Source organism: Alkalibacillus haloalkaliphilus (assembly GCF_007991275.1).
Taxonomy (GTDB): domain Bacteria; phylum Bacillota; class Bacilli; order Bacillales; family Alkalibacillaceae; genus Alkalibacillus; species Alkalibacillus haloalkaliphilus.
In genome coordinates this window covers 173,015-286,019 of sequence record NZ_BJYA01000001.1, presented here as the reverse complement: position 1 = coordinate 286,019, position 113,005 = coordinate 173,015, and the positions used below count along the sequence as shown (strand labels likewise).

Here is a 113,005-nt window from a genome sequence, read left to right as displayed (position 1 = left end):
GTTCAGAATGGCTCGGCTTAGCACCGCATATAGAAGAAGACGTAGCTTTTTCTTCAATTACACAAAATACGATGGGTCACGCGTTAATGTATTACCGACTGCTTGAAGACTTAAGTGAAGGTGAAGCGGACGCTCTTGCGCACGAACGTGACCCTAGTAGTAGGCGAAACGCCGTTTATTTTGAGAAGAAAAACGGTGAAGGTGAATACTTAACAGAGCCGTACTACGACTGGGCGTTGGCTGTTGTTCGTAATTTTCTCTATGAATCTTTCAAAAAAGTAAAACTAGAAGCGTTAACAAAGAGTTCCTATACACCGTTAGCCAACATTGCTGGAAAAGTGTTAATGGAACAGCCTTATCATTTATCGCATTGGAAAATATGGTTTAAGCAACTTAACAACTCTACTGATGAGGCGAAGACGAAGTTGCAATCGCGACTGGAAGAAGCGTGGCAACAATTCGGTGATGTATTAGAGCTTGGGGAGTATGCTACTGAACTTGAGCATTTTGACATTATAAGTGGTGAGGACGACTTAAAAGAACGGTTCATTCAAGAAGTAGAATCGACTGTTAAAGATATTCGAGACATTTCGTTCGGTAAAGCATTTGGAAGTGGTAGAGAAGGTGACCATACACCGGATTTAGACCAAGCGTTAAATACGCTTGCTGAAGTATACCGCAGTGATGAGAAAGCCGTTTGGTAAGTAAAGGAGGTGTCGTTCAATGACGCGCCAGGCGAAAGAAGAAGAGGTTCGAGAGGTCTTAAAGTCAGTTGATGACCCTGAATTACCTTCTGTTAGTGTTTCAGATTTAGGGATGGTTCACACGGTGATCGTTGATGGAAGTAGCGTCTCAATTGTAATGGTTCCAACTTTTGCAGGATGTCCTGCTTTAGATTTCATTAAAGCAGATGTTCATCAAGCGGTACTTGAACTTGACTGGGTATCTGAATGTGAAGTTGAGTTCTCCTTTGAACTGAAATGGTCGACAGATGCGATTACAGATGAAGGGAAAAAGCAGCTGAAAAAGCATGGCATTGCACCTCCACCAGAGAATTACGAGCCAGGCCAGGAGTGGACGGTTAACTGTCCATATTGTGATTCTGACTATACGTCAATGGATAATGTGTTTGGACCTACGGCTTGTCGCAGCATTTTATATTGCAGCTCGTGTAAAAACCCATTTGAAGCGATGAAGCCAGTAGTGGAATATGCAATCAAATAAATTTTGAGAGGGGATTTTAAGATGGTTAAATTAGTTGCGATTTACAAGAAACCGGAAGATCAGGAGAAGTTTGATGAGCACTACTACAATGTGCACACACCACTGACGCAGAAGATTCCAGGGTTAAAAGACATGAAAGTAACTAAAATTGTAGGCTCGCCAATGGGTGAGACAGATTATTACTTACTATGTGAAATGTACTATGAGAGCCATGAAGCATTACAAGAAGCGATGAAAACAGATGAAGGAAAAGCATCTGGAAAAGACGTTATGAAGTTTGCCGGGGATATTGTCACGTTAGTCATTGGCGAGGAAGTTGCCGTTAATGTCTAATCGGTACATTGAAGCGTTTGTTGAAGACAAAATCGGGGTGATTCAATTGAATCGCCCTGAAGTGCTTAATGCATTAAACCGGCAAATGGTAGATGAAATCGTTGAGAAACTCGAGCAATATGATGAAAGCGAAGACGTTCGTGTCATCATGATCAAAGGAAGTGACAGAGCATTTGCAGCTGGTGCGGATATTGAAGAAATGATGAATGAGACGCCACTTACGATGGAGCTAGCAGATCCGTTTGCGGTGTGGGATCGGATAACACTTATTAACAAGCCGATTATTGCATCAGTTAATGGTGTTGCTTTAGGTGGAGGTTTTGAACTAGCCCTCCATTGTGACTTAATCGTTGCAGGTGAATCGTCTAAGTTTGGATTTCCTGAAGTACAGCTTGGTGTTATGCCAGGAGCAGGTGGTACTCAGTTGTTAACTAAAGCAATCGGTGAACGTAAAGCATTAGAGTGGATATGGTTAGGTGAACAAATGGAGGCTCATGAGGCGTTAAAACTTGGTGCTATTAACCGAGTGATAGCTGATGAACTCGTTTTTGAAGAGTCATTCCGTTTGGCTAAACAGTTAGCGAACCAAGCACCTATTTCATTACGGTTAATTAAAGAATCGGTTAAAGCAGCTAAAGATATGACGTTAACTGACGGCATGAAGTTAGAGCGGAAGAATTTTTACTTAACGTTTGCCTCAGAGGACCAAAAGGAAGGGATGAAAGCTTTTACTGAAAAGCGATCACCTTCTTTTAAAGGAGTGTAAGTCATGGGGATGGATTTTCAAACGATTAAATATGAAGAGTACTCAGGTGTTGCAACGATTACGCTAAATCGGCCATCAGCGTATAACGCATTTACTGAAGGAATGAATTACGAAGTCACACGGGCGTTAAAACAAGCGACGAAAAACGATGACGTCCGTTGCATCGTCTTTACAGGCGAAGGAAAAGCCTTTTGTGCTGGGCAAGACCTACAAGGTGTTGATGAAAACACGAATCATGCCACTTTTTTAAGAAAAAGGTATCACCCAATGTTAAAAGCAATTAAAGAAACTCCAAAGCCTGTAGTTGCAGCAGTTAATGGTACAGCAGCAGGTGCTGGAATGAGTTTAGCGTTGGCGTGTGATTTTAGGCTCGTACAACCGCAAGCTAAGTTCGTCAGTGCTTTTATAAACATTGGCTTAATTCCTGATTCAGGGTTTATTTACAACCTACCACGGATTGTTGGGTATGCGAAGGCGATGGAAATCTCCGTACTTGGAAAACCGATTACGGGTGAAGAAGCCTATGAATTAGGGTTAGCAACTGAAGTGATTCCGCAAGACGAGTGGGATAAGCAAGTCGAAGCATTTACGCAAAAATTAGCAAGTATGCCTACAAAAGCGATAGCGTTAGTTAAGCGTTATATGATGGATGGCATGCATTCAGATTATCAAGATGTACTAGAAAGTGAAGCACAAGCCCAGCGAATTGCTGGTTTATCTAACGACCATCAAGAAGGTGTTCAAGCATTTAAAGAAAAACGCGAACCAAATTTCATCGGAAAATAATCGAGAGGAGTGGATTTTTAATGGAATTAACGAAAGAAGCAATTGAACAAGTAGGGGAAATGAAGCGAGATCATTATGGGATGATCATTAATGGTGAAAGGGTAGATAGTAGTTCAAAAGAAACGTTCGAAACGTATAACCCAGCAACAGGAGAAGTAATTGCAACAGTAGCAAAAGCGAGTGAGGAAGATGCAGAAAAGGCTGTTCAAGCAGCGCGAGAAGCTTTTGATAACGGGAAATGGCGTAAGTATCCAGTTGGAAAACGTTCTCGTGTATTAAACAATATCGCATCGATTATGCGTTCACGTTTTAAAGAGCTAGTTGAAATGGAAGTACTAAACAGCGGTAAATCCGTTGGTGCGGCACAAGTTCAAATTAACCAGTCGATTGAGGATTTTGAATTTTACGCAGGTGCTATTGTCGGTCACCGCGGTGAAGTTAACAATATGCCATACGGATTCTTTAACTATACGCATAAAGAACCTGTTGGTGTTTGTGCTCAAATCATTCCGTGGAACTACCCAATGATGATGGCGGCGTGGAAGATTGCTCCTGCTATTGCAACTGGTTGCTCAGTCGTCATTAAGCCAGCTAGTTTAACTCCAATTACGGCTCTATTATTGAATGAAATTTGCCATGAAGCGGGCGTTCCAGAAGGTGTCGTCAATACGGTACCTGGTTCAGGAAGTGTTGTTGGTGATTACTTAGTGCAACATGAAGACGTTAATAAAGTCGCATTCACTGGTTCGACGCCAACTGGTAAAGACATTATGGAAAAAGCGTCTCAAACACTTAAGCGTGTCACTCTTGAGCTAGGTGGTAAGTCACCTAATATTGTGTTTGAAGATGCTGATCTAGAAGCGGCAGTTGCTGGCTCATTATTCGGAATCTTCTTCAACACAGGTCAATCGTGTGAAGCGCGTTCGCGTATGTTCGTGCATGAATCGATTTATGATGAGTTTATGGAGCAGTTTATTGAGAAAACGGAAAAGCTTCAATCAGGTGATCCGTTTAATAAAGGGACACACCTTGGCTCAATTATTAACCAAGAGCAATTAGATGTAATTGATGGTTACGTTCAGTCGGCTGTTAAAGATGGTGCGACGATTGCAACAGGTGGTAAACAAATTTACCCTGAAGGATTTGAAAAAGGCTATTGGTATGCACCAACTGTTATTACGGACGTGACACCTGATATGGAAGCTGTACAAGAAGAAATTTTCGGACCAGTTGTTGTTGTTGAGAAATTTACAGACGAAAAAGATGTCATTAAGCGTGCTAACGATACGAAATACGGATTAGGATCAGCGATTTGGACGACGAACCAAGGCCGTGCTACACGTGTTGCACACCAAATCCAAGCAGGAATCGTCATGGTTAATAGTCCATTCTCAGCGTTCCCTGGTACGCCATTCGGTGGTTATAAGCAGTCAGGGTTCGGCCGTGAACTAACAGTTGAAACGCTAGATTTATATATGGAAGATAAGAGTGTCCTTTCATACTATGGCTCAAAACCTCTTAATCCATTCAACGTATAAATAATAGAATGATAGAAAGGTAGAGTGTCCATGACTATTAACCGTATTACTGTCGTGGGTGCTGGTGTCATGGGGCGAGGCATAGCATATGTCTCGGCCCTTTCAGGTTATCAAACTGAGCTCGTCGACGTATCAGAAGAGCAGTTACAAGATGCCTATGAACACACTAAGCAAACCGCGGCAAAAGGGATCAAACGTGGCAAAATAACAGAATCAGAAGCTGACCAACTGATAGAGCGCCTTCATACTTCACTAGATTTAGCGAGTTCTGCTGCAAGTGCAGACTTAGTTATTGAAGCGGTACCAGAAAAGTCTGACTTAAAACAAAAAGTACTTGAAACAGCTGATCAACATGCGCCAGCACACACGATTTTAGCTTCAAACACGTCAACGATTAGCCCAACAGAACTAGGCTCTTATACGAAACGCCCTGAGAAAGTCGTGGCAATGCACTTTTTTAACCCTGTGCATGTCATGAAATTAGTTGAGATTATTAAAGGTTTAGAAACGAGTGACGGGACGGTTGAAGTCGTTCGTCAAACGGCAGAACAAATGGGGAAAGAAACCGTTGAAGTCAATGAATTCCCAGGTTTTGTGACGAGTCGAATTAGTGCCTTAGTCGGTAATGAAGCATTTCATATGTTGCAAGAAGGAGTTGCTTCAGCTGAAGATATCGACAAAGCGATTAAATTAGGGTTGAACTATCCGATGGGGCCTTTAGAGTTAGGTGACTTAGTCGGATTAGATGCGAGGCTGAACAACTTAAATTACTTATATGAGACATTAGGTGAAAAATACCGCCCTGCTCCATTACTAGAAAAGTATGTGAAAGCTGGTCGTTTAGGAAGAAAAACAGGCCGTGGTGTGTATGATTATACTAATGAAAACGAGTTGATCAAAAAATGAATGAAGTAGTCATTGTTGATGCGGTAAGGACGCCGATTGGAAGGTATAACGGTGCACTTAAAACAATTCGCCCAGATGATTTAGGGGCAGTGGTCATTGAAGCGTTATTAGAGCGCAATCCGAACTTGCCTCCAAGTGAGATTGAAGAAGTCATTTTTGGAAATGCCAATCAAGCAGGCGAAGATAATCGTAACGTGGCGCGCATGTCAACATTACTAGCTGGTTTGCCAGTTGATGTTAGTGCAACGACTGTCAATCGCCTTTGTGGCTCGGGAATGGATGCTGTGATCCAAGCAGCACGTGCGATTGCAGTTGGTGATGGCGACGTTTATATTGCTGGCGGGACAGAAAGTATGACGCGTGCACCGTTTGTCATGGCAAAACCGGAAAAAGAGTTCCCAAGAGGTAACATGGAAATGTATGACACGACAATTGGTTGGCGTTTTACAAACAAGAGATTAGAAGAGATGTACGGTGCTGACACGATGCCTCAAACAGCAGAAAATGTTGCAAAGCGCTATGAAATTACGAGAGAAGAGCAAGATGAGTTTGCCTACGCTAGTCAAATGAAAGCGAAAAAAGCGTTTGAAACTGGACGGTTCGAAGACGAAATTGTTCCTGTTAAGTACGTTGATCGTAAAGGAAATGAGTTCATCATCAATCAAGATGAACATCCACGTCCAAATACAACGAAAGAAAAGCTAGGGAAACTAAGACCAATCTTCAAAGAAGGTACAGTCACTGCTGGTAATGCATCAGGTGTTAACGACGGTGCTTCTGCATTACTTTTAATGAGCGCTGAAAAAGCAAGGCAATTAGGGTTAAAACCATTAGTTAAATACGTTGGTGGAGCAGCTGCAGGGTTAGAGCCGGCTGTTATGGGGTTAGGACCCATTTACTCAACTCAAAAACTATTAAAGCGAACAAACTATTCAATTGATGAGATCGGTTTAGTCGAATTAAACGAAGCATTTGCTTCGCAGTCTATTGAGTGTATGAAACAGCTGAACCTTGGTGAAGAAAAAGTTAACGTAAATGGTGGAGCCATTGCTTTTGGTCACCCATTAGGTGCAAGTGGGGCTAGAATATTAACGACTTTAATCCATGAAATGAAAAAACAAGACACAAATCTCGGCGTTGCAACAATGTGTGTAGGTGTCGGGCAGGGAATTTCGACTTTAGTTGAGAATATATAAGTAACAGGAAACTTTCAGGTATTAGAGGAGGAAAGCTATGAATCCAGTATGTCATCTATTAAACATTCAATACCCAATCGTTTTAGGGGGAATGGGTAATATAAGTAGCCCAGAGCTAACAGCGGCAGTCTCAGAGGCGGGAGGACTTGGTACGATCGGTTGTGGCACGATGTCACCAGAAGAGGTCGAAATGAAAATCAACCAAACAAAAGAATTAACGAAAAAGCCGTTTGCAGTCAACATTGCGATGGCTGTTGCACCAAATGTTGAGCGTCTAATTGACCTTGTGATCGATTTACAAGTGCCTGTCGTATCACTGTCTGCTGGTAATCCAGCACCTTACATTCCAAAGCTTCACGAACAAGGGATTAAAGTGATGACTTTAGTTGCTTCGGTGAAACATGCGAAGAAAGCAGAAGAAGCGGGTGCGGATCTGTTAGTTGCTGAAGGCTATGAGGCAGCAGGGATCAATTCTAATTTAGAGCTAACGACTTTTACTCTAATACCGCAAATTGTACGACACGTTAATGTACCCGTTTTGGCAGCTGGTGGCGTCGGTGATGGAAAAGGTTTAGCTGCAACGCTTATGCTTGGAGCAAGTGGCGTACAAATGGGAACGCGCTTTATTGCAACTCAAGAAGCCCCTTTCCACACACATTACAAAGAGAAGATCTTAGAAGCTAACGGTACAGGGACGACTATTGTAGGACGAACAGTCGGGCAAGTGAGGCGTATTTTAAACACGCAATACGCTAAGAAATTGACTGACCTTGAAAAGTCCGGGTTAACTGTAGAAGAATATCGCCAATTAACGTCTGAAGAGCTACATTGCAAAGGTGCATTAGAAGGCGACTTAGAAAATGGATTTTTAAATAGTGGTCAAATTACAGGTTTAATAGAAGATATTCCAACTGTTCAGGAGTTAGTTGAGGGTATGATGCAAGAGGCGTCTAATCAAGTTGAACAATCGAAGCAACAGCTTCCGTTTGTAAATGATCAATATAATTATTAGAAAATAAACACTTTTCAAATAAATTATTGTTTTATACATTACAAAATGATAAAATATCGTTATACAAACGTCATGCAATTTAAAATTGAGGAAGTCTCTAGGAGTTTATAATGGATTGCGACAAAATTTGTATAGCAATCCACACTTTTTATCGAAAAATGTAAGCGCTTTTATATAATTGTATATAATTGTATACAAGCTTGAATTCAAGGCTTACTTCTAATTATAGAATGGAAGTGATGAATGGTATGAAGCCTGGCATGGAAGTCGGTAGACAAGAGACAATTGACGTAAAAGTTACAAAGGATATGTTTGCGAGTTTTGAAGGGAATGTCGTACACCCCGTGTATTCCACCGTTTCAATGGTATATCACATGGAGTGGGTTTCGCGCAAAATTATACTACCATTTTTAGAAGAACATGAAGAAGGTATGGGAGCATCAGTTAGTGTTAAACACCTTGACGCTGCCCCGTTAAATACAAATGTCAGACTAACAGCAACTTTAACAGAATATAAGGATCATCAAGTCATTACAGAAGTAGAGGCTTACCGTGAAGAAGGTCAATTAATTGGAAAAGGGACAGTTAAACAAGTCATCCTACCTAAGGAGGTAATCGAAAAGCGTACAGGACAGTTACATGGTTAATTTGGTTGTTAATAGAATAGGAGGTTAACTATGAGTTATATTATGGCATCATCTAAAAATGATGAGATTGAAAACTTATCACTCCTTGAGAAAATGTCAGAACATGAGCAAGTCGTTTTTTGCAATGATCCATCGACTAATTTACAGGCTATTATCGCCATACATAGTACGAAATTAGGTCCAGCAATCGGTGGATGTCGCATGCAGCCATATGAATCTTTCGATGAAGCATTAGAAGACGTATTAAGATTATCAAAAGGTATGAGCTACAAATGTGCAGCAGCTGACTTAGACTTCGGTGGAGGCAAAGCTGTCATTATAGGAGATCCCCTCACAGATAAATCACCAGAATTATTCCGCGCATTCGGCCAATTTGTAGAATCCTTAAACGGCCGCTTTTACACAGGTACAGACATGGGAACAACATTAGCTGATTTCGTCCATGCAATGAAAGAAACAAACTGCATTGCAGGAATCCCAGAAGAATACGGTGGAGGTGGCGATTCATCAATACCTACTACTGAGAGTGTTATATATGGACTTAAAGCGACGAACAAAATGCTATTTGGCCATGAAAGTTTACAACCGGTTACTTACGCGATCCAAGGCTTAGGTAAAGTTGGCTTTAAAATTGCAGAGCGGTTGCTTCAAGAAGGTGCTTCGATTTACGTGACAGATATAAATAAAGACTCGATTGAAGCGATTCAAGCTAAAGCTGCCCAAACATCAGAAGGTACAGTGACGGTTGTTGAAACAAATGAGATTTACACAGTACCAGCTGACATATTTGTGCCGTGCGCTATGGGTGGCGTAATCAATGACACGACAATTGAGCAATTTCAATTTAAAGCAGTCGTTGGAGCCGCTAATAATCAATTGTTAGAAGAAAGACATGGTATTGAATTAACGAAAAGAGGCATTCTTTATGCACCTGATTACATTGTTAATGCAGGGGGTCTTATCCAAGTTGCAGATGAACTGTATGGGCCAAGTAAAGAACGAGTCTTATTAAAAACGAAAGAAATATATAATACGATTTTAGAAGTTTATAAGCAGTCTGAACTTAACGAGATATCCACTGTTGAAGCGGCTGACCAGCTTTGTGAAAAAGTAATGTCAAACCGTGAGAAGCGTAATAGTTTCTTTAACCGCACTGTTAGCCCTAAGTGGAAAATCCGTCATTAATATAAAATTGGGGGTCTTACTATGGAAGAACAATTCCCAATCAAGAAAGTAATGGATGATCAAGGGAATTTAATTGATTCATCATATGAGGAAAAGATCGATGAAGAGTTAGTTCGCACGATGTATTACAACATGCTTAGAATTCGTACGTTTGACCGTAAAGCAATCAATTTGCAAAGGCAAGGACGAATCGGTACTTACCCACCGTTTGAAGGTCAAGAAGCATCACAAGTTGGGAGTGCTTTAGCGCTTAAAGATGGCGACTGGATGTTTCCAACATACCGCGATCACGGTGCAACGTTAACGTTTGGTGCTGATATGGTTCGTACGTTTTTATACTGGAATGGTAGACATGAAGGTGTTGTGCCACCTAAAGGTAAAAATATCTTCCCAGCAGCTGTACCAATTGCAACGCAAATTCCACATGCTACAGGAACAGCGTGGGCTGAAAAACGAAAAGGAACAACGAATATCGCACTAGCCTATTTCGGTGATGGGGCAACATCAGAAGGTGACTTTCATGAAGGTTTAAACTTTGCCTCTGTTTTTCAAACGCCAACGGTTTTCTTTAATCAGAACAACGGTTACGCGATCTCAGTTCCAATTGAAAAGCAGATGAATTCAAAGACAATCGCCCAAAAAGCACTCGCTTATGATATGCCAAGTGTCAGAATCGATGGCAATGACTGTTTTAGCGTCTATTTTGAAATGGAAAAAGCAGTTAACCGAGCGCGAGAAGGTAGCGGACCAACATTAATCGAGGCAGTTACGTGGCGTACAGGTGCCCACACGACTGCAGATGACCCGACGAAGTATCGTCCAGATGGCCAAGGTGAAGAAATTGTTCACCCATTAGATCGTTTAGAGATGTTTATGAAAAACTACGGTCACTGGAATGAAGAGTGGATTAGTGAAACGAAAGAGAAAATAGAGAATGAAGTGGAAGCGGCTGTAGAAGCAATGGAAAATAGCCCGAAAGCTAACCCTGCAGATCTTTTTGATTATGTCTTTGAACAAAATCCAGAGCATCTCGAAGAACAAAAAGATCAATACTTAGCACAGCTAAAGGGGGATTAACGTGGATTTAAAGGTTGAACAGAAGCCTGAAGTAAATAGTAAAACGAAACAAATGACGATGATTCAAGCGATTAATGATGGCTTGAAGACGATGCTAGAGTTAGATGAAAAGACGATATTACTCGGAGAAGATATCGGGAAAAACGGCGGTGTATTTAGAGCAACAGAAGGGTTACAAGAAGTTTTTGGCGAGGACCGAGTTGTCGACACACCGTTATCAGAGTCTGGGATCGTTGGTACATCAGTTGGTTTGGCGGTTAACGGGTTTAAGCCAGTTGCTGAAATGCAATTTATGGGCTTTATTTACCCGGCATATGATCAAATTATGACACATGTATCACGTTTGAGAATGAAAACGTTAGGTCATTATTCTGCACCAATGGTCATTCGTGCGCCATATGGAGCTGGAATTCGTGCACCAGAAATTCATTCTGATAGTGCTGAAGCATTGTTTACCCACATGCCAGGCGTTAAAGTAGTCTGTCCTGCAACGCCTTACGATGCGAAAGGTTTATTAATTGAATCAATTGAAGACCCGGATCCTGTTATTTTCATGGAGCCAATGCGTAGTTACCGTGCAAAACGCGAAGACGTTCCTGAAGGGAAATACAATGTTGAAATTGGTAAAGGGAACAAAGTTCAAGAAGGTACAGATATTACATTAATTGCATGGGGAGCAATGGTCCCAGTAGCAGAACAAGCAGCAAAGCAGGCGGAAGAACAAGGTGTTAGTTGTGAAGTAATCGACTTAAGAACACTTTACCCACTTGATCGTGAATTAATTGCTGAATCTGTTCAAAAAACAGGGCGCGCGGTTATCGTGCATGAAGCACACGGAACTGGTGGACTTGGTAATGACATTTTATCTGTCATAAATGATACATCATTCTTATATTTAAGGTCACCAATTGAACGCGTGACAGGGTTTGATGTGCCAGTACCATTCTTTTCATTAGAAGACCACTATTTACCGACGGCCAAACGCGTTTTAGAAAGCATTTATAAATCGGTCAACTTTTAAGTAAGGGGTGAGCACATTGTTAGAAGTAAAATTACACGATATAGGAGAAGGGATGACAGAAGGGGAAATCGTCAATTACTTCGTTAAAGAAGGTGATTCGGTTTCAACTGACCAACCACTCGTTGAAGTTCAAACAGACAAAATGGTTGCTGAACTCCCTTCACCAGGAAAAGGTACTGTTAAAGAAATTGTCGTACCTGTTGGAGAAACCGTCCAAGTTGGTACAACATTACTTTATATAGAAGGGGTCGGTGCGAAACAACCTGAACAACAGTCAGATCCTGAGCCAGCAAAAGCGACGAATGAAACAAAAGGGTTGCAAAATAGGCGAATTCAAACGAAAGTAAACCGCGTATTAGCAACACCATATACGAGAAAAATTGCAAGAGACAATCAAATTGATATAGAACAAGTGACAGCTTCTGATCCATCTGGACGAGTGACAGAAGAAGATGTGTATCAATTTATAAACGGAACGAAATCAGAACCTCAAGTGCAACAAAAAGAACGATCTGAACCGGTAACATTGGAACTAGATTCAGCAAGCAAGCCAGAGCAAGAAACGATTCCATTTAGAGGGATTCGAAAAACAATTGCGAACAAAATGACTCAATCAATTTATACTATTCCTCACGTGACACACTTTGATGAAATCAATATGACAAGACTATTCCAGCTTCGTGAAGAGTTAAAAGAAACTGGAGACAAAATATCCATCCCGGCTTTCCTACTAAAAGCGCTTGTCATTACATTAAAGGACTTCCCAGTTTTTAACGCACAATTAGACGAAGAAAATGAACAAATTAATTTAAAGAAGCAATACCATATCGGTCTCGCATCAGATACAAAAGACGGTTTAATCGTCCCGGTTTTACATGACGTTGACCGTAAGTCATTGCGACAAATTCATAGTGATATGAAAGCTATAACTGAAAAGGCACAAAACGGCAATCTAGAACCTCAGTTACTAAAAGGTAGTACGTTTACGATGAGTAATGTCGGCCCATTAGGTAGTACTGGAGCAACGCCGATTATCAACTATCCAGAAACGGCGCTTATTGCCTTTCATAAAACTCGTAAACTGCCAATCTATAATGAACAAGACGAAATTGTGCCAGGTTACATGATGAACGTGTCAATGTCATTTGACCACCGCGTAGCAGATGGTGCAACGGCTGTGGCGTTTACGAACCGATTAAACGAGTTAATAGAAAATCCGAACAAACTAATGCTGGAGTTGGTATAAATGGTTGTTGGCGAAATTACAGAAGAGCGCGACTTAGTCGTCATTGGCGGCGGACCAGGTGGATATACAGCCGCCATACGCGCTGCACAACTCGGTTTAAACGTATCTTTAGTAGAACAAGCCGATCTAGGCGGCATTTGCCTAAACGAAGGGTGTATTCCTTCGAAAGTGTGGACTTACGCTAGTAAAAAGGTCAATGAAATCTCTCACATGCAAAACTTAGGAGTTGGAGTAGACTCATCTAGTACAGTGGATTTAAATCAATTGCAACAATATAAATCACAAGTGACGACACAATTAAGAAAAGGTGTTGAATCTTTACTGAAAACGAACGAAATCGAGGTCATACAAGGAACTGCAACGTTTACAGGTGATCAGCGAATTGGCGTTGAAAACGGTCATCAATTTGATCACTACATATATAAAAACGCCATCATTGCTACAGGTAGCCAAGCTATAAAACCTAATTATTTCCCAATCAATAGTGAAAAAGCTTTTCTAGCAGAAGAAGTATTTCAAATTGAAGAAATACCTGAACACCTTATTGTGGACGGCTTTGACTACTTAGCCTTAGAAGTAGCTTCTGTGTTTCATAGTTTTGGAACTAAAGTAACGTTAATAACTAAAGATGACCAGTCATCTTTAGATTCTGATTTAATAAAGGAATTAAAGCGACTATTTAAGAAGAGAAAGATTAATATTGTCAATCAAGCGACTATAAAATTAGTAGAAGAAGCTGAACAAGGACTAACAGTAACTGTTAATAAAAGTGGAGAAGAACAACAGATAGAAGCAACACACATCTATAGTAGCGGTGAGAGAAAACCAAACATAGACTCACTAGGTTTGAACCGCTTAGGTGTTAACTTAACTGATTCAGGCCATGTTGCTGTCGACCATCAAATGAAAACTTCCACACCGAACATATTCGCGATTGGTGACTTAACAGAAGGTGACCCGTTAGCTGTAAAAGCGATCAAGCAAGGGAAGGTAGCAGCCGAGGCCGTCGCAGGTGAGAATCCTGAAGCTGACTTAACGTTTTTACCTTTTATAGCTCATACGAATCCACCGATTGCGTCAGTCGGGTTAACTGAACAAGAAACACAAACCAATGAAATTAATTATAAAGTAGGTCAGTTTAACTTAGGAGCTAACGGATTTACATCAATTATCGGTATGCGTGATGGCTTTGTAAAAGTCATTAGTGATGCTGATACTGACATCATTTTAGGCGTTCATATGATTGGTGAAGGCGCAGTGGAGATGTCGAGTCACTTTGTGCAGTTGCTTGAAATGGCTGCCAAAACAGAAGACTTAACGTTCCCACATTATGCTCACCCTAGCATGAACGAAGGATTGATTGAAGCGGTTGAAGCGCTTGTTGGCCAATCGATTCATACACCACCGAAAAAACAAAAGCAATCCAAAGTATTTGAAAATAGTGTTTAAAGCTTGGCGCTTTAAAAGCCAATTATTAATTATAAGAGGGGGATACATTGGATGAAAAAGGTTTTTCAATTGTTGTTTGTCGCGTTAGTAGGGGTGTTGTTGTTAGTAGCATGTGGTGATGGTGAAGATAATGGAGGCGGAGATGAAGGGGGTGCAGAAGGTGAAACGTTCAACATTGGTGCAACACAAATTGTTCAGCACCCATCATTAGACAGAGCTTATGAAGGGTTCCAAGATGCTTTAGAGGATGCAGGGTTAAATGTTGAGTATGACTTCCAAGATGCACAAAATGACCCAAACAATGTTAAGCCGATCTCAGATGCTTTTGTAGCTGATGGCGTTGATTTAATTTTTACTAACTCAACACCAAGTACACAAGGTGCCTATGAAGCAACGAAAGACATTCCAATTGTGTTTACATCAGTAACAGATGCCGTAGGTGCAGGTGTTATTGAGTCATTGGAAGACCCAGGTACGAATGTAACAGGAGTGCAAGATCTACACCCAGGTGCAATTGAAGCTACAGTTGAATTTATCGATCAGTATTTTGAAGGTGCGGGAGTTGGTTTAATCTATAACGCTGGTGAGCCGAACTCTGTTGCACAAATTGAAGCTGTAGAAGAAGCTGCTGAAGGAACGAGTTTATCACTACACGACCGTACAGTAGCTAACGCATCAGAAGTACAACAAGCAGCAACGACGTTAGTAAGTGATATTGACGTATTCTTTATCGTGACAGATAACACTGTAGTAGAAGCACTTGATAGCGTTATTGGGGTAGCGAACAACAATGAAATTCCTTTAATAACTGGTGAGCCAGATTCAGTCGCAAAAGGTGGTTTTGCAACATTCGGTATTGATTATTACACGATTGGTTACCGCTCAGGTGAAATGGCAGCTGATATTTTAACAGGTGAGCAGGAAATTGGAGATATTCCTGCAGAGCATCCACCTGAGATCCAACTATTCATTAACGAAGAAGCAGCCGAATTACAAGGTGTAGAATGGCACGATGATTGGGATGATGAAGCACAATTTATCGAACCAGAAGAAGAGGAATAAAACTATTTAATAGACTAAGTTCGATTTTATAAAGTAACGAATGGGCGCTTGGCTTTGCATTTAAATTGCCAAGCGCTTTCATTCAAATAATAGAAAGAGCTCTACTTGAGATCGAAGGAGGACGTCATGCTAATATCGTTATTTGGTGCATTTGAATCAGGTGCAATTTACGCGTTAATGGCTTTAGGCGTATATTTGTCGTTTCGTATATTACACTTTCCTGATTTAACAGTAGACGGTAGTTTTGTAACTGGAGCTGGTGTTGCTGGTGTCGCAATCGTCGGAGGGATGTCACCTATATTAGCTACATTGTTAGGTGCATTTGCAGGTTTTATCGCAGGTTGTATTACCGGTGTCTTGCATACAAAAGGTAAAATTAATGCCTTGCTAGCCGGTATTTTAATGATGATTGCGCTTTATTCAATCAATTTACGGCTGATGGGACAGCCAACCGTCTCGATGCTTAATGAGTCGACCTTGTTTACACAGATTCAATCGTGGTGGGTTGCTTCAGGATTCGATGCTTTTTTCAATAATATCGTTTTATCCTTAGGGGCTGAACGATTTTCAGGAACTTGGCTCGTTTTCTCAGTCATGATCATTTTAACATTAATGGTTAAAGTGTTTTTAGATTACTTCTTAAAGACGGAAGTAGGACTAGCATTAAGAGCAACGGGTGATAACCAGAAGATGATCCGCAGCTTATCAGCTAATACAGATGGGCTAATTATTATTGGTATTGGGATTTCTAACGGTTTAGTTGCTTTATCAGGAGCACTGATTGGCCAATACGGTGGTTTTGCGAACGTTAACATGGGGATCGGTATGATTGTCATCGGTCTTGCATCCGTAATTATTGGTGAGGCGTTATTTGGAAAGCGTACAATTATTATTGCGACTTTAGCTGTCATTGGTGGTGCGATTGTTTACCGAATAGTAGTAACGATGGCGCTTCGTGTGGACTTTTTAGACTCGGGTGACATGAAGTTAATTACTGCTGTATTAGTCATTGCTGCATTAGTCGCACCAAGAATGATCCAAGCACGGAAAGAGAAGAAACGAAGGCTTCAGAAAAAGGCTGAACTACTCCAACGCAAGGAAGGAGAGGTCCACAGTGCTTAACTTAAAGGACGTGTCGATTACATTCAATGAAGAGACACCTGATGAAAAGAGGGCTTTACAATCCGTTGACTTGGAACTGAAAAAAGGTGAATTTGTCACGGTCATTGGTAGTAACGGTGCGGGTAAATCGACGTTAATGAACGTCGTTTCAGGAAGTTTAATTCCGGACGTAGGAGAAGTCATGATCGATGACAAACACGTTGTTCATTTACCTGAATATAAACGAGCTAGTTTTATCGGGCGAGTGTTCCAAGACCCAATGGCAGGTACAGCACCTTCAATGACAATTGAAGAAAACTTAGCTATGGCCTATTCACGTGACAAAAAGCGTAAGCTTATTCCAGGCGTCACAAAAAAACGTCGTGAAATGTACCGTGAATATTTAGAGTCATTGAACTTAGGCTTAGAAGACCGATTGAACGCGAGAGTCGGTTTACTATCAGGTGGTGAGCGCCAAGCGTTATCGTTATTAATGGCGACATTCACTGAGCCACATATTTTAATGCTTGATGAACATACAGCAGCATTAGACCCATCAAGAGCAGAGCTCATTACTGAAATTACGGCTGATGTCGTAAAGAAATTTGAGCTAACAACTTTAATGGTTACACATAATATGCAACAAGCGTTAGATTTAGGTGACCGTTTAATAATGATGGACAAAGGGCAAATTATTTTCGATGTGTCAGGAGAGGAAAAACAAGAGCTCACAATTAAAAATTTATTAGATGAATTCCACCGCATACGAGGTAAGCAAATTGAAAGTGACCGAGCGGTGTTAGGGTAACGACTAACTAGGGTGTGATCGTCGCATCCTAGTTTTTTTATGTAAAATATATGTTCAGTATTGTTGTCGATTAAGAGTTTAGCCGATAAACTGTAACTAAAGCTATGACGAGACGTAAGGAAGGTGCCCCTAATTATGTTAAATAGAGTTTCATTACGAACGAAGATCTTAACATCGATTATTTCACTCTTAATCATTGTAACGTTGTTAATTACTGCAATTTATTCTTATATAGAGTGGACGCAAACAAAAGATCAAATGGGGCAAAGAGCGTTAGATGTAGCCACTTCAATTTCATTAACGCCAGAGGTAATAGAAGCTTACGAGCTAGACAACCCATCAGAAGTTATTCAACCGATTGCAGAAGATATTCGTCAGACGGTTGGGGCTGAATTTGTTGTCGTAGGAAATGAGAATAGCATTCGTTACTCTCACCCGAATGAAGACCGAATAGGACAAGAAATGGTCGGTGGCGATAATGATCCTGCTTTAGTTCATGGGGAATACTACAAGTCTGAAGCGGTTGGTTCTCTTGGTCCTTCTTTGCGTGGGAAAGCGCCAGTGTTTAACGACAACGATGAAATAATTGGAGTCGTGTCAGTTGGTTTTTTAATTGAAGATATTCGTGGCATTATTTTTGAACGACTGCAAGTGTTGTTTATTAACTCATCAATCATATTAGCTCTCGGTGTTATTGGTAGTATATTTTTAACAAGAAGTATTCGAAGAGACATCCTTGGCCTAGAGCCACATGAAATCGTTACTTTATACCGTGAAAGAAAAGCTGTATTACGTTCTGTTAAAGAAGGAATTATTGCTATTGACCATACAGGTAAAATTTCAATCATGAACCATTCAGCTCGCAAAATGTTAGGTCTAAGTGAAGATGTAAAAAATGAGCATATTAATGATATATTACCGAGTACACGTATGATTGAAGTATTAAGCAATGGTGAACCTGAGTATGATGATGAAATGGTGTTAAAAGATCGAGTTTATATTGTAAACCGTACGCCGATTATGGAAGAAAATGACGTTGTAGGCGTTGTAGCAAGTTTCCGTGACAAGACTGAACTTCAAGATATGATTAATACGCTATCAGAAGTGAAAAGTTATTCAGAAGACTTGCGTGCTCAAACACATGAGTATACAAATAAATTGTATGTGATTTCGGGGCTGTTGCAGTTAGGTAATTATGATGAAGCAATTAATATGATTCAAGAGGAGTCGAAGCAACACCACCAACAGACGAAGACGTTGTTTTCAAATATAGAAGACCAGTCTGTTCAAGCGATTTTGCTCGGTAAGCTCGGTAAAGCTTCAGAGAAGAAAGTAGACTTAGTAATCGACCCTGATAGTATGCTATCACCATTGCCTGAGCATATAAGCACGTCGAAACTCGTTACGATTTTAGGGAACTTGTTAGACAATGCTTTTGAAGCAGTGAAAGATCATAACTATTCACAAGTGACGTTTTCAGTGACGGATTATGGACACGATGTCATTTTTGAAGTAAGTGATGAAGGGAATGGGATCCCAGAAGATGTGCAGCAGAAAATCTTTCAAAAAGGTTATTCGACTAAAGGAGAAGACGACCGAGGTTACGGCTTATCGATTGTAGCAGAAGTCGTTAAAGAGTTAGATGGAACAATAGAGTTATCAAGTGAACAAGGTAAAGGGACTATATTTACAGTTTATTTACCTAAAGAAAGAAGGTGAACTACATGACATTGAAAGTAGCCATTACAGAAGATGACTACCGTGTTGCTTCTATTCATGAAGGTTTTTTAAATAAAGTTGACGATTGTGAAGTTGTCTTTAAGTCGCTAACGGCTGAAGACACATTAAATCAGTTAAATCAACATGAAGTAGACTTAATATTATTAGATATATATATGCCGGATCGGTTAGGGATTGATTTAATTGAAGATATAAAAGCCATCCAGCCTCACATAGGCATTATTATGATTAGTGCTGGAACTGAACGAGAAATCGTCGAACAAGCACTGCATAAAGGGGTATTCGACTATATTATTAAACCCGTTACGCTTGACCGTTTCACAGAAGCTGTTGAGAAGTTTAGGCAGTTCCGAGAAGAGTTAACGAACCGCGATGAAGTTGATCAGCAGTTTCTAGATGCTTATTTCGGCCGTGACTCGAAAACAAAGGATGAACCTTTGCCACAAGATACACCAAAAGGAATCGATCCGTTAACGTTGAAAAAGGTAAAAGAAATATTGCAAAAAGAAGTTGGTGTAACCGCTGAGGAAATGGGTGTCCAAATGGGAGCATCGCGTACGACAGCGCGCCGTTATTTAGAGTACCTCATTTCAGAAGGCGAATGCCAAGCAGAATTAGAATACGGAATCGTCGGTAGACCAGAACGACGATACTATCAAAGCTAAGGTGAACTTAAAGCCTTAGCTTTTTTATTTGCTTAACCTCCTGTGAACAAAATGAACAAAAAGTTAAAAATGTAACTAATGTTGCTTATTTTGAAAACGGTTACATTTTAGAAAGTTCGGATTATCATAGGAATTACTTAAAAAGTTGTGACATTTTTATTAATAAATTTTGAACAGGGGGAAACAAAATGAAAAAACTATTAGCAGGTTCAATCTTTGCTTTTATGTTATTAGTATTAGCTGCATGTGGTGGCGACGACCAAGCAGCGGACGAAGGAGACAACGGTGAACCACAAGACTGGGAGCCGGAAGAGTCAATTGAATTAGTAGCGCCAGCGGGTGCTGGTGGTGGCTGGGATACGACAGCTCGTATGACAGCTCAAACATTAACTGAAGAAGGAATCATTGACCAAGACATTGGAGTTGTAAACCAACCAGGAGCTGGTGGTGCAGTAGGTTGGGCACACATTGCCAATCAAGGTGACAGCCCATACGACTTGTTCGTATCATCTTCACCATTATTATTAGTACCTTTAAATGGTCAATCAGATTATAACTATGAAGACTTCACACCAATTGCAAATGTCATTGCAGACTATGCATCTTTCGCAGTACGTGACGATGCTGAGTGGGACGATTTAAATGAATTATTTGAAGATATGAAAGAAGATCCATCAGAGATTACGGTAGTAGGTACTTCAGCTCCAGGAAGCATGGACCACATTCAGTTCATCCGCTTTGCACGTGAAGCTGGTGTAGACATTTCTCAAATTAGCTACGTGTCTGACCCAGATGCAGGTGGCGTTACTCAATTACTAAACGGTAGTGCAGACGTATTCTCAACAGGTGTAGGTCAAATCGTTGAACAGATCCGTTCTGAAGACATTCGTGCTTTAGCGGTTACTTCTGAAGAGCGCTTAGAAGGCGAGATCTTATCAGAAATTCCAACTGCAAAAGAACAAGGCATTGATGAAACATTCGTTAACTGGAGAGGGTTCTTCGGTCCTGGAGACATGGACGAAGCTGCAGTTGAGTATTACGAAGAAAAGTTAAAAGAAATGAGCGAGACTGAAGCATTCGCAGAAGTACGTGACAACTACGGTTGGGACGAAATGTTCATGGGTAGCGAAGAGTACCAAGAGTTCCTTGAACAAGAAAATGAAGTATTTGAAGAAATTCTAGACGAACTAGAATTATCAGCTGAATAAAATTAATGCGGAAGTCAACGGATGTTCCCGTTGGCTTCCCGTTATTTCATAGAAAGGTAGGTGCCTGACAGTGTTAAACAATGTTAATCGTAAAATCGGTTTAGTGTTATTTCTAATATCAGCTGGATACTTGTTTATGAGTTACCAATTGCCGACTTACCCTTATATCCCTGTAGACGCTGATGCGATCCCGAAAACGCTAGGTTGGATTTTACTCGTCTTATCTATTGCATTATTTTTCAGCGAAGACAAAGACTCAGAAGAACAAAAAGCGAAACGTCACATTCCGAAAAAAGATGTGAAAGCTATATCAGGCGTATTCGTCTTGGCACTAATTTTCATTACATTACTTGAGATTGTTGGCTTTCTCATTATGACGGCACTTTTCATTTTTAGTTCTTCGAAGTTTTTAGGTTACGAAAATAATTTAGTCAATGCGATTGTGTCAGTTTGTTTCCCACTATTTTTATATAGTATTTTCGTTTTCTTATTAAATATAAATCTACCACAAGGTGTAATGCCATTTTAAAGGAGGGAGATCATGGGAGCGATTGAAGGAATTTTAACAGGTTTTGAAGTTGCCTTAAGTCTTGAAGGTATTTTATTCGTACTACTTGGTGTATTTGTCGGTACTTTTATCGGTATGTTACCAGGGTTAGGGCCAATTAGTGCGATTGCCATTATGATCCCCATCACTTATGGCATGAACCCGACACTTGCACTTGTTATGATGGCCGGTGTTTATTACGGTGCTGTGTTCGGTGGTTCAACGTCATCTATTTTATTAAATGCCCCTGGTATCTCCGGAACAGTGGCATCGTCATTTGATGGGTATCCAATGGCACAGAACGGTCAAGCTGGTAAAGCGCTAGCGATTGCCGCAATATCATCATTTATCGGCGGTACGATTAGTGTTATTTTACTAATGGCTTTTGCACCGATGTTATCAAGTGTTGCCATTTCATTCGGGCCACCAGCCTATTTTGCTTTAATGTTATTAGGTCTTACCGCGATTGCGAGTCTTTCAGAGGGCTCGACAGTTAAAGCATTAATATCCGCTGTCATTGGCTTTATGGTCGCCACAATCGGGATTGACCCACAAACAGGGACAGCTCGTTACACATTCGGAAGCACTAATCTATTAGACGGAATTGATTTCTTAATTATCGCATTAGGTTTATTTGCGATTGCTGAAGTAGGTTATTTAATTATTAACCGTCATAAGAAATCAATTACAGACGCTAAGCAGTTAGGTAGCTTAAAACTATCGAAGCAAGATATGAAAGAAATCGCTGGCCCATCAGGTCGCCAGTCGATCTTAGGTTTCGTACTCGGTATTTTACCTGGTGCTGGTGCAACGATTGCATCTTTTATTAGCTATATTTCAGAAAAAAGATTGTCTAAAAACCCTGAGAAATTCGGTAAAGGTGCAGTAAAAGGACTAGCAGCACCAGAAGCGTCGAACAACGCAGCAACTAGTGGTTCATTCGTGCCGTTATTAAGTTTAGGTATTCCAGGCTCTGGTACGACAGCTGTCATGTTAGGTGCTTTCTTAGTACTAGGCGTTCAACCAGGTCCTATGTTAATGGGCGACAACCCAGAAATTTTCTGGGGGATTATTGCTAGTATGTATATCGGTAATGTCTTTCTATTAATTTTAAACTTACCGTTAATCCCTTACATTGCTAGAGTATTAACAGTACCTAGACCATTATTAATTTCTCTAGTAATCGTGTTCAGCTTAATTGGTGTTTATGCGATTAGCTTCAGTACGTTTGATTTATATCTACTACTAGCATTTGGTGTGATCGGTTTCTTAATGAGAATGTTTGCTTTCCCAGCACCGCCGTTTATTTTAGCGTTTATTTTAGGCGGTATGATGGAGCAATCATTTAGACAGGCAATGACGAGTTCAAATGGCGATATTTCAATCTTCTTTACGAACAATATTTCATTAGTGTTGATCATTTTATCTGTCTTATCATTTGCATTCCCGATCATTAAATCAATGCGTCAAAAGAAACAAGAAGCATAGAAGGTTGTTAAAATGCTACAAATATTAAAATCTAGTCGTGCTGTATTGCTTGTTTGGGGCGTGATTTTAGGGACATTTTTTGTAGGTAAAGCTACGTTTCTAACACCTTTCTCGCCTGAACAGCAATACACATTGCTAGTTCTTGTCATCGCCATTTATTTATGGACATTATCGACGATGCCACAAGGCGCTTCAAGCATTTTAGTGTTGGCACTATTAATTGGGCTTGGTGTCGTTGATGAACCAGATCAAGCCTTTCAAGGGTTTTTAACGACTGGTTTATACTTTATTGTTCTTTTATCTTTAATTAGCCAAGTCCTTGTTATTGTTGGTTTTGACCAAGTTATAGCGCGTGTGTTTCAAAAGTTTAGTGACGGCCGTGTGAGCCGGTTGGTCGTCAGTTTACCAATTATGATGGTTTTACTTCCAATCATCCTACCGTCAGCTGTTGCGCGCTATAAAATATTAGAACCTTTAATTAAACGGATGAACGATTTGAACGGCTTTTCAAACGAAAGTGTCTTTAATAAGTTCGGCTTATTTGTTATTAGTTTCTTGAATCAGAAAGGGACGTTCATCGTTTTTACCGGTGGTGGCTTTGCTGTTATCGCTTATCAGTTAATGGTAGAGTATAACGTTGCGCAAATTCAGTGGTTAGAATGGATGGGGTTAATGGCTCCACCGCTTTTTGTCATTACACTATTTTCATCAGTTTTCGTCTGGCTTTATTTTAAATGGAAAACTGGTGAGGAGAGTAATGTTCAAATAGAAGCGCCAAAACATCATTTGGAGGCAAAGCAAGTTGAGCATCCGAAGTTTTGGTATGTTGTTTTTGCCTTCCTAGCGATGGTTGTTGCCTGGATTGCAACTGATCCAACAGTTGTTCCAATTATTTTACCGCCAATGTTGATGGTTGCCTTTTTAGCGATTCCAGCAATCGGTTTGGTAAACAACCAACTCATTAGAAACTTTGATTGGGAGACGTTCTTACTATTAGGAACCTCGTTCTCATTAGGGTTTATTATGGCTGAGAATGGGACGGCTGAAATGATTGCAACAGCTCTAATTCAACTAGTGCCAGATGGAGCAAGCACTTGGATGAAAGTGATTTTTATTATTTTATTTATTGGAATCATGCGCTGGATGTTCACGAACTCAACATCAGCGATCGTCGTGATTTTTCCAATTATGATGTCGTATGCAAGCCTAATTGACCTCTCCCCTGTAGCATTAGCATTGTTAATTATGACGGTAATTGGAGGGACGATCTTAATTCCAATTCACGCTCCGACGACTTATTATGCTAGCTTAGCAGGTGTTTATACGAAAGGTGAACAGTTTGTCGTTGGGATTATTTCAAGTTCAGTAGCAACAGTAGTCGCTTTGTTGGCGGTGTTTTTATACTGGTAGTGGTATGTGAAGTTCTAAAGTTAATAAGTTAAATTTAAGGGTATAACATTTTGTGTTATACCCTCTCTTTTTTATTTTATCTGATTCGAACTTTAACTTTCCTCTCTTGAGTGTCTTTCTTTGGCTTTGGTTTTTCTTTTGCTTTTAAAAGGTCTCTAATCTCAGTTAAAACTTCTTGGTTAGGGTGGGGTGGTTCTTTTAATGAGACACTCTCATCACCTCTTATGTAGTTAAACAGTTTAATGAAGAGGTAAATAGAGAATGAGATAACTAAGAAATCAACCATCGTTTGGAAAAATGAGCCGTACCTTATGATCACGCCATTTATATTTAACGCAAGAAATTTAAAGCTCGTCCCGCCAGCTAACACCCCAAGAACAGGCATGAGAATATCGTTGACGAGTGAATCGACAATTTTGCTGAAAGCTGTTCCGATCACAACCGCAATGGCTAATTCAAAAACATTGCCTCGCAACGCAAACTGTTTAAACTCTTTCCACATACAATCCATCCTTGTTAATTGCTTTTACTCAATCTTATTCAAAGGAGGAGCTAACATATTCAAGATTCACCTAATTTTAAACTAGTAACGGCATACACCTTCTAATACAGGCATATTTATGTATTGGGGGGTCTATATGAATAAATTGATAGCTGGTTCTATAATTATTGCGGTAGTAATTTGTATAGTGACGATCTTCGTGAGTATGTCACAGTATGGGTGGTAGCTTAGGTAGCACCTCTCGTTAAGAGGCTCATAGAACGGTCCGAGAGGCTCATAGAATGGCCCGAGAAGCTCAAAGAACGGTCCGAGAGGCTCATAGAATAGCCCAAGAAGCTCATAGGCGACTTTTTTCGACAACTACAAATAAAAATAACGACTAAACATCACAATTTTATTTGTGGTGTTTTATTTTTTGTTATGATTTAGTAAAAGGCTAACAATAAAGTGTGAGAAGTTTTCCTAAGCAGTTTAATCTGAACTTATTCAGGGGGGGGAACAGATGTTTATTATTAATGAAATTGTGATTATTGTCGTTTTACTTGGTTTTGCAGTTTTGGTTGCTTATGTGCTAAAAGATGTCATCAAAAGTGAGAAAAAAGGTTATTCCTATTTTCTAATCGTCCTTGTTATTTTAATATTTGTTATGATTGGCGTCGTGTTGATGGAATTAGTGTGAAAAAGAATTAGTTTGCTCTAGAGTGGGGGAGTATCGTGAAAGGCTTTTGGTATTGGATCGTTTTACATTTACTGATTTGGAGTGGATTAGTTTATCCACTGTTTATGGATTTGAATGATCATGTATGGCGGTTGCTTGGTGTAGCCGTGTACTTTGCTTTATTTTTTGTCATACCACTATTTTATAAAAGGCCAGTTTATTTAAGTGTAATCTTTTGTTTGAAAATAGTTACGTTAACTTTGACTTTTTTTCCGATTGGATCGATAGACTATCACCTGTTAGTTTGGCTTGCTCTTACGTTATTACTAGCTGAAGCATCTGAAAAGTTATCGGTCATCCCACTTACTGTTGTCATGTCGTTTAGTTTATTGCCAGTCAGTACATTCATCTTATTTGGTGGTGCATCCTCACCCATAATCCTGTTTGTTGTATTGTATATGGTCGTTATGATATCTGGAATCATTTATTATAATATTAGACATCATCAGTATGAGGATCTGTCGGCTCAATATGAGGAGTTGTATGGCGAGTATCGCAGTCTAAGAAGGCGAATTACTGATCATGAAGAGACAGTACGTCAAGAAGAAAGACATATGATTGGTCAAGAGATTCATGATTCTGTTGGGCATAAGCTTACGTCTATCATTATGCAAACTGAAGCGCTTCGCTTAACTTCTGGAACTGAAGAAATACAACAGATTGAGCAGCTTAAGACACTAGCAAATGAAAGTTTGGACGAAACACGAAAAGCTGTGAAAACTTTTAAACAAAAGGAAATCGGTGGGCTGCAAGGTGTCATGCGATTAATTCGAAAGCTTGAGATGGAAAGTTTTCTTCAAATACATTTTTCCGTAAAACATGGGGCGTTTGCTGCTCCTTTAACTGGTGAGCAATCGTTTGTCATTTATCGATGTGTACAAGAAGGACTAACTAATATTATGAAACATAGTCAGGCAAGAGAAGCTCAAATTACGTTCGATTCACCAGGTGGAAGTATTTTTCGCTTTGAAATAGTTAATCCGATTCACTCTAACCAACCTTTTAAAAAGGGTTATGGCCTAACATCAATGCAGGAGCGGTTAGAAAAAGTAGGTGGTGGCGTCGAAGCTCAAAAAGGCGACCAACAATTTGTTTTACGAGCTTGGATCAGACTGAATGAACAGGGGGGAACTGAATGATCAACATCCTGTTGGCTGAAGATCAAACGATGGTTCGACAAGGTTTAAAAGTAATGGTTGAATCTGACCCTGAGATCCGTGTAACGGGTGAGGCTAACCATGGTAAAGAGGCGATTGAACTGTGCGAGAAGCAACTGTTTGATATTGCCGTTTTAGATATACGTATGCCTGAAATGGATGGTATTGACACAGCTAGGGTAATTCGCTCGAGATGGCCTATGATGAAAATTCTCATGCTAACGACGTTTGATGATGACCATTATGTCATGGAATCGTTAAAGCTTGGGGTGAATGGCTATATGCTAAAAAATGGTGATACAGATTCTTTGATTCGCTCGATTAAAAGTGCCTTATCAGGTGGCTTAACAATCGAGGATCAAGTCGCAGCGAAAGTTGTCCCGACTCTTGTTAACGACCAATCTAAGCTTGAAAAAGTTGATGAACAGATAACCCCTCGTGAACGTGCTATTTTGAAATGTATTGGTGAAGGGCTAAGCAATCGGGAAATAGCTGATCAATTAGGGTTATCAGTCGGGACGGTGAAAAACAACACGAGCACCATTTTAGACAAACTCGATTTACGAGACCGAACCCAACTTGCCATTTATGCAATTAGACATAATCTTGTTTAAAATAAAAATGACTGAAGTCACGGTTTAATGTCATTTAATGACTAGAGTCAGTATTGGCTCTAGTTTTTTTTCGTTTAAGATAAAACTAAGAATTAATGAAAGACGTGAAGAAAGGGGTAATTCCATGTTAGAAACTGTTCAGTTAACGAAGGCATTCAAAGGGAAAACCGTCGTTGACGAAGTTGAATTATATTTAGATCAAGGGGAATCAGTCGGTTTACTTGGCCCAAATGGAGCAGGTAAGTCTACAACAATTTCGATGATTTCATCATTGTTAAAACCTACATCTGGGGATGTGAAATTAAACCAAAAGAGTACGATTAAAAATCCAGTCGATTTACGAAAAGTCCTTGGCGTTGTTCCACAAGAAATTGCATTATATGAAGAGCTGTCCGCTTATGAAAACTTAAAGTTTTTTGGCCGCATATATCGTGTGCCTAAAAGTGAACTGGAATCACGAATACAGGATACGCTTGAAATCGTTGGCCTTAAAGAAAGGCAAAAAGATCTAATCAAAACATTCTCAGGCGGAATGAAGAGGCGTGTTAATATTGCAACGGCTTTATTGCATAACCCAAAAATCCTCATTTTAGATGAGCCGACTGTCGGGATCGACCCACAATCGAGAAATTACATTTTAGAAATGGTTCGTCAGCTAAATGAACAAAAAGGTACAACAGTTCTTTACACGAGTCACTATATGGAAGAAGTAGAGCAGTTATGTAATCGTGTCTACATTATGGACCATGGTAAAGTCATTGCCAAAGGTACAAAATCAGAACTGTTAAGCATTCTTTCTAATGAAGATACAATTAGTGTTCAGCCCAATAGAATAGATGAAGAATTTCTTGCAGCTGTTAAAGAAATTGAAGGTGTAAGAAAAGTTGAAGTATCTGGTGAAGAAATTAACATTATAGCGAAAAAGGCAAGTAACATTGTGAGTGAACTAGTGAATGTTGGTGAACGTCACCAAGTTCAAATCTTGAATTTTCAAATGGAAAACCCTAGTTTAGAAAATGTATTCCTTCATCTAACTGGCAGAACTTTGAGGGACTAGGAGGTGGTATGAATGTGGACGTTTCTTATAAAAGATTTACTGTTGTTTTGGCGTGATCGAAAAGAAGTTGCAATCATTATCTTATTACCACTTGCTTTAGTTGTTATATTAAGCCTCGTGATGCCAGGGATGTTTGGCGAGGAAAATGATGAAGAATACGATTTGAATCTAGGACTTGTTATAGAAGATGAGCAAGAACAAGGTTTAGAGCGCTTTGAAGAACAATCGAGGCAAACTTCTGATTTCTCAAGTAATGAATTAGAAGAGTTGCTAATAGGTGTTCATGCTCTTCCACCTGTCGAAGGTTTAATTGAATATTTGAATAGTCCAGAATTAGCAGAATGGGTGTCAGTAGAAACAATGGTGAAAGAAGAAGCACAGGAGGAAGTCGAGCAAGGTAATCTTGACGCAAGTTTAATTATACCTGAAGACTACACCTTTCATTTATTAGCTGACATGTATTTAAATGAACCGGCTGAACAATCATTAATCTTTCAAGCTGATGATCAGACGATGGAAGTTGAAATATTATCAAATGTCATTCAAAGTTATTTAGATCATATGAATTTGCACCACGCTATTTCTAGCGCTGGTGGCGATGTTGAAGTTCCTAGCGATGCATTACCTCAAGGGGAAGTTGAAAATGTAGAAGGCCAACAACCTTTTAGTATGGATCAATACTTTACGATATCTATGGGGGCATTGTTCGTCTTATTTTTAGCTGCCACAGTTGCTACTCGAACGGGTATAGAGAAGCGGGAGAATACGTTTAAACGTATTGTTTTAACCAATTCGCCACCACTATATTACTTGTTCGGTAAAACGATGGGGACATTTATTTTAGCATGGTGCCAAATGATGCTCATTTTCATAGGTTCGCATTTCATTTTAGGTGTTTTTTCTGACCATGGTGCCGCAGTTTGGGTTGGGCTTATTTTAATGGTTACGATTTACACATTAGCTATTGCTGCGATTTCTGCTGTTATGACCTCGGTTATGCTTCGATTGAAAAAGCCGGAAACAGGAGATGGAATCTTTATGTTAGTCATCATGGTCTTTGGTGTTATTGGTGGTAATTTTGTACCGATTTACTTACTACCAAATTGGCTTCAACAAATTGGAGAAATGACACCGAATGGATTGGTATTAGCAACGTTAATTGAGTGGATTCAGTATGAAGACTTTTCAATTTTAGTTATGCCAAGTATTATATTATCGATTATTGTGATCGTTTCGTTATTTATAGGAATAAAGTTGTATCCGAAAAGAGGTGATGTCTCATGATGCCTGTCTTTTTAGCACAATTGGCAAAGGATCGACGAAGCCCTGCTTTAATCATTTTATTTATCGTAGGAAGTGTCTTGGCAACAGTTTTATTTACAGGAGGGACACAAGCTCCGGTTACCGTTCAAATCTTTAGTGAAGAAGAACAAACTGAAGAAATAGAAGCAAAATGGGAACAGTTATTGAATCAAGAAGGTAACATGGAATTTGTTGTGACAGAAGAAGAAGAAGCTAGAGACAATGTTCGTCAAGGGCGTTCGGATTTAGCGATTAAGTTGTTTGAAGACGATTATGAAATTGTCACTTCCTCCAACCTTCCGACGGTCCAATATGTTGATCAACATGTGAGGACAGTTTTTGAAAGGGAAGCGCGAATTCAAGTAGCTACTGAAGAAGCAAGTAATCCAGAGGAGTTGCGTCAAGAAATTAAATCGCAATTGGAAGACCCATTATTCGCTATGGAAGTAGAGTCTACGACAGGTGAAGAATTATCAGCCCATGACATGGGGATTCAATTAATGTATGCATTTACGTTACTTGTTGCCATGTTTATTATCGGTTTTCGGGTAAATAATGTATCAAAGGATAAAGTTGACTGTATTTGGGACAGAGTCATTCTTTCACCAGTAGGAAAAACGAGTATGTATACTGGGTATATTGCTTACGCATTTTTTATAGGGTTTGTTCAGACTGTCATTGTCTTAATGGTTTTCAACTATGTTTTGCAATATGATCTTGGTGAACGGTTTGATTTGTTAGTAGTGGTTGTTGCGGTATTTACGTTTAGTATGGTAAGTATTGCGATGTTGTTTACAGGAATCGTGAAAGGGCCTGAGCAGTTTTATGCTCTTTACCCGTCGGTCATACCACTTATTCCGTTAATTAGTGGAGCCTATATGATGCCAGGAACGATTACTCATCCTGTTATGACCTTTATTGGCGACCTGTTTCCTGTGTCTCACGCAATAGAAGCCATGATTGGTGTCACGCTGTATGATGCTACGTGGCAAGACATCACCCAGCCGATTATTATCATGATCTTAATTGGTGTCGTCTCCATGGGAATTGGCATTAACTTAGTTGAACGTCGAAGAGGGTGAGTGTTTCAAGTGCATGAGTAATTTATTAGTATACCTAAATTTAGTAGGTATAAGGTCTGCTATTTGGGTATACTTTTGCTTTTTAAAGAGTCTAAATGTTAACTTATAGAATATAATATAATATAATAAAAGTTTTCAATTTTTCTTAATTTTGAGTAAAATGATAGTGTACTAATCAAAAAAGGGGAGATTTGATGGAGGAGTATAGTATTACGCTTGGTACATATTTTTGGTTGTTTGTGCCAATGTCATTAGTCGTCATTCTATCATTTGTTTCATGGGTAAAGGAGCGTGATCAATAATGGATACAGCGACTCTAGTTACCTTTTTTATCTACATTTTGGGGATGCTTGTTTTAGGTATTATTGGTTATCGTTTAACGAACAACCTATCAGACTACTTTTTAGGTGGTCGTAAGTTAGGGCCAGGAGTAGCAGCATTAAGTGCAGGCGCTTCTGACATGAGTAGTTGGTTAATTCTCGGTTTGCCTGGTGCTATTTATTTAGCAGGGTTTGGCGAAGCTTGGATTGCTGTCGGTTTAACGATTGGTGCTTATTTAAACTGGCAATTCGTTGCAAGAAGATTACGTGTTTATACGGAAGTTTCGAACAATGCGATCACGTTACCGGACTTTTTAGAAAACCGATTCCGTGATAACTCTCGTTTACTACGAAGTGCATCGGCTGTTGTTATTTTGGTTTTCTTCACAGTCTATGTGGCATCAGGTTTAGTTGGTGGTGCTGTATTATTCAGTAGTACGTTTGGTTATGATTACATGGTTGCTTTATTAATTGGTGGAGCAGTCATTATTATTTACACATTTTTAGGTGGATTTATTGCGGTTAGTTGGACTGACTTTATTCAAGGTTCATTAATGTTTCTTGCTTTAATTGTATTACCAATCATTACAATTACTGAGCTGGGTGGTTGGAATGAGACAGTTAACATTATCGGCGATTTAGCTGGTGGCGACCACCTTCACATGGTGCAAGGTGTAGGAATGCTAGCGATTATTTCTTCACTGGCTTGGGGGTTAGGTTACTTCGGCCAGCCACATATTTTAGCTCGTTTCATGGCGATTCGTTCGCATAAAGATGTACCAACTGCTCGTTTTATCGGTATGACTTGGATGGTGTTATCACTATTCGGTGCGATCTTCGTCGGTATTGCAGGTCTTGCGTATATCGCAACAGAGTCTGTCCAATCAGAGTTAGCTGAACGCGGAATTGAAACAGTGCAGGAAAATGGCCTGCTGATGCTAGCGAATGAAGAAGCTATTTTCATTGCGATGACACAACTGTTAACACATCCAATAGTAGCCGGTATTTTACTAGCTGCCATTCTAGCTGCGATTATGAGTACAGTTGACTCTCAGCTACTTGTATCGTCTTCAGCTGTAGCAGAAGACTTCTACAAAGGTTTCTTTAGAAAGAACGCTTCAAACCAAGAGCTTGTATGGGTAGCACGTATTTCCGTTATCGTCATTGCATTAATTGCACTAGTGATAGCAAGCGATGATACGAGTCGAGTGCTCGATCTCGTCGCCTATGCGTGGGCCGGATTCGGTGCCTCATTTGGACCAATCATTTTACTATCACTATTCTGGAAGCGCCTAACTAGAAATGGTGCATTAGTCGGTATTCTGCTTGGTGCAATCACTGTAATCACTTGGGAGTACATTGACCCATTCGGTGGATTATACGAAATGGTTCCAGGCTTCTTACTCGCGACAGTTGGTGCTGTAGTTGTAAGTTTAATCGGCTCTGGACCTAAGCGAGAAGTTCAAGAAGAGTTTGATAAAGCGCGTGACATCGCGAATTCATAATTGTATAAGCGAAAATCCTTCCTGCCTATCATAGCGGGGAGGATTTTTTTACGTTCAATAAAATTAATTCGGCGATTTTTATGATATTCCGGCGAAATTTTCAATAATCCGGCGAAATCCTCATTTTTCCGGCGAAACAACCGATTAATTCGGCGAACGCCGGATTCTGAAACTTCTTAAGAACAAAGACCGATGTGAACAGTGCTAATTAATGGTAATATAAAAATCTATTAAAACAACATGAGAAAGGAAATCAACATCATGATGGCAAGTGGACATCAAGCTATGGGATTAACTTGGGGAGTGGCAGCGATTACTTTTTCGCACCTTCTTCCAATTGAAATAATCGGCATCAATGAAACGATTCTTTTTATCATCATCGTCATGATCGGCGCACTGCTTCCTGATATGGACTCGAAATCGTCAAAACTCGGTCGTTATGCATACCCAATCGCTATCAGTGTCACGGCATTAGCAGGAGCGCTCTACATATGGCAACCAGAACAATTTTGGACATTCATTGATGAAGAGATGACATTCGTATTAGCAACGATCGTACTCGTCTTTTTCATATTGAGTAGCCACCGCACGTGGACACATTCATTACTGTTTATAGCTCTCATGACAGTTTACCTATCATTGGTGAGCACGTGGTTCGTCATCCCAGACTATTTACAATACGGCTTAGTACTCGGTGTAGCATCCCACATTTTTGGTGACTTTTTAACGAAGCGAGGCGTACCGTTACTACACCCAATCACGAAGCGCAATTTCCGGTTCCCCCTTTCATTTAGGACAGGCTCATCAGCAGAAAGAATCGTTGTAGTAGCGCTGATCGTTATAAATGTTTGGTTGATTAGTAGTAGGAATGGATGGATTTAAAGAAGGATAAGACAAAAAGTAAAGAGAATATAAAGGTAATAGACTTTATGAAGGAGCTGCCATTTTGAGTATGGATTATTTAAAACATAAAGACAGAGACTTAGAGCTACCAGCCTATCAAAAAATATTAAAAGACTCGATCGAGCAAGATTTACTGAAAGATGATCGTGTACTTGGTCTGTTTTATGGTGGTTCGATTGGGAGTGAAAGTACGGATTTATACTCTGATATAGACCTACGAGTAGTAGTATCACCTGAATACTTTGAGGAGTGTATATCCAATAAAAAGGTTCGTCCTCAAAACTGGGGCCATGTCTTGTTTTATGAGGATCCAGGCCCAAGTGTGCCATACACAATCGCTCACTTTGATTGCTTCGTGAAAGTCGATGTCTTCTATTTTACACCTGAACAAATTAAACCATCTATTTGGTTAAAAGATATTCACATTGTAAAAGATCTAAAAGGAGATCTTACAGAGGTATTGAATGAATCTATCAATCTCGTTTATAAACCAACGAAAGAAGATGTGGAAAGTTGGCGCAATAAGTTTTTAGCTCACTTTCACGAGTCATATCGCCGAGTAATGAGGGGTGAGTACTATTACGCTTTGAACTGTGTTGATTCAATGCGTCATATGATTGTTTCTGGATGGTATATGAAACAAGGCGTGCAACCCAATACGTTAGGTGATTGGGCGAAATACGAAGGCGAAAGAAGTGAACTAGATAGCTGGCAACAATCGTTATTGGAAGGTTGGGAATGTGGCCGTAGTAAAAAAGAAATTATGACAGTAAGAAGAAGTTTGGCTGAAGAGTTTAAAGTAGTTCATAGAGCTCTTTTTGATCAAGTAGGGGTTATAGAGGAATCTGAGTTAATAGATCAAGCGATTAATATAGCAATTTAGCTAGCACACCATCAACTTCTTCCCGGCTTTTAAAACTTATAAGATTAAGAAGGTCTATGGCGACGGTGGCCGTTTACACGTGTTCCATCTGACCGTCTGTATGTTTTGACATGAACAGTCATTGGGCCACGACGACGAGGGGTACAAGAACAATTACCGCGACGTTTTGCCATATTGACCACCTCCAAACTCATTAAGATTAGAAGTGAGCGGTTGATGGGTGCTTTAATTTAATAGATTCTATATATTTATGTTTTTTCCTTTATAATTGCACTAGCAATTAATGTATAACAGTCTTAAAGATAAGCTTCAAATTCATTTTATAAGAGAAAAAGCCCTCCTAGAGGACTTTCTATTTAAATAGGTCTTTTATGTCATTAATACTTACTGTAGGCATAATATTAACTCCATCAGAGTCAATTGCTGCTAGCATAGTCTCCTCTTTTTCTGCTAATCTTTGATAAATTTTATCATCGATTGTTGACCTATTACCTTGTTCACTTTCTAAGAAATAAAAATAATAATTCGTCTCCTGATCTTTACTTAGTCCGAGCCTGTGGATTCGATCTCTTGATTGTAATAGGTGAGTTAAATTAAATGAACACTCCAAATAAATAGCATTGTGGCAGTGTTTGTGTAATGAAACTGATTCTCCTAATGTGTGTGGGTTAGTAATTAGAACATCAATCTCACCTGACTTAAATCGATTAATAATAACTTGCCTATCGGCATGAACAGTTGACCCAAAAATCTTTTCTGCATTAATACCTGCACTTATCAAATCGTCTTGCACCATATTAATGGTATCTACAAATATACACCACACAATGACTCTTTTGCCTGAACTAGCCAAACTCAATAAATCTTCAAGCATTAACTTATACTTAGAAGAAACCCCTATGTTATTAATTAATTCATTTTCTTTTTCAGTCCATGAATAGTCATGAAAATCTTCGTAAGATAATATGTGATTGAAATTAATATTGGATTCTTCCTCTGTTTCTATCAATTCTGAAAAATTGCCTTTCAATAATAGTTTAGGGTTGCTAGATAGTTGAATTAGGCGTATATACAAACTGAAAGGAGAGTGTCCAAATTTTTCATAAAGCAAATCAATCAATGTTTGTTCTTCTTCAGTAGGCTGTATACTTTTAATAATGTCCGGATTAGCATCAGGTACACCTAACTCTTTTTTATTAGTTCTCCAATAAAATGGGTACAATTTGTTGTTTATCTCTTCAATTCGAGTCTGATTCGGTTTTTTTAGATCATGTACATCATAGTTAAAAAAGTAATCATAATCCTCACCGAATAAAATATTTAAGAAATTATAAACATCAGTGTATGAATTAGGAATTGGAGTTCCAGTTAGGACAAACCTAAAATTAGTCTTTAATGAAATCTTCTTAGCCGCGTATGCTCTTTCGCTCTCATAGTTTTTAATTCTGTGCACTTCATCAAAAACAAGCATCGTACTTGAATCAAGCTTGTCCAGCAATATATGATAATACTTTAATAGTGACTCATAATTAATTAATATTAGGTTTTTCTTGTCCCACTTACTGTATAGTTCCAAATCCGCGTTCTCTACTTCATGAATATCTAAATAATCTAACTGTCTTTTGTGTCCAAAATTCTCTTTGAATTCTATTTTCCATGAATCAAATGAGTTTTTGGGACCAATCATTAAAATCCTCTTTATAGGGTTTCTTACTTCCGTCGATGATAAATAGGCAAAAGCACCATAAACCATACTAGTTTTACCCGAACCGGGAACTGAGAAGTTTGCAACACGTTTCATCTCAGTCATGTAAAAGGCACTGTGCATTTGTTGTGTCCTTAACTCCCTCACCAATTCCGAGTTCACAATCTCCTTAAAATTTCCAAATTCACTTTTTAGATAACTCATTTCTTTTTTTAAATAGATACCGTAATCGCTTCTCTCATTAATCATCAAATTCTGTTTCTCAATAAAACTCTCCAATTCTTTTGAAACGACAAGATTGTAATTGAATTTCTTAGAGTGTTTTTTGAATTCCTCTATAATACTAATTAATTGTCTATAGTCTAAGTTATTTTTAAATTCAGGGAATGGCCCTGATAAATATTTATCGATTTTTCTTTTAATGAACCGTTTATTAGGATCAAACATAGACCGGTCCTTTAGATGATTAATAAGGTGTAACTGTGAGTTATCTAAGGTTAAAATTACAGTATTTTCGGGTGTTTTAGTCAAATAATATATCCCTCCGTTAAATTCCAACAACCGTTCTTTAATTACTTCATCGATTTCTTTTACATGAATATAAGACTCTTTCTTTTTATCATTCCATAGTAAATCAAATTCTCTTTGAGCCCTGGGAATTTTTTCTCTATAGAAATCATTCTCAATCCAAGAAAGTGTTACATCGAAAGCTTCATAATTATTTTCGTAACCCGCTATTGTTTCATTGTTGGACCCTTTTGTGTGGATAATATTTTCTGCCTCGTCGTAGAACAAACTAAACTTAGAGTGAAACTTGCCTTGCTCCTTAAATCCAAACTTTATATCCAAATTACCATTTGCGATTAGATAAGCAATATTATTTAGAGTAACTTCATCATTTTTGGAAATCATTTCTATTTCTTTACTAAGATTATCTATTAACTCTTGCCTTTTCTGATAGCCTAGTTTTATTGCCTCATAATCTGAGGGGGAAATTTCCTCAGATATTATCAACCTTATCTTTATTGAACTTAAAACCTCTTCACTAAGACTTTTAGTAATATTTCTAAAAAGTTTGCCGCTAAAATATCCGCTAACTCTATCATATCTAACAGTTCTGGTTAATACGGGTTCATAAAAGTCATAAAGAAGGTTTTCCTCACTTGAATAATAATCGGCTTTCAGATTCAATGATTTAAACATTTTAATACTCCAATAAATGATTCATTCTGTCTATTGTTTTAGAAAGTTGGTTTTCAAATTTTTCTTTGTTTTCATCATCCATATACTTAATCTGGTTCACATCTAGACTATCTAACTCTCGATTTATCTTATTCAAGTAGTTCAAAGGCGCTGACTTTTCATCTTCAATACCCTTATTTCTTAAAAGGTTTTCAATATTTTCACTCATACCCATGTGGTCAACACTTGTCTTATTATTAATAGTTGTTACAATTGATTCTATACCAGTCTGGCTTTCCTCATTTAAAGAGTCGTGTATTTCATCGGTGTAATCTTCGACTTTTTCTAAAAAATCTTCTCTATACTCAGTTTTTATCAGTTTATTTCCTATTTCTCTTATTTTTCTCGTTTTATCATCAAGCTCGTCATTAAGGAGTAATGCAAATAGAGATTCCTTAACAGTTTGCTCTTCACCCTCTTTTTTTACTTTCTTTAAAATACTATTAATTTCTTCTAAAGGTCCATCAATCTTTAAGTTTTTTGCTATATGAAACTTTTCATTTGCATTTATAAACTCTAAGAACTCAATCATCAACTGGGCTTTATCTCTTACTTTGGTAACTTCTCTTTTAGTTTTTCCAGTTGAATTCGAGTACTCTTCAATTGTGAAATGTTTACTTTTGATTATGTCTCTATAGACATCTACTAAGTAATCAATTGGGTTATAATCTTCCGGGCGTTCCTTCGCATGTTGTAACTGTAGTTCTAACTTTTTAATGTCCTTATCTGTGATACCTTCTGTCGCATCCAATATTACTGCTTCTAGGTAACTAGTAATACCCTCTTTATTTAACTCTCTTAAGCAAGTAAATCTTCTGTTCCCATCTACCACTCTACCGTCTTGTAATACAACTGCTGGTTCTTCTTGACCAAATGTTTTGATGTTCGATTTTGTTCTTTTAAAGGCTTTCTCATCTGATTTTACTATAAACTCATGAAAAATTTCGTTGTATTTTTCTAAATCATCTTGGTAATTTAACTCTGGTTTATTTTCTAAATACTGACTGTATGCAGTAGCAATTCGACCATTTTGGTTATTATAAAATAGTAATTCAAGAGGTATTTTATAAACAGTATAATTATCTGTATGACCACGAACCGTTAGCTTTTTTGTGACACCAGTTTCTGTGATTCCGTAACTCGATCGATTTTTTAACAAATTTTTTGTTTGATCCATAAATTAACCTCCATATATTGTTTTATAGAATTGATTTTTCGACTTAAATACAGCATTAATATGTGAAGAGTAGTAGTAACTTGATCTTCTAACTATTTCTAATACGTCTTCTCTATAAAATATATTTGATATATTTGAGTTTACTAATGCTACAAGTCTATCTAAATTCAATTCAAACTCACTATTTGTTACTATATCAAGGAAATCATCATATGTACTATCAAAGTTTGAAAATATGAATTTGTTATTAACCTTTAAGTAATGAAATAAATGAGAGTCTAGTAATACATCTTCTATGAATTCATCGCTCATCCCTGCTTCAATAACGATATTACCATCAAGCAGATCTCTTACTTTATTAATTGTAAAGAATGACTTACTGTTAAAATCTTTTAGCTTATAATCAAGTTCTAATGAAAGCCGTTCCATTTCTGAAGAATTAATTCCTTTTTCAGCTAAATACTCGCTTGTAATGAATTTTTCACTATTAAATCTATAAAGAATTCGATTTTTGTGCAAATCATTTATAATGCTCTTATACTCAGGTTTTAAATAAACTACTGAATTTTTATTTATTATTTTATTCTTATTTATATAATCTATAATCAATTCCCTTGTTGGAATTCCATTTCCATTATATACAATAACTTCTTCATTCAGTTGATATAAGGAATCATGATTAGAATAGCGACTACTGGCCAACAATTTAAATTCATTTGAATTTGTATCATAAATTCCGTCTTTAACATTAATCTTATTTGAACCATTATTTAATATCTGGCGATTGTTTTCTTTTTGAAAGTTAATTTCAGCAGCAAATTCTCTTCCAATTTTTGAAATATAGGAATTATTAATCCAGAACCCTTGTTTTGTAATATACTTGCCATCAGGTAACTGGTACTTGTCTTGTGAGTCTTTAGCTTTAGGCCTAACATGTAAAATTCTATGTTCGTTTGATTTTGGTAAATTATTTTTTATTTTATTGTTTTCTTGTTTAAGCTCTACTCCATTTTCTACTATTTTTATTGTTCGCTCCCAAAACTTTTTAATTTCTAATTCCACAAGAGCCGGGTTCATTTTCCACAATTTACAACCAACAAAGTGTAGACCATTACTTTTCATAAAGACCAAGAAAACAAAAATGGTATTCTTGAACTTTTTATTTAAATAGCTTGAACTCCATGGTTTTTCAATCAAATCATTAAAATCTACTTGCTCTAGAACCATGTTCTCTTTTTGTTTATAATTTTTATTTAATTGAATGGTCCTAATCTGGAGCTTAACTACATTTTTTTTATTATTTTCATTTATTAATTCTATTAACTTTTTAGATAATACTTTATTCTTTATGACTTGTATATTAGGGTTGTCAGTCTTTACACCGGTAAGAGTATCCACATCATATCCTGAGTAAAAATTCAGTTTCTCAACTTCATATGCTATTTGTTGGTGGTTTTTCAGATTATAATTAAGTAATTCTCTTTGTTTGTTATTTAATGCTTGTAAATCTTTATTGTATTTTTCCTCTGGTTTCAATCTTACACCTCCTATATCCCTTGGACTTTATCTAAACACCCTTGTGCATTGTGGAAGAATAATAAAATTTTGTTATTCACACAAAAGTCCACAGTTTTCAAAAAATGTATTTGTATCTACTTATTATCATTTTAAACATTTTATTCAGTAAGTTAAAGAAAAAACAAAATTTGTCAACGTGTCAGCCGGTTTGTTAGAGCAAATGTCAAGCCGGAGTAGTATTTAAAATATCTAAATTTTTTTGGGGAGCTAGAGTAATAGATATATATCCAAAGATGAAGTGGAAGAAATGGTATACAATCACATAGTAAAGGTGTTTGCATTAAAAGGAGAACCAATAAAATGAAAAAAGTAGCCGGCTACAATCGGCTACTTTTTCTACAGAATCGACATCTGTTGTACTTCGTTATTCTTTTCTTGGTAGATTGTTGTTTCTTTTGTATATAGGTCAACAATCTGATTACCCATCTTTTCTATTAAATCAACAACTAATGCATTACCCATACAGAAATATCTCGTTCTTTCAGGCATCCCAGAATTAGTCCAGTCTGGATCAAATCCATTTAGAAGTTCACATTCTATTGGAGTTAGAAATCTTAGCCTACTAGTGTCTAAATCCTTAACAACATGTGAGCTTCTATTTTTGGTACCTTCACTAGTTAGCATTGTTCTACTTGGCATATCTAATCTTTCAGGGAAAGCCATTGATCCCTCAGTGTAGTAATACTCATGCCCAGTTTTAGAAACTCTCTTTTCTTTTTTGGCACCTTTTTGATATTCCATTTCTTCATACTCGGTTCTACCTTTTTTGTTTTTCTTATCATTTTTCAGGTAGTATTTCTCATCAACTTGTCCCTGGAACTCTCTGGCTTGTTCTAAAATTTCGCCTAAGGTAGTTGGAGTAGTTTCAACAGGGAGAGTTTCAGCAGTATATACAACTCCATTAACAATTACACCACTGTTATTATACTTTGCGCTAAAGTTGTCAGACACATCCAGTAGATTACTAGGTAATTCAAACTCCTTGTCTGGGTGCTTCTCATTGTGCTCATCTTTAACAGGGAACTCTTTAGCAAAGAATCCTTTTTGGTGAATAATGTCTTGGAAGTTATGCTTCTGTTGCTCTTTATAAAAGTTAGTATCTTCACGATATGCGAATATGAACACTCTTCTTCTTCGCTGGGCAAATCCATACTCTGCTGCATTAATTACACGCCACTCTATTCCATAACCTTGTTTCTGAAGACTAGCTAACATAACAGAGAAGTCTCTACCTCGTTGTGTTGAGGGTGATTTTAATAGACGATCAACATTTTCTAGTAGAATAAATTTTGGTTTTGTTCTATTTATAACTTTCATGATTTCGAAAAATAGTACACCTTTATGCCCTTCAATCCCCATCTCACCAGCTAGTGTTCTAGCGACTGAATAGTCTTGGCAAGGGAACCCACCAACTAACAGGTCATGTTCCGGTATTAATCCAATAATATCTGCAATATCTTCATTTATTGCTTCATCATCAGTTGAATTAAAATTCTTTTTATAACAATCAAAAGCAGGTTGAGACTTTGTAGATGGTTCCCACTGATTAGCTAAAGTAATATTATACTTTTTACTAGATTTTTCTAAACCTAGGCGAAAGCCGCCAACTCCTGCAAATAGTTCAACAACATTTATCATCACCGAACATCCTTTCGGTTTTAATTCTACTCCTATTATAGTAAATTTTTATATAAAGATCAACTGTTATGACCAAATTTATTTTAAGGTGTGATTTTATGTATAAAGGTTACGATATATATAGCCCAAAATCAATTGAAATGTATGGAAAAGAGCTAGAGAGTAAAACATTCAGAGACATTCTAAAAACAAGTGATATGGTAGTTAAAGAGGAAGACTATGAGTACTTAACATCAACTTTTTCAAAAGGTAGTTTGGGCCAGTTGGTAGAAAAGTATCACTTTAAATATGAACCTAATAGTGATAGAAACCCTGATTTTGAAGAAGCGGGAGTAGAGTTAAAAGTAACACCACATAAACATTTGAAAAGTGGAAAGTTATCTGCAAAAGAAAGATTAGTACTAAATATTATTAACTATGAGAAGATAGTTGAAGAAGACTTTGAAACAAGTTCATTTTGGTTAAAAAATCAACTAGTACTCTTAATTCATTATTTATATGAGAATGACAAAGATAAACTAGATTACCTCATCCAGAAAGTCCACTTATATGAATTCCCAGAAAAAGATTTAAAAGTTATAAAAAAAGACTGGAACACTATCAAAAAGAAGGTCCTTGAAGGAAAGGCTCATGAACTATCTGAGGGTGATACTAACTACTTAGGTGCCTGTACAAAGGGTGCATCAAAGAGTTCTTTAAGAACCCAGCCATTTTCTGAACAAATGGCAATGCAAAGAGCTTTTTCATTAAAGTCATCTTATATGACAACTTTACTACGTAAAATTATCAATGAAGACGATATGGTCTCCTTTTCTAACCGGGAGGAGTTAGAAACTCAGTCATTAGAAGAGTTACTAATGGAAAAGTTTAAACCTTATATAGGTTTAACCCCTAAAGAAATAGCAAAACAAGTGAATATAAAATATAGCAAGAATTCAAAACACATGATCCCTCAGCTAATAAGTGCAACGTTAGGGATTAGCGGAACACGTTTAAATCAAATAGATGAATTTGCAAAAGCAAACATTGAGTATAAGACAGTACGGTTAGAGCCAAACGGTACACCTAAGGAGCATATGTCTTTTGAACAAATTAGGTTTGATGAGGTCTATCATGAGACTTGGGAAGATAGTCACTTAAGAAATAGGTTTATAGATACGAAATTCTTATTTGTAGTTTTCCAGTACAATGAGACTAAGTCTGAAAATGAAAATAGAGAACCATATTTTAGAGGGATTAAGTTATGGAATATGCCTGAGGTAGTTCTAGATACAAAAATTAAAGAAGTGTGGGAAGAGATCCACAGATTAGTTCGAGATGGTGTCACCATTGAGTATAAAGTGCGTGGTAAGAACAGAGTTGAAGCGAATAACTTCCCAGGAAAAGACTTTAATGGAGTTTCTCATGTAAGGCCAAAGGCAAGGGATGGGAAAGATAAGGTTAAGCTACCTGATGGCCAGATGGTTACGAAACAGTGTTATTGGTTAGATAAAGATTTTATAGGTAAGGTGTTAAAAGGGAAATAATTATTGAATTATTTTTTACCAATCATTAACAAATATCTTTTTTGTCCGAAATTATACTTAAGAGGAGACTTTCTACTCGACCAAAGGCTATTCACCTTTGGTATTCTAATTACTTGAAAAAATATGATTCCGTAACGGAATATAAACTATTCAAACTCCTGGAGTCTCCTCTTACTCTTTATCTAAGGTAGGGTGAAAAGATGGATAACTATAAAAAAATAGAAGGTTTTATTGATAAAAATATATGGGTTACTAGGAAAAGTAGAATAGAGGCTGAAGCCAGAATGATTAGAAATCATAACTTTCTACAATTCACCCTAGTTTATTACACGTTTTTCATCTTGGCTTTTTCAATATGGTTACTTGTCACAGAAAACTATAACATTAGCATATTTACAGTAATCCTTTCTGTTGGATTATTTGGCTTTAACATTTATTTTAACTCAATAGGCTTTAATGAAAAAGCTCTAAAGTATAAAGAATCCTATTTAGAATTAACACAATTACAATATAAAATGGAGCAACTTTTAGATGAAGAAGAAGGGATAAAAACAGAGGAATTTCACGATTTAAAGTCTGATTATCAACAAATTCTATCCAAGACAGATAACCACTCAGAGCTGGATTACTTGAAAGTTTTAATAAAGCATAATAATTTAACTTCAATAAGGTCGCTTCTCTATTTTTATACATTTAACTTTATAAAATACGCTGTTTTTACTTGTATACTTGTCTTACCGCTTATATTAATAATTTTTGTGATTTAGGTGATTACATGTCTGCATCAAATTTATTCAGAAAATATTTCTCGATAAAACATCTAGAAATCACACTTGATAAATACTTTGATTTTACAAGCGCTACGGGTATAGATCAAATGAATTTCGATAGGTTTTATCACCATAGAGTAGAAAATATATGTAAAATAAAAGAAAAAGTGAAAAATAACACTTATCAATTTACCCCTTATAAGGAAAAGTTAATTGTTAAAGATAGATATTCTCCTCCACGTCTAATTTCAATACCGACTTTAAGGGATAAATTAGTGTTAAAATCATTAAGTCTAATTTTATCTGAAACATATCACCATTTAACCCAGCCTTTACCACAATTGTGTATTAGTCAAATAAAAGAATCTGTGTACCAATATGACTCATTTATAAAGTTGGATGTTTCCGATTTTTACGGAACTATTAAGCATGGTATACTTTTTAATTTGCTGGAAAAGAGAATTAAAAAGGAAGAAATATTAACCCTAATTAAGAAGTCAATAACAACTCCTACTGTTAAGTCTGGTGAAAAGTCATCGGAGTTAATAACCGAAGGGATACCACAAGGTTTACCTATTTCAAATATACTATCCCATATTTACTTAGAAGACTTTGACAATAAATTTGAGAATCAACAAGACTATCAATTTATTAGGTATGTTGATGATGTTCTTGTGCTATGTAACTCAAAAGATTTGCCGAGGATTTATTCCAAAATTAAGTATGAACTAGAAGGTTTATATAGTCTGAGATTAAACGATAGCAAAACAGAATTAGGAAAAGTAAATGAAGGGTTTAGCTTTTTAGGGTATCAGGTGATGTCTAATCACCATGGCGAACTTAAACTCACAATCAAAAAGGCAAATCAGGCTAAGTTTGAAAACTCACTTGTTGATATTTTTACAAGTTATAAATATAACTCTGATAATATTAACCCTAAACAATTTGTTTTCAGGCTCAATAATAAGATTACTGGTTCTATAAGTAAAAAAGTAGACGGCGATAAAGGTAGAGAGTTTAATTATGGTTGGCTATTTTATTTTTCTCAAATGAATGATACAAGTGTTCTCTATCATTTAGATTGGTTAATACAGAAGCTACTAGTTAAATTTGAATTTGATCATATAAACAAGGATGAAATCAAAAGTTTTGTTAAGGCATTTTATGAAGTCAGGTATAATTATGAAAACAGTACTTATATACATAGGCCTGATGAATTAAATGAACAACAAAAAAAGGAACTCCTCATAGATGTATTTAATGTTAACGTTAAGAATTTAAAGAGTAAAGAAGGTATTAATTATTGGTATCAAAAGTATGTATATCGACCAATAAAAATGGATGAAAAAGATATCAAAAGTAAAATTTCTTGAGTAAAGATACGGTTATACTATTGGTTAGTTTATATTTTGTGAACCAATCGATTTCGTGTGGCAACTACGTGAAGAAATGCCAGCTTACTTAGTACCCAAGGCGAATAAAAATATATTGTAATGACTTAATCGTAGATGATCTCCACCTTATCAACACCACCAGGAATATACAATGTCATAGAAAACAAGATTAACAAAGAAACGCCAATGAAAGTAGTCGATAGGAAATAGGCAAAGGACTTTTTCGCTTTGTCTTGCAGTTTTCTACCTTCAACAAAAGCTGTATAGGCCATGTATACATTGATTATGATAATGGCTAAAAACAACATAAAAGCTCACCCCTATCAGTGTTTATATAACTCTATGTTAACTGGTGGAGCAATAGAATAGGAGAATAACATGAACTCAAAACACATCATTTTCGACATGGACGGAACTTTATTTCAAACAGACAAAATATTAGAGCTCGCACTTGATAATACTTTTGATGAATTGCGCTTGCGGGGATTATGGGCAGGGGATACGCCAATAGAACAATATCGTTCGATTATGGGTGTGCCTCTACCTAAAGTGTGGGAGGCGTTGCTTCCGAACCAACCAGAGAGCATAAGGCACGAAGTTGATCAAATGTTTCTTGAGAAGCTTTTGGTCAATATTAGAGCTGGCAATGGTGCATTATATCCTAATGTAATCGAGACGTTGAGTTGTTTAAAAGAACAGGGGTATTCTATCTTCATCGCAAGTAATGGATTAGTAGATTACTTGAATACAATTGTGGACTTTTATGAGCTTGGTCGATTTTTTACTGAAGTTTTCAGCATTGAACAGATCAATTCTCTAGACAAGGTAGATTTGGTACAGGAAATAGTATCGAAGTATAACATTCAAAGTGGTGTATTCGTTGGTGATCGCTTATCAGATTTTAAGGCTGCCAAAGCTAATGGGTTATATTCTGTAGGCTGTCGGTTTGACTTTGCTCAAGAGGAAGAATTAGATCAGGCAGATGTTGTGATAGAAGACATGAAGGATGTATTAAAAAATCTCCCTGCAGACTATTAGACAAAAAGTGCCAACCAGGTATTTTTATGGTAAAATAATAATAGACAGATAGTTGCAGAGGGAGTGGTTCATGTGAAGTTTTTGAAAAACATCGACTCTAATGATATTTTGCCTTACATTAGCACAACTGGTCTTATTTTAATTATTTGTTCTGTGATTCTTCCTGTTCCAGTCATTATGATGGTTCAAGATTTATTGTTTTTCTCTTATAACCAAACGTCTTTCATTCGTCCACAAGAGGCTTATTTAGGTTTTGGGGGCGCGATGCTTTTAATTGCTCTTATTCTTTTCTCGTTTTTATTTACGAAAATGTATTATGACAAAAAAGATAAAGAGTACAATTTGACGGCTGTGCATTTAGTTTTGTTTGTGTTCAGTCTCGTTCTTTTAATTCTACCAATCTATCATTATCACTATTTCGACGACCAAGGTGTTCATAGTAATACGTATTGGACGTTTTCTGAAGAAAGTATTGCTTGGGATGACATAACGGAAGTTTCTCGTGAAGTTAGAGAAGAAGATTACGCTGTGTTGTCTTATACGTTTTCAAGCGATGAACAATCTATAACGATTCCTTTTGATTACTCAGACAGCGATACGAACCGGACGATTAATTATGCTGTTGAAGCTTTGAATTGGGACGTTGAAGATGAATTTGTAGAAGGTTAATCGGTATTTTAGAAAGCTCTAAACTGTGTAATCATGTTTAGGGCTTTTTCTGTATAAAGGAAGGTTCTTCTAAATTTGATAACGAATACTATTTACCATGGGGGTGTAACGACAATGTTAAAGTTGTTACTTGTGACGGTGTTTTTGCTGCTGACTGCTTGTGGAGTTGGGACGACAGGTGCTCACCCGTATGCTGGAGAATTAGAGAAAGCTGAAGGGTACGATGAAGAGGTTCCGTTTGATTTTAAACTGCCAACGTCACTTCCATTCGAGTTAGATGACGTCTTTATTATGGAAATGGGTGAGGATGAGATCGAAATCGTGTCATCTGATCGGTACATGTTTGAAGTCCTTCTACGTGGGGAGGATCCTGAAGAAGAGCATATAACCGTGATGATTCATAACCATGGAAGTGTTGAAAATACACAAGGTCAAAATGAGGAGCGTTTTACATTAAGTGATGGAGAGGACGCAAAGTATTTCTATAATGGAGCGTCACAAATATTAGTTTGGGACGATGACGATTTAAAGTATGAAATAGCTATTTACGTAGATGGTGAAGAAAGGTATTCGGTGGAAGAGTTAGTTGAAATTGCGGATTCGTTTGAGGCATATTAAATAAATTTTTAACTGTTTTGCGGAGGTATTACTATCAAATTAAAGCTGTTGTTATTCGTGATGTTATTGTTAATAATGAGCGCTTGTGTCGGTGGGACAACAAACTCTCATCCGTACGCAGGAGAATTAGAGAAAGCTGAAGGGTACGATGAAGAGGCACCGTTTGATTTCAAACTGCCAACGTCACTACCATTTGAGGTGGATGAAACGTATATTAGAAAAATGGGAGAAGATGAAAGTGCAGGTGCTTCAACCGATCGTTATGTCTTAATAGCCGGCTTTCAAGGCAATGATTCTGAAGCAGAGCACGTCATGGTCGGTGTTCAAAATGAGGGAGAGGTAGAAGATACACAAGGTTTAACGGAAGAGCAGGTCACGTTAAGTGATGGAAAAGAAGCGCAGTATTTCTATGATGAGTCGTCACAAGTTTTACTGTGGGATGAAGATGACTTAACGTATCAAGTTTCGGTTTCGACGGGTGATGAGTATTCGGTGGAAGAATTAATAGACGTAGCGGATTCGTTTGAGACTTATTAAGTAGAAAGAGGTGCGGTGATGCACCTCTTTTGTAGTCTGTAAACCTTTAGCTTTGTTCAACTTCAGGTTGTTGGCTAATGTTCTCTTTCTCATTTAACGAAACTTTTAACTCCAACGCGCCAACTTTCGGGGAAAATTTATTGTACACCAAGGCGAACAGTACAGCTAGAAGTCCGTGAATTACAGCATAAACAACTAACATGATTATCGCAGGAATAAAAATGAAGATTTCACCGATACTTCCTTGAACGACTCCTGTAAGCGATATAAAGAAGATGATTACGCCCATTAATAATGCCGGAATACTAAATAAAATGAGTACAAACTTAAAAACACTCATAAGTCCAAATTCTTTGATCTCTACCTTTTGCATAGTATCACTCCTTTCTGATGGATTGATTCTATTCTTTTATCGACTTAAAAATTATAAATTTTAACACAAATTTTCTTTTTAAGTTAGAGGACTTAATTGATGTAGCTGGGTCGTTTGAGAAGTATTAATTAAAAAAAGAGATGCAGATTTGCACCTCTTTAGTTATGCTAGTCGATTTTATTTCCGTTTCGATCCAGAATGTGGACCTCTTTTGAGAAATTTAATTCTTCAAGGATATCTTCATGATCTTTAAAAATGTCGGTAACCATTTCGTTAATTGTGTAGGCTAACATAACATCCTTGTGTTCAGATGTGTTGATCGTAGTCGGTATTGTCATGCCCTCTGAAGAATCATACACAATATCTTCACCAGCTTCTGCAAAAACCTTAAAGTTCTGCAGTTGTTTACCTATATCGATCATCATTTGGTTAACTTGCTGATAAGCTTCATCCTGGCTAATACTTGTTGTGGCGGTCTCTTCAGCTTCTTGAGAGTTGAGTGTGATTGATAGTGTAATTACAAGAAAAGCTATAATAGTTAAGCCTGTAATTCCTTTTTTCATGCTGTATCCCCCCTTATTAAGAACAGTATGTCCATTTAAAAGTTTTATGAACATTAAACTAAGTGCTATAGTTTTGATTGAATTCTTATAGTGATAAAATAATATATACGCATTAACAGAATGAGGGATTCGATGAAACAAACGGGTTTAGTTTTAGAAGGTGGCGGCAGTCGTGGGACGTATACGGCTGGGGTGCTGCGTTATATGATGGAACATGATTTATATATTCCTTATACGATTGGGGTTTCCGCTGGGGCGTGTAATGGCTCTTCGTATATTGCGCGTCAAATGGATCGTAATCGTCAAGTGAACATCGATTTTGTTGACCATCCAGACTATTTGTCACTTCGCAATTATATTAAGAAGCGCCAGTTGTTTGGGATGGATTTTCTCTTTGATACGCTTCCGAATCAGCTTGCTCCGTTTGATTATGGGACGTTTAATACGGCTGAAGAGGATTTCGTTGCTGGTGTGACAGATTGTATGACAGGTGAAGCGCTGTACTATAACAAATCAGATTATGCTGATGACATGGTGACATTGCTTCGAGCATCAAGCTCACTCCCGTTAGTGGCGCCTGTTGTCGAGTATGAAGGTCGACCACTTATGGATGGTGGAATTGCTGATCCAATTCCGGTGCGCCAGTCAGAGCGTGACGGCAATACGAAGAATGTTGTTGTTCTAACAAAAGCTCGTGGTTATTATAAGAAGCCGCAATCATTTAGTTGGTATATACGTCGAAAGTATCGGGATTATCCTGGATTGCTCAAGGCATTAGATAGGCGTCATGAAGTGTACAATGACACGTTGCAATACATTTTTGATGAAGAAAAAAAAGGAAATGTATTGGTAATCAGTCCTTCTGAAGAGATGAAAGTTGGGCGTGTGGAACGTAATAAAGATAAATTAACAGCCTTATATAACTTAGGTTATGAAGATGCGAAAAGCGTCATCAGCCCGTTGAAAGAGTTTGTAGCTACGCCTTAACTGGTGTAGCTTTTTATTTTCTCCCAAAAAATTCTGAAAAAAGTGTTGCAATTTTTAAAATAATCACATAAACTGTTTTATAACAGAACAACAAAACACAAAACTGTTATATATAAGGAGGGTGAAACATGAACAGACCTTATTGCCCGGAGTGTGGAAAGCAAGTGGATGAAAGAAGTTATTCGTTAGAGTGTGCTTACTGCTTATCTAAAAAAGATGAGTAATTTTTTTGGAGTTACTGTTATATAACAAGAGATAATTTTATGAATTGTATTAATACAGGAGAAAGGGAGGCTTCTCAATTTGGTTACAAAAGTCGATGGTTTTGATGTAAGGGGCGATCGTGTTGATCGGATCGAAGAAATTTTAACAGATGAAGCGGTTGAATTTCTAGTGAAGTTGCATCGCCATTTTGATGAGCGAAGGCAGAACTTATTGAACTTAAGGAAAGAAAGGCAAAAACAGCTAAACGAAGGGCAGTCGCTGAACTTTTTGTGTGATACAGATGAAATTCGCCAAGGCGACTGGACGGTCAATCCGATTCCTGAAGACTTACAAGACCGACGCGTAGAAATTACAGGTCCGGTTGATCGAAAAATGGTTATAAACGCCTTGAATTCAGGGGCAAAGACGTTTATGGCTGACTTTGAAGATGCAACTGCACCAACGTGGGAGAACGTCGTAAACGGTCAAGTTAACTTGAAAGATGCGATTCGTCGTGAGATTGATTTTACAGGAGATAATGGCAAGCAGTATCAATTAGCTGACGACCCAGCTGTTTTAATTGTAAGGCCGCGTGGTTGGCATTTAAATGAAGCGCATGTCGAAGTGGAAGGAAAGCCAATGTCAGGTAGTTTATTCGATTTTGGACTATATTTATTCCACAACGCTAGTGAGTTGATAAGTCGTGGCTCTGGCCCATACTTTTATTTACCGAAGTTAGAAAATCATCTTGAGGCGAAGCTTTGGAACGATGTGTTTGTTTTCGCTCAAGGGTACCTTGGAATTCCTAAGGGGACGGTAAAGGCGACGGTCTTAATCGAGACGCTTACAGCTGCTTTTGAAATGGATGAAATTTTATATGAGTTGCGTGAGCATTCAGCAGGGTTAAACTGCGGGCGTTGGGATTACATTTTTAGTGCGATTAAAAATTTCCAAAATCATGAAAGCGTTCTTTTACCAGATCGAGTAGATGTCACGATGGAAGTACCGTTTATGCGCGCTTATTCTTTACTAACGATTCAAACGTGTCATAAGCGCAATGCACCTGCGATTGGTGGTATGGCGGCACAAATTCCAGTTAAAGGTGACGATGCGAAAAATGAAGCGGCTTTTAACAAAGTGCAAGCTGATAAATTGCGTGAAGTAAAAGATGGTCATGACGGTACGTGGGTGGCGCATCCAGCGATGGTGCCACTGGCGAAAGAAGTTTTCGATAAGCATATGAAAACGCCGAATCAGATTCATGTGAAACGTGAAGATGTCAATGTATCGCGTGATGATCTGCTTGAGTTTCCAGAAGGCGACATTACGTTAGATGGCTTAATGACGAACATTACAGTTGGCATTCAGTATATCGCTGCTTGGTTGAATGGTCGTGGAGCTGCACCGTTAAATCATTTAATGGAAGATGCGGCAACAGCAGAGATTTCACGAGCGCAAGTGTGGCAGTGGATTAATCACCCTGAAGGAAAGCTTCGAGACGGCGAGAACATTACAGCTCAGTTTGTTGAAAGTTTAGTTCCTGAACAGTTACGAAATGAAGAGCCAGAAGCGACAGACATTTTCTTAAGTTTAATTAAAGATGAACGTTTTGTTGAGTTTTTAACTATTCCAGCTTATGAGTATATTTTAAAAGGAGGCGTCAAACATGACGGATAATCGAGTAGATCAAATTAAGAAGGATTGGGAAGAGAATTTAAGGTGGGTAGGTGTTGAACGTCCATACTCAGCAGAAGAAGTCGTGAAGCTAAAAGGGAGCCTTGATATTGAACATACTTTAGCAAAACGTGGTTCAGAGAAGTTGTGGAAGCTCATCAATGAAGAAGATTACATTAATGCTTTAGGCGCGCTTACAGGTAATCAGGCCGTGCAACAAGTAAAAGCAGGACTTAAAGCAATCTACTTAAGTGGTTGGCAAGTCGCAGCTGATGCGAACTTATCGGGGCAAATGTATCCTGACCAAAGCTTGTATCCTGCGAATAGTGTGCCGAATGTTGTAAAGCGTATTAATCAAGCGCTTCAGCGTGCCGATCAAATTCACCATGCAGAAGGTGATGATTCAATCGATTGGTTTGCGCCAATTGTAGCGGATGCAGAAGCTGGTTTTGGTGGTCAACTGAATGTATTCGAGCTCATGAAAGGTATGATTGAATCAGGTGCTTCCGCTGTACACTTTGAAGATCAGCTTTCTTCAGAAAAGAAATGCGGTCACTTAGGCGGTAAAGTGTTGTTGCCGACACAAAATGCCGTTCGTAACTTAGTCTCAGCACGTCTAGCAGCAGATGTGATGGGCACACCAACAGTCATTATCGCACGTACGGATGCGAATGCGGCAGACTTAATTACGAGTGATGTTGACCCTTACGATGAGCCGTTCTTAACGGGTGAGAGAACAGTGGAAGGTTTCTATCGTACAAAGCCAGGCATTGATCAAGCGATTTCTAGAGGTTTAGCTTACGCGCCATATGCAGACTTATTATGGTGTGAGACTGCCGAGCCTGATTTAGAAGAGGCGAAGCGCTTTGCAGATGCGATTCATGAGAAATATCCGAATAAACTACTCGCTTACAATTGCTCACCGTCATTTAACTGGAAGAAAAAACTGAATGACGAAAAGATCGCCAACTTCCAAAAAGAGCTCGGAAAAATGGGCTACAAGTTCCAGTTCGTCACATTAGCTGGCTTCCACGCGCTAAACAACAGCATGTTCGACCTAGCGCGTAAGTATAAAGATGAAGGTATGAAAGCTTACTCAGAGCTACAACAAGAAGAGTTCGCTGCAGAACAATACGGCTACACAGCAACTCGTCACCAACGCGAAGTCGGTACAGGTTACTTTGACGAAGTCGCACAAGTCATCTCAGGCGGAACTTCGTCTACAACAGCACTGAGTGGATCGACAGAAGAGGAGCAGTTTACGAGTTAAGGGTGCGCTGGGTGTTGCAGTAGGGCGATTTTTGTCGAATTTTGGAGTTCGCCGGAAAATCAATGTACTTCGCCGGAATATAGAAATTTTCGCCGGATTATAATTTTTTTCGCCGGAATATCGACCCATTTCGCCGGAAAAATGAAAAAATCGCCGGAAAATCAACCGAAGAAGTTGAAAAAATCCAGCCATCACAGCTGGATTTTTCCTTTTGACTATTCAATCTCAATAACAATTTTCCCTTTAGCATGGTGCGTTTCGCTTAGTTCGTGTGCTTCTTTTAGCCCTTGCTCTGAAAAAGGGAACGTATGACCAACTATTGGCTTAAGCTTCCCTTTTTCCATCAATTGAGCGAGGCTACGCATTTGGTTACCATCTGGCTCGATAAAGACGAAGCCCACTTTAACGTTATGCTCATGACCTTTTTCCTCACTAGGTGGTTGAGCGATCGATACTAACGTGCCACCATCTTTTAACACGTCGAAGCTTCTCTCTTGAATGTCGCCACCTAATGCATCAAGCACGACATCATAATCTTCTAACACGTCATAAAAGTTTTCCTTCTTATAATCAATGACTTGATCAGCACCTAGTGACTGTAAAAATTCCACGTTCTTCGTGCTTGCTGTCGTTGCAACGTAAGCACCAGCATTTTTTGCAATTTGAATCGCCATCACGCCAACACCACCAGCGCCAGCGTGAATTAACACTTTCTGCCCTTCTTGAAGATCAGCAAAATCAAACAGACATTGCCAAGCTGTTAATGCCGTTAGCGGTACTGAAGCGGCTTCGTTAAAACTAATATTTTCAGGAATATGCGCTAGAATGTCAGCCTCCGTTACAATGTATTCAGCGTATGTGCCGCGATTTGTAAGTTGCGGTCGAGTAAATACACGATCGCCTACTTTAAAGTCTGTTACACCTTCACCGACTTCTTCAACAACACCCGCTGAATCCCAACCTAAAATAAGCGGGAATTCCATAGGTACCATCTCTTTTAAATACCCTTCACGCAGCTTCCAATCGATTGGGTTGATTGACGTAGCATGCTGCTTAACCAATACTTGGCCAGCACCTGGAGTAGGCTTCGTGACCTCTTGTTCTTGTAATTGTTCTTTTCCACCATATTCATTAATGACGATTGCTTTCATCATAATCACCTCTTTTAAAAGTTGGTACATACTTATTGTAAGGTCGATTTATTATGTTAAACAAATAATATGATTGAGTAGATTCGGTGCGAGCGCTGATAAAATTGATCGAACGCTGATAAAAGTTGTGCGAGCGCTGATAAAATCTCGTGAACGCTGATAAAAATTATGCGAACGCTGATAAATTTACGTGAGCGAACGCCAAAAAAATCTCGTGAACGCCAGAATCGCATGCCCGAGCGCCAAAAAAATTGAGCGAGCGCCAGAATCGCATGCCCGAGCGCCAGAAAAAATCCGTGAACGCCAAAAACCCCTACCCGAACGCCAAATCCTCAACCAAACTTAATAGAATTCCAAATTCCTATTTACTAAAAATTCAAATTACTTTATGATATTATTTTAATAAAGGAGTGATTCGATGAAGCATGGAAACCATACCATTCATAAGCATTGCCACCATACAGTGTGGGACAACAGCTTAGAGCCGGTCATGTCGGTCAAGCCGGGTGTGAGTGTGAATTTCGAGGTGCATGATGCATCAGGTGGGCAGCTGTCTCCGAAGTCCACTTCACAAGATGTACCAAACTTAGATTTTAGTAAAGTAAATCCTGTGACGGGTCCTGTTTACGTTGAAGGGGCTGAGCCTGGCGATACATTAGAAGTGGAGATCGAGCACTTTGGCACGTTGAGCTGGGGCTGGACCGCAATTATCCCGGGTTTCGGCTTGCTCAATGAACAATTTGAAGATCCTTACTTAAAAGTGTGGGATTTAAATAACCAGAACATCGCGCAGTTTGCAGATGGCATTGAGATTCCGACGAAGCCATTCCCGGGAACGATTGGCGTTGCCCTACCTGAAGCGGGTGAGCATAGCGTCGTACCTCCACGAAAAAACGGCGGTAACATGGATATTCGCCATTTAACAAAAGGGACGCGTCTACTCTTACCAGTTTGGGTAGAAGGTGCGCTGTTTTCAGTCGGTGATACACACGCTGCACAAGGTGATGGGGAAGTGTGCGGTACAGCAATCGAAGCACCAATGGAAATCCAGTTAAAATTTAAACTACACAAAGGAAAAACGATTCAAGAGCCACGCTTCATTACACCAGGTCCACTGACAACTGGGCTAGATGAACAAGGATATTACGTAACAACAGGTCATAGTGACGATCTCATGGTCGCGTCAAAAAAAGCGGTTGAATACATGATCGAACATTTAAGTGAAACGTATGGGCTGAGTGACCAAGAAGCCTACGCCTTATCAAGTGTTGCGGTCGATTTGAAGATTAGCGAGATCGTCGACGTACCGAACTATTTAGTGTCAGCTTACTTGCCGCAAAAGATATTTAAGTAACTTTAGAGGGTGAAAAAATGAGCGTTCTGTTTCGAGTGGAGTTGTATGCAAAAGATATTAAGAAGTCACTAACATTTTATCAAGACATTGTCGGTTTAGAACTTTTTGGTAGGAACGAGCAATGTCTCAGGTTCAATTACGACTGCTTCTCACTATTAGTTACATCTGAAGCTGTCTTGGATGACGACCATTATTTTAACAGTCGAGCCAAAAGTGACGTTAAAGGGAATGGCTTTGAGTTAATAGTCGTTGTTGACCGATTGGAAGAAGTCTATCAGCGCTGTTTGGATCATGACCTTTTGATTGAGGAAGAGGTTGAAACTTATCCGTGGGGGATGAGAGGGTTTAAAGTAGCAGACCCTGATGGTTATTTTATTCGAATAACATCTGAATAATCAAAACGCCTCGATTATAATTTCGAGGCGTTTTTACAAAAGCTTAGACATATAATATTCATCCACATATGCTCCATCAATAAACAACGAATCTCTCTTCGTCCCTTCGATTTCAAAACCCATCTTCTTATACAAGGATACGCCTGCTTCATTATTAATGACTGTGGTTAACTCTAATCGATGGATCTCGCTCTTAGTAGCCCAACGTTCTAATTCACTTAAGAGACCTGTACCAATCCCATGCCCTCTATAACCTTGCAGCACGCCTAGAACGATGTATGCAGAGTGTTTATTCCTTCTCGCATTTCCACCCATAGCAAGTAGGTAACCAACGAGTTCATCGTCAACTTCCGCAACAAGAATCGTAGAGTTGGCCTTTTCTAGGAAACTTTCAATCATCTTTTCTTGATGGTCTTGGCTAATTTTTCGCTCACCAGGCTCCCACAACATATACTCGGAAGATTCGTCGACAAGTTGTATGAGTGTGGATAAGTCTTTTGCGTCACTTAAATGCACTTCCCGAATGTTCATGCCACTACACCTCACTATAACTCAAACTGTTCTTTCACACGCTTAGCCACGTCCTCAGCGCTCAAATGTGTGTTATTAATGCGTATATAGTTAGGGCGCGTAATTTCGCCTTCATCAGTATTTAACCTTATTGACTCAGCAGTTGATAGTAAATCTTGCTCAGATTGTTCGATATTTCTTTTCGTCGGCTTTTGTTCTAAACGATGAGAAGAACTATTACGTTGCAATCTTTCTTCTGTATCAGCCTCTAATTCGACGATGCAAACGTCACAACCTTTTGACTCAAACCTTTGAAAAAGTCGCTCGATGCCCTCACATTCCTTTTCAGAACTTAAATTCCATACTTTCGTGAAAATTAACCCGTAAGCATCACTATTAGCGAATGAATCGAAAATCTCGTTACGTATTAATGAAGTAAGTCGCCACATTTCAGGTGTGAACCCATATAACGGCTCAAGCATTTCAATAGCCATATGGTTGTGGAAAAGTTTAAGTTCAGTTATTTTAGCTAGTTCTTCTCCAACAGTCATTTTCCCAACTGCTTGTGGTCCGAAGATGAAGACGAATTTGTTCATAACTCCCCTCCTATGTCATTTTGATTTTACCTCAATAAGCTCAAAGCCTAGTAACTAGTGTATGTAGCCTTTCTAATAGTGAAAGGTATGAGGATGTAAGTTGTGAGATGTGGTGCTCGATTTCTGACCTATTCATATTCGGGTTGTTCGTGACTTCAATCAGTTGTTTTTCGGTTAATCGAATGGAGTCGATTAATACGTGAAGTTCAGTTTTGTCATCCTCACTTAGTCCGTAGTGACGATCAATAGTCATAAGGTGATCAAACTCTTCTTGTAGTTGGGTTTGCATATGTATAATTGAGTTCATTTGAACACTGTTATTTAGTGTGTCCCAACCTTCTTCTAATGTTTCAAGTGTGTACAGAAAGTTCGTGTACGGACTATCATCTTGGTTTTGGTCAATTACATCTTTGATTTCACCTTTAGTCTGTTCAAACTCTGCATTCATATGGTTTGTTGCTTCGTCTTTGGCTGAGTTGAAAATGGTAAGTGAATGATAAGGGAAAAACCAACTCACTAATAAATAAATCAAGAGGGATGATACAACAGTAATGAGTACTCTTTTTTTCATCTACAGTCACTCCTTTTTGAAACCCCTTAACTCACCGTCTCTAAAAACCTTTCAAGCTGGTTCAATAGATTAAAGTAAGTGTTTGTCATGTCAAGTATTTGGCTATCAATAGAACCTTTTGTTGAAAACATTGTTGCGTTGTAGAGTGGTTCTTGGAGTTTTGTTTCAGCTATTCTAAAATAATCTTTTAAGTTGTTAAACTCAGTTTCTTGCTCTTCTGTAAGTTCAATCTCAAAGTCACGTTCAATATTAATGAGTGCATCATAGCCCCGACTTATTCGGTCATGCAGTTCTGCAAAATCAGTTCGGGTAATCTTATCATCTGTTATAATCGTCCAGCCTCGTTCGATTGTGTATAAAGGTGTGTAAAAACTAGTAATGTAGTTGTCGTCGTTGTTAGCTTCTAAAATGTCATTTATGTTTGCGTGCTTTTCTTCATATTGATCATCCAAATAATCTGCAATGCCTAAAGCTCCTGAGGGATGGTGAATCGTCACAGGTGCAAAGGGGAAAAACGCGCTATAAGTAAAGTAAACGAAAAAAGCTACTAAACTATATAAAATTGGCTTCTTTTTAACTTCCATTAACTCCCCATTCCTTTCAATGAACTTAATTCTATCATAACTTTTTTACTAATAATTTACAAAAACAGTTTTATTAACAACTTGGTCAGTCCCCAATTCGCTGTTATTACTTGCTAGATTGTAATTGTTTTGTGAATAAGTCTACTTTATCAACACAAATCTGTGCATAACTTTACTAAAATGTGGATGAAATGAAGTGAATGCGGGCGTTATCCACAAATGGGAGGGCTTCCATAATAATTTTCCACACCATTTGTTCACTTTTCCCAAAGTTACTCACAGGAAATATGGAATTATCCACTAAATTGTTAAGAGCATGTTGAGAGATATTCGGGTGAACGTCGAATTAACTGTTGACTTTCACGTAACGTGAGAGCTTATAGTTTATGTGTGGGGAGGTTGGTCATATGAAAGTAAATGAAGTTGCAAAGCTCGTAGGAATTAGTGTGCGCACACTGCATCATTATGATGAAATAGGCCTTTTAAGACCAAGTAAAAATCCATATACAGGTTATAGAACATATTCAGACTCAGACCTAACCATGCTGCAGCAAATTTTATTTTTCAAAGAGTTAGGTTTTTCACTTAAGAAAATTAAAGAAATAATCAACAGTCCAGAGTATGACCAACTTGAAGCACTTAAGATGCATCGAAAAATGCTTGTTGATAAGCGTGAAAAATTCGATTTAATGCTACAGACAGTTGATCAAACAATTGAAGCGAAGGAAGGAGGGTTTGAAATGTCCAACCAAGATAAGTTTAAAGGCTTTGACTTTAGCGAAAATCCTTACGAAGATGAAGCTCGGGAGCGTTGGGGTGATGCTAAAGTAGATGAGGCGAAGGAAAATGCGATGGGAATTAATGACGCAGAACAAAAACGCATGAATGACATTTATCGTAAGCTTGCAGAACTTCGTCAAGGCGACCCGAAGTCTGACGAAGCACAAACAGCGATTAAAGAATGGTACGACTTTTTAAATAAAAATTTCACGACTTACACACCAGAAATGTTCCAAGGGCTTGGAATGATGTATGTTCAAGACGAGCGATTTCAGAAAAACATCGATCAATTTGGAGAAGGTCTAGCTCAGTTTATGAGTGAGGCAATGGTTGAGTTTGGCGAACGGAATAAATAAAGGATGGAGCACCGAAAATAGCATTTTGGTGCTCATTTAAATTCTAATATATATAGATTGCCATAAGACCAAGCATAACTAGTAAACTTATTCTAAGAATCGCCTTATTGATTTTCGTAGCACCTATTTTTGTATCAGCGAATAGAAAGTATTGAGCAAGAAGTAAGTAGCCCAACATGGTTAAGGCGTATCCTACTGTGTCTTGGGTAACGGACAAGCTTCTTAATACGGCCAAACCGATCAAAAGAAGACCGCTATAACCTATAATTAAGTGGATATATTTTTTGGAGTTTTCGCTGCTCATGTTTCATCCTCCTCAGAGTTAAAGAAGATCGTCCTCAATTCTTTTGCTGCATCTTCATTTAATGTCCCATAACCTTCTTTTTCATTATTGCTAATAATGGTTGCGCCTCCTGAATCTTCAAACCAAAAACGATATTCGTAAAGTCGCTCAGGTTCACCATGATTTAATTGATAGAAAAATGTAGCGAAAACATCTTCTCCTCTTTCCATTTCAACTTGTACGTTTGGAGTCCATTCAATCTGTTTGAAAATATTCTTAATTTCATCAATCGTTTGGTCGTCAGTAATCATGTTCGTTTCTTCATAATCTTTGCCTGAATCCACCTTCTGAACATCAACTCTTGTTAATTGTTCATAATTACTAGAACAAGCTGTGACCAATATTAAAATGAAAAGCACCAAGTAGTGTTTCTTCCACGTTTGAACTTTAATAATACCCCTCCTGTAATCTCACCTCTACAAATTAGACGAAAACGAATGAATTGTGTTTCAACCTTTTAATCTCACGCTACAGCAATAATCCACATTAATTAAGTAAATGAAAAAATGATCCAAAACGTATTTTCAGTTGTCTTTTCGTTATTGTGAGTTTTTTTAATGACGGCAACTAAGTTGAAACTAAACAGAACGGCTAGAATTGGTGTGAGGAATAGGGCTGCTAAAATGGCTACAGCTTCTATGTACATCATGCTCCTCCTGATAATCAGTCTTTGTAAAAAAGTACCATCAAAGAATTGTTATGACAAGACAATTTTCCACAATCTCTCTCAAAACCTCCTATAGTAGGCGACAAGGGTTTTACATACGATAGTTAGAAATTAATTGTAATGATGATAGGTGAGGAGGATGACTGTGGAAAAATGCCGCTTTTGTCTTACGAAGGCTGTGAGTAAGTGTCGTTCATGTTACAAACCACTCTGTTCGAAATGCAAAATCTCTCAAGATGGGATGGCTTACTGTAATACAGAGTGTAAAAATCTAGATTAATAGGTTTATTTAATCCACAGATTAGATCTGTGGTTTTATTTTTGTGTTGGGGGAGGGAGTTTTGAAGTGATTATTTGGCGTTCGCGCATAGTATTCTGGCGTTCGTGACTAGTAATCTGGCGTTCACAGAAATATTTTGGCGCTCACAAGATCAATCGCACTCGAAAATTTGTCAGTGTTTAGCCAATTTTATCAGCGCTCGCTCCATGTTTATCAGCGTTCACGGAAATTTATCAGCGCTCGCTCCATGTTTATCAGCGTTCACAGAAATTTATCAGCGCTCACCTCGGTTTTATCAGCGCTCAGAAAAATTCAGACTTCACACAATTTTTGTTCAAAAACTATCGAATAACTTTACTAAATGTGGTAGGATTATTAAAAATGTTTAATTAATGTTAGCGGTAGGAAGGGAGAAGGGGACAATATGGTAAGTTATGATGCTTTAAATTATCCTTATGCTTCGCGTCGAAATGTTGTATACGGTAAAAAAGGAATGGTGGCAACGTCTCAGCCACTAGCGGCGCAGGCTGGTTTAGATATTATGAAACAAGGTGGTAATGCGATTGATGCAGCGATCGCGACGGCTGCTGCTTTAACGGTGTTAGAGCCGACTTCAAATGGGATTGGTTCTGATGCGTTTGCGCTTGTGTGGGTCGATGGAAAGATTCACGGGCTAAACGGAAGTGGCTATGCACCTCAAAACATTTCTGTGGAAAAGCTAAAAGAAGCAGGTTATGAGGAGATGCCGACGTTCGGTAAGGTGCCTGTGACAGTACCAGGTACACCAGCTGCTTGGGTGGAGTTATCCGAGCGTTTTGGAAAACTTCCACTAACAGATGTATTAGCGCCTGCCATTGAGTATGCTGAGGAAGGTTATCCGCTATCGCCAACGTTAGCATTCCATTGGAAATCGGCATACAACAAGTTTAAAGAAACGTTTAAAGATGACATTTTCCAAAATTGGTTTAACACCTTTGCACCTGATGGTCGTTCGCCTGAAGTCGGTGAAATGTGGAAATCGCCAGATCATGCGCGTACACTACGTGAAATTGCCGAGACGAAAGCGGAGTCATTTTATCGCGGTCAATTAGCTGATGAAATTGACGCCTTTTTCAAAGAGCATGACGGCTACTTAACGAAAGAGGACTTAGCGGCGTATAAGCCAGAGTGGGTCGATCCGATTAAAGTGAACTATCGTGGTTATGACGTGTGGGAGATTCCGCCGAATGGACAAGGGTTAATCGCACTTATGGCGTTAAACATGTTAGAAGGTTATGAGTTTACTGATCGTGAAAATGTCGATAGTTATCATAAGCAAATTGAAGCGATGAAGCTTGCGTTTACAGATGGTTTAGAGTACATCACGCAAGAAGACCATATGAATGTTTCGGTTGAAGATTTATTATCAGATGAATATGCTGAACAACGCCGTACGTTAATTAGTGATGAAGCATTACAACCAGAACCAGGTGAGCCGCCACGTGGTGGTACGGTTTATTTATCAACAGCTGATGGTGAAGGTAACATGGTCTCGTTCATTCAAAGTAACTACATGGGCTTTGGTTCAGGTGTTGTCGTACCTGGGACAGGCATTGCGATGCAAAACCGTGGTCATACGTTCTCGTTCGATGAAAACCATGCGAATGTGTTGAAACCTGGTAAGCAGACGTTCCATACGATTATTCCTGGATTTTTATCAAAAGGTGATCAGCCGGTTGGGCCATTTGGTGTCATGGGCGGATTTATGCAGCCACAAGGCCATGCGCAAGTCGTCATGAATACAGTCGACTTTCATTTAAATCCACAAGCAGCACTTGATGCACCAAGGTGGCAATGGGTTCAAGATAAAGTCGTAAAAGTTGAACCAACATTCCCTGATCATATCGCTCAAGCGTTACAGCGAAAAGGTCATCACATTCAGCGCACCCTTTATCCGAATGAATTCGGTCGTGGACAAATTATTTGGCGCGATCCTGAAACAGGCGTACTTTGCGGAGGTACGGAACCGCGAACTGACGGTGAAGTCGCAGCTTGGTAATGAATTTAAAAAATCAGGCTGATCTCTCAGCCTGATTTTTACAGTTTAAGTCCGGTTCTGCTTTTGAAGCGGCGTAGTAAAATGTGGCTTTCCACACGCGTAATGCCGTCTAAAGCATACAGTTCTTCGTTAATAAATTTTTCTAATGCATGGAAGTCTTCTACTAATACGTGTGTATGTAGAGTGCTTGGGCCTGTCATTTGGTAACAGCTTGCTACGCTAGGATGCTCGGCCAATTTTTCGGCAACGTGAATAAGTGTGTTCGGCTCACAATCAACGTTGAAAAATGCTGAGACTCCTTTACCGACTTGTTCTGAGTTAATGACGACACTGAACTTCTCAATGACACCAGCTTCTTGCATTTGATTAATGCGATCGCGAACAGCTACACGGGATAGACCAAGCTCTTTAGCTAAGTCAACGTAAGACATACGTCCTTGTTCGCTTAAAATATTTAAAATCTTAAAATCCGTATCCGTTAATTTCATCAAGACACCACGCTTATGAGATTTGATTTCTAGTTTCATTATAAAAGAAAGTAGTCAAAATGTCATATTAACTGTCGAAAATTTAGTGAATTTGAAGTGACACTTAAGCGTGGAAGGACAGAAAGGGTGACAACATTGGATCTTGCTTTACAGAAAGATATATTTATAAGCTTCTTCCGTGCCGGTATGCTAGGTTATGGTGGTGGACCAGCGACGATTCCTTTAGTGCATAAAGAAGTCGTCGAAACTTACGGCTGGATGGATGATGAAGAGTTCTCTGATATATTAGCTATTGGCAATACACTCCCGGGGCCGATTATGACGAAAATGGCCGGCTATATCGGCTATCGTGTCGGAGGTAAAACAGGCCTTCTTACCGCATTAGCGGCCACTATTTTACCGACTGTTATTATTATGATCGCCCTTATTAGCGTGTTAATTAATTACCGTGAACATGCAGTAGTACAAGGGATGACGAGTGCGATTGCGCCAGTTGTAGGTGTTATGTTGTTTATGTTAGCTTTTAATTTTTTACGCCATTCTAAACGCGATCTCGGTTGGCCAGTGGCAATTGCGCTAGGTGTTATCAGCTTAATTACATTTGAATTATTTAATTTACACCCAGCAATTTTAATTGGTGCACTGATCCTATATGCCTTATTGAAGAAATCACCTTCAAAAAAGGAAGGTGAAGCAGCATGATTGAGTATTGGCATTTATTTATCGCATTTTTAATTCCAGGCATTGTCGGCTATGGTGGTGGACCTGCGTCTATTCCACTAATTGAATATGAAGTCGTTCAACGTTTTGAATGGATGACGACTCAAGAATTTGGTGAAGTGCTCGCCTTAGGTAACGCACTGCCAGGCCCCATTGCGACGAAAATGGCTGGTTATATTGGTTATGAAGTCGGTGGCGTAATTGGTGCCACTGTTGCAATCTCAGCAACAGTCATTCCATCTTTAATAGCGATGATTGTCTTGTTGAAGCTATTATTGAAGTTTAAAAACTCACCGAAAGTAAAACGTATGACAGCTCTTATTCGTCCGGCGATAGCGATTTTACTAGCTGTTTTAGCTTACCAATTTTTCGCTACATCATATGAAGGAGCAGGGTTAGTTCAAACCATGATCTTAGTTACGTTAAGCTTCTTAGCACTAGAGAAGTGGAATATCCACCCGGCTTACGTGATTATTGGCGCTCTTACTTATGGAGCGGTAATCTTATCATAAAATAACCCCACCTATTTATGACTTTTGCATAAATAGGTGGGGTTTTCCTTATTAAAGGATGTTTAGTCGTGCAACAATTGCAAGTAATACTTGTAATAAGATTTGTGCGTTAACTGCGATATCTGTATCCGTTGTTGTCACTTGTACGCCACGAGAGTTTTCAATATAAGTCTGCTGGTGGTTAACTTGCGTTGTTTTAATCTTCTCATATAAGTCTTGTGTGATCTCTTCAGCACGGTCACTATCAGCTACTGAAATACTAATGATCAGCGCAATCGCTGCTTGTAGTCCGATTTGAACGTTAACAGCAGCTTGTGTGTTAGTTGTTGTTACTTCAACGTCACATGAATCTTTGACGACGATTGATTCAAAAGATTGCTGAGTTGTTTTAATAGACTGATTAGCTTGTTGAGTGTCTTCATCAAATGAGTGACAAGATTTAGGGTCTAATGCATTAAACCTTTTTGGGGCACGCGCACGTTGGTTTGTATGAGCATTGTTGTATGCACCAGGAGCTGATGCAAAGTATTGCTTCTTTGCCATTCTATTTCCCTCCTCTATTATTTCGTACACTACTTACATATGAAAATAGTTTACTACTAGGAAAGGCCAATCCATTATTTTACTAACATATAGGCTTAGTAGAATTCATTAATTATCACCGTTATTGTGCTCTTGAAGCGATTTAACCGACTTTTGTAGGTCTTCTACTAACTCTCTCAATTGACTTCTAGTTTCTTCGTCTACTTGTGTTTCTTGTGGGTTCACGCCGTGTTTTTTAAATGTTGTATCTACTAGTAGATCAATTACCTTATCTGATACCACTTGTAAGTCTTCTGGCATTCTATTGTTTTGATCACTCATACCTGTCACCTCCGTTATGAAATTAATATATTTCTGGTAGGGTAACTGGTTTATTTAAATCTATAATCCTACCTTCTCACATTTACATTATGAGTTTTGAAAGAGAAACGGAGGGGCTCCAATCTTATGGAAGCAAAACTAACTGATTTTAAGTCGCCCTTTTTTGGAGCTTGTACAAAATTTAGAGGCGGAAATAATGGTAAAAAAGCGAATTCTGCCTAGAAATAAAGAGGTTAACGCATTTAGGAAGCGCTTACAATGCCGTTAAGAGCGCATTCTTGACACTCGATACAAATTCCGAGCATTTGATAGCATTTATAAGGATTTAAAAGTTTTTAAAAGAATGATACTTATAACTTGAAATTAGAATAAAATGTGGTACTATATAGTAGGAAATACTGTTAAACAGTAAAATTTGCTGGAAAGGGGTAGATGGTTATGACAACATCTTTAATTCTTGTTTCAACGATCGTGTTTTTCTTTTTAGCGACAGTTTATTTTGTCGACAGCATTGTGACGCGCATCAAGAAGAAGAAATCAGATCTACGCCTAGAACCAGTTCAAGCTGAAGCTGAAATGGATCTAGCACACCGCTAAATTAGTTAGATAGATAATCAGTTCATACTATATAAATAGATGAAACGCCTAAGCCGGTTAGTATTCGCACTGACCGGCATATTTTTTATTTCAAACGAAGGTCATAAAGGTCACTTCTTATATCGTTATAAACAGGCACTAAACTGCGCGCTTTAGCAACTTGGTCCAGATCTAACATTGCTGTTAAAATACCTTCTTCATCACCGCCCTCAACAATCAATTCACCCATTGGACCGACAACCATTGAATGACCACCAAATGAAAAATTCGGATCATCCCCTACACGATTACACGCCACAACGAAACACTGGTTTTCTATCGCACGAGCTTGAATTAGCGTACGCCAATGGTTGATTCGCTCTTTAGGCCATTGAGCGACAATATAAATGACTTTTGCTCCTTGAACCGCATGCCAGCGCACCCATTCAGGAAATCTTAAATCATAACAAATGAGTCCAGCACTTGGAATGCCGCCTACTTCAAATAAACCATCACGATCACCAGCTTTAAAATATTTTTGTTCATGCATTAGTGGAATAAGGTGAGCCTTACTGTATTCTTTAATGAAATGACCTTTTTTATTGTAAATGTACATCGTATTCGTAAACCCTTGCTCGCCAACTTTTGCGACAGAACCACCAACTATAGCCGCCTCGTGTCGGTAGGCTAAATGACTTAAGAAAGCACGAGAGTCCCAACCATCATAATCCGCTAGCTGATCGAGCCGTTTCAAGTCATAACAAGTATTCCAAAGCTCAGGCAAAACAATGACATCAGTTTCATCTGGAATTTTATGAATCATATGATTAATTTTCTCCTTATTCACTTCAACATCACCAAAAGCTAAATCAAGCTGTAATAAAGCAACTTGCATGAAAGCACCTCCAATCAATATATAAGAATTTTCTGTCTTTACAAAAGGTGAAAAAGCATATAACCTTCAAAGTAATGAGTGAATTCGGTAAGGAGGACGAAAGATGCGATTTGAACAGTCAGAAGCGTTGAAGCGCCTGCCTGAGCAGTTTTTTGCTAGTTTAGTTGGTAAAACGCAGGCGTTAAAACGTGAAGGGCATGATGTGATTAACTTAGGACAAGGAAATCCGGATCAGCCTACACCTCAAAATATTGTTAAAGCGGTGCAACAAGCAGCAGAAAATCCTGATTATCATAAATACTCACCTTTTCGCGGGCATTCGTTTTTAAAAGAAGCGGTCGCGAAATTTTATATGCGCGAATACGGTGTTGGCGTCGACCCTGAGACAGAAGTCGCTGTTTTGTTTGGTACGAAAACAGGCTTAGTCGAGATCAGTCAATGCATATTAAATGCTGGTGACTCGGCATTACTACCTGACCCAGGGTACCCAGACTATATGTCAGGAATCGCATTAGCTGATGCCAAGCCACACTTCTTCCCGCTTTTAGAAAAGAATCACTTTCTACCAGATTATGATGGAATTAGTGATGAAGCGCTTAATTTATCGAAATTAATGTTTTTAAATTATCCGAACAACCCAACATCAGCAGTCGCGACACGTGAATTTTTTGATGAGACAGTAAACGTGGCGAAAAAGCATAACATTTGTGTCGTCCATGATTTTGCTTATGGGGCGATTGGCTTTGATGGTAAGAAACCGACAAGCTTTCTTGAATCAGAAGGGGCAAAAGACGTCGGTATTGAAATGTACACATTGTCCAAAACGTATAATATGGCTGGATGGCGTGTTGGCTTTGCGGTAGGCAACCCGTCAGTGATTGACAGCTTAAATTTAATTCAAGATCATTTGTATGTCAGTTTATTTGGCGCGGTACAAGAAGCGGCAGCAGAAGCACTGTTAGGTGATCAGTCTGCAGTAAATGAGTTAGTTGAGACATATGAAACGAGGCGAAACGCATTAGTGAATGCAGCACAATCAGTTGGTTGGGACGTGACAGCACCTAAAGGAACTTTTTTCGCTTGGTTTAAAGTACCTGATGGCTATACGTCAGAGGAGTTTGCGGACCTTCTATTGAATGAAGCTCACGTTGTTGTCGCACCAGGAAAAGGGTTTGGCGAAACTGGTGAAGGCTATGTGAGAATTGGCTTACTCGATGAACCAGAGCGGTTGGAAGAAGCGATGGAGCGTATTGGACGGTTAGGTGTTTTTAAATAATAAAAGCTCGCTAATAGTAGCGAGCTTTAGATGAATAAAACAATAAATGAAGATAATAGCGTTAAGATTGAACCGAGAAAAGACGGTGAAATAACAAAGTTGTCATCCATTTGTTGCTTGGCCGCATTACCTCTAGTTGCAACATCAAAGACCTTTGTCGAAAGCGGCGATGACCCGCTGTAAGTAAAAACACAAGAGACAATACCGACGACAAAAGCAATACTCATAAGATGGAAGTCAGTAAAGTAATGAATCGCGTAAATGATGAGGTACAAAACAGCGATTGTAATCACGACTGATAAAATAAACCTTTTCATTCAATCACTCCTTATAAATTATATCAGTATAGTCATATTTTATCATATTTTGTTAAAATTTCGAATATTTAAGTTTTAGGAAGGGGATGCTTAATGAAAACGATTAAACACGCTATACAAGATTATTATGCAGAGGATCTTGCTCATTGTTATGGCTGTGGTAAAAATAACGAGTTAGGCCACGGATTTCGGACAGGTTGGAATGGTGACGAGACGTTAACACTTTATAAGCCTCAACCTGAACATACAGCCATACCAGGATTCGTTTACGGCGGTTTGTTAGCATCACTTATTGACTGTCACGGCACAGGTTCAGCTTCATTAGCTTTGCATCGTAAAAATGGCCACGAGCCAGAGGACGGCGCAGAACCACCACGGTTTGTCACGGCAAAACTTGAAGTCCAATACTTAAAGCCAACACCTCAACATGTGGAACTACGAGCGACAGGACAAGTTGAAGAAGTTCATCCGAAAAAATTTAACGTCCATACAGAGGTGTACGCTGGAGAAGAGCTTGTGGCAAAAGGACTTGTCGTCGCAGCCGTGATGCCAGAAGGATTTGGCGCTTAGGTGAAGGGAGAGCTGCGTGATAATTACCGAATAGGTGGGGTTTAATACCGAATAGAGCGGATAATTACCGAATAGGCGGTGCTTAATACCGAATAAGAGGAATAATTACCGAATAGGTGGGTGTTAATACCGAATAGAAGGAATAATTACCGAATAGGTGGGGTTTAATACCGAATAGAAGGGATAATTACCGAATAGGCGGGGTTTAATACCGAATAGAGCGGATAGTTACCGAATAAGCAGTGGTTAATACCGAATAGAGCGGATAGTTACCGAATACGCAGTGGTTAATACCGAACAGAAACAATTAATCCCCGAATAAATTCTACCTTCGACATGTATAAAAGTTCTACTTTAACTAAAATTAAGTAAGTAGAGATTTTTACAAGTTCGGGGGTTAATTTTGTGACGTATGAAGAGTATTGGAATCGGATTTTCGAACTGACCGAACGGCTGACTCAACTAACAGAGAGTTACTGGCATGAGTATTCATCATGGGATACATGGCAGTTTTGGCTTAATATTATTTTGCTTATTGTACCTCTAATTATTTTGTATTTTGCTATTGATCGCACGCGAATGTTTGAGATTTTGTTTTTTGGCCTTGTGATCCATATGCTGTGGAATTACTCGAGCAATTACTTAGAATCACAAGTGTATTTTAGAACTTTGTACTTTATTACAACGATGTTGCCTTCAGCTTTTACGATGGTGGCTTCAGCATTGCCCGTGGCTTTTATGCTCGTCTATCAATACTGTACGAATCATGGTAAAAATTATTATATTTGGGCAGTTGTATTAAGTGCAACCTTCGCATTTGGAGTAGGATCGTTAGAAATAATGTTCGGCATCACACATATGGGCGGTGGCTTCCACTACTTCTACCTGTTTTTAATTGATATAGTAATCGCTTTTACGACTTATTGGTTTGTGAAAGCATTGTTAAAAGCACAGGACCGAGCAAAAAATCACGCTTAGAGCATCCATCACGGGTGCTCTTTTTACAATGAACTAGATGTTCTACCTCCATTCTTATACAATAAAATAAAGGGGTGGGGGAATGGATCTACTAATTGTAAGACACGGCCAGTCAGTAGCAGACATTGAGGGTAGGCATGAAGGGCGAGCAGACTTTCCTTTAACTGATTTAGGGAAAGAGCAAGCTGATAAACTTGCCACATGGGTGAGCGCCCATTACGAAGTCGACCGTATTATTTCAAGTCCGTTAAAGCGAGCTTTGACAACTGCTGAGTCCATTGCTGAAAGTGTTGGCGTCTCGGTCGAGCAAGATCGTGCATTAATGGAATGGAACAACGGCCAGTTAGCAGGCGAGTTAAAATCCGAAGCCAAAGAAAAATACCCTCTTCCTAAAGAGGGGCGCAAACTTCATGATGAATTATATGACTGTGAATCAATGATCAATTTCAGAGCAAGAGTTGAAACATTTTGGTCAAAATTAATGGAAGCAGAAGCGGAAAGAATAGTCATAGTTGCGCATGGCGGCACAATCAATATGCTATATCAAAGCTTTTTGAACTTACCAATGGATACGAATGTAGCCTTACATACAGGTGATACAGGCGTTCACCTATGGCAAGTTAAGGACGGTAAAAAAATCATTAAGTTTTCTAACTCTCAAGTTCATTTGTAGTTTGAGAAAAATAACGGGTCTACGTCAAAGGCAACGTAGACCCAATTCGTAATACATATATTCTTGTTAACTAGCCTCTTCTTCAACTTTTAGCTTCTCTTCTAACTCAGCAACCCGCTTTTCGAGGTTACGTTCACTTGACCCTTTCGAAAACGTTAACAAAACACTAATTAACATCCCTAAACCAATCCCGATAAACATACCAGCACCAGTCTCGCCAAAAAGCATCCCAATACCCATCCCTAGCAACAAACCACCAGGAATGATCAACTGTCTCGATGCCATAAAAAACCCCTCCAACTAAAGACGTATACTCTATACTATTACGACAAAGTTTGGGGAATTCCTTTTTCATATTTATGTATGTTATTATAGAGTGAAATTAAATCGTTTACATTTATTGGATTTGGTGGTGCTTTAGTTGGGACACAAGTTAAAAGTTGGGGAATTAAATGAAAGCTACTTAACAGATGAGGACATATGGCGTGTATTTACTAATGTTCTATCCAATAAGTCAGCTAAATCATCTACATACAAATATGCATTAATTAAATCACTAATCGAAAATTTATATCAAGTAAATGATGATCTGGAACTCGGCTATGATCAGCTAGCCTACGCATTTGCTAAAATATATTGGAATTTAATTATCCACCACGACTTGGTTAAACAGAACAGAGGTCCCAAAAATGCTAAAGTTGTGACTGAAATGAAAAAGTTCCAGAGTGAACATGGTATACCAAAAGACTTTAGTTTCGATAAAATTAACGATGATCTACAGTTAAAGCTTGTGTTAAAAGTTAAAAGTGCTATGAAGGAAAATGTATTTGGTGCTTTATGGGGAGATACTAAAGGGTTATTTTATGAGTTTGATCATAAAAGAGAGTATTTTAGATTTCACCCGGCTGTACGTGAATTCATGATGAAATATCAAAGGTTGTTAGTTAATCTTACAAACTATCATATGGCAAAAATGGTGGAAGAATTGAATGAGTATCCTTCTACACAATATTTATTAGATAAGGTGGAAAGTATTGCGAAGAGGGGGACATTGAAACCTTTCGAACGCATTTTGTTAAGCTATTTTGAAGCAGAGTGTTTTTATTGCGGAAAAGACTTAACTAAAAGTAACCGTAGTAGCCATGTTGACCACTTTATCCCATGGTCTTTTGTTCAGTCTGATCAAATATGGAATCTAGTTGTGGCTTGTGGTGGTTGTAACACTTCAAAGAGTGATAAACTCCCAGAACGAGGTTATTTAGAAACAATAATTGATCGAAATGATCGTTTGAAGAAAAGTTCTAATGAAGAATCAAACTCACTACTTAGAAATTACCATGAGCAAAAAATTATACTTCTTTATGATTACTCGATAAAAAATGGCTTTGATGATATTTGGGTACCTAAATAATAGCTTGGGATGATTCCTAGGCTATTTTTTAATCCTTAATCTCTTTTAAATAGATTCTCTCATTAAATCCACCACGTTTTTGTGCTTTTTCTTGTCTAATGTTTTCTAACTGCTCAAAGGTCGAGCCGTGAACTTTTGTTAGGCTGTGGATTAACTCTAAAACATCTGCTAATTCTTCCAATGCTTCATTATCCCCAACAGATTGTAAGTACTCACCAAATTCTTCACCGAGTTTCGTTTTTAACTCTTTTATGTATTTTTCTTCTGATAATGTTTCGGTTGTATAACTCTTACCTGATGCTTCAATTATTTGAGGAATTTTATCTCTGACAAGTTTGTTATATGTTGGCATAATTTCACTCCTTTCCTCCATTGTAATCAATTTATCTGACAGCTTCAATTTCATATCTAGACTTTATTCCTATTTTGGAAAAATAACCCTATGAAAGAGCATAAAAATGCGAATAATTGGGTAAGCAAATATTGTGGCATAAAATGAGACAACAAGGAGTGTAATGAGATGAAGTTATTGATGACGTTGCTGTTGAGTTCGATGTTAGTCATAGCGGCTTGTGGAACTACAGATGAGCCTGATGACGGTTTAGGAATGGAAGATCCGGCTCCTGAAGATCAGGAAGGTGATATGGAAGCTGGGGAAGATACAAGTGAGTCACAGAACCGTGATGATGAAGAGGGTACAGGACTAGAGGATCAAGATGAGGATTTGCATGAGGAATCTGAGGAAATGGAAGAAGAGGCAGAAGAAGGCCGCAATTATGGGATTAAAGAATTTGAATTAGAGCTTGAGTTTGAAGACGGCGGTGAGTGGAGCTTTGAATATGAGCTTGGTGATAATGGAGATAAAGAAGCTGAAGTTGAAGTAGATAACGGTCAAGAGTCTGATCGTGACGGGCAACAGGCGATAGAAGAGCTTGAAAGCATGTTTGAAGCGGTTCAGTTCTCACCGAATATGTCTAAAGATGAAGTGTTCCAAAGAATTTATGACCACCTTGAGATCATGGAAGGTGAAGTTAAAGAAATAGAGTTAGATGTTGAGTTTGAAGATGGCGAGACGTTGCAAATTGAAGAAGATTATTAATCGTTCTAACACGTGAGTTCTTTTGAATTCGCGTGTTTTTTGTTGAAGGAATACCACTTTCCTCTATAGAATCATAGTTATAGGGGTGATCATATGAGTCGTAATCAAGAATCTCCAGAAGAACGCCAAGAAAGAATGAAGCAAGAAGAGTTGAGGAATAACCCGGTTGGCAATTTAAGCGACTCATTAAACCGAGCTAGCCACGGTAATACGTCTGACTTAGCGAGTGGTCTTGGTTGGAAAGGGACTGGAATATTAATCATTGTTCTTGTTGTTGCATTTTTCGCATATGCGTTGTTTTTCAATTAAAGGTGACGACATAAATGAAGCTCTTGGAGTTAGATCCAAGAGCTTTTGTTACGTTTACCAGTCTTCCTTTTCTTCGACTTTATGCTTCTCAAGGCCTTCACGTTTTAATGATTTATAGATGGCATACATTAATAAAATCATTAAGAAGGTAAATGGGAAAGCTGTAATGGTTGCGGTTGCTTGTAATCCATCTAAACCACCGCTTAGAAGCAAGACTGTCGCAATGGATGAGATGAGCAGACCCCAAACGATTAAGGTTGAGCTTTTCGGATTTAAGTCACCTTCTGATGAGAATACACCGAGAACATAGGTTGCTGAGTTGGCTGACGTAATAAAGAAGATCGTAATCAGTATTAACGCTCCGATACTTAGCAGTAAACTTCCTGGTAGGTGTTCAAGGACTAAGAACATCCCGACTTCAGGTGTTTCTGCGGTTGTTTCAGCTATGCCTAAGTCATTGTTTAACTCTAAATGTAATCCAGTCCCGCCAAAAGTGACAAACCATAAAATAGTAATAATTGTTGGGACAAATAGAACGCCAATAATAAATTCTTGTAGTGAGCGTCCTTTTGACACACGCGCGATGAAAGTACCGACAAATGGACTCCAAGAGATCACCCAAGCCCAGTAGAATAACGTCCAGTCTCCCATCCATTCGTTATCGGTATAAGGTGTTGTCATAAAGCTTAGCTCTGGTAGGCTTGTAGCATATTGACCGAATGCTCGAACTAAATGTTCAAAGATAAAAATCGTTGGCCCTAAAACAACACCAGCGAGAAGAAGAATGCCTGCTAAGCCTAAGTTAGAAACACTTAAATAGCGCATCCCTTTATTTAAACCGGTGACCGCGGATAATAAGAAAATAAATGTCACGGTTGTAATAATCATTAAATAAACCATGTTACCACTTTCAATGCCGAATACGTGGGATAAACCACTGCCGACTTGAAGGGTACTCATACCAAATGATGTCGCAATTCCTACCGTTGTAGCGATAATAACGATAATATCAATCGTTTTACCTGGCCAACGATAGATTTGATCGCCAATGACATTATAAAAAGCAGAGCTAATAAGCCCAGGTAAATTTTTACGGAATTTAGCAAAGGCTAGTCCAAGAGCAACGATGGCATAAATGCTCCATGGGTGAACTCCCCAGTGGAAAATACCATAAAGTAACCCGTAGTTAGCAGCTTCCTGACTGCCTGGTTCAATACCTTCAGGTGGATTGTGGAAATGGGATAGTGGCTCACCTACACCCCAGAACACCAGACCAACCCCCATGCCTGCAGCAAATAACATGCCTAACCAAGTGAAGTATGTATACTCAGGCTTTTCACCTTTAAGACCTAACTTCATATGACGATACGGTCCAAACCCTAAAAATAAACAGTAACCTACAAATAAGGCTGTGGCTAGTACGTAAAACCAGCCGAACTGCTCGATCATCATCGTCATCATAGCTTCCATTGTGGATGTCATCCCCTCTGGAGCGGCAACACCCCAAACGACAATAGCTAACACAACAATTGCTGAGACGATAAAAACACTGTAATGATTCAATTTTTCACTCCACTTCATTGGCATCTTCCTTTCAAACAACTCTACTTATATATTTCACAAAACTTTATTACAAAAACATATTTTTGGAAAAGAGATTAATTTCTATCAAATTTTAAATGGAAAATTTATGTTAAAATAGAAAAAACAACTACAGTTTCATTAGTGTCTTGTGACAGAGAGGATTATATAGTTCGCTTAAAACTAATTACACATTTTGTTAATAACACTTGATATTGACATTTTTTTATTATTATGTATTTTTTATGTAAGTAGATGAATAAATCTAAAAAACTAGTTTCAGCTTGTCACAGTTTTTTGCTATTTGTTTGATAAGTTTTCAACGCCTTCGAACCTATTAATAATGGTGGTGGAAGATTATGAATTTACACAGTAATCGTATCTTATTTATAGTAGCTGGTGCACTACTAATTATCATTTGTACGCTGGCTTACAGCTTTTCAATCATGAAACAGGCGAATGAGGAAGTGACTCAAAATATTACAGATTTCTCAAGAGGTAGTTATGATATTCTGGTTCGTCCTGAAGATGCTCGAACGGAATTGGAACGTCAACTAAATCTTGTGGAGGAAAATTATTTAGGTGTTGGACAAGGCGGTATCAGTTTAGAAGAATGGTCCGATATTAAAGATCATGTGGATGTGGAAATTGCTGCCCCGGTCGCCTCGATTGGTCTGTTTACGGCTCTTGACAGAACATGGATGATGGAAAAGGATCCTGTTGAACCCGTTTATTATGAAGTGGAATACAGTACTTCGGACGGGTATCAAGATTATACCGCTCAAGAAAAGACGTTTATGTATGATTTTGGTGAACCCCAGCTCAGATTTGGTTCAGATTTTGACGTAAGCAGCGCTTATTTTGGAGAGGATATTGCGACTTTTAATTTTCCTGTTTCTTATCATCAAGTTGTTGCTGTTGACCCGGTGGAAGAAGGGGAATTAATTGGACAAGATTTTTCTCCTCTAGAAGAAAAGGCATTTGATCCTACCACTGGTTATTCTGAGGGAGAAGAAGGATATGCATCCATCATGACACTGTCTGATGTTTCTGTTCCTGTGGAAATGCGAGTAACTGTTGATACATTAGAACCATTGACCGATGCGGATTTGACGGAAATCTACGATCAGTCTGTTGAAGGGAATCCAATGTTAACAATGGCAGAGTTCCCTGAAGAATATTCTGAATTAGTTGAGGAACATCTATTGCCTCAAAGACTACATAATCCTAAGACGCTAGAACTGCACCCAAGTGACAATCATTACCCTTTTTCTGAAGGTGTATTATATGTAACAGAAGACGGAAATTTATCTATTGGTGATCCAGATGATATTCCTAATTATGGTCAAGTATCTCATTATACTGCTCAACAAATAAAATTTAACCTGGAGCCTGTAGACTATAATATACGGGAAGATGGATCATTGGCAGTGGAACAAGTTGGGGTAGATGATTATTATCAAGCACCGATTTATCGAGAAATGCATGAAGAAGCAATTTACGAGGTAGATGAAGAAAATAGACCGCTGAACGATAGTGAATTTTTTGCATTTGTGGAAAATGGCACCTACTCGATTACAGAACATGAAAACCAATTAGCATCTTCCCCTTTAGGGATTTATGGTGGCGAGACACCTTACCTAAAAAGTGATGAATCCGTTACCTTGCATCCATCTGCTATTGCAGGTAGCTATATAACAACACCTGCACATGGATTAATTTCACTGGAATGGGCTGAAAGGGTGAAAGGAGAAGAACCAATTGATGCAATTCGTGTCAGAGTAGCGGGCATTGATGGATACGACCAAGCTGCTGCAGAATTAGTTGAGTCGCTTGCCAATGAATGGGAAGCACAGGGTTATACTGTAGATATTGTTGCTGGAGCATCTTTAACCGAAATGACTGTCGAGGTAGAGGGTGTTGGTCAGGTGATTCAGCCTTTTACAACACTAGGTGCTGCCGATCAAATTCTGCATAGCTGGAATGCCTTGCAATTATTAATCACGATTCTTTTCTTTTTCGTTGCATTTACATTTATCCTGTTTACTTTTCATCAAATGCTTAAAGCAAGACAGAAGGATGAAGCTTTATTAGCACAACTTGGCTGGTCAGCTAAACATATCCGTAAATTGCAATTAAAAGAATGGTCGAGACTGCTTTTGATTCCCATTGTGATTGCATTACTTATAAGCAGTTTTATTGGTATTAGAACAGGAAATAACACGATGTTAATCTACAGTGTTATTCTCAGTATATTAGTGTTGATAAGCTATGTAATTGCGTTGGGGTTAGTGAAGAAGAAAAACAGTCAAGTTGTGTTACTTGGGAAAAGTATACTGACTCAAAACATCTTTTTCCATTATCCGCTGATTCTTGCTGCATCTATACAGATCTTTATCATTACGTTGATGACTTGCTTTCTACCATTTTTCCTTCTGCAATTCATAGGAAATGTTACGGAAACAAGACTTGGTGTGTATGTACATGGAAATATTGAAGGAATATTTCTAGTGATGGTAGTTCTCTTATATATAGTGGGGATAATCACTGTTATTCAGTCGTTGTCCAATTTGTGGAGAGTGCGAAAGAAAGAAATTTCTTTATTTAATACCATTGGCTGGAGTAAAAAGAAAATAAAACAATATTTTTTGAAAGAAGTTTTGATTTGGGGAAGTATAGCGACTGGTTTAGGTTGTGTGATCAGTCTTATTGCTCTAGCATTCTTAGTAGAATTATCTTCCCATGTCATTGTAGGTAGTATTATTCCGATACTGCTTATATTAGGACTTACTTTACTAATTGCAAATCAATCTATGAATTGGTTCTTTTTTAGAGGGGGAGATGACCATGCTTATTAAGATTAAGAATGTAACAAAATCATATCAAATAAATAAGGAAAATGTGCACGTGTTAAAAGGGATTGATTTTGAAGTTGCATCAGGTGATTGGCTGACGATCACTGGACCGTCTGGCTCAGGAAAGACAACGTTATTGAAAGTCTTATCTGGCATTGAACAACCTGATGATGGATCTATTATGATTGGTGATTTTCATATTTCTGATGGGTCAGAAGAGGAAAAAAGAAATTTCCGAAGAAACAATATAGGCTATATATTTCAAGATTTTAAGTTATTTGATCAGTTTAATATATTATTAAATGTGATGATACCTATATTGCCGTATGAGAAGAAGGAGCAGGTTGAGAACAATGCCAAGGAAATTCTGGCCAAAGTAAATCTTTCACATCGAGAGAATCATCAGCCGGCTATGGTATCAGGTGGAGAAAAACAACGAACAGCGATTGCAAGATCCTTAATGAATCGGCCTAACATATTGCTTTGTGATGAACCAACGGGAAATTTAGATGTAGACAGCAGAAATCATGTTATGTCTATACTCAAAGACCTGCAAAAAGAAGGGATTACAATTATTCTTGTAACCCATGATACAGAGTTAAGCACTTACGGAAATCATTTGTTTGAAATGCGAGACGGACTTTTAACAAGAAAGCAACACTCTTAATAATTGAAGCGAAACGATAAAGTAATCACTTCAGAGCTCGTTTGAGGTGATTACTTTTTATTGTGTGCTAACCATGGCAACGATCTATGCGGTGGATGTTCATTGCTAAGTACACATCAACCAACCACTAGAGAAGCGTAAGGTAAAGGTTAAAGGAAATGTGTATCAAACACGCGTCGTATAAGGCTTAATGCTAAGAAAAATCTTTTGATAGATCGGGCTTTGAATCAGCGTGAAAATAAATGTGAAAACAAAGACAGGTCCACCTAAAATTAATCCAATTAGAAGCACACACGATTCGACATAAATACGAATTCTTTGAATCGATTTACCGGTTATATCAGCGATTGAAAGCATGAAGCCATCACGAGGGCCAAGACCGATTTGTGCAGCAGAATAGGTTCCGCCTCCAACGCCCATCGCGACGATCGCTAACAGCATAATAGCGATATCCTCAACTAACGAACGTCCTACAGGGAACCATTGTAAAAATAAAAACATATCAACAAATACACCGACTAAAAAGGCGTTAAGGAATGTCCCGACGTTGATATACTGACGTCTTGTGAAAAATGTAAAAATCATGATCACGAGGCCAATGATGATTGTCCACGTTCCAACCGTTAACCCGATTAAGTCAAAAAGAGCAATGCTTAACACATCCCAAGGGTGAATACCAAGGTATTGCACTTGAATGGCAAGTGATATGCCGTATGCAAATATAACTAGACCGGTGAAGAAGATGATCAATTGTTTAAAAATCATATGGAACATCCCTTTTTGCTTTTTATAAATAAATTATATTGTAACACGGAATACTGACTGGTGATATATGGAATTTAGTGTGCTAAAATAGTAAGTAGAACAAGTCGAATGGAGTGTTTGGATGGCAGTTGTGACAGTTGATTTTGATGGAACATTGTATCAAGGCAATTCGTTTAAAGTGATGTTTCAAGTTGCTAAAAAAGAGTACGGTGTAAATGAGTGGGCTGTAGTTAGTGCTGGGTTAGTTAAGAGTGTTTTCGTCGGAATTTTTAAAGGGAAAGAAGCGTTTAAGCACCAGTTTTTCCATGGTTTTGTGAAGTCGTTTAAAGGTAAGACACAAGAAGATTTAGCATCGTTTTTTGATGAGTTAGCTAGAGGAGATCTAGAAAAAGTAAACCGTGAGTTAGTGGACAAGGTTAAGCGTCACCAAGAAGATGGAGATGACATTGTCATTTTATCTGGTGCATTAATGCCGTTTTTAAATGCGTTCGTTCGTGAAGTCGGGTTAGAAAACGTCGCGACGATTGGTACGCAACTTGTTTTCGATGATGAAGGTGTCTGTGTTGGTAAGATGGGACGTATTGTAAACGGTGATGAAAAAGTTAACCAACTGCGTGCTTGGCTTGAAAGAAATGAGAAGGACGAGGAGTCTGAAACACTTTATGCCTATGCGGATAGCGAATCGGACGCGCCGTTATTGGATTTAGTCGACTACCCAATTGTTGTGAACCCTGATGAAAATATGGCGAAGTTAGCGACGCAAAAAAGTTGGCCGGTGTTTTAAATGGTTTCCGTGTAGGGATTAAATCTTAAAGTAGGTGATTTTCTTTGAGTAACAAAGTGTTGGTTATTGTCTCCGTTAGTGTGCTTATTGCTATTACATCTATAATATTGTTGTTATATCCAAATCTCGCATCTAACGCTAACGAAGAAAGTGGTATAGGAGGGTCACACCATGAAAATATTGAGCGTTTCACAACTAGTTTAGTTGAGTTGGAAGAGGAGTATGACATTGATTTTGAAAGTAAAACAACTGACGACCCAGCTGGTTATGCTCAAGCTCGTGCACATCGCATCATTGATCTACTTGAAACGGATGTTTTAAGCGAAGATGAATTGGATGAAATAACTGAAGAGGAATGGAGCTATGTATTTAGTGTGTTGAGCGATCAAACATCAAGGGTAGTAGTTCTAACATACCATGTTATAACTTTTAGTGAAGAAGAGCGGTATATAGAAGATCTTATAGTTGAATTGGATTTGTTGAGTGATGTATTGGCGTGGACTGTGTATGACCTTCATTAAAGAGGCTCGCGTTTGAACGGGCTTCTTTTTGTTTGTCGTGAATTGTAGGACTTTTTGTGAGGAAATACCAGAAAAACACCTGTAAAAAACATGGATAAAATTGTATGATAATGGTACGGAGTGATGACTATGACAATATATAAATGGATTGTAGGAACTTTATTAACGATTCTTCTATCAATTGTTATTTTCTTTGCTGTCGTTGTTTTGTTAGACCGTGCAGAGGCATCGAGTGAAGACGAGGAACGAGAAGCTTTACCTGTTGGGCGAATTGTAGATGCAGAGGAAGAAGATGATGAAGAAGAGATTGATCGAGGGGAAGTACATACAGTAGAGTTAAACCCTTTTGGAGAACCTGTTAGTCAGTCTGAGTTAACTAAACATGAAGTAAGAGACTACATTCATAAGATGTCGCATCAAAAGATCGAAGCAGATATTAAGAGGGGATTCTATTTAATTACGGATGAAAGAATCCAGTGGCTTATTGACGGTGTAGAACAAGCGCGTGGAGAAATGCCTGGTGATGACGTATATCTTGATATACTAAGTCGCTGGGCGCAAGATGACTTCTCTCGTGTTGATGAAGATCATAATGTGATATGGAATATGCAAAATGGTGAAATTGGCGAAGCGACAGGAATTTTAAATGAAGAGGAAGAGCGAGCTTATATTGAAGCGAACTTAAGCCAAGATAGAGCTGCCTATGAAGAGTATCGCGATGTTTATTTGGATGAAGAGTAGTGTTTACTAGAATAAAAGCCTGGAGAAATCTTTAATTTTAGTAGATTTAATTGCAATCTGGCTTGTGAAATCGCCTAATTATTTAACAATTAGGCGATTTTTTAATTTATTAGGCGAAAATCTAAATAATTGGGCGAACTACTTAAGAATTAGGCGAACGCTTAATTAATTGGGCGTTCGCCTGAAAAACACCCTTCACAACAATGAAAAATGAAATAAATTTTTCATTTCCCTTGAAATTACCTACATAATGAAATAACATTATCATATAAATAATTATATGAAATAAATATTTCACAAAAGGGTGTGGAAAATGAGTGCACATGTTGTGCGAGAGATGAATTTTGAAGATAAGACGAGAGGTTCGAAGCAGGCTTATGAGCAAGCGAAGTCTGTTATTCCAGGTGGGGTGACGGCTAATATTAAACACTTTGCGCCGCATCCGATTATTATGGATCAAGCAACAGGAAGTCAGTTAACAGATGTTGATGGCAATCATTATATAGACTATTTATTATGTTATGGCGCTTTAATTCTAGGGCATGGTCATGAAGCGGTTAAAGGCGCAGTGTATAAACAAATGGAACAGTGTGGTTCGTTTGTCTTTGGTGCTCCTCACAATTTAGAGTACCAAATGGCCAAAAAGCTAGTCGACCTCTTCCCAGCAATGGATCAAATTCGCTTTACCAACTCAGGACTTGAGGCGACGCTTTTAAGCATTCGCCTTGCTCAAGCGTACAATGGAAAGCATAAAGTCGCGAAATTTGAAGGGCATTATCACGGTGGTTATGACCAAATGCTTGTCAGTGTTAACCCAGATATGGAGCAAGCAGGTGAAGTGAATCAACCGAATGCAGTTGCTGAATCGAGTGGAATGTCAGACTATCATTTAGAGCATACCGTTGTGTTACCGTTTAACGACTTAGAAGCAACGGCGAAAATTTTAAAAGCTAGACAGGATGAGATCTCAGCGGTCATTTTAGAGCCGGTTCAAGGTGGCTTTATCCCAGCAGATGAGTCATTTATGAAAGGTTTAAGAGAAGTTACTGAAGAGTTAGGGATTGTCTTAATTTTTGATGAAGTGAAAACAGGCTTCCGCTTAAACGTTGGAGGTGCCCAATCGTTATACGGTGTAGAACCTGACTTAACAGCGTTAGGAAAAGTGTTAGGTGGAGGTTTCCCTGTCGGTGCGCTTGGTGGTAAGATTGAGTTAATGGATTTAATGTCGCCAGAAAGAGGTCAAGACATTTTAACTTCAGGTGGAAATCAGCAAGTGACAGATCGTGCTTTATTCCATAGTGGCACATATAATGGTCACCCAACTGTATTAGCTGCCGGACTTGCAACAATTGATGAATTAGAAAAGCCTGGCGTTATGGAAGACTTACTGAAAAAAACAGAGTATCTACGTAATGAGCTTGAGAACTTATATAATCGTTATTCAATCCCGATGCAAACAATTGGTATGGGAAGCATCTTTAATATAGTATTTACTAATGAAATTATAAAAAATTACCGTGACTTAAGCCAAGCGGATATGGACTTAAGGAAACAGTTAGATTATGAGTTACTAGACCTTGGCGTTTATACTAAGCCTGGAAACCGTTATTCAATGAGCACGGTTCACAGTGATGAAGATATTCAAGCAACAATTGATGCCCATGAACAAGCAATTCAACGTTTAAGATAAAAATTAAAGGGGTGGAGTTTTATGGCTGATTTGTATCAAGTAATAACGAATAAACTTCCTGACATGAGTAAGTCACAGCGTGAGATTGCGCGGTATGTGTTGAGCCATATGAACTCTGTCCCGTTTTTGACGGTTGGACAATTAGCAAAGCAAGTAGGAGTTGGTGAAGCGACAGTGTATCGCTTCGCCACTTATTTAGGTTATAGTGGTTATCCAGAGTTTCAAAAGTCACTTCAAGATGCAATGAAAAAACAATTAACGACTGTTGAGCAATTAAAAATCTCTGAAGACATTTATGATGAAGAGGGACAAGCAACGGTCGAGATGTTTGAAGAAGATATGGACCGCATTCGCGAAATGACCCAGCAATTAAATATGGACGACTTTAATCAAGCGGTTGATTTAATTGTGAATGCGAAGCGGATCTTCATAGTAGCGAACCGAAGTGCCGTTTCGCTCGGTTCTTTTCTAGAATTTTATTTTGATGTCATGTTAGAAAACGCCGAACTCATTCGTAATCCACACGGTGTGTCAGAGAAATTGTTCCGTCTTGATGAAGATGATGTTGTCATTGGATTAAGCTTTGCCCGTTATACAAAAAATACAGTTGAGGCTGTATCTTTTGCTCATGATCGTGGCACGAAAGTTGTAGCGATTACAGACAATAGAATGTCACCACTTATTCCTTATGCAGATGTGTCATTGTGTGCTAGAAGTGACATGTCCTCATTAATTGATTCATTTGTCGCTCCGCTAAGTTTAATTAACGCATTAATTACAGCAGTTGGGCGTCGGAAGAGAAAAGAAATCGAACAGCATTTAGAAGAGTTAGAAGTCGTGTGGGACCGTTTTAACATCTTTAGTGATGATTTAGACAATTAAAGACAATATTTCCGAGGAAATGTCGAAATGAAAAACTCCGCAAATTAATTTTGCGGAGTTTTTCCATTAAGCAATATATATTTTAGGGGAATTGCTCACAAATTTAGTTAATCCACTCATCAACAGTGTCGCGGTTCTCTTCAATCCACTCTGCTGCTGAGTCTTCGAAGTCAACGTCGTTGTTTTCATAGTCATACATCATTTCTTCTAAATCATCAACGTCGATGTTCCACTGAGATAAGATGTCGTATGCTTCTTCGTATTCTGGTTGATCTTCAATACCTTGATAAGAAAGTACATACACATTGTCATACTGGAAGTGACCTTCTGTGTCTTCTAAGAATTTAAGATCATGTTGTGCGAACATAGAGTGTGGTCTCCAACCCGTAATAATAAATGGCTCTTCGTTATCAATTTTTGAATTCATAACACCTAACATAGCTGCTTCACTAGTTGGCGTCACTTCGAAGCCATCTAGGTTATAGTTTTCCTCTTCCATAACGTCATACGTTAATTCAACAATGCCTGCACCTTCACCGATTGTTACGATTTCGCCATCGAATTCATCAGCGCGGCCTTCTAAGTCACCAATTGTTTCCGCGTCAACATATTCTGGAACAACCCAGCCTAGTGGAACTTCCTCATAGCTTGTTGCTACTTGTTGTAGTGAATCTTGGTAGTCTTCCCATAATGCAGCTTCAGTGTATGGAAGCCAAGCATCCATAAAGAAGTGGATCTCTTCATTCTCTAAACCTTCCCAAATAACTGGTTGATCTAGTAAAGTAATCTCAACATCGTAACCAACTTCTTCTAAAATTTGTTTTGCAATTTGTGTTGGTGCTTCTGTACTTGTCCAAGAAGTTTGGCCAAATACGATTTCTCCCTTTTCTTCCGAAGCTTCTTCTGTACCTTCTTCACCGTTCTCTCCGCCACATGCTGCAAGAATAAGCATAGTGATCATTGCAGTAATTGCAAATAGTTTCTTCATGTTAACAAAAACTCCCTTTCTGTTAATTTGAATAAAGTGATTTTAAAGTGATTCCAACTAAGTGATTGTTTCTTTATATTTAGAAACTAACTATTCAGCTAGTTTGCTAACGATTTTATTAAATTGATCTTGCATTGTTTCTGGTGTGAATTGCATCGCATCTGCGCGATCTGTTTCAAAGTAATTGTGTGATTGTCCATTTAACTTTTTAACTAATTCATCTGTGTTGTAAATCTTCATGTTGTAAACCCAATTCGTCATCGTTAGAATCGCAGACTTATGGGCACCTTCATTACTTGCTGAAGTAATATCATGAATTAAATTAATTTGATAATCTCTAAAATATGCATCAAAGACAGAGGTCATTAAGCAACCATCTGTTACAACGCCGCCGATATATAAGTGCTTTACACCTAGGCTTTTTAGCATTAGATCTAAGCTTGTATCGTAAAAAGCACTCCAACGGTATTTATCAATGACGATTTCGTCTTTTTCTGGTTTAATTTCGTCAAAGATCTCAATTTGATCTGTTCCGTCATGATAATAGAAAGGTGATCCATCTTCGTTTAATGGTTCGCCTTCTGATAAGCCGACCGCGTCAGCTCTATTAATATGACGTGTATATATAACAGGTATATTAGACGCTCGAAAAGCTGGTAATAGCTTTTCTGTATTTTTAATGACTTCTTCCATGTTGTCTAAGCCAAAGTTTGATTCTTTCTGTATATCAATTAATACTAAGGCTGAATCGCTCTTCTTCATAAAATGTCTCCTTTTAAGTCTATTTCTTTGGTAGATGTTCAAAGATTTTGCCTGATTCTAAAGAGTTTGCTAGACGCATTAACCAATCTAGGTAGTCTTTTGATTCTTGGATCAGTTCTAAATCTCGTTTAGCGATTCGCTCAGCTTCTTCATCTGCGGACTGTTCAGCAACTTCTGTAATCGTTGGTTCTGTTTGTTCGATTGCTTTGTTAATTAAGTTACGTTCGACACGTAACGTTTTAACGAAGAAGTTAATGAAGTTTCTTAGGAAGTCTTTTTCGGCGATAAAATGATCTTTACGTTCGCCCTTCTTCCAAACTTTCGTTACCATTTCGGTTTCGATTAACTCTCGAATGCCATTACTGACACTGGCTTTACTCATGGCAACTTGGTCTTTAATCTCATCTAGTGTTAATGGTTCTTCTGAGAAATAAAGGACACCATAAATTCGACCAACGGAAGCTGACACACCGTAGACTGTCATCGACTGAGCAATTGCGCTAATCATGACGTCTTCAGACTCATGTATGCGCGTTAAGTCTTCACTCATTTAGAAATCCACCTTTCGAAAAGGTTATTAAATTATTTAATTCATATTATACATTTTAAACAAATAATATAAAATGTCAAGAGGGAGTCTGTTTATTGTTGTCTTGTTTTGTAGAAAAGATGTAATAAACAGTCGATATTTATCGGTATTTGTTGTATATTGCAATTATTAAACTTAAATAAAATTAACTTATATATAGAGGTGTTGTAAAAATGGACATAAAGGTGAAGTTTATTGCACCTTATGAATCAATGGTTCCAGTGATTGAAGAGTGTCGTGATGAGCTCATCGGCGTTGACTTATCTGTTGAGGTCGGAAATATGGAAGAAGGTGCGAAGGTTGGTAAGCGTTCCGAAGAAGAAGGCTATGATGTCATTATTAGTCGTGCAGCAACAGCACACTTAATTCGTGAGGTGACGAATATACCTGTTATAGATGTTTCAATGTCTGGTTATGATTTACTTCGTGTTTTAACTATGACAAGTAATTTCGATCAGAAGAAAGTCTTAGTATGTTATCCGACGATGACTTTAGGTGCCCAAGCAATTATAGACATTTTAGATTTAAACGTTGATGTTTTTACAATTGAACATGCCGATGAAATTAAATCGACGGTTATTGAGTTAAAAGAGATGGGTTATCAATTGATCATCGGCGATGTAGGGACTACAGAAGCTGCTATAAATTATGGGTTAGAAAGCTTTCTTATTCAAACAGGGCGCGAAACGGTTATGGATGCTATTGATCTAGCAAAAAAACAGTATGAGTTTTATGAATGGAATTTATCAAAAATCGAACTTCTATCTGAAGTGATCCATAAAAAATACGATGACTTCATGATTGTTAACGAAAAAGGTGAAGCGTTAATTGACGTGTGGGATACTTTCTCTAATTGTCCAATCGAAGAAGATAAGGTTGTTAATATAACGAAAGAAGTTCCGATCACAAACAAAATTAATTGGCGTTATTATGTAAAAGAAAATGAACAAGTCGATATAAAAATAGAGACGTTAGAAAATAATGGTGAAAATTATTTTCTTTTAAGTTTCTTTAGAAATAATGACTTATTAAGCCAACTTCCTTGGGTTCAGAAGGTCGAAATTAAACAAAAGCCAAATGTGATTGCTGAGAGTGAAGCTATGAATGCTGTGATGCGTGTGATTCATAGTGGTTTAGAGACACATAATTTATTTTTCTTAGTTGGTGACCCTGGAACAGGTAGAGGGTTGTTAGCTCAATATATGCATGACTTAAGTCAAACGGGTAAAACATTTCTCGAAGTTGACTTAAATCGTTGTCAATATGAGTATTTAGACGAATTGTTAGCGTCACATGTTGGCACAATTTACTTACGTCATGCTTCTCAGCTTGCTAAAGAACGTTTTGATATATTAAGCCGATTTTTAAATAAAGCTATTGAAGCGAATATAAAGGTTGTTATTTCTGTAACGGAGTCTTTATTGCACCGTTTCGATTCTAAGTTATCTTATAAAGCGTTAGAAATTTTTGTTCCTTCTATAAATGAGCGTGAAGAAGACTTGAAGGGATTATTAGCATTATTTGTTGCTCATTTTCATCAAAATTTAGGGACCAGTGTAATTAAAGTTCAAAGTGATGTTGCCTTAGAGTTAGCCAAATATGATTGGCCTGGACAAGTGAGAGAGTTAAGGTCATTCATTCAAACCGTTGTGTTAGCTGAAAAGGGATATGTCCTAAAAGCCGACCAGGTTAACAGGTACTTGAAAGAAAAGCGTGAGTCACGCTCTAAGTCAATTTATCAATTAGAAGGTACTTTGGAAGATATAGAAATTCAAGTCATCGAATCAGTTTTAGAAGAAGAGAATTATAATCAGTCAAAAGCTGCCAAAAGATTAGGGATCAACCGATCGACGTTATGGCGCAAATTGAAGAAAGCTTAACTGTTCAGAATATGTTACACTGGAAAACATGTGGTTTTTAATTAGATAATTAGTTCTATTTCTAAAGTCTTTGTTCGGTAGTAGAATTTGTATATAGAAATAAAAAATGTCGAAGTTTTAATAATTATGCGTTTAATCTGAGCCAAAAGTAATGTTAGGAGGCCCGTAACATGAGTGGTTATGATCGGGATCAAAATCAGTTGATATTAACCCCTGAAGAGTTTGTGGAAGGGTATCAATATATAACAGAGTATATAAGTGATGGAGTACCGTTAAGAGATGTATTAATTAAAGCGATAAAATTTTTCGAACTGCGTTTTGAATCGTCTAAAGGTACGATCATGTTGTTAGATGAAATGGGTACGCACTTTTCTGGTGGCGTGACTCATAGTTTACCTGAAGAAATGATGAACCATTATACAGGAATCGAGCTGTATGAAGGTATGGGTACTTGTGGTACGGCGGCTTGCCGTAAAGAACTTGTCGTTACGACAGATATTAGTCAAGATGAGAAGTGGGACCCTTTCCGAACTGCTGTTGAAGAGTTAGGACTTAAATCGTGTTGGTCCGTTCCAATTTTTGCACCTGAAAGCAATAATGTTGCAGGCGTATTTGCGATGTATTCAACAGAAGTAAGAGAACCGACTCAAGCGGAATTAGAGACTATTGAATCTTTTAAAGAATTAATTAGTTTAATTGTGACTAACTATATTGAAGTTAATCAACGTCATGTAAATTTACAAGATTCATATAAAGATCCAGAGAAAGTTAATTGGCCTTCAACGCTATCAGATCGTGAGAAGTATATGTTTATGATTCGTCGCGGTATTGAAGAAGGCCAAATTCGTCCGAACTATCAACCGTTAATGAGTACATATGATGAAGTGTATGGCTTTGAAGTGCTCGTTCGTTGGCCGCATCCTGAACAAGGGACGATTCCGCCGAATAAGTTCATTCCTTTTGCGGAAGAAGAAGGCTTTGTCGATGAAATTGATCGCTACGTCTGTGAGTATGCATGTAGAGAAATGAAACAGTTGATGGACGCGTTAGGGCAGAAGTTTATTTTGTCGGTGAACGTATCGGCTAAACATATCGTCAAAGGTCATTATGTGGAAGAGCTGAAGGCAACATTAGAGAGAACGGGATTCCCTGCAGATTTGTTAGCAGTAGAGATCACGGAATCGTCTTTAGTTATTAATTTAAAAGAAGCAGCGCAAGTCATTGAGCAATTACGAGAGTTAGGCATTCAAGTGTGGGTTGATGACTTTGGAACGGTCTATTCGTCTTTAAATTATTTAAGAAACTTGCCGTTAGATTTAATAAAGTTAGACGGTTCTTTTGTGAAAAATATTCATGAAAGTCATGTCGACAGAACGATTTGTGAGACGATTATTAATTTGGCTCATGATCTAGATTTGCAAGTTGTTTCTGAAGGTATTGAGTATGAAGAGCAGTTTAATACGTTAAAAGCTATGGGGTGTGAGTACTTCCAAGGTTATCACTTCAAGAAGCCGATGAGTTTAGATGAAGTAAAAGAATATCTTGCCACTGTTAAAGTACTCGATCAAGAAAGTTTAGCTTAATAAAAAGCAGTTCAATGTAGGGGTATCCTTCATTGGACTGCTTTTATTTATAACTCTTTAATAAACCATGTATCCATTGTGCCGTGGTCTGATCCGTCTAATGGTTGTTGGAGTTGTTCAAAGCCGAAGTTAGAATACAACTGATTGGCGACGTGTAAAATTTCCATCGTCTCTAAATAACAATGCGTATAATGTTCCTTTGCGAATTCAAGTGCCACTTCCATTAGCTTTTTAGAGAGCCCGAGGCCTTGCGCATCTCGTTTAATGTATAGCTTTTGTAATTCACCAATGTTGTCATGGAAAGGCCCGATGCCGACACCGCCTAATACGTCATTTTCGTCATTAACGACAACCCAATATTGTGCATTTTGTTGTTTAGCGTAATGTTCTGTTAAGTTGCTTAACTCTGGGTCATAGTATGCAGTGCCTGGAATATCTAAATTAAATTGTTCTAATGATTGTTTTATAATATGCTCCATCGCCTTGTTATCTCGGTTTTCAATCTCTCTTATATGCATGACTTCATCACCTAGCTCATTACTTTAGTTTTATTTTACTCTTACGTTTTACTGACGACAATAGAATTTGGGAATATTTTTTCTATTATGAAAGTTACAGTTCGGTTATGTTAAAATAGTCATAAGAAATAGAGGGAGTTCTAGGGGGACTGAGCTATGAGTTTTACAAGATCGATTACAATAGATGCGCCAGTTGATCAAGTTTTTCGCGTTGTTTCAAAATATGAGTATGCCGTTTCAAAGCTAGATTATATTATGGATTTAAAGCTTGATCAAGAGGAAGTGACAGAAGGGACGAAAATTACTGAAACACGTCATATTAAAGGGCAAAACATTAATAACACGTGGGAAGTAACAGAGTATGAGTCGAATCAACGGTTTGTCGTTAAAAGTGAGCAAAATAAGCTGCATTTAACGTATCGTTATACATTCACTGAGGAAGATGGACAGACGACGGTTAATTTCGATGGGAATATTGCAACATCAGGTTTAAGAAATCTAATTTACAAACCTTTAATTAAAAAGATTATAATTAAAGAAGATGGGGAACATTTAAATAAAGTAAAAGCATATATTGAAGAATTGAATGAATCAAATTAAGGAGGCAATATCTTGGCAAAACTGTCAGATGCTGATGTTCAAAGTTCGTTGGAAAAGTTAACGGAATGGGAGCTTGAAGAAGGTAGGACGTTGAAGCGGCAATACCAGTTCGATGATTATTTAGTTGGTATTGATTTCGTAAGGCAAGTCGCAAATCAAGCAGAGGCTAAAGACCACCACCCACACATTGTTATTGATTATAAGAAGGTAACAGTGAAATGGACGTCGTGGGATGAAGGTGGCATTACGGAGAAAGACATCTCATTAGCAAAATATTGTGATGAGCTATATGGCTATAAGTAATAATCACCGCTGAAGGTTAGATTTTAATTTCTAACTTTCAGCGGTGATTTATTTTATATGAACAAGTAAGCAATCGCGATTCCGACTGTGCCGAAGATCAATGCATAACCAATGTTCCATAAGGTCAGTTGATAAGGGTTTCGTTTAAAGTATTGATTAAGCATCGTAATTGGTATGTTGAATGTACCTGTCATGTCATTTAATACAACAGAAATAATCATGACAATCGAAATACTGAGTGGGCTAATCGTGTCTAAAAAGGGTGTTACAAACAACCCAATCAAACTTAACGTCACTAATGGATGGAATCCGAAAAATGCGAGTGTCATAGAGCTGAACATAATGAATATGAACAGGAGTAATGGCTGGTGTTCTAACCACGATAAGCTTTCGAGCAGATGGTAAAACACGCCGGTATCCGTAACGACTTCATTGAAAAAACCAACCGGTAATAATAACATCATGAAGTTTTGCATCGTCCATAACTGACCATCCCATACTTTTTGGTTGTAGCGAATCAATGTCGTCAATCGCTTTGTCGCCAGTGCCCATAGGAGCGTATATGGAATAATAATTAAGACAATAGCGTCAAAAAACTCGAGATTTAATGACCGGTGTGTCACTGTCGCCGTCGTAACAAACAACACTAGAAATACAACTAGTAAAATCAGTTTTCGAATCGTTTCTCGACTTAATGGGTTGGAATCACCCTCAGTAGAAATGGTGTAACCTTTGTAACGGTTATAGTTAATTAAAAGGTCGATGATCACCATAATAATTGAAAAAGCTAATAAAACCGGTAGTAATTGTAAGTAATAGGCACCTGTTATAGCAACGACAAGAGCTGTGTATACTTCAATAGGACTCCACACATTGGCGGTCGCTAACGGTCTTAAAATAGAACGAGTCGCAAACTGGTGTGTCACATGGTCGTTAAACTCTTTCGTTCGATCTTTAATAAACTGATAAGACATCGGGATCATAGATATAAAAATAAATAACGTTAACGCATAACTCGTTAAATATGACTTCGTATAAAACTTCCCGAGGTTCGGTGTGTTAGATTGTAAGATTTTGTACAGTGACTGGTCAAACCGGCCAACAATCATGTAATGGTTTATAAAAGGTATAACGTATAGTAACGATATTAACAGTCCCATGGATGTGAAATAAGGGACGATATTAGTAAGTGGAAGGTCATGTGTCAAAAACAATAGAGTCGCAATGATCGTGAAAACGACACCAATGATTTGATACGTTTTACTAGCGCCATATATAGATACGGCAAGCGCGATTATTCCAATAATACCTTGAATGTAAGTGACCATCACGCTGTTAGCAAACAAGTTAACCATGTATAACACAACGAATGAAGTATATAAGTGAAATTTAAGTCTTGTCATAGTTTCATCTCGCTTTTTTAAGTCTAACTTTCATTGTAACAAACTATGATTTTAATGAAAGGTTAGTTCAATTAGCATATTTTAATAAAAAACGGACAGAAAAATGTAAAAAAATACGAAAGATAAAAACAAGGTATTTAAGACTAGTAATTTTATATATTTTTCTATAGAAACACAAGTTTCGACAATTTTCAGACATTTTAGTCTGTAAAATGGACTATGAGTTTAGAATGAATTCGCTGTTTTGTTACTAAACACAATGACGAAAATAGTCGCATTTCCTTATTTATCCTTTGTTTCTTTTTATCTATTATTTAGATTAAGAGATAAGCAAGAAACCGAATAATTGCTGTATCTCGATAAAGGCAAAGCTGGTGAAAGCCAGTGACGCAAAGCTATAGGGGCTTCCGTGCATGGACACGATGCCAGCCAGTTACCGAAGGATCAGGGAAGTGCGATAGAGATTAATAGATATGTTTAGCAAATTCCGACGCATTTGCTAGTATGTCGTTTATTCTCTTCCACGAGTCAAACCCCGCCTTTTGGTATTGGCGGGGTTTAATTTGTATTCACGGAGGTGAAGTCGTGAAAGTAACCAACCTGAGAAATGGTGCGGAAATTGCCAGTGAGTTAAAGGCTGCGGATACGTTTTTGAAACGGTTAAAAGGCCTAATGTTTCAAAAGAGTCTTAACTCAGGTTGTGGATTGCACATTATACCCTGCCAGTCGGTACACACGTTTTTTATGAGATTTTCGATTGATGTCATTTACGTTAATGAATCCCTTGAAGTCGTCGGTCTCGATCAACGGTTGTCCCCTTACCGTTTCGGGAAATTCAGAAAACAAGCGAAGTCAGTCATAGAAGTCGAATCAGGCGTCATTGAGAAAACCGATACACAAATCGGTGACAAACTCGAAATACAAAAATTTTAAAGGAGTGTTTAGTAATGAAACAGTTTTTCAAAGAATTCTTATTAGAAGAAGAAGGACAAGGTATGGCGGAATACGCGCTAGTACTTGGTGTTATTGCAGTGGGTGTAGTTGGTGTTTTAGCACTTTTTGGAGAGCAGATCATTGAAGCGTTCTACGATGTAATTGATAACTTTAATGACCGTGAACCTGCAGAAGAACGTACTACTTAATCACTAACACTTATAGGTTTCTTACTGATTGGAGGCAGAGCACATGACGGTTATAAATACGCTATTATTAATTGTTTTACTTATTTGTTTAGTGACAGATTTAAAAGAACGTAAGATTTATAATAAAGTTCTTTTACCTTCATTTGTCGCGGCTCTGCTTCTCAATTCCTTTTTTTACGGCCTTAGCGGCTTAGGTGATGCGTTGCTTGGTAGTTTAATAGGTTTCGCAATTCTATTAATTCCATATTTGATGGGTGGAATGGGAGCTGGTGATGTCAAGCTTCTAGCGGTCATTGGTGCTTTTCAAGGTCCAATGTTCGTTGTCGCAACAGCGATCTATATGGCGTTACTTGGTGGTTTAGTTGGATTAGGGATGATTATTTTCCGTAAAGGATTAATCCAACGTGTACGCGGCATATTTGGAGCCATTTTAAACATGAGGTATGGAATTAAACCGAAGTTCAGTCAACAAAGCACCTTAAAGATGACGTTTCCATACGGTGTAGCGATTGTCGGTGGAGCAGTCGCTTCATTTCTGTTAGATGGAGTGGTGATGTAATGAGACGTAATGAGAAAGGGCAATCGATGGTTGAGTTTGCGCTAATCATTCCGTTGCTCTTGTTCATGCTAGTCGGTGTCTTTGATATTGGACGGATGCTTTATACGTATACAGGCTTACACTTTACTGCACAAGAGACGGTACGGTTAGGTGGATTTGGGTACGAAGATGAGGCAATTATGGAATTTGCGAAAGAGAATTTCCAGACAGGTAGTAGTGACCAATTAGTTGTTGAAATATCCCCTAGTGAAGATCTACGAAGTCCAGGTGAGTACGTAACGGTCACATTAAACTATCCGATTGAACCATTTACGCCATTTGCGAGTCAAATTTTTTCCGATGCGGTGACATTGTCATCTGATTCGACCATTCGCATTGAGTGAGAGGAGAACAAGTGATGTTAAAGCAATTTAGACGGAAAGAAGAAGGTTCAACAATCGTCATTGCGGCTGTTTCTTTAACAGCTTTAATTGCTTTATTAGGTTTAGTTATCGATGGTGGCATGTATTTTTCTGAACGGACGCATTTACAAAAGACAGCTAATGCAGCTGCGATCTCTAGTGCTCAAGAGTTAACGGGTGAGGATGAAAGTCAGGTTTTAAATATTCTAGAAGAAACTCTAGACCATCACCATGAGCTTGATTCAAAAGTCGGTCATATCATTAATATGGGTGAGAAAGTGACTGTCGAGCTTGGGCGAACGTATGATACGACGTTTATGAGTTTGTTTGGTATTGATTCAATCGATGTTGGTGCTCGTGCGACAGCCAGTCTTGGTAGTATGGGACGTGCGGTAGGTGCTGCGCCACTTGGGATCGATGAGTCAATTGAACTTAACTATGGTGAGGAGTATGAATTGAAAGTAGATGAAGAAGATGTGGACACTGGTAACTTTGGTGTTTTGGCATTAGAAGGGCCGGGTGCTAGTACTTACAAGGATAACCTTATAAATGGCTTCCAAGAAGAACTAGAGATTGGTGAAGTCGTTGACACTCAAACGGGTAATATCGCAGGTCCGACGCAAGAAGCAGTTGATATTTTAATCAATAGTTGTGACAACATGTATGAAAGGAACTGCCCACGCATTTTGCTTGTGCCGGTTTATCGTCCGCATAACCATAACCAAAACCAAATGAAAGAAGTTGAAATTACCGGTTTTGCTTACTTTTACATTACAGAACCAATGGATCGTCAGGAGAAGTCGATCAAAGGTGAATTTATAGAAAGAACAGGTAGTGGTTACGAGTTAGATGAAGCACCAAATAAAGGAGCATTTACAGTTAGACTTTCAGAGTAGGTGATGATTAATATGCAATCAAGGATGTTATTTTTAGTAGCGATCTTAATGGGAATCATTACGACCGCTATCTTTTTTTATTCTACGCAAGTAAGTGAACCAGAAGTAGTTGAGGAAGAAGTCGAGTTAGTCAGTGTTGTTCAAGCAACTCAAGTCATTTCAGAGAACCAAATCATTTCTGAAGAGGATGTTGAAGTTGTCTCAGTGCCAGCTGAACAAGTTCACTCAACAGCTATGCAGTCGACTGATGAGATTGTCGGTCAAATTGCCACGACAACAATTGAAGCTGGTGAGGTTATGTTAGAACACCGCCTTCGTTCTGAAATGGATGAAACACAGCTTGTTTCAAAGAAAGTACAAGAAGGTTATCGCGGTGTATCAGTTGGCGTTGATATTGTTAGATCGGTATCCAACTTAATCGATCCTGAAGATTATGTCGATGTTATTTTGACGTATGAAGATGATGAAGAAGAGGATGTTTCCGAAGTATTATTGGAAGAAGTTCGCGTGTTAGCTGTTGGGCGTGAATTAGTGGCCAACGCAGCGGGGGAGCAGTTCGTTGAATATAGTTCAATGACATTAGAGTTAGACCAAAGTGATTCTGTCGAGTTAGTTAATGCTGATGAGCGTGGTTCAATCCATTTCATCGTTCACTCACGTAATACATCAAACCATGAAGATGAGTAGTGCAGTGATTGTAGGGAGGGGTAAAAATGGCGCACGAAACGGAAGAACAACATAGTCAAGGGGAAGTAATATCAGTTTGTAGTGCTAAAGGTGGAATTGGCAAGACATTGATCGCGGTGAATTTAGCCGTTGCTTTAAATAAGAAAAACGTCAAAGTATGTGTCGTTGATGGTGACTTTCAATTCGGTGATATTGGTCTAGCATTTGATGTGAAGTCTCCTTTAACAGTTAAAGACCTTGCAGAAGAAGTAGACCAACTAGATTCTTATAATATTGGTAATTACATAACGAAACATCAGTCAGGTGTCGATCTTCTGTTAGCGCCTGAACAACCGCAGTATGCCGAGTTAGTTACAACCGAAGTAATTGAAAGGTTTCTGTCGTTATTAAAAGAACAGTATGACTATATAATCGTCGATGCTGGTCAAGGTTTAACAGGACAAATGGTCGATCTCATTGAAAATGCGGATCGGATTTTAACAGTGTCCACGTTAGAAGTCGCTTCTTTACGTCATACGAAGAAGTTACTCGAGACAGTTGGTCAATTAGGCTTAACGGAAAGAACTGAACTTATTATTAATAGGCACAACATGGAAAGTCTTATTAAGGCGGATGAAGTGCCAGATATGTTAAAGGTCGATTCAGCCTATTACATTCCAAATAACTTTAAGGTTGCAGCTCAATCATTGAATTTAGGTGTGCCTGTTGCGGTCAGTCATAGTAAGACGGACGTGTCGAAGAGTATTTTTAAATTAGCACAAAGTTTAACGGTAACTGACAGGACGAAAAGTGAAAAGAAAAAAGGCTCACTATTATCGAAAGTCTTTTCAAAGTCATAAAGGAGGTGTCAAAAGTTGAGTTTACTCGAACGCTTGCAGCAAAAACAACAGAATAACGAGCAGCCACCTAAACAAGAACGGGAGCTTCAAAGTGATGTAGCCGTGAAAGAGCAAGAACCTTCAATTGAAGAAGTATATGAAGAACAACTAGCTGTTACAGAAGCACCAGCTAAAACGAAGGCGAAACAAGTCGTTACAACACAAGGTGAAAACCCTGAGAAGCAGAAGCAACATCAAGAATTTAAAAACTACATCCACCGTGAAATTTTAAAGGAAGTAAAAGGTGATGAAGAGTTAGAAGACTTAAAATCGATCGTCGAAGAAATTACAATCGAAGCGATTCAAGAGTATGACGCGTATCGCAATGTTGACCGAAAAAAAGCGATTGAAGAGCTGTTAAACGACTTAACAGGCTTCGGGCCGATTAATCCACTATTACATGATGAATCAGTTAGTGAAGTAATGGTTAATGGGCCAAATCAAGTTTATTGCGAGCGTAATGGTAAGCTTGAACTTACTGACATTAAGTTCCGTGATGATGACCACGTTTTACACGTAATTGAAAAGATCGTCGCACCGATTGGAAGACGTATTGATGAGACGAGCCCAATGGTCGATGCGCGACTTCCAGATGGATCACGTGTTAATGCGATCATTCCTCCACTTGCTTTAAATGGACCGACGATAACCATTCGTAAATTTGCGGCTGATCCATTTACAATAGAAGATTTAATTAACTTCGGGACGTTAACGCGGGAGATGGCGACGTTTATTGATGCGTGTGTTAAGGCTCGTTTAAACATGTTTGTTAGTGGTGGTACAGGTTCAGGTAAAACAACGACATTAAACGTGTTATCGAATTTTATTCCAAATGATGAACGAATTGTAACGATTGAAGATGCAGCTGAATTGCAACTAGGGCAAGACCATATCATATCACTTGAATCACGCCCGCCGAACATTGAAGGAAAGGGAGCCATTACAATTCGTGACCTCGTTCGTAACTCGCTACGTATGCGACCGGACCGTATTGTCATTGGTGAGGTGCGTGGAGCTGAGGCGCTAGACATGCTTCAAGCGATGAATACTGGTCATGACGGTTCACTTGCAACCGGTCACTCCAACAGTCCGCGTGATATGTTATCACGTCTTGAGACGATGGTGTTGTTAGCGGGAGTTGAGCTGCCGATCAAAGCGATTCGTGACCAAATTTCAGGAGCGATTGATGTCATTGTTCAGCAATCACGTTTTAAAGATGGTACTCGCCGGATTGAAAAGATCACTGAAGTGCAAGGCATGGAAGGCGATGTCATCGTTTTACAAGATATTTTTGAATTTAAACAAGATGGTGTCGATGAACAAGGAAAAATCATCGGTCATTTAGCTCCAACTGGAGTACGACCGAAGTTTTATGAACAACTTGAACGTTCTGGAATTAAAATCCCTGCTAATGTTTTTGTTGAGCAAGAGGAGTGGGGCGTATGATCGATGCGCTTTTATTCGGCTCTTTCTTTTTAACTGTTACGTTACTTATTATGGCGTTGTTTTCAAAAGTGCTTTTAAGAAATGACCAAATGAAAAAACGCGTTAACCAATACTTGTTTGAAGAAGAAGAGAGTACGAACAAAGGTGAGCGCGAAAAACAGCGGAAAGTGCTAGTTGAATTCCGCTTAACGAAAGAGAGAATTCGTAAAAGTTTAAAGAAAAAAGATAAAGGTGCTAAGTTAGCAATGGATTTGCACCAGGCGGGAATCCCACTTAAACCAGAAGAGTTCATTATGTTTAAGTGGATCTCCATTTTGTTAACGGGTGGTATTGCTTATCTCATTTTTAATCACGTCCTCTTCCTCATTATTGGTTTGGTTGTCGGGCGTAATATACCAAAAGTGGTTGTATCGTATAAAAAGAAAAAGCGAATCAAACAGTTTAATGACCATTTAGCCGAGATGATCTCATCTATTGTTAGCGCACTTAAGGCAGGTTTTAGTTTTCCACAGGCGTTACAAAACGTCCGTAATGAATCGCCTTACCCGGTTAAAGATGAGCTAGAGTTGATGTTGCGAGAAATGCAATACGGTACGTCTTTAGAAGAAAGCTTGAATCGGTTAAAAGAACGTGTTCCGAGTGATGATTTAGACTTAATGATTCAAGCCATTGTCATTCAACGACAAGTCGGCGGTAATTTAGCTGTCGTGCTTGAACAGATCGTCTTTACAATCCGCGAACGTGTAAAAATTCAAGGCCAAATTCAAACCTTAACAGCACAAGGTCGCATGTCTGGCCTTGTCGTTGGCTTATTACCTGTCATTTTGATGGGCATGCTTTATGTCGTGAACCCAGATTATATGACGGTTATGTTTATTGAGCCGATCGGTGTCATTTTATTAATATTAGCAGCAATTTCTGCGACAATCGGGTTTCTATTAGTTCGGCGAATTACGTCAATTGAGGTGTAGTAGATGGAGGTTCTATTATTTGTATTAACGATGACTTTATTTACCTTAGGCGTAGTCCTGTACAGTAAGGAACGAAAAGAGAAGTACAGCCGACGCCGCGCCTGGGTCATTGACGAAGGTGCACAAGAAGAAGGCGAAAAAACAGCGAAAGAAAAAGCTCCATCTTTATACCAACGCCTTCTCGCTCCGAAGTTAAAACAGTTTCGTAAAAGTTTTAGACGTAATATATCAAGTGCGAAAGAAGAAGAGATGGAATTGAAGCTACTCCGAGCGGGCAGTCCATTTGGCATGTCTCCTTTTGAGTATCGTCTCGTCCAACTCATCCTAGTCGCCTTGTTTCCACTGCTCGCTATTGGACTATCAATCGTTGGTAACGTATCATTCGGTCGAAGCTTGTTTATGATCATATTGGCTTTAGTATTTGCAGTTTATTTACCTTATGCCTATTTGAAGTGGAAAACAGCCGTCCGAAGTGATCGAGCGATAAAAGAATTGCCGGACTTTATTGATTTATTAGCTGTTAGCATGGAAGCAGGCTTAGGCTTTGACTCGGCTTTAAGTAAAGTGATTTCAAAACAAGAAGGTGTATTAGCCAACGAATTTCGCCGCTGTTTAGAAGAGTTGAAACTAGGCAAAACGCGAAAAGAAGCTTTAGCTGGCGTGCGGGACCGACTTGAAGCGGATGATATTAAATTACTAGTCGGAAGCGTCATCCAAGCCGAACAACTCGGTGTCGGCATGGTACAGATCCTCCGCGTCCAGTCAGAAGAAGTAAGACAAAGACGAAAGCAACGAGCGGAAGAAGCGGCGATGAAAGCCCCAATCAAAATGATGTTCCCACTCGTCCTTTTCATTTTCCCAACGATCTTTATCGTGTTGTTAGGCCCAGCTGTTATTCAGATATTGGAAGTGTTTTAAGCTGCGGCGTGAGCGCTGATAAAATGGCTCGAACGCTGATAAAATGGGGTTGAGCGCTGATAAAAATGCGTGAACGCTGATAAATTTTTCTGAACGCTGATAAAAGGTGTGCGAGCGCTGATAAAAATGGCCGAGCGCTGATAAACTTTCGTGACCGCTGATAAATTGTCAGAGCTGAAATGAGTTTTGAACGCCAAATAATGTCCTCGAGCGCCAAAAAAGGTGACGCGAGCGCCAAAATAATTCCATGAGCGCCAAAAAAGGTGACGCGAGCGCCAAAATAATTCCGTGAGCGCCAAAAAAGGTGACACGAACGCCAAATAAAATCTGTGAGCGCCAGAAAAGTTGATGCGAATGCCAAATAAAATCTGTGAGCGCCAGAAAAGATCACACGAATGCCAAATAAATTTCACGAGCGCCAAATAACACCCCACGAACGCCAAATCATTCCCTGCCCACGCCTCCCCACAACGAAAGCAACAAAACAAACCCCCTCAGCTCACATTAGCTAAGGGGTATAATTTTACTCTTTATATAGTAGTTCAAACTGTTCGCAAACAACTGGTAAGTCGTCTTCAAATTCTTCGTTAATGCTTTTTAACTCTTCAGTAAAGAATTCAACGTGAGCGTCGTGCCAGTATTCGTAGCTTTTGTCGCCTTCACCTTCTTTTTCAGCAAAGTCTTCTGGTACAGCTAGGAAAGGAATGATATCTAAATCTGTTGTACGTGTGACAGCTTCTGGATTACCGCTCCAGTCTGTAATGACGTTAAATTCACCTTCTGTAGGTAGTGGTGCATCTTCGACTTCGTACATTCTATATAATGAGCAAGTTGCTGTTTTGTCGCCTGACTTGACTAAGTCTAACAGCTCACGTGCTTGTTCTTCATTTGAGCCAAATGCCCAACTAGTGTAGGGTGTATTTTCGTCTGCTAGTTGTGGGTTCTCTTGAACAAATTTATGCCAAAAGTTTTTCACTAAATCTTCATTCATTTTAATACCTCCGAGTGTTCATGTATGATACGTTAATTATTAGCATAGCATGAATTTAGTATATTAACAGTATTTTGATTAAAGTTTAACTTTTCTTAATGATTTTTATAAATGCGATCTTAAAAGGAGGAGAAACATTGAACTATAGTAAAACATTATTAAGGTTGTCTGCGATCTTTGCGGCTGTTGGTGCGTTTATCGGATCGCACATGGCTGGTTCAGGGGGATATGAATTCCAGACGGTTCACGCACACATTTTACTCGTCGGTTGGTTAACGTTATTTGCGTGGGCAATCTTTTACAAAGTATATGATCCATCTCCATCACTCTTAACGACATCTCATGTTTGGACAGGTATTATCGGTGCTTTTGGCTTAACGATCGGGATGTGGCTTTATTACGTTCGCCCATTTCCGCTGCCAGATTTGTTCGTCACTATATTTTTTATTGCCGGTGGAACGATCTTACTCATTAGCTTCTTCTTATTTGTCCTTGTAACGTTTCGAAAAGTGGATTAATGAATAGGCCTGTTGCTAAGACAGGCCTTACTTTTCCCCAATCAAAATCTCTAAATCTAACGTAATCGACTCAACAAACTTAAGCTGACCTAATTCCACATCTTGTGTAAGTGGTGTCATTTGAATTAAGTCATGGAATTGATCTTCTGTTAATGTCACTTCATGATACACTTTCTCACGGTCTGTTATATCGAAAAATTGCTTGAAACGTGCAACGGTCTCTTCATTTGAATATCCTTCTTGGTTAGTACCTGCAAAAATTTGCTCACGTAATTCTTTTAAATACTCCGGACCAGGAACGACTTTCATAACGATCCCATCGTCTTTCATTATACGGGTGAATTCTTGATAGTTTGATGGTGATAAAATGTTCAGAATGACATCGAATGCATTGTCGGTAAACGGTGTATTAGCTAAATCGCTGACAATCCACTGGCCACTCTCATAAGCTTTGGCAGCTGTTTGAATGCCTTCTTTGGCAATGTCTATTCCAACACCGAGTTGATGTTCAACCCCACGTAGTATTTGGGCTAAATGGGAGCCTTCTCCACATCCAGCATCTAATAAAAATTCAGTGTCTCTACTTTGCAGTAATGATTCAATTGCTAAAATTAGCTCTCTGTAAAAACCTGATTGAATTAACCGTTGGCGTGCTTCAAAAAGTGATTGGTCGTATTGCGTCTTCTTTGACTGCTGGACCATATTGATATAACCTTGTTTAGCCAAGTCGAACATATGTCGATTTGGACAAGTGAGTTTTCCGTCGCCGGTTGCCATCTTCTCATGGCAGATTGGGCATTGAAAGAGGTCGATCTGCTGTTCGAGCCGGTGTGTCGCAAGCTCTTTTTTACTTAACTTCTTCAATTGTTTCACTCCAATTAAACTTACTGCCAATAGAATAACGTGAAAAAGTGTAAAAGTCACTTATGATTGTCATATTATTTAGTCTTTAGAAATAGTATGTGAACCTATATAATGTTAATTAAACGAATTACCGTGTTAAAGTCTTTAGTCACGGTCGGGAGGATTGAAAATGGCAGAGCAAATCACGCAACAAGTACAAGTGTTTTATGACCGATTAATGAAAGATTATGATGTTAACAATAATCATTCTGGAATTGATGGAGAGCGTGTAGCGAAGCGTTTAACTGCTATAGCAGAGCTTGGTATGACAGAAGAGGGAGGTTGTCGACGTATTTCCTTTTCACAAGAGGAAAAGCGAGCGAAGGAACTTGTGAAACAGTGGATGGAAGAAGACGGCCTAGCCGTAACAGTTGATGGGGCTGGGAATGTGTTTGGTCGCGTAGAAGGGCTAGTCGCCGGGCCAGCAGTTATGTCAGGTTCCCATTTAGATAGTGTCATGCACGGTGGCCATTTTGACGGACCACTAGGTGTCATAAGCGCATTAGAAGTCGCATCAGCGTGGAAAAACACAGATGAAAAGCCTAGCATTCCTTTTGAAGTCGTTGTGTTCACTGATGAGGAAGGTGCGCGGTTTAATGGTGGGCTTTTAGGTAGTCAATCTGTAGTAGGTGAGTTAAACCTTGAAGAAGAAAAAAGACGCGTAGATTTTAACGGCAAACCATTTGAAGACGTGTTAGCTAATGTTGGTTTAACGCCAGAAGGCTTTATAGAAGCTAAACGCGATCTATCTCAAGTTAAGGCGTTTGTCGAAGTGCATATTGAACAAGGAAAACAACTAGAGAAGCGAAACCAACCAGTTGGCGTTGTAACTGGAATTGCCGGTCCAACGTGGCTTAAAGTAACATTTAAAGGTGTAGCTGGTCATGCAGGAAATACGCCGATGAATGACCGTACGGATGCGTTAGTTGCAGCGAGTGAATTTGTCACGAATGTGAAAGACTTCCCAGTGCAAGTGAGTGACTCAGGTGTTGCAACAGTCGGAAAGCTAGAAGTCGAGCCTAATGGTGTGAATGTCATTCCTGGTGAAGTGACGTTAACTGTAGATATTCGAGACATTAAAGAAGAATGGAAAAGTGAAATTACTAGACGAGTGAAAGAGTATGCACAAACTGTAAGTGAACAACATGGCACAGTTGTTGAAGTAGAAGAGAGTATGAATGTCTCACCTGTTCAAGTACCAGAAAAAATGCAGAAGCAGGCTGGGGAAGCAGTGGAAGAAGCGCTCGGTTTAGACCCGTTTTACTTACCGAGTGGAGCAGGTCATGATGCGATGATATTAGGGAGATACGTTCCTATGGCGATGTTGTTTACACAAAGTTTAGACGGTGTCAGTCACAATCCGAAAGAATGGTCTTCTCTAAATGACTGTGTGCAAACCATCCATGTACTGAAACGGTTTGTTGAAAAGATTGGGGAAGAGTCGTAAGTGGTTGGATTCTTCATTATTTTGTAAAATGATAAGTGTTAACGAAAGTCTCTTAATCTGTTAAAATTAATACTTGTGCAAACTATAATAGAATAGCAGTTCGCGAAATCCTGCTTAATCAAAACTAAGGAGAGATGATGAATATGTCAGAGAATTATTATTTACCAAGGTCAGGCCCAATGCCGAGACCTGATAGTGTTAAAGAGGGCCGTGAAATCCTCAAAGATGAAGCTTTCGAAGCGCCGAATGTACAAACAATTACATTCAAGGCGTTAGAGTTTACAGCAGTATGTCCAAAGACTGGCCAACCTGACTTCGGTCAAGTTGAGATCACATATACACCAAACGAAAAGTGTATTGAGTCAAAGTCGCTTAAGTTCTATTTATGGTCTTATCGTGACGAAGGTGCTTACTGTGAATCGTTAGCAGCGCAAATTGCTGATGACTTCGTTTATGCGATTGATCCGTTAAACGTTGAAGTAACAGTCTACCAGTCAGCGCGTGGTGGTATTGAACTAACAACGAAAGCTGTGCGTAACCGTGACGAGTAAAGAACAGAAGCTCATATTTTTAAATGTTATTTTTGCGACGTCACTCGTTATTGCTAACGTATTAGCTGGAAAGTTAGTCGCATTTAGTGATAACTTCGTTGTACCTGCTGCGGTAGTTGTCTATGCTGTTACGTTCCTAATTACCGACATCGTACACGAAGAGTATGGTAAGAAACAGGCTAAACAAACGATTCTATTCGGTTTTGCTGCACAAATTTTCGCAAGTATTATGATTTATTTAGGGTATCTGTTACCAGTTGCCCCGTTTGCACAAGAATCACAAGCAGCATACGAAGAATTGCTTGGTCAAAATGCCCGTTTCGTATTAGCATCAGCAGCGGCGTATTTAACGTCACAGTTTGTTGACGTCTATATTTTCGCAACGATTAAAAAGATAACTAGAAATCGATTTAAGTGGTTAAGAAACAACTTAAGTACAGCGACATCACAGTTTTTTGATACGTCGATCTTTATTACGATTGCGTTCATTGGTACAGTCCCGAACATTTGGATGATGATTGTAAGCCAATATGTTATTAAGCTAGCTATTGCTGTAATCGATACACCGTTATTCTATTTATTTACGCGAAAACACAGACGAGAGCAAGCACAACAAGAAGAACATCAACAGTCTGCCTAGTACTACTAGGTAGGCTGTTTTTTTAGGGGTTAGAATCAGAGCGGATTTTTACCGAAGTCGAACGAAAAACCGCCTAACTAGGGGGTTAGTTAGACGGTTAGGGACGTTCTATATTCAATATTTAAGGGAAGGTTCACACAAGCAATCTCTTGCTTACAATTTAATCATACTACTTACTACTAAAAATGTCTGTGAATGGACTGTGAATATTTGGTTAAGAAAATGTTAATTTCCGCTAGCTTCTTTTAGTTCTTCGTCGTATTGCTCCTGTTCGTCCTCAATCCGCCTTTGCAACTTACCTAAGACAAAGATTGAAGCGTAGGGAACGATTAATAGAATAATTAATAGACCGAATAAAGTCACCATCGGGAAGTGGTCGGCAATCAACCCACCGAACAACGGCCCGACCATTCGTCCACCAGTTCCAACGCTATTAATGATCCCTTGATAAAACCCTTCTCGTCCTTTAGGGGCAAGACTGGCTGCAATAGTTGGAACTGCTGGCCAGACGAGCATTTCACCGAGTGTTAAGATGACCATTCCTGTAGCAAAGTCTAAAAACGTTTCAGCTTGAAGCAAATATGAAAACGAAATAATAAAAATCGTATTTCCGAGTAAAATTTGCACTTTCGGCGATGTAATATATTTTGTCACGATTTTAATTAAAGGCTGACCGCTAATAATGAGTAAGCCGTTAATAACCCAAATCCACGTATATTGATCGACGGGAATGCCGAGATCGATCGTATAAGTCGCGATTGTCGATTGCCACTGCACGTAAGCAACCCAAGCGATGAAAAAGCCGATACTTAAAATAATTAAAGCAACAAACGACTTTCTATTATGAATTTTGAATCCTTGGCTGGCCACAGTTGAATATTTACTCGTGTCGGTCTTTTTCCCTAACGGTTTAAACGTGAAGAAGACGAGGAAGTAAAAGGCCGAGAACAAAATCGCATTAGATAAAAAGGCATATGAGAACGAATACGATGCGACAAGTCCGCCAGTTGCTGTACCGACAGCGACACCGATATTTTGAGCGACGTAAATCGCGTTAAACGGGCGACGACCACCTTCTGGCCAGACAGAAGCTGCTAAAGCATACATCGCTGGGACGACAACGCCTGTTCCGAACCCGATACAAACAAGTAATATAGCATAAGGAATAAGCGAATGGAACATCGATAGCGTGATCGCTGAGACGATGGTAACAGCTCCACCTAAAAGAATCGTTCGATAACCACCAAGCTTATCAAACAGCGTGCCACCAACTAAGTTACCAATAATGGCAGCCCCTTGGTTTAAAAATAAAATGACACCTGCAAACGCTAAAGTTGTCCCTAATTCATAGTGCATATAAATCATATTTAACGGCCATAGAAATGAAGCGGCCGTGACATTAATCGCCATTGCTAAAATAAGTAGCCAAATTTGTTTAGGCATTGTGATTGTGCCACCTTCTTAAGTAATTAACTTCAATCCAATTGTAGCCGAGATAATGCAAAAAATAAACAATATTCGAAGTCTTGTGGCAGGTTCTTTGAAAAAGATGATCCCCATAATCGCACTTCCTGCAGCACCTATTCCAGTCCAGATTGCATAAGCGACACTCATCGTAATTTCATTCATGGAATAAGAAAGCAATACAAAGCTAATCGAAAACATAATAATCATAAACGCAATAGACTTCCAATTTTTATATTTGTTAATAAAGTTAATTCCTAAAACACCGAGCATTTCGAACAATCCTGCTACTAACAAAGCTGTCCAATACATTAAGCATCACTTCCTTCTTCTGTTACATACTTAAGCCCGATAATTCCGAGTAAAAGAAGCGAAATTAATACGACTTTGAGAATCATGAATGGTTCGTTGAAGAAGACGATGTCGACAACGACCGTTCCAGAAGTTCCAAGACCTGCAAACACCGCATAAACCGTTCCTACGGGTAATTTTTGCGCTGCTAACACTAAGAAGAAAAAGCTTAAGAAGATCGCGACGACTGTTCCTGTCCACGTGATCCAATTATAGGCATGACTTAAACCAACTACCCAAAACACTTCAAAAAAAGCACCAAGAAAAACTTTATACCAATGAGAATTCATGTTGGGAACCTCCTATATTAAACCAAGAAAAAAGCCCAGAAGATGAATGAACATCTCCCGGGCTTTTGTCCCTCCGTGTCACAGCACTTGCTGTGTGTTTTCTCTCGGACCTGACCGACAGTAGTCGCGGAACCCTAGAAAACTAAAGGTGTGTGGTTTTAATTAATAATTGTTCAGTTCATATTTTAACACGAGTGTAACTTATTTGCCATGTAGAAAGGTTTTTTATATGAACAAAACAGTTCAGTGTGTGTAGTCCCCATTTGCTTTTAATTTATGATAGAATTTATAGGGTGTAAGATTTAGAGAGAAAAATGGGGGAGCAGACATGAATCAACTGCGTCAGTGGAGTTCGCAAATTGTTGAGCATAGAGCCTTTCAACCGACCATTATAACGTTGATTGTCCTTAATGCGATCATCGTCGGTTTGGAAAGTTACCGTGGTTTATATGATACTTACGGTAACTGGTTTTTACGAATAGATACAATTATTTTAACGATTTTTGCGTTAGAAATTGTTATAAAGTTAATAGCAGCTAGGCCAACGACCAACTTCTTTAAAGATGGTTGGAACGTTTTTGACTTTTTAATTGTAGCAAGTAGCTTTATTTTTATGGGATCACCGTTTGTAACCGTGCTACGTATTTTACGTGTCATACGTGTATTCCGTACGATTTCGATGATTCCATCACTTAAGAAAATCGTAAACGCGCTAATTATGACACTACCATCACTTGGGACAATCTTAATTTTATTGAGTATTATGTTTTACGTCTTTAGTGTTATGGGGACATTCTTATTTAGAGATGTCGCACCAGAGTATTTTGGCAATTTACAATTAACATTATTAAGCTTATTCCAGATTATTACGCTCGAATCATGGGCGAGTAATATTATGCGACCGATCCAAGAAGAGTTCTGGTGGTCGTGGATTTATTTCGTCACGTTCATCTTATCAGGCGTTTTCATCGTACTGAACTTATTCGTCGGTGTAATCGTCAATAACTTTGAAAAGATTGAAAAGATGGAAAATGATGAACTTCCTGAAGGCGATGATCTTCAAGAAGAAGTGTATTTACTAAGGCAAGAAATTAAAGATTTGAAAGATGCCGTTAAAGAAAAATAAGGCAATCGCCAGGTTGGACACTCCGATCTGGCGGTTTTCTTTATGGTTAGTGAGTGGAAAAATATGGATTATTGGCGATTTTTAAATTTTTCCGGCGAAATTTTCAATAATCCGGCGAAAATCTCATTTTTCCGGCGAAACGCCCGCATAATCCGGCGAAATTTTAAAAATTTAAGCGAACGCCTGAATAATCAAGCGTTCGCCTAATGGTTAGTGCTGTTGTTGAGTCATTGGTGCGTAGCTATTTAATAGCTGAGTCATCGTTTGATCGTCGAATTGCGGTACTTGGTAATAGCTCTTATCGTTTTGATATAAGAAGATTTCGTAAGCCATCTCAGAAAAGTTGGCTACGCTATCTTGTAGAACACGACGCATAACAGGGTTTGTTGCCTCTAAAGCGGCTGTTGTTGCCCCTGTAGCACAAGCTTTTAAATGACCTAGCATGAAGCTTGAATAACATTGATCATTTAATTGCTGAGGATTTTGCTCTGGTTGTTTCGGTTGGCTCGGTTGCATACCATACGTGACATCATTTGAGATTTCCATATTGTATAACGTTGTCGGTTGCGTTGGTTTTTGACCAGATTGATACGCATCAACCATCGTGTTATACGTTTGGCTTAAATAGTTATATTGGTTCGTTAAAATCCCTTGTAATTGCTGACATTGAATATTTGTTTCATACATTTTATAGTGCTCCATCGCACCAATTACAGTTGAGATTGCTTCATGTGCGTCAAAAATAGCATGTGCACCATGGCTTTTATCTTTTGGTAATGATTCAGATTGTTTCATTTGGCTGTTTGGGTTTTGTTGCTGTTGCATAAAAAATCCTCCTTGTAGTCTGTTCTACAGTTTTAGGTTGGATTATTTAAGCTTGTTTATGCACAATTGAAACAAAAAAGACCCCACCAAAAAGTGGAGCCAATCAGCATTATCCTAATGCATTTTTTAAATCATCAATTAAGTCTTCTTTATCCTCAATACCTACAGAAACACGAATCAACCCGTCAGTAATACCAAGTTCAAGACGACGCTCACGAGGAATTGACGCGTGAGTCATTTTAGCTGGCACTGAAATTAAGCTTTCAACAGCGCCTAAGCTTTCGGCTAAAGTAAAGTAGCGCACTTTGCTTAACAGTTCATTTGCTTTTTCTTCTGACCCAACATCAAAAGAAAGCATCGCACCAAAGCCTGTGCATTGCTTCTGCGCAACTTCATAGCCTGAATGATCCTCTAAGCCAGGGTAATAAATCTTTTCAACAATCGGATGGTCTTTTAAGAATTCGATTACCGCTTGAGTATTCACTTCATGCTCTTCCATGCGAATGCCTAACGTTTTAATTCCGCGCATCAGTAACCATGAATCATGTGGCCCTAAAATGGCACCTGAAGAGTTTTGAATGTAGTGTAAATCTTCGCCAAGCTGATCATCATTCACGACAACTAAGCCAGCAACAACATCACTATGCCCACCTAAATATTTCGTTGCACTATGAAGTACGATGTCTGCTCCGTGTTTAATTGGATTTTGGAAATACGGTGTTGTAAACGTGTTATCAACGATTGTTAGAAGTCCACGTTCTTTAGCGAAATCAGAAACAACTTCTAAATCAGTCACTTTAAGTAGTGGATTAGTTGGTGTTTCGATAAAAATAGCTTTCGTATTATCTTGCATCGCACCTTCAATTTGACTTAGATCACTCGTATCTACAAACGTTGAATCGATCCCTAATCGGTTCATCACGTTTGTCATAACACGATACGTACCGCCGTAGACGTCATCAGTAAAAATAACGTGATCGCCACTATTTAAAAGCATCATTGTTGACGTAATCGCAGCCATTCCTGACCCAAAGGCAAAACCACGTGTGCCGCCTTCAATATCTTTGATGAGTTCTTCTAAAGCGTGACGTGTCGGGTTACCTGTACGTGAATATTCATACCCGGAATGCTGTCCAGGTGCTTCTTGTTGATATGTGCTCACTTGGTAGATCGGTGTAGAAACAGCACCCGTTTCTTTGTCACCGAAAATGCCACCATGAATGAGCTGTGTTTTTTTACGCATTATGATTCCCATCCTTCATAAATATTTTGACTTAAGTATCGTTCGCTACTGTCAGGAAATACAGTGACAATATGGCTTCCTTCTTCAGCCACCTCAGCTTCTTGAATGGCCGCTTGAAAAGCAGCGCCAGAAGAGCTTGCCACGAGCAGTCCTTCTTTAATAGCGATCTCTTTCATGCGATTAAAAGCGACCTCATCTGTAATCGTATGAACAGCATCAAAAAGACGTTCTTCCATATAATCGGGGATAAATTCCATACCGATTCCTTCTGTCGCATGAGGTCCTGGTTCACCACCATTTAAAATCGATCCTTCTGGTTCAACAATCACGGTTTTAATCGACTCGTTTTGTTCTTTTAAGTATTTTGCTGTTCCTTGAAAAGTACCACCCGTACCAGCTCCGGCTACAAACACGTCAATTCGCCCATCAAGGTCACGGTAAAGCTCTGGACCTAACGTTTTGTAATACGTATTTGGATTCGCTGGATTGGCGAATTGAGCAGGGGAGAAAGCGTCATCTGTCTCAGCAACTAACTCATCAGCCTTTTCAATCGCGCCTTTCATTCCTAATTCAGTTGGTGTATTAATAACGGTTGCGCCTAGTGCTCGCATTAACGTTTGCTTCTCTAGGCTGAATTTTTGCGGAACGACAAAGATGACATTAAATCCTTCGTTAATTGCAGCTAGTGCTAGGCCGATCCCAGTGTTTCCAGCAGTAGGCTCAATAATCGTCCCGCCAGGCTTCAGTACACGACGATTTAAAGCATCGTCTAAAAGCTCTAACCCTAGACGGTCTTTCACACTACCGCCAGGGTTCATAAATTCTAATTTCGCAAATAGCCGGCATTGATTCGGAATGTGAACGTTTGTTAATTCAATTAAAGGCGTGTTCCCGACTAAGTCTTGCACGCGACTGACGTAATTCATATTAGGCTTCCTCTCCAAACACATCTTTCCATTCGTCTTTACGGTCTAAAATCTCTTGTGCAAGCTGTTTAGCACCTTCTAAACTATGGTTTGCAGCCCAACCGCACTGGACTTCATTACAAGCAGGCACTTCATCAGCCTCTAACACATCTTGGAACGTTTTTTCTAACGCCTTTAAAATTTCATCGTAGTCATCATGGTTTAAAACGGCTAAGTAAAATCCTGTTTGGCACCCCATTGGCCCAATATCAATAACATTGTCTAAATGATTACGGCTTTTCTCTGCCATTAAGTGTTCGATTGAGTGTAGAGCATCCATTTCCATATGCGCTTTATTCGGTTGTTTAAAGCGAATGTCATACTTATGAATTTTGTCCCCGTTTTTCCCTTCTGTAATGCCAACTAGACGTACATATGGCGCTCTTACTTTCGTATGGTCTAAATTAAAACTTTCAACGTTCATTTTTTCCGTCATAATAAAACTCCTCCTAAAAAGTACTGAATATTCTATTTATTTATATGATAACGCAATTAGCTCTTTTTAGCATGCGTTAACCAAACGAAATCATTAAGCTTTTCGAACTGAACTTGATAACCTGTTTCGTGAAGAATCTTTTTCATGTTAGGTACTGTCGTATAATATTCTCGGTTTAAGTCTTCAGCAAGGTCAAAAAACTGCTTCGCCTTTGCCGTAGTAATCATTTCTTCATGCGCTTGCTCATTAACAAACATCGTATCAGCGAAAACGATCTCGCCAGACTCACTTAATAGCGAATAATAAAGCTCAAATGCTCGCTTTTTTTCCTCGTCTGTTAAGTGATGAAAAGCATAAGAGCTAATAATTGAATCCACCTTCCCTAGCTTTGGGAAACTTAAAAAGTCACCATCGTGAATGGTGAGGTAGGGGAACCGTTTTTCAGCAACGAGACGCATACTTTTATTCGGTTCTACAGCAACTAATTCAACGCCTTTTTGTAAAACTTTTT

The 113,005-nt window shown here is 38.6% G+C and carries 125 protein-coding genes and 2 riboswitches (2 of these 127 cut by a window edge); of the genes, 83 read left to right on the top strand and 42 right to left on the bottom strand.

Features of this window, described 5'->3' with window-relative positions:
- From paaC to AHA02nite_RS01275, 24 genes are all read left to right on the top strand, one after another.
- Nucleotides 1–704, top strand: partial view of a 1,2-phenylacetyl-CoA epoxidase subunit PaaC gene (gene paaC, locus AHA02nite_RS01390; RefSeq protein ID WP_100214242.1) — the 3' portion only. The gene continues 112 nt to the left of window position 1, outside the view; only the last 704 of its 816 coding nucleotides appear in the window; the start codon falls outside the window, past its left edge; the stop codon is at nt 702–704.
- A gap of 19 nt (nt 705–723) precedes the next feature.
- Nucleotides 724–1,224: a 1,2-phenylacetyl-CoA epoxidase subunit PaaD gene (paaD, locus tag AHA02nite_RS01385; protein WP_146813640.1), complete on the top strand. Its 501-nt coding sequence runs from the start codon at nt 724–726 to the stop codon at nt 1,222–1,224.
- Between the two features lie 21 nt (nt 1,225–1,245).
- Nucleotides 1,246–1,557: an EthD family reductase gene (locus AHA02nite_RS01380; protein ID WP_017185602.1), complete on the top strand. Its 312-nt coding sequence runs from the start codon at nt 1,246–1,248 to the stop codon at nt 1,555–1,557.
- A complete protein-coding gene (locus tag AHA02nite_RS01375) occupies nt 1,550–2,323 on the top strand; it encodes an enoyl-CoA hydratase/isomerase family protein (RefSeq protein WP_146813638.1) in 774 nt (257 codons plus the stop codon). Before AHA02nite_RS01380 ends, AHA02nite_RS01375 begins: the two co-directional genes overlap by 8 nt.
- 3 nt (nt 2,324–2,326) lie before the next feature.
- The gene (locus tag AHA02nite_RS01370) at nt 2,327–3,109 is read left to right on the top strand and encodes an enoyl-CoA hydratase/isomerase family protein (RefSeq protein WP_017185604.1); all 783 of its coding nucleotides are present in this window, start codon (nt 2,327–2,329) and stop codon (nt 3,107–3,109) included.
- 20 nt (nt 3,110–3,129) lie between these two features.
- Entirely contained in the window at nt 3,130–4,647 is a 1,518-nt protein-coding gene (locus tag AHA02nite_RS01365) for an aldehyde dehydrogenase family protein (protein ID WP_146813636.1), read from the top strand.
- A gap of 30 nt (nt 4,648–4,677) precedes the next feature.
- Nucleotides 4,678–5,553, top strand: coding sequence for a 3-hydroxyacyl-CoA dehydrogenase (locus tag AHA02nite_RS01360; protein ID WP_146813634.1), 876 nt, complete (start codon nt 4,678–4,680; stop codon nt 5,551–5,553).
- Entirely contained in the window at nt 5,550–6,749 is a 1,200-nt protein-coding gene (locus AHA02nite_RS01355) for a thiolase family protein (RefSeq protein ID WP_146813632.1), read from the top strand. Before AHA02nite_RS01360 ends, AHA02nite_RS01355 begins: the two co-directional genes overlap by 4 nt.
- Before the next feature lie 37 nt (nt 6,750–6,786).
- Nucleotides 6,787–7,761, top strand: coding sequence for an NAD(P)H-dependent flavin oxidoreductase (locus AHA02nite_RS01350; RefSeq protein WP_146813630.1), 975 nt, complete (start codon nt 6,787–6,789; stop codon nt 7,759–7,761).
- A 248-nt stretch (nt 7,762–8,009) separates the two neighbouring features.
- Nucleotides 8,010–8,408: a thioesterase family protein gene (locus tag AHA02nite_RS01345; protein ID WP_146814108.1), complete on the top strand. Its 399-nt coding sequence runs from the start codon at nt 8,010–8,012 to the stop codon at nt 8,406–8,408.
- A gap of 30 nt (nt 8,409–8,438) precedes the next feature.
- Complete coding sequence (locus AHA02nite_RS01340) at nt 8,439–9,593, top strand: Leu/Phe/Val dehydrogenase (protein ID WP_146813628.1); 1,155 nt, start codon at nt 8,439–8,441, stop codon at nt 9,591–9,593.
- A gap of 21 nt (nt 9,594–9,614) precedes the next feature.
- The gene (gene pdhA / locus AHA02nite_RS01335) at nt 9,615–10,670 is read left to right on the top strand and encodes a pyruvate dehydrogenase (acetyl-transferring) E1 component subunit alpha (RefSeq protein WP_146813627.1); all 1,056 of its coding nucleotides are present in this window, start codon (nt 9,615–9,617) and stop codon (nt 10,668–10,670) included.
- A 52-nt stretch (nt 10,671–10,722) separates the two neighbouring features.
- A complete protein-coding gene (locus tag AHA02nite_RS01330) occupies nt 10,723–11,691 on the top strand; it encodes an alpha-ketoacid dehydrogenase subunit beta (protein WP_146814106.1) in 969 nt (322 codons plus the stop codon).
- 16 nt (nt 11,692–11,707) lie between these two features.
- Nucleotides 11,708–12,937 carry a dihydrolipoamide acetyltransferase family protein gene (locus AHA02nite_RS01325; protein WP_146813625.1) on the top strand — a complete coding sequence of 410 codons (1,230 nt, stop codon included), beginning with the start codon at nt 11,708–11,710 and terminating at the stop codon, nt 12,935–12,937.
- Entirely contained in the window at nt 12,938–14,386 is a 1,449-nt protein-coding gene (gene lpdA, locus AHA02nite_RS01320; RefSeq protein WP_146813623.1) for a dihydrolipoyl dehydrogenase, read from the top strand. It abuts the gene before it with no gap.
- 51 nt (nt 14,387–14,437) lie between these two features.
- On the top strand, nt 14,438–15,448 hold the full coding sequence (locus AHA02nite_RS01315; RefSeq protein ID WP_146813621.1) for an ABC transporter substrate-binding protein: 1,011 nt from the start codon (nt 14,438–14,440) through the stop codon (nt 15,446–15,448).
- A gap of 126 nt (nt 15,449–15,574) precedes the next feature.
- A complete protein-coding gene (locus tag AHA02nite_RS01310) occupies nt 15,575–16,570 on the top strand; it encodes an ABC transporter permease (RefSeq protein WP_146813620.1) in 996 nt (331 codons plus the stop codon).
- Nucleotides 16,563–17,357 carry an ABC transporter ATP-binding protein gene (locus AHA02nite_RS01305; RefSeq protein ID WP_146813618.1) on the top strand — a complete coding sequence of 265 codons (795 nt, stop codon included), beginning with the start codon at nt 16,563–16,565 and terminating at the stop codon, nt 17,355–17,357. Before AHA02nite_RS01310 ends, AHA02nite_RS01305 begins: the two co-directional genes overlap by 8 nt.
- Nucleotides 17,358–17,492: 135 nt before the next feature.
- Nucleotides 17,493–19,076, top strand: coding sequence for an ATP-binding protein (locus AHA02nite_RS01300; protein ID WP_146813615.1), 1,584 nt, complete (start codon nt 17,493–17,495; stop codon nt 19,074–19,076).
- A gap of 5 nt (nt 19,077–19,081) precedes the next feature.
- A complete protein-coding gene (locus AHA02nite_RS01295) occupies nt 19,082–19,762 on the top strand; it encodes a response regulator (protein WP_146813613.1) in 681 nt (226 codons plus the stop codon).
- Between the two features lie 188 nt (nt 19,763–19,950).
- Nucleotides 19,951–20,970, top strand: a complete 1,020-nt coding sequence (locus AHA02nite_RS01290) for a tripartite tricarboxylate transporter substrate binding protein (RefSeq protein ID WP_146813611.1) — start codon at nt 19,951–19,953, stop codon at nt 20,968–20,970.
- 70 nt (nt 20,971–21,040) lie between these two features.
- The gene (locus AHA02nite_RS01285; RefSeq protein ID WP_146813609.1) at nt 21,041–21,499 is read left to right on the top strand and encodes a tripartite tricarboxylate transporter TctB family protein; all 459 of its coding nucleotides are present in this window, start codon (nt 21,041–21,043) and stop codon (nt 21,497–21,499) included.
- Nucleotides 21,500–21,511: 12 nt separating this feature from the next.
- Nucleotides 21,512–23,005, top strand: a complete 1,494-nt coding sequence (locus AHA02nite_RS01280) for a tripartite tricarboxylate transporter permease (protein ID WP_146813607.1) — start codon at nt 21,512–21,514, stop codon at nt 23,003–23,005.
- A 12-nt stretch (nt 23,006–23,017) separates the two neighbouring features.
- Entirely contained in the window at nt 23,018–24,415 is a 1,398-nt protein-coding gene (locus AHA02nite_RS01275; RefSeq protein ID WP_146813602.1) for an SLC13 family permease, read from the top strand.
- A gap of 76 nt (nt 24,416–24,491) precedes the next feature.
- Here the strand turns inward: AHA02nite_RS01275 and mscL are convergent, their stop codons facing one another.
- Nucleotides 24,492–24,917, bottom strand: a complete 426-nt coding sequence (gene mscL, locus AHA02nite_RS01270) for a large conductance mechanosensitive channel protein MscL (RefSeq protein WP_146813600.1) — start codon at nt 24,915–24,917, stop codon at nt 24,492–24,494.
- 502 nt (nt 24,918–25,419) lie between these two features.
- On the opposite strand from mscL, the gene AHA02nite_RS15040 reads away from it, so the two are divergent.
- From AHA02nite_RS15040 to AHA02nite_RS01230, 9 genes are all read left to right on the top strand, one after another.
- Nucleotides 25,420–25,596 carry a hypothetical protein gene (locus AHA02nite_RS15040; protein WP_170235942.1) on the top strand — a complete coding sequence of 59 codons (177 nt, stop codon included), beginning with the start codon at nt 25,420–25,422 and terminating at the stop codon, nt 25,594–25,596.
- A 35-nt stretch (nt 25,597–25,631) separates the two neighbouring features.
- Nucleotides 25,632–26,774, top strand: a complete 1,143-nt coding sequence (locus AHA02nite_RS01265) for a sensor histidine kinase (protein ID WP_146813597.1) — start codon at nt 25,632–25,634, stop codon at nt 26,772–26,774.
- Nucleotides 26,771–27,406: a response regulator gene (locus tag AHA02nite_RS01260; RefSeq protein ID WP_146813595.1), complete on the top strand. Its 636-nt coding sequence runs from the start codon at nt 26,771–26,773 to the stop codon at nt 27,404–27,406. Before AHA02nite_RS01265 ends, AHA02nite_RS01260 begins: the two co-directional genes overlap by 4 nt.
- A 124-nt stretch (nt 27,407–27,530) precedes the next feature.
- Nucleotides 27,531–28,463, top strand: coding sequence for an ABC transporter ATP-binding protein (locus tag AHA02nite_RS01255; protein ID WP_146813593.1), 933 nt, complete (start codon nt 27,531–27,533; stop codon nt 28,461–28,463).
- A gap of 12 nt (nt 28,464–28,475) precedes the next feature.
- Complete coding sequence (locus AHA02nite_RS01250) at nt 28,476–29,747, top strand: ABC transporter permease (RefSeq protein ID WP_146813591.1); 1,272 nt, start codon at nt 28,476–28,478, stop codon at nt 29,745–29,747.
- Complete coding sequence (locus tag AHA02nite_RS01245; protein WP_146813589.1) at nt 29,744–30,847, top strand: ABC transporter permease; 1,104 nt, start codon at nt 29,744–29,746, stop codon at nt 30,845–30,847. Before AHA02nite_RS01250 ends, AHA02nite_RS01245 begins: the two co-directional genes overlap by 4 nt.
- A gap of 301 nt (nt 30,848–31,148) precedes the next feature.
- Nucleotides 31,149–32,672 (top strand): sodium/proline symporter PutP, encoded by a 1,524-nt coding sequence (gene putP, locus AHA02nite_RS01240; protein WP_146813587.1) that lies wholly within the window; start codon nt 31,149–31,151, stop codon nt 32,670–32,672.
- Nucleotides 32,673–32,933: 261 nt separating this feature from the next.
- Nucleotides 32,934–33,554, top strand: a complete 621-nt coding sequence (locus tag AHA02nite_RS01235) for a metal-dependent hydrolase (protein WP_218025397.1) — start codon at nt 32,934–32,936, stop codon at nt 33,552–33,554.
- 70 nt (nt 33,555–33,624) lie between these two features.
- Nucleotides 33,625–34,458: a hypothetical protein gene (locus AHA02nite_RS01230; protein ID WP_146814104.1), complete on the top strand. Its 834-nt coding sequence runs from the start codon at nt 33,625–33,627 to the stop codon at nt 34,456–34,458.
- A 44-nt stretch (nt 34,459–34,502) separates the two neighbouring features.
- Here the strand turns inward: AHA02nite_RS01230 and AHA02nite_RS15355 are convergent, their stop codons facing one another.
- The 5 genes from AHA02nite_RS15355 to dcm form a co-directional block, all read right to left on the bottom strand.
- Entirely contained in the window at nt 34,503–34,631 is a 129-nt protein-coding gene (locus AHA02nite_RS15355) for a hypothetical protein (protein ID WP_281284086.1), read from the bottom strand.
- A 179-nt stretch (nt 34,632–34,810) separates the two neighbouring features.
- Entirely contained in the window at nt 34,811–37,366 is a 2,556-nt protein-coding gene (locus AHA02nite_RS01225) for an SNF2-related protein (protein ID WP_146813583.1), read from the bottom strand.
- Between the two features lies 1 nt (nt 37,367).
- Complete coding sequence (locus AHA02nite_RS01220; protein ID WP_146813581.1) at nt 37,368–38,582, bottom strand: ParB/RepB/Spo0J family partition protein; 1,215 nt, start codon at nt 38,580–38,582, stop codon at nt 37,368–37,370.
- 3 nt (nt 38,583–38,585) lie between these two features.
- A complete protein-coding gene (locus AHA02nite_RS01215; RefSeq protein ID WP_146813579.1) occupies nt 38,586–40,118 on the bottom strand; it encodes a PDDEXK family nuclease in 1,533 nt (510 codons plus the stop codon).
- A gap of 378 nt (nt 40,119–40,496) precedes the next feature.
- Nucleotides 40,497–41,798 (bottom strand): DNA (cytosine-5-)-methyltransferase, encoded by a 1,302-nt coding sequence (gene dcm, locus AHA02nite_RS01210; protein ID WP_146813577.1) that lies wholly within the window; start codon nt 41,796–41,798, stop codon nt 40,497–40,499.
- Nucleotides 41,799–41,896: 98 nt separating this feature from the next.
- Here dcm and AHA02nite_RS01205 point away from each other — a divergent pair, with 98 nt between their 5' ends.
- The 3 genes from AHA02nite_RS01205 (at nt 41,897) to AHA02nite_RS01195 (ending at nt 45,467) form a co-directional block, all read left to right on the top strand.
- Nucleotides 41,897–43,324, top strand: a complete 1,428-nt coding sequence (locus AHA02nite_RS01205) for a Sau3AI family type II restriction endonuclease (RefSeq protein WP_246118794.1) — start codon at nt 41,897–41,899, stop codon at nt 43,322–43,324.
- Between the two features lie 200 nt (nt 43,325–43,524).
- Nucleotides 43,525–44,091 carry an SLATT domain-containing protein gene (locus AHA02nite_RS01200; RefSeq protein ID WP_146813575.1) on the top strand — a complete coding sequence of 189 codons (567 nt, stop codon included), beginning with the start codon at nt 43,525–43,527 and terminating at the stop codon, nt 44,089–44,091.
- A gap of 8 nt (nt 44,092–44,099) precedes the next feature.
- On the top strand, nt 44,100–45,467 hold the full coding sequence (locus AHA02nite_RS01195) for a reverse transcriptase domain-containing protein (protein ID WP_146813573.1): 1,368 nt from the start codon (nt 44,100–44,102) through the stop codon (nt 45,465–45,467).
- Between the two features lie 125 nt (nt 45,468–45,592).
- Here the strand turns inward: AHA02nite_RS01195 and AHA02nite_RS15035 are convergent, their stop codons facing one another.
- Nucleotides 45,593–45,796: a hypothetical protein gene (locus tag AHA02nite_RS15035; protein ID WP_218025396.1), complete on the bottom strand. Its 204-nt coding sequence runs from the start codon at nt 45,794–45,796 to the stop codon at nt 45,593–45,595.
- 70 nt (nt 45,797–45,866) lie between these two features.
- Here AHA02nite_RS15035 and AHA02nite_RS01190 point away from each other — a divergent pair, with 70 nt between their 5' ends.
- The 4 genes from AHA02nite_RS01190 to AHA02nite_RS01175 all read left to right on the top strand — a co-directional run bounded on the left by AHA02nite_RS01190 (nt 45,867) and on the right by AHA02nite_RS01175 (nt 48,350).
- Nucleotides 45,867–46,526 carry an HAD hydrolase-like protein gene (locus AHA02nite_RS01190; RefSeq protein WP_146813571.1) on the top strand — a complete coding sequence of 220 codons (660 nt, stop codon included), beginning with the start codon at nt 45,867–45,869 and terminating at the stop codon, nt 46,524–46,526.
- Between the two features lie 72 nt (nt 46,527–46,598).
- The gene (locus AHA02nite_RS01185) at nt 46,599–47,195 is read left to right on the top strand and encodes a hypothetical protein (protein ID WP_246118793.1); all 597 of its coding nucleotides are present in this window, start codon (nt 46,599–46,601) and stop codon (nt 47,193–47,195) included.
- A 114-nt stretch (nt 47,196–47,309) separates the two neighbouring features.
- Nucleotides 47,310–47,813 (top strand): hypothetical protein, encoded by a 504-nt coding sequence (locus AHA02nite_RS01180; protein ID WP_146813569.1) that lies wholly within the window; start codon nt 47,310–47,312, stop codon nt 47,811–47,813.
- A gap of 60 nt (nt 47,814–47,873) precedes the next feature.
- The gene (locus AHA02nite_RS01175; protein ID WP_146813567.1) at nt 47,874–48,350 is read left to right on the top strand and encodes a hypothetical protein; all 477 of its coding nucleotides are present in this window, start codon (nt 47,874–47,876) and stop codon (nt 48,348–48,350) included.
- A gap of 46 nt (nt 48,351–48,396) precedes the next feature.
- On the opposite strand, the gene AHA02nite_RS01170 is transcribed toward AHA02nite_RS01175, so the two are convergent.
- A complete protein-coding gene (locus AHA02nite_RS01170; protein ID WP_146813565.1) occupies nt 48,397–48,723 on the bottom strand; it encodes a hypothetical protein in 327 nt (108 codons plus the stop codon).
- 167 nt (nt 48,724–48,890) lie between these two features.
- A complete protein-coding gene (locus tag AHA02nite_RS01165) occupies nt 48,891–49,286 on the bottom strand; it encodes a hypothetical protein (protein ID WP_146813563.1) in 396 nt (131 codons plus the stop codon).
- A gap of 132 nt (nt 49,287–49,418) precedes the next feature.
- Here AHA02nite_RS01165 and AHA02nite_RS01160 point away from each other — a divergent pair, with 132 nt between their 5' ends.
- The 3 genes from AHA02nite_RS01160 (at nt 49,419) to aceA (ending at nt 53,421) form a co-directional block, all read left to right on the top strand.
- Nucleotides 49,419–50,273, top strand: coding sequence for a patatin-like phospholipase family protein (locus AHA02nite_RS01160; RefSeq protein WP_146813561.1), 855 nt, complete (start codon nt 49,419–49,421; stop codon nt 50,271–50,273).
- 303 nt (nt 50,274–50,576) lie between these two features.
- Nucleotides 50,577–52,154 carry a malate synthase A gene (gene aceB / locus AHA02nite_RS01155; protein WP_146813559.1) on the top strand — a complete coding sequence of 526 codons (1,578 nt, stop codon included), beginning with the start codon at nt 50,577–50,579 and terminating at the stop codon, nt 52,152–52,154.
- A complete protein-coding gene (aceA, locus tag AHA02nite_RS01150) occupies nt 52,144–53,421 on the top strand; it encodes an isocitrate lyase (RefSeq protein ID WP_146813557.1) in 1,278 nt (425 codons plus the stop codon). The genes aceB and aceA overlap by 11 nt, the downstream gene beginning before the upstream one ends.
- A 215-nt stretch (nt 53,422–53,636) precedes the next feature.
- On the opposite strand, the gene AHA02nite_RS01145 is transcribed toward aceA, so the two are convergent.
- A complete protein-coding gene (locus tag AHA02nite_RS01145) occupies nt 53,637–54,572 on the bottom strand; it encodes an NADP-dependent oxidoreductase (RefSeq protein WP_146813555.1) in 936 nt (311 codons plus the stop codon).
- A 418-nt stretch (nt 54,573–54,990) separates the two neighbouring features.
- On the opposite strand from AHA02nite_RS01145, the gene AHA02nite_RS01140 reads away from it, so the two are divergent.
- Together AHA02nite_RS01140 and AHA02nite_RS01135 are read left to right on the top strand one after the other, a co-directional pair.
- Nucleotides 54,991–55,926: an acetamidase/formamidase family protein gene (locus AHA02nite_RS01140; protein WP_146813553.1), complete on the top strand. Its 936-nt coding sequence runs from the start codon at nt 54,991–54,993 to the stop codon at nt 55,924–55,926.
- A gap of 17 nt (nt 55,927–55,943) precedes the next feature.
- Entirely contained in the window at nt 55,944–56,321 is a 378-nt protein-coding gene (locus AHA02nite_RS01135; protein WP_146813552.1) for a VOC family protein, read from the top strand.
- Nucleotides 56,322–56,354: 33 nt separating this feature from the next.
- Here AHA02nite_RS01135 and AHA02nite_RS01130 read toward each other — a convergent pair whose 3' ends face one another.
- Genes AHA02nite_RS01130 through AHA02nite_RS01115 form a run of 4 tightly spaced genes read right to left on the bottom strand, consistent with a single transcriptional unit; the run spans nt 56,355 to nt 58,582 of the window.
- Nucleotides 56,355–56,852, bottom strand: a complete 498-nt coding sequence (locus tag AHA02nite_RS01130) for a GNAT family N-acetyltransferase (RefSeq protein ID WP_146813550.1) — start codon at nt 56,850–56,852, stop codon at nt 56,355–56,357.
- Between the two features lie 14 nt (nt 56,853–56,866).
- Nucleotides 56,867–57,427: a DEAD/DEAH box helicase family protein gene (locus AHA02nite_RS01125; RefSeq protein WP_146813548.1), complete on the bottom strand. Its 561-nt coding sequence runs from the start codon at nt 57,425–57,427 to the stop codon at nt 56,867–56,869.
- A gap of 40 nt (nt 57,428–57,467) precedes the next feature.
- Nucleotides 57,468–57,998 (bottom strand): hypothetical protein, encoded by a 531-nt coding sequence (locus AHA02nite_RS01120; protein ID WP_146813547.1) that lies wholly within the window; start codon nt 57,996–57,998, stop codon nt 57,468–57,470.
- Between the two features lie 26 nt (nt 57,999–58,024).
- Complete coding sequence (locus AHA02nite_RS01115) at nt 58,025–58,582, bottom strand: hypothetical protein (RefSeq protein ID WP_146813545.1); 558 nt, start codon at nt 58,580–58,582, stop codon at nt 58,025–58,027.
- A 407-nt stretch (nt 58,583–58,989) separates the two neighbouring features.
- On the opposite strand from AHA02nite_RS01115, the gene AHA02nite_RS01110 reads away from it, so the two are divergent.
- Complete coding sequence (locus tag AHA02nite_RS01110) at nt 58,990–59,718, top strand: MerR family transcriptional regulator (RefSeq protein ID WP_146813543.1); 729 nt, start codon at nt 58,990–58,992, stop codon at nt 59,716–59,718.
- Nucleotides 59,719–59,761: 43 nt separating this feature from the next.
- Here AHA02nite_RS01110 and AHA02nite_RS01105 read toward each other — a convergent pair whose 3' ends face one another.
- From AHA02nite_RS01105 to AHA02nite_RS15030, 3 genes are all read right to left on the bottom strand, one after another.
- Nucleotides 59,762–60,022, bottom strand: a complete 261-nt coding sequence (locus tag AHA02nite_RS01105) for a hypothetical protein (RefSeq protein ID WP_146813541.1) — start codon at nt 60,020–60,022, stop codon at nt 59,762–59,764.
- Nucleotides 60,019–60,423 carry a hypothetical protein gene (locus AHA02nite_RS01100; RefSeq protein WP_146813539.1) on the bottom strand — a complete coding sequence of 135 codons (405 nt, stop codon included), beginning with the start codon at nt 60,421–60,423 and terminating at the stop codon, nt 60,019–60,021. Before AHA02nite_RS01100 ends, AHA02nite_RS01105 begins: the two co-directional genes overlap by 4 nt.
- A gap of 128 nt (nt 60,424–60,551) precedes the next feature.
- Nucleotides 60,552–60,707, bottom strand: a complete 156-nt coding sequence (locus AHA02nite_RS15030) for a hypothetical protein (RefSeq protein ID WP_170235939.1) — start codon at nt 60,705–60,707, stop codon at nt 60,552–60,554.
- Between the two features lie 725 nt (nt 60,708–61,432).
- On the opposite strand from AHA02nite_RS15030, the gene AHA02nite_RS01095 reads away from it, so the two are divergent.
- Entirely contained in the window at nt 61,433–63,046 is a 1,614-nt protein-coding gene (locus tag AHA02nite_RS01095; RefSeq protein ID WP_146813537.1) for a gamma-glutamyltransferase family protein, read from the top strand.
- Nucleotides 63,047–63,084: 38 nt separating this feature from the next.
- Here AHA02nite_RS01095 and AHA02nite_RS01090 read toward each other — a convergent pair whose 3' ends face one another.
- Entirely contained in the window at nt 63,085–63,534 is a 450-nt protein-coding gene (locus tag AHA02nite_RS01090) for an Lrp/AsnC family transcriptional regulator (RefSeq protein WP_146814098.1), read from the bottom strand.
- Between the two features lie 135 nt (nt 63,535–63,669).
- Here AHA02nite_RS01090 and AHA02nite_RS01085 point away from each other — a divergent pair, with 135 nt between their 5' ends.
- Nucleotides 63,670–64,236: a chromate transporter gene (locus tag AHA02nite_RS01085; protein ID WP_170235949.1), complete on the top strand. Its 567-nt coding sequence runs from the start codon at nt 63,670–63,672 to the stop codon at nt 64,234–64,236.
- Nucleotides 64,233–64,766 (top strand): chromate transporter, encoded by a 534-nt coding sequence (locus AHA02nite_RS01080; RefSeq protein WP_146813533.1) that lies wholly within the window; start codon nt 64,233–64,235, stop codon nt 64,764–64,766. The genes AHA02nite_RS01085 and AHA02nite_RS01080 overlap by 4 nt, the downstream gene beginning before the upstream one ends.
- 51 nt (nt 64,767–64,817) lie before the next feature.
- Here the strand turns inward: AHA02nite_RS01080 and AHA02nite_RS01075 are convergent, their stop codons facing one another.
- Nucleotides 64,818–65,309: a spore coat protein gene (locus tag AHA02nite_RS01075; protein WP_146813531.1), complete on the bottom strand. Its 492-nt coding sequence runs from the start codon at nt 65,307–65,309 to the stop codon at nt 64,818–64,820.
- Between the two features lie 108 nt (nt 65,310–65,417).
- Entirely contained in the window at nt 65,418–65,630 is a 213-nt protein-coding gene (locus AHA02nite_RS01070; RefSeq protein WP_146813529.1) for a hypothetical protein, read from the bottom strand.
- Nucleotides 65,631–66,068: 438 nt separating this feature from the next.
- On the opposite strand from AHA02nite_RS01070, the gene AHA02nite_RS15025 reads away from it, so the two are divergent.
- Nucleotides 66,069–66,227 (top strand): hypothetical protein, encoded by a 159-nt coding sequence (locus AHA02nite_RS15025; protein WP_170235938.1) that lies wholly within the window; start codon nt 66,069–66,071, stop codon nt 66,225–66,227.
- Between the two features lie 85 nt (nt 66,228–66,312).
- Here the strand turns inward: AHA02nite_RS15025 and AHA02nite_RS01065 are convergent, their stop codons facing one another.
- Nucleotides 66,313–67,101, bottom strand: coding sequence for a carbon-nitrogen family hydrolase (locus AHA02nite_RS01065; protein WP_146813527.1), 789 nt, complete (start codon nt 67,099–67,101; stop codon nt 66,313–66,315).
- 103 nt (nt 67,102–67,204) lie between these two features.
- On the opposite strand from AHA02nite_RS01065, the gene AHA02nite_RS01060 reads away from it, so the two are divergent.
- Nucleotides 67,205–68,377, top strand: coding sequence for a pyridoxal phosphate-dependent aminotransferase (locus AHA02nite_RS01060; protein WP_146813525.1), 1,173 nt, complete (start codon nt 67,205–67,207; stop codon nt 68,375–68,377).
- 26 nt (nt 68,378–68,403) lie between these two features.
- Here AHA02nite_RS01060 and AHA02nite_RS01055 read toward each other — a convergent pair whose 3' ends face one another.
- Entirely contained in the window at nt 68,404–68,694 is a 291-nt protein-coding gene (locus tag AHA02nite_RS01055; RefSeq protein ID WP_146813523.1) for a hypothetical protein, read from the bottom strand.
- A gap of 93 nt (nt 68,695–68,787) precedes the next feature.
- Between AHA02nite_RS01055 and AHA02nite_RS01050 the strand changes: the two genes are divergently transcribed.
- The 3 genes from AHA02nite_RS01050 to AHA02nite_RS01040 all read left to right on the top strand — a co-directional run bounded on the left by AHA02nite_RS01050 (nt 68,788) and on the right by AHA02nite_RS01040 (nt 70,915).
- Complete coding sequence (locus AHA02nite_RS01050; RefSeq protein ID WP_146813521.1) at nt 68,788–69,264, top strand: PaaI family thioesterase; 477 nt, start codon at nt 68,788–68,790, stop codon at nt 69,262–69,264.
- Between the two features lie 405 nt (nt 69,265–69,669).
- A complete protein-coding gene (locus AHA02nite_RS01045) occupies nt 69,670–70,242 on the top strand; it encodes a hypothetical protein (protein WP_146813519.1) in 573 nt (190 codons plus the stop codon).
- 82 nt (nt 70,243–70,324) lie between these two features.
- The gene (locus AHA02nite_RS01040) at nt 70,325–70,915 is read left to right on the top strand and encodes a histidine phosphatase family protein (protein WP_146813517.1); all 591 of its coding nucleotides are present in this window, start codon (nt 70,325–70,327) and stop codon (nt 70,913–70,915) included.
- A gap of 66 nt (nt 70,916–70,981) precedes the next feature.
- Here AHA02nite_RS01040 and AHA02nite_RS01035 read toward each other — a convergent pair whose 3' ends face one another.
- A complete protein-coding gene (locus AHA02nite_RS01035) occupies nt 70,982–71,200 on the bottom strand; it encodes a hypothetical protein (RefSeq protein WP_146813515.1) in 219 nt (72 codons plus the stop codon).
- Between the two features lie 136 nt (nt 71,201–71,336).
- Here AHA02nite_RS01035 and AHA02nite_RS01030 point away from each other — a divergent pair, with 136 nt between their 5' ends.
- Complete coding sequence (locus AHA02nite_RS01030) at nt 71,337–72,326, top strand: HNH endonuclease domain-containing protein (protein ID WP_146813513.1); 990 nt, start codon at nt 71,337–71,339, stop codon at nt 72,324–72,326.
- Between the two features lie 28 nt (nt 72,327–72,354).
- Here the strand turns inward: AHA02nite_RS01030 and AHA02nite_RS01025 are convergent, their stop codons facing one another.
- On the bottom strand, nt 72,355–72,678 hold the full coding sequence (locus AHA02nite_RS01025) for a nucleoside triphosphate pyrophosphohydrolase (RefSeq protein ID WP_146813511.1): 324 nt from the start codon (nt 72,676–72,678) through the stop codon (nt 72,355–72,357).
- Nucleotides 72,679–72,846: 168 nt separating this feature from the next.
- Between AHA02nite_RS01025 and AHA02nite_RS01020 the strand changes: the two genes are divergently transcribed.
- Nucleotides 72,847–73,425 (top strand): YusW family protein, encoded by a 579-nt coding sequence (locus AHA02nite_RS01020; protein ID WP_146813509.1) that lies wholly within the window; start codon nt 72,847–72,849, stop codon nt 73,423–73,425.
- A 93-nt stretch (nt 73,426–73,518) separates the two neighbouring features.
- Complete coding sequence (locus tag AHA02nite_RS01015) at nt 73,519–73,734, top strand: DUF6366 family protein (protein ID WP_170235937.1); 216 nt, start codon at nt 73,519–73,521, stop codon at nt 73,732–73,734.
- 54 nt (nt 73,735–73,788) lie between these two features.
- Here the strand turns inward: AHA02nite_RS01015 and AHA02nite_RS01010 are convergent, their stop codons facing one another.
- The gene (locus AHA02nite_RS01010; RefSeq protein ID WP_146813507.1) at nt 73,789–75,315 is read right to left on the bottom strand and encodes a BCCT family transporter; all 1,527 of its coding nucleotides are present in this window, start codon (nt 75,313–75,315) and stop codon (nt 73,789–73,791) included.
- Between the two features lie 359 nt (nt 75,316–75,674).
- On the opposite strand from AHA02nite_RS01010, the gene AHA02nite_RS01005 reads away from it, so the two are divergent.
- Together AHA02nite_RS01005 and AHA02nite_RS01000 are read left to right on the top strand one after the other, a co-directional pair.
- On the top strand, nt 75,675–78,173 hold the full coding sequence (locus AHA02nite_RS01005) for an FtsX-like permease family protein (RefSeq protein WP_146813505.1): 2,499 nt from the start codon (nt 75,675–75,677) through the stop codon (nt 78,171–78,173).
- Nucleotides 78,163–78,837, top strand: coding sequence for an ABC transporter ATP-binding protein (locus AHA02nite_RS01000; protein WP_146813503.1), 675 nt, complete (start codon nt 78,163–78,165; stop codon nt 78,835–78,837). The genes AHA02nite_RS01005 and AHA02nite_RS01000 overlap by 11 nt, the downstream gene beginning before the upstream one ends.
- A 165-nt stretch (nt 78,838–79,002) precedes the next feature.
- Here AHA02nite_RS01000 and AHA02nite_RS00995 read toward each other — a convergent pair whose 3' ends face one another.
- Nucleotides 79,003–79,602, bottom strand: coding sequence for a YczE/YyaS/YitT family protein (locus tag AHA02nite_RS00995; protein WP_146813501.1), 600 nt, complete (start codon nt 79,600–79,602; stop codon nt 79,003–79,005).
- 121 nt (nt 79,603–79,723) lie between these two features.
- Between AHA02nite_RS00995 and AHA02nite_RS00990 the strand changes: the two genes are divergently transcribed.
- The 5 genes from AHA02nite_RS00990 (at nt 79,724) to AHA02nite_RS00970 (ending at nt 84,220) form a co-directional block, all read left to right on the top strand.
- A complete protein-coding gene (locus AHA02nite_RS00990) occupies nt 79,724–80,386 on the top strand; it encodes an HAD family hydrolase (protein ID WP_146813499.1) in 663 nt (220 codons plus the stop codon).
- A 44-nt stretch (nt 80,387–80,430) separates the two neighbouring features.
- Entirely contained in the window at nt 80,431–80,907 is a 477-nt protein-coding gene (locus AHA02nite_RS00985) for a hypothetical protein (RefSeq protein WP_146813497.1), read from the top strand.
- Nucleotides 80,908–81,036: 129 nt separating this feature from the next.
- Entirely contained in the window at nt 81,037–81,648 is a 612-nt protein-coding gene (locus tag AHA02nite_RS00980) for a DUF6241 domain-containing protein (protein WP_146813495.1), read from the top strand.
- A gap of 313 nt (nt 81,649–81,961) precedes the next feature.
- Nucleotides 81,962–83,338, top strand: a complete 1,377-nt coding sequence (locus AHA02nite_RS00975) for an aspartate aminotransferase family protein (protein WP_146813493.1) — start codon at nt 81,962–81,964, stop codon at nt 83,336–83,338.
- A gap of 21 nt (nt 83,339–83,359) precedes the next feature.
- A complete protein-coding gene (locus AHA02nite_RS00970) occupies nt 83,360–84,220 on the top strand; it encodes a MurR/RpiR family transcriptional regulator (RefSeq protein ID WP_146813491.1) in 861 nt (286 codons plus the stop codon).
- A 103-nt stretch (nt 84,221–84,323) separates the two neighbouring features.
- Here the strand turns inward: AHA02nite_RS00970 and AHA02nite_RS00965 are convergent, their stop codons facing one another.
- From AHA02nite_RS00965 to AHA02nite_RS00955, 3 genes are all read right to left on the bottom strand, one after another.
- Nucleotides 84,324–85,208, bottom strand: coding sequence for a glycine betaine ABC transporter substrate-binding protein (locus tag AHA02nite_RS00965; RefSeq protein ID WP_146813489.1), 885 nt, complete (start codon nt 85,206–85,208; stop codon nt 84,324–84,326).
- A 90-nt stretch (nt 85,209–85,298) separates the two neighbouring features.
- Nucleotides 85,299–85,970, bottom strand: a complete 672-nt coding sequence (locus AHA02nite_RS00960; protein ID WP_146813487.1) for a cysteine hydrolase family protein — start codon at nt 85,968–85,970, stop codon at nt 85,299–85,301.
- A 19-nt stretch (nt 85,971–85,989) separates the two neighbouring features.
- Nucleotides 85,990–86,520 (bottom strand): GbsR/MarR family transcriptional regulator, encoded by a 531-nt coding sequence (locus tag AHA02nite_RS00955; protein WP_146813485.1) that lies wholly within the window; start codon nt 86,518–86,520, stop codon nt 85,990–85,992.
- Between the two features lie 212 nt (nt 86,521–86,732).
- Between AHA02nite_RS00955 and AHA02nite_RS00950 the strand changes: the two genes are divergently transcribed.
- Both AHA02nite_RS00950 and AHA02nite_RS00945 read left to right on the top strand, forming a co-directional pair.
- Complete coding sequence (locus tag AHA02nite_RS00950; RefSeq protein ID WP_146813483.1) at nt 86,733–88,439, top strand: sigma-54-dependent transcriptional regulator; 1,707 nt, start codon at nt 86,733–86,735, stop codon at nt 88,437–88,439.
- 170 nt (nt 88,440–88,609) lie between these two features.
- Nucleotides 88,610–90,022, top strand: a complete 1,413-nt coding sequence (locus AHA02nite_RS00945; RefSeq protein WP_146813481.1) for a sensor domain-containing phosphodiesterase — start codon at nt 88,610–88,612, stop codon at nt 90,020–90,022.
- Between the two features lie 47 nt (nt 90,023–90,069).
- Here AHA02nite_RS00945 and AHA02nite_RS00940 read toward each other — a convergent pair whose 3' ends face one another.
- Nucleotides 90,070–90,540, bottom strand: coding sequence for a GNAT family N-acetyltransferase (locus AHA02nite_RS00940; protein ID WP_146813479.1), 471 nt, complete (start codon nt 90,538–90,540; stop codon nt 90,070–90,072).
- Between the two features lie 156 nt (nt 90,541–90,696).
- Between AHA02nite_RS00940 and AHA02nite_RS00935 the strand changes: the two genes are divergently transcribed.
- The gene (locus AHA02nite_RS00935) at nt 90,697–91,140 is read left to right on the top strand and encodes an SRPBCC family protein (protein ID WP_146813477.1); all 444 of its coding nucleotides are present in this window, start codon (nt 90,697–90,699) and stop codon (nt 91,138–91,140) included.
- Nucleotides 91,141–91,152: 12 nt separating this feature from the next.
- Nucleotides 91,153–91,443, top strand: coding sequence for a 4a-hydroxytetrahydrobiopterin dehydratase (locus AHA02nite_RS00930; RefSeq protein ID WP_146813475.1), 291 nt, complete (start codon nt 91,153–91,155; stop codon nt 91,441–91,443).
- 53 nt (nt 91,444–91,496) lie between these two features.
- Here AHA02nite_RS00930 and AHA02nite_RS00925 read toward each other — a convergent pair whose 3' ends face one another.
- On the bottom strand, nt 91,497–92,846 hold the full coding sequence (locus AHA02nite_RS00925; RefSeq protein WP_146813473.1) for a hypothetical protein: 1,350 nt from the start codon (nt 92,844–92,846) through the stop codon (nt 91,497–91,499).
- Nucleotides 92,847–93,200: 354 nt separating this feature from the next.
- Nucleotides 93,201–93,287, top strand: a riboswitch (cyclic di-GMP riboswitch).
- Between the two features lie 144 nt (nt 93,288–93,431).
- Between AHA02nite_RS00925 and AHA02nite_RS00920 the strand changes: the two genes are divergently transcribed.
- Genes AHA02nite_RS00920 through AHA02nite_RS00875 form a run of 10 tightly spaced genes read left to right on the top strand, consistent with a single transcriptional unit; the run spans nt 93,432 to nt 100,744 of the window.
- Nucleotides 93,432–93,779: a DUF192 domain-containing protein gene (locus tag AHA02nite_RS00920; protein ID WP_170235936.1), complete on the top strand. Its 348-nt coding sequence runs from the start codon at nt 93,432–93,434 to the stop codon at nt 93,777–93,779.
- 14 nt (nt 93,780–93,793) lie between these two features.
- Nucleotides 93,794–93,988: a Flp family type IVb pilin gene (locus AHA02nite_RS00915; RefSeq protein ID WP_146813469.1), complete on the top strand. Its 195-nt coding sequence runs from the start codon at nt 93,794–93,796 to the stop codon at nt 93,986–93,988.
- A 43-nt stretch (nt 93,989–94,031) separates the two neighbouring features.
- Nucleotides 94,032–94,547 carry an A24 family peptidase gene (locus AHA02nite_RS00910; protein ID WP_146813467.1) on the top strand — a complete coding sequence of 172 codons (516 nt, stop codon included), beginning with the start codon at nt 94,032–94,034 and terminating at the stop codon, nt 94,545–94,547.
- On the top strand, nt 94,547–94,930 hold the full coding sequence (locus AHA02nite_RS00905; protein WP_146813465.1) for a TadE/TadG family type IV pilus assembly protein: 384 nt from the start codon (nt 94,547–94,549) through the stop codon (nt 94,928–94,930). Before AHA02nite_RS00910 ends, AHA02nite_RS00905 begins: the two co-directional genes overlap by 1 nt.
- 14 nt (nt 94,931–94,944) lie before the next feature.
- Nucleotides 94,945–95,844 carry a pilus assembly protein TadG-related protein gene (locus tag AHA02nite_RS00900; protein WP_146813463.1) on the top strand — a complete coding sequence of 300 codons (900 nt, stop codon included), beginning with the start codon at nt 94,945–94,947 and terminating at the stop codon, nt 95,842–95,844.
- 12 nt (nt 95,845–95,856) lie between these two features.
- A complete protein-coding gene (cpaB, locus tag AHA02nite_RS00895; protein WP_170235935.1) occupies nt 95,857–96,531 on the top strand; it encodes a Flp pilus assembly protein CpaB in 675 nt (224 codons plus the stop codon).
- A gap of 26 nt (nt 96,532–96,557) precedes the next feature.
- The gene (locus AHA02nite_RS00890) at nt 96,558–97,370 is read left to right on the top strand and encodes an AAA family ATPase (protein WP_146813459.1); all 813 of its coding nucleotides are present in this window, start codon (nt 96,558–96,560) and stop codon (nt 97,368–97,370) included.
- Between the two features lie 15 nt (nt 97,371–97,385).
- The gene (locus AHA02nite_RS00885) at nt 97,386–98,855 is read left to right on the top strand and encodes a CpaF family protein (RefSeq protein WP_146813457.1); all 1,470 of its coding nucleotides are present in this window, start codon (nt 97,386–97,388) and stop codon (nt 98,853–98,855) included.
- Complete coding sequence (locus AHA02nite_RS00880; protein ID WP_246118792.1) at nt 98,852–99,826, top strand: type II secretion system F family protein; 975 nt, start codon at nt 98,852–98,854, stop codon at nt 99,824–99,826. The genes AHA02nite_RS00885 and AHA02nite_RS00880 overlap by 4 nt, the downstream gene beginning before the upstream one ends.
- Before the next feature lie 3 nt (nt 99,827–99,829).
- Nucleotides 99,830–100,744 (top strand): type II secretion system F family protein, encoded by a 915-nt coding sequence (locus AHA02nite_RS00875; protein WP_146813455.1) that lies wholly within the window; start codon nt 99,830–99,832, stop codon nt 100,742–100,744.
- On the opposite strand, the gene AHA02nite_RS00870 is transcribed toward AHA02nite_RS00875, so the two are convergent.
- Together AHA02nite_RS00870 and AHA02nite_RS00865 are read right to left on the bottom strand one after the other, a co-directional pair.
- Nucleotides 100,741–101,166, bottom strand: coding sequence for a hypothetical protein (locus AHA02nite_RS00870; RefSeq protein WP_218025395.1), 426 nt, complete (start codon nt 101,164–101,166; stop codon nt 100,741–100,743). The two genes, AHA02nite_RS00875 and AHA02nite_RS00870, sit on opposite strands and share 4 nt — an antisense overlap.
- A 101-nt stretch (nt 101,167–101,267) precedes the next feature.
- Nucleotides 101,268–101,735, bottom strand: coding sequence for an ASCH domain-containing protein (locus AHA02nite_RS00865; protein WP_146813451.1), 468 nt, complete (start codon nt 101,733–101,735; stop codon nt 101,268–101,270).
- Nucleotides 101,736–101,872: 137 nt separating this feature from the next.
- On the opposite strand from AHA02nite_RS00865, the gene AHA02nite_RS00860 reads away from it, so the two are divergent.
- A complete protein-coding gene (locus AHA02nite_RS00860; RefSeq protein WP_146813449.1) occupies nt 101,873–102,253 on the top strand; it encodes a hypothetical protein in 381 nt (126 codons plus the stop codon).
- Nucleotides 102,254–102,280: 27 nt separating this feature from the next.
- Here AHA02nite_RS00860 and AHA02nite_RS00855 read toward each other — a convergent pair whose 3' ends face one another.
- Nucleotides 102,281–103,117 (bottom strand): putative RNA methyltransferase, encoded by an 837-nt coding sequence (locus AHA02nite_RS00855; RefSeq protein WP_146813447.1) that lies wholly within the window; start codon nt 103,115–103,117, stop codon nt 102,281–102,283.
- Nucleotides 103,118–103,286: 169 nt separating this feature from the next.
- Between AHA02nite_RS00855 and AHA02nite_RS00850 the strand changes: the two genes are divergently transcribed.
- The 3 genes from AHA02nite_RS00850 to AHA02nite_RS00840 all read left to right on the top strand — a co-directional run bounded on the left by AHA02nite_RS00850 (nt 103,287) and on the right by AHA02nite_RS00840 (nt 105,794).
- The gene (locus AHA02nite_RS00850; protein WP_146813445.1) at nt 103,287–104,603 is read left to right on the top strand and encodes a M20 family metallo-hydrolase; all 1,317 of its coding nucleotides are present in this window, start codon (nt 103,287–103,289) and stop codon (nt 104,601–104,603) included.
- Between the two features lie 143 nt (nt 104,604–104,746).
- Nucleotides 104,747–105,154 (top strand): preQ(1) synthase, encoded by a 408-nt coding sequence (gene queF / locus AHA02nite_RS00845; RefSeq protein WP_146813443.1) that lies wholly within the window; start codon nt 104,747–104,749, stop codon nt 105,152–105,154.
- Nucleotides 105,144–105,794, top strand: coding sequence for a queuosine precursor transporter (locus AHA02nite_RS00840; protein WP_146813441.1), 651 nt, complete (start codon nt 105,144–105,146; stop codon nt 105,792–105,794). The genes queF and AHA02nite_RS00840 overlap by 11 nt, the downstream gene beginning before the upstream one ends.
- A gap of 225 nt (nt 105,795–106,019) precedes the next feature.
- On the opposite strand, the gene AHA02nite_RS00835 is transcribed toward AHA02nite_RS00840, so the two are convergent.
- From AHA02nite_RS00835 to AHA02nite_RS00825, 3 genes are read right to left on the bottom strand one after another with little or no spacing between them, the layout of a single operon-like run.
- Nucleotides 106,020–107,237, bottom strand: coding sequence for an MDR family MFS transporter (locus tag AHA02nite_RS00835; RefSeq protein ID WP_146813439.1), 1,218 nt, complete (start codon nt 107,235–107,237; stop codon nt 106,020–106,022).
- An 18-nt stretch (nt 107,238–107,255) separates the two neighbouring features.
- Nucleotides 107,256–107,570 carry a DMT family transporter gene (locus tag AHA02nite_RS00830; protein ID WP_146813437.1) on the bottom strand — a complete coding sequence of 105 codons (315 nt, stop codon included), beginning with the start codon at nt 107,568–107,570 and terminating at the stop codon, nt 107,256–107,258.
- Nucleotides 107,570–107,899, bottom strand: a complete 330-nt coding sequence (locus tag AHA02nite_RS00825; RefSeq protein ID WP_146813435.1) for a DMT family transporter — start codon at nt 107,897–107,899, stop codon at nt 107,570–107,572. Before AHA02nite_RS00825 ends, AHA02nite_RS00830 begins: the two co-directional genes overlap by 1 nt.
- 52 nt (nt 107,900–107,951) lie before the next feature.
- Nucleotides 107,952–108,048: riboswitch (guanidine-I (ykkC/yxkD leader) on the bottom strand.
- Nucleotides 108,049–108,227: 179 nt separating this feature from the next.
- Here AHA02nite_RS00825 and AHA02nite_RS00820 point away from each other — a divergent pair.
- The gene (locus AHA02nite_RS00820) at nt 108,228–109,025 is read left to right on the top strand and encodes an ion transporter (RefSeq protein ID WP_146813433.1); all 798 of its coding nucleotides are present in this window, start codon (nt 108,228–108,230) and stop codon (nt 109,023–109,025) included.
- 210 nt (nt 109,026–109,235) lie between these two features.
- Here AHA02nite_RS00820 and AHA02nite_RS00815 read toward each other — a convergent pair whose 3' ends face one another.
- From AHA02nite_RS00815 to AHA02nite_RS00795, 5 genes are all read right to left on the bottom strand, one after another.
- Entirely contained in the window at nt 109,236–109,850 is a 615-nt protein-coding gene (locus tag AHA02nite_RS00815; RefSeq protein ID WP_146813431.1) for a spore coat protein, read from the bottom strand.
- A 109-nt stretch (nt 109,851–109,959) separates the two neighbouring features.
- Nucleotides 109,960–111,093, bottom strand: a complete 1,134-nt coding sequence (locus AHA02nite_RS00810) for a bifunctional cystathionine gamma-lyase/homocysteine desulfhydrase (protein WP_146813430.1) — start codon at nt 111,091–111,093, stop codon at nt 109,960–109,962.
- The gene (locus AHA02nite_RS00805; RefSeq protein WP_146813428.1) at nt 111,093–112,019 is read right to left on the bottom strand and encodes a PLP-dependent cysteine synthase family protein; all 927 of its coding nucleotides are present in this window, start codon (nt 112,017–112,019) and stop codon (nt 111,093–111,095) included. The genes AHA02nite_RS00810 and AHA02nite_RS00805 overlap by 1 nt, the downstream gene beginning before the upstream one ends.
- A 1-nt stretch (nt 112,020) precedes the next feature.
- The gene (locus tag AHA02nite_RS00800) at nt 112,021–112,494 is read right to left on the bottom strand and encodes an S-ribosylhomocysteine lyase (protein WP_146813426.1); all 474 of its coding nucleotides are present in this window, start codon (nt 112,492–112,494) and stop codon (nt 112,021–112,023) included.
- Nucleotides 112,495–112,550: 56 nt separating this feature from the next.
- A protein-coding gene (locus tag AHA02nite_RS00795; protein WP_146813424.1) for a class I SAM-dependent DNA methyltransferase crosses the window boundary here: on the bottom strand, nt 112,551–113,005 show its 3' portion. It continues 181 nt past the right edge of the window; 455 of the gene's 636 nt are visible here — the last part of the coding sequence; its start codon lies off the right edge, out of view; it ends in the stop codon at nt 112,551–112,553.

Excerpts from the sequence above, each read along its gene's own strand:
- AHA02nite_RS01340 (WP_146813628.1), top strand. The coding sequence starts at position 8,439 with ATGAGTTATATTATGGCATCATCTAAAAATGATGAGATTGAAAACTTA.
- AHA02nite_RS01040 (WP_146813517.1), top strand. The coding sequence starts at position 70,325 with ATGGATCTACTAATTGTAAGACACGGCCAGTCAGTAGCAGACATTGAG.
- AHA02nite_RS01355 (WP_146813632.1), top strand. The coding sequence starts at position 5,550 with ATGAATGAAGTAGTCATTGTTGATGCGGTAAGGACGCCGATTGGAAGG.
- AHA02nite_RS00890 (WP_146813459.1), top strand. The coding sequence starts at position 96,558 with ATGGCGCACGAAACGGAAGAACAACATAGTCAAGGGGAAGTAATATCA.
- putP (WP_146813587.1), top strand. The coding sequence starts at position 31,149 with ATGGATACAGCGACTCTAGTTACCTTTTTTATCTACATTTTGGGGATG.
- AHA02nite_RS01235 (WP_218025397.1), top strand. The coding sequence starts at position 32,934 with ATGATGGCAAGTGGACATCAAGCTATGGGATTAACTTGGGGAGTGGCA.
- AHA02nite_RS01000 (WP_146813503.1), top strand. The coding sequence starts at position 78,163 with ATGCTTATTAAGATTAAGAATGTAACAAAATCATATCAAATAAATAAG.
- AHA02nite_RS00810 (WP_146813430.1), bottom strand. The coding sequence starts at position 111,093 with ATGCGTAAAAAAACACAGCTCATTCATGGTGGCATTTTCGGTGACAAA.
- AHA02nite_RS01260 (WP_146813595.1), top strand. The coding sequence starts at position 26,771 with ATGATCAACATCCTGTTGGCTGAAGATCAAACGATGGTTCGACAAGGT.
- AHA02nite_RS01065 (WP_146813527.1), bottom strand. The coding sequence starts at position 67,101 with ATGCAAGTTGCTTTATTACAGCTTGATTTAGCTTTTGGTGATGTTGAA.
- AHA02nite_RS01090 (WP_146814098.1), bottom strand. The coding sequence starts at position 63,534 with ATGAAATTAACGGATACGGATTTTAAGATTTTAAATATTTTAAGCGAA.
- AHA02nite_RS01115 (WP_146813545.1), bottom strand. The coding sequence starts at position 58,582 with ATGGAAGTTAAAAAGAAGCCAATTTTATATAGTTTAGTAGCTTTTTTC.
- AHA02nite_RS01015 (WP_170235937.1), top strand. The coding sequence starts at position 73,519 with ATGAGTCGTAATCAAGAATCTCCAGAAGAACGCCAAGAAAGAATGAAG.
- AHA02nite_RS00865 (WP_146813451.1), bottom strand. The coding sequence starts at position 101,735 with ATGAATGAAGATTTAGTGAAAAACTTTTGGCATAAATTTGTTCAAGAG.
- AHA02nite_RS01035 (WP_146813515.1), bottom strand. The coding sequence starts at position 71,200 with ATGGCATCGAGACAGTTGATCATTCCTGGTGGTTTGTTGCTAGGGATG.
- queF (WP_146813443.1), top strand. The coding sequence starts at position 104,747 with ATGTCAGAGAATTATTATTTACCAAGGTCAGGCCCAATGCCGAGACCT.
- AHA02nite_RS01160 (WP_146813561.1), top strand. The coding sequence starts at position 49,419 with ATGAAACAAACGGGTTTAGTTTTAGAAGGTGGCGGCAGTCGTGGGACG.
- AHA02nite_RS01280 (WP_146813607.1), top strand. The coding sequence starts at position 21,512 with ATGGGAGCGATTGAAGGAATTTTAACAGGTTTTGAAGTTGCCTTAAGT.
- AHA02nite_RS01055 (WP_146813523.1), bottom strand. The coding sequence starts at position 68,694 with ATGAAAAGGTTTATTTTATCAGTCGTGATTACAATCGCTGTTTTGTAC.
- AHA02nite_RS01020 (WP_146813509.1), top strand. The coding sequence starts at position 72,847 with ATGAAGTTATTGATGACGTTGCTGTTGAGTTCGATGTTAGTCATAGCG.
- AHA02nite_RS01360 (WP_146813634.1), top strand. The coding sequence starts at position 4,678 with ATGACTATTAACCGTATTACTGTCGTGGGTGCTGGTGTCATGGGGCGA.
- AHA02nite_RS01190 (WP_146813571.1), top strand. The coding sequence starts at position 45,867 with ATGAACTCAAAACACATCATTTTCGACATGGACGGAACTTTATTTCAA.
- AHA02nite_RS01130 (WP_146813550.1), bottom strand. The coding sequence starts at position 56,852 with ATGAACATTCGGGAAGTGCATTTAAGTGACGCAAAAGACTTATCCACA.
- AHA02nite_RS00850 (WP_146813445.1), top strand. The coding sequence starts at position 103,287 with ATGGCAGAGCAAATCACGCAACAAGTACAAGTGTTTTATGACCGATTA.
- AHA02nite_RS01225 (WP_146813583.1), bottom strand. The coding sequence starts at position 37,366 with ATGTTTAAATCATTGAATCTGAAAGCCGATTATTATTCAAGTGAGGAA.
- AHA02nite_RS01310 (WP_146813620.1), top strand. The coding sequence starts at position 15,575 with ATGCTAATATCGTTATTTGGTGCATTTGAATCAGGTGCAATTTACGCG.
- AHA02nite_RS01295 (WP_146813613.1), top strand. The coding sequence starts at position 19,082 with ATGACATTGAAAGTAGCCATTACAGAAGATGACTACCGTGTTGCTTCT.
- AHA02nite_RS01315 (WP_146813621.1), top strand. The coding sequence starts at position 14,438 with ATGAAAAAGGTTTTTCAATTGTTGTTTGTCGCGTTAGTAGGGGTGTTG.
- AHA02nite_RS01175 (WP_146813567.1), top strand. The coding sequence starts at position 47,874 with ATGTTATTGTTAATAATGAGCGCTTGTGTCGGTGGGACAACAAACTCT.
- AHA02nite_RS01005 (WP_146813505.1), top strand. The coding sequence starts at position 75,675 with ATGAATTTACACAGTAATCGTATCTTATTTATAGTAGCTGGTGCACTA.
- AHA02nite_RS00970 (WP_146813491.1), top strand. The coding sequence starts at position 83,360 with ATGGCTGATTTGTATCAAGTAATAACGAATAAACTTCCTGACATGAGT.
- dcm (WP_146813577.1), bottom strand. The coding sequence starts at position 41,798 with ATGATAAATGTTGTTGAACTATTTGCAGGAGTTGGCGGCTTTCGCCTA.
- AHA02nite_RS00815 (WP_146813431.1), bottom strand. The coding sequence starts at position 109,850 with ATGCAACAGCAACAAAACCCAAACAGCCAAATGAAACAATCTGAATCA.
- AHA02nite_RS15355 (WP_281284086.1), bottom strand. The coding sequence starts at position 34,631 with ATGGCAAAACGTCGCGGTAATTGTTCTTGTACCCCTCGTCGTCGTGGC.
- AHA02nite_RS00935 (WP_146813477.1), top strand. The coding sequence starts at position 90,697 with ATGAGTTTTACAAGATCGATTACAATAGATGCGCCAGTTGATCAAGTT.
- AHA02nite_RS00980 (WP_146813495.1), top strand. The coding sequence starts at position 81,037 with ATGACAATATATAAATGGATTGTAGGAACTTTATTAACGATTCTTCTA.
- AHA02nite_RS01220 (WP_146813581.1), bottom strand. The coding sequence starts at position 38,582 with ATGGATCAAACAAAAAATTTGTTAAAAAATCGATCGAGTTACGGAATC.
- AHA02nite_RS01095 (WP_146813537.1), top strand. The coding sequence starts at position 61,433 with ATGGTAAGTTATGATGCTTTAAATTATCCTTATGCTTCGCGTCGAAAT.
- AHA02nite_RS01370 (WP_017185604.1), top strand. The coding sequence starts at position 2,327 with ATGGGGATGGATTTTCAAACGATTAAATATGAAGAGTACTCAGGTGTT.
- AHA02nite_RS00800 (WP_146813426.1), bottom strand. The coding sequence starts at position 112,494 with ATGACGGAAAAAATGAACGTTGAAAGTTTTAATTTAGACCATACGAAA.
- AHA02nite_RS15040 (WP_170235942.1), top strand. The coding sequence starts at position 25,420 with ATGTTTATTATTAATGAAATTGTGATTATTGTCGTTTTACTTGGTTTT.
- AHA02nite_RS01275 (WP_146813602.1), top strand. The coding sequence starts at position 23,018 with ATGCTACAAATATTAAAATCTAGTCGTGCTGTATTGCTTGTTTGGGGC.
- AHA02nite_RS00995 (WP_146813501.1), bottom strand. The coding sequence starts at position 79,602 with ATGATTTTTAAACAATTGATCATCTTCTTCACCGGTCTAGTTATATTT.
- AHA02nite_RS15035 (WP_218025396.1), bottom strand. The coding sequence starts at position 45,796 with ATGTTGTTTTTAGCCATTATCATAATCAATGTATACATGGCCTATACA.
- AHA02nite_RS01290 (WP_146813611.1), top strand. The coding sequence starts at position 19,951 with ATGAAAAAACTATTAGCAGGTTCAATCTTTGCTTTTATGTTATTAGTA.
- AHA02nite_RS01200 (WP_146813575.1), top strand. The coding sequence starts at position 43,525 with ATGGATAACTATAAAAAAATAGAAGGTTTTATTGATAAAAATATATGG.
- AHA02nite_RS01330 (WP_146814106.1), top strand. The coding sequence starts at position 10,723 with ATGACGATGATTCAAGCGATTAATGATGGCTTGAAGACGATGCTAGAG.
- AHA02nite_RS00950 (WP_146813483.1), top strand. The coding sequence starts at position 86,733 with ATGGACATAAAGGTGAAGTTTATTGCACCTTATGAATCAATGGTTCCA.
- AHA02nite_RS01125 (WP_146813548.1), bottom strand. The coding sequence starts at position 57,427 with ATGAACAAATTCGTCTTCATCTTCGGACCACAAGCAGTTGGGAAAATG.
- AHA02nite_RS00940 (WP_146813479.1), bottom strand. The coding sequence starts at position 90,540 with ATGCATATAAGAGAGATTGAAAACCGAGATAACAAGGCGATGGAGCAT.
- AHA02nite_RS01230 (WP_146814104.1), top strand. The coding sequence starts at position 33,625 with ATGGATTATTTAAAACATAAAGACAGAGACTTAGAGCTACCAGCCTAT.
- aceA (WP_146813557.1), top strand. The coding sequence starts at position 52,144 with ATGACGGATAATCGAGTAGATCAAATTAAGAAGGATTGGGAAGAGAAT.
- AHA02nite_RS01120 (WP_146813547.1), bottom strand. The coding sequence starts at position 57,998 with ATGAAAAAAAGAGTACTCATTACTGTTGTATCATCCCTCTTGATTTAT.
- AHA02nite_RS15030 (WP_170235939.1), bottom strand. The coding sequence starts at position 60,707 with ATGTACATAGAAGCTGTAGCCATTTTAGCAGCCCTATTCCTCACACCA.
- AHA02nite_RS01060 (WP_146813525.1), top strand. The coding sequence starts at position 67,205 with ATGCGATTTGAACAGTCAGAAGCGTTGAAGCGCCTGCCTGAGCAGTTT.
- AHA02nite_RS01010 (WP_146813507.1), bottom strand. The coding sequence starts at position 75,315 with ATGAAGTGGAGTGAAAAATTGAATCATTACAGTGTTTTTATCGTCTCA.
- AHA02nite_RS01180 (WP_146813569.1), top strand. The coding sequence starts at position 47,310 with ATGTTAAAGTTGTTACTTGTGACGGTGTTTTTGCTGCTGACTGCTTGT.
- AHA02nite_RS01080 (WP_146813533.1), top strand. The coding sequence starts at position 64,233 with ATGATTGAGTATTGGCATTTATTTATCGCATTTTTAATTCCAGGCATT.
- AHA02nite_RS01165 (WP_146813563.1), bottom strand. The coding sequence starts at position 49,286 with ATGAAAAAAGGAATTACAGGCTTAACTATTATAGCTTTTCTTGTAATT.
- AHA02nite_RS01075 (WP_146813531.1), bottom strand. The coding sequence starts at position 65,309 with ATGGCAAAGAAGCAATACTTTGCATCAGCTCCTGGTGCATACAACAAT.
- lpdA (WP_146813623.1), top strand. The coding sequence starts at position 12,938 with ATGGTTGTTGGCGAAATTACAGAAGAGCGCGACTTAGTCGTCATTGGC.
- AHA02nite_RS00955 (WP_146813485.1), bottom strand. The coding sequence starts at position 86,520 with ATGAGTGAAGACTTAACGCGCATACATGAGTCTGAAGACGTCATGATT.
- AHA02nite_RS15025 (WP_170235938.1), top strand. The coding sequence starts at position 66,069 with ATGACAACATCTTTAATTCTTGTTTCAACGATCGTGTTTTTCTTTTTA.
- AHA02nite_RS01050 (WP_146813521.1), top strand. The coding sequence starts at position 68,788 with ATGAAAACGATTAAACACGCTATACAAGATTATTATGCAGAGGATCTT.
- AHA02nite_RS00960 (WP_146813487.1), bottom strand. The coding sequence starts at position 85,970 with ATGAAGAAGAGCGATTCAGCCTTAGTATTAATTGATATACAGAAAGAA.
- AHA02nite_RS00915 (WP_146813469.1), top strand. The coding sequence starts at position 93,794 with ATGAAACAGTTTTTCAAAGAATTCTTATTAGAAGAAGAAGGACAAGGT.
- AHA02nite_RS00910 (WP_146813467.1), top strand. The coding sequence starts at position 94,032 with ATGACGGTTATAAATACGCTATTATTAATTGTTTTACTTATTTGTTTA.
- AHA02nite_RS01195 (WP_146813573.1), top strand. The coding sequence starts at position 44,100 with ATGTCTGCATCAAATTTATTCAGAAAATATTTCTCGATAAAACATCTA.
- AHA02nite_RS01205 (WP_246118794.1), top strand. The coding sequence starts at position 41,897 with ATGTATAAAGGTTACGATATATATAGCCCAAAATCAATTGAAATGTAT.
- AHA02nite_RS00965 (WP_146813489.1), bottom strand. The coding sequence starts at position 85,208 with ATGAAGAAACTATTTGCAATTACTGCAATGATCACTATGCTTATTCTT.
- mscL (WP_146813600.1), bottom strand. The coding sequence starts at position 24,917 with ATGTGGAAAGAGTTTAAACAGTTTGCGTTGCGAGGCAATGTTTTTGAA.
- AHA02nite_RS01135 (WP_146813552.1), top strand. The coding sequence starts at position 55,944 with ATGAGCGTTCTGTTTCGAGTGGAGTTGTATGCAAAAGATATTAAGAAG.
- AHA02nite_RS01250 (WP_146813591.1), top strand. The coding sequence starts at position 28,476 with ATGTGGACGTTTCTTATAAAAGATTTACTGTTGTTTTGGCGTGATCGA.
- AHA02nite_RS01365 (WP_146813636.1), top strand. The coding sequence starts at position 3,130 with ATGGAATTAACGAAAGAAGCAATTGAACAAGTAGGGGAAATGAAGCGA.
- AHA02nite_RS01105 (WP_146813541.1), bottom strand. The coding sequence starts at position 60,022 with ATGAGCAGCGAAAACTCCAAAAAATATATCCACTTAATTATAGGTTAT.
- AHA02nite_RS00990 (WP_146813499.1), top strand. The coding sequence starts at position 79,724 with ATGGCAGTTGTGACAGTTGATTTTGATGGAACATTGTATCAAGGCAAT.
- AHA02nite_RS01245 (WP_146813589.1), top strand. The coding sequence starts at position 29,744 with ATGATGCCTGTCTTTTTAGCACAATTGGCAAAGGATCGACGAAGCCCT.
- AHA02nite_RS01025 (WP_146813511.1), bottom strand. The coding sequence starts at position 72,678 with ATGCCAACATATAACAAACTTGTCAGAGATAAAATTCCTCAAATAATT.
- AHA02nite_RS00835 (WP_146813439.1), bottom strand. The coding sequence starts at position 107,237 with ATGCCTAAACAAATTTGGCTACTTATTTTAGCAATGGCGATTAATGTC.
- AHA02nite_RS01070 (WP_146813529.1), bottom strand. The coding sequence starts at position 65,630 with ATGAGTGATCAAAACAATAGAATGCCAGAAGACTTACAAGTGGTATCA.
- AHA02nite_RS01110 (WP_146813543.1), top strand. The coding sequence starts at position 58,990 with ATGAAAGTAAATGAAGTTGCAAAGCTCGTAGGAATTAGTGTGCGCACA.
- AHA02nite_RS00925 (WP_146813473.1), bottom strand. The coding sequence starts at position 92,846 with ATGACAAGACTTAAATTTCACTTATATACTTCATTCGTTGTGTTATAC.
- pdhA (WP_146813627.1), top strand. The coding sequence starts at position 9,615 with ATGGAAGAACAATTCCCAATCAAGAAAGTAATGGATGATCAAGGGAAT.
- AHA02nite_RS00805 (WP_146813428.1), bottom strand. The coding sequence starts at position 112,019 with ATGAATTACGTCAGTCGCGTGCAAGACTTAGTCGGGAACACGCCTTTA.
- AHA02nite_RS00875 (WP_146813455.1), top strand. The coding sequence starts at position 99,830 with ATGGAGGTTCTATTATTTGTATTAACGATGACTTTATTTACCTTAGGC.
- AHA02nite_RS00975 (WP_146813493.1), top strand. The coding sequence starts at position 81,962 with ATGAGTGCACATGTTGTGCGAGAGATGAATTTTGAAGATAAGACGAGA.
- AHA02nite_RS01375 (WP_146813638.1), top strand. The coding sequence starts at position 1,550 with ATGTCTAATCGGTACATTGAAGCGTTTGTTGAAGACAAAATCGGGGTG.
- AHA02nite_RS00945 (WP_146813481.1), top strand. The coding sequence starts at position 88,610 with ATGAGTGGTTATGATCGGGATCAAAATCAGTTGATATTAACCCCTGAA.
- AHA02nite_RS00905 (WP_146813465.1), top strand. The coding sequence starts at position 94,547 with ATGAGACGTAATGAGAAAGGGCAATCGATGGTTGAGTTTGCGCTAATC.
- AHA02nite_RS01345 (WP_146814108.1), top strand. The coding sequence starts at position 8,010 with ATGAAGCCTGGCATGGAAGTCGGTAGACAAGAGACAATTGACGTAAAA.
- AHA02nite_RS01300 (WP_146813615.1), top strand. The coding sequence starts at position 17,493 with ATGTTAAATAGAGTTTCATTACGAACGAAGATCTTAACATCGATTATT.
- AHA02nite_RS01380 (WP_017185602.1), top strand. The coding sequence starts at position 1,246 with ATGGTTAAATTAGTTGCGATTTACAAGAAACCGGAAGATCAGGAGAAG.
- AHA02nite_RS00830 (WP_146813437.1), bottom strand. The coding sequence starts at position 107,570 with ATGTATTGGACAGCTTTGTTAGTAGCAGGATTGTTCGAAATGCTCGGT.
- AHA02nite_RS01350 (WP_146813630.1), top strand. The coding sequence starts at position 6,787 with ATGAATCCAGTATGTCATCTATTAAACATTCAATACCCAATCGTTTTA.
- AHA02nite_RS01170 (WP_146813565.1), bottom strand. The coding sequence starts at position 48,723 with ATGCAAAAGGTAGAGATCAAAGAATTTGGACTTATGAGTGTTTTTAAG.
- AHA02nite_RS01255 (WP_146813593.1), top strand. The coding sequence starts at position 27,531 with ATGTTAGAAACTGTTCAGTTAACGAAGGCATTCAAAGGGAAAACCGTC.
- AHA02nite_RS01145 (WP_146813555.1), bottom strand. The coding sequence starts at position 54,572 with ATGAAAGCAATCGTCATTAATGAATATGGTGGAAAAGAACAATTACAA.
- AHA02nite_RS00825 (WP_146813435.1), bottom strand. The coding sequence starts at position 107,899 with ATGAATTCTCATTGGTATAAAGTTTTTCTTGGTGCTTTTTTTGAAGTG.
- AHA02nite_RS01140 (WP_146813553.1), top strand. The coding sequence starts at position 54,991 with ATGAAGCATGGAAACCATACCATTCATAAGCATTGCCACCATACAGTG.
- AHA02nite_RS00880 (WP_246118792.1), top strand. The coding sequence starts at position 98,852 with ATGATCGATGCGCTTTTATTCGGCTCTTTCTTTTTAACTGTTACGTTA.
- AHA02nite_RS00820 (WP_146813433.1), top strand. The coding sequence starts at position 108,228 with ATGAATCAACTGCGTCAGTGGAGTTCGCAAATTGTTGAGCATAGAGCC.
- AHA02nite_RS00900 (WP_146813463.1), top strand. The coding sequence starts at position 94,945 with ATGTTAAAGCAATTTAGACGGAAAGAAGAAGGTTCAACAATCGTCATT.
- cpaB (WP_170235935.1), top strand. The coding sequence starts at position 95,857 with ATGCAATCAAGGATGTTATTTTTAGTAGCGATCTTAATGGGAATCATT.
- paaD (WP_146813640.1), top strand. The coding sequence starts at position 724 with ATGACGCGCCAGGCGAAAGAAGAAGAGGTTCGAGAGGTCTTAAAGTCA.